At 65.9% G+C, this 115,343-nt stretch carries 97 protein-coding genes and 1 tRNA gene (1 of these 98 only partly in view); 52 read left to right on the top strand and 46 right to left on the bottom strand.

All coding sequences use genetic code 11. From position 1 onward, the window contains the following. From accC to glnA, 4 genes are all read left to right on the top strand, one after another. Nucleotides 1-1,033: the 3' portion of an acetyl-CoA carboxylase biotin carboxylase subunit gene (accC, locus tag AC0CH3_RS04600; RefSeq protein WP_354302291.1), read on the top strand. 320 nt of this gene lie to the left of the window's left edge; only the last 1,033 of its 1,353 coding nucleotides appear in the window; the start codon falls outside the window, past its left edge; the stop codon is at nt 1,031-1,033. 133 nt (nt 1,034-1,166) lie between these two features. Further along, nucleotides 1,167-1,502: an arsenate reductase family protein gene (locus AC0CH3_RS04595; RefSeq protein ID WP_354302289.1), complete on the top strand. Its 336-nt coding sequence runs from the start codon at nt 1,167-1,169 to the stop codon at nt 1,500-1,502. A gap of 156 nt (nt 1,503-1,658) precedes the next feature. Next, nucleotides 1,659-1,997, top strand: coding sequence for a P-II family nitrogen regulator (locus tag AC0CH3_RS04590; protein ID WP_055875939.1), 339 nt, complete (start codon nt 1,659-1,661; stop codon nt 1,995-1,997). Nucleotides 1,998-2,117: 120 nt separating this feature from the next. Further along, nucleotides 2,118-3,530, top strand: coding sequence for a type I glutamate--ammonia ligase (gene glnA, locus AC0CH3_RS04585; protein WP_465237649.1), 1,413 nt, complete (start codon nt 2,118-2,120; stop codon nt 3,528-3,530). A 258-nt stretch (nt 3,531-3,788) separates the two neighbouring features. Here glnA and AC0CH3_RS04580 read toward each other — a convergent pair whose 3' ends face one another. Beyond that, complete coding sequence (locus AC0CH3_RS04580) at nt 3,789-4,754, bottom strand: quinone oxidoreductase family protein (protein WP_354302286.1); 966 nt, start codon at nt 4,752-4,754, stop codon at nt 3,789-3,791. A 105-nt stretch (nt 4,755-4,859) separates the two neighbouring features. On the opposite strand from AC0CH3_RS04580, the gene AC0CH3_RS04575 reads away from it, so the two are divergent. Continuing rightward, nucleotides 4,860-6,284, top strand: coding sequence for an aldehyde dehydrogenase family protein (locus AC0CH3_RS04575; RefSeq protein WP_354302284.1), 1,425 nt, complete (start codon nt 4,860-4,862; stop codon nt 6,282-6,284). Nucleotides 6,285-6,350: 66 nt separating this feature from the next. Here the strand turns inward: AC0CH3_RS04575 and AC0CH3_RS04570 are convergent, their stop codons facing one another. Together AC0CH3_RS04570 and AC0CH3_RS04565 are read right to left on the bottom strand one after the other, a co-directional pair. Further along, nucleotides 6,351-10,520, bottom strand: a complete 4,170-nt coding sequence (locus AC0CH3_RS04570) for a translocation/assembly module TamB domain-containing protein (RefSeq protein WP_354302282.1) — start codon at nt 10,518-10,520, stop codon at nt 6,351-6,353. Beyond that, nucleotides 10,520-12,535 (bottom strand): autotransporter assembly complex protein TamA, encoded by a 2,016-nt coding sequence (locus tag AC0CH3_RS04565; RefSeq protein WP_354302280.1) that lies wholly within the window; start codon nt 12,533-12,535, stop codon nt 10,520-10,522. The genes AC0CH3_RS04570 and AC0CH3_RS04565 overlap by 1 nt, the downstream gene beginning before the upstream one ends. 208 nt (nt 12,536-12,743) lie before the next feature. Here AC0CH3_RS04565 and AC0CH3_RS04560 point away from each other — a divergent pair, with 208 nt between their 5' ends. Then, nucleotides 12,744-12,911, top strand: a complete 168-nt coding sequence (locus AC0CH3_RS04560; protein ID WP_162235475.1) for a DUF2207 domain-containing protein — start codon at nt 12,744-12,746, stop codon at nt 12,909-12,911. Here the strand turns inward: AC0CH3_RS04560 and AC0CH3_RS04555 are convergent. Further along, on the bottom strand, nt 12,908-13,528 hold the full coding sequence (locus tag AC0CH3_RS04555; protein ID WP_354302277.1) for a S24 family peptidase: 621 nt from the start codon (nt 13,526-13,528) through the stop codon (nt 12,908-12,910). The two genes, AC0CH3_RS04560 and AC0CH3_RS04555, sit on opposite strands and share 4 nt — an antisense overlap. A 108-nt stretch (nt 13,529-13,636) precedes the next feature. On the opposite strand from AC0CH3_RS04555, the gene AC0CH3_RS04550 reads away from it, so the two are divergent. The 4 genes from AC0CH3_RS04550 (at nt 13,637) to AC0CH3_RS04535 (ending at nt 16,676) form a co-directional block, all read left to right on the top strand. Further along, nucleotides 13,637-13,825, top strand: coding sequence for a hypothetical protein (locus AC0CH3_RS04550; protein WP_354302276.1), 189 nt, complete (start codon nt 13,637-13,639; stop codon nt 13,823-13,825). Next, on the top strand, nt 13,822-14,163 hold the full coding sequence (locus AC0CH3_RS04545; protein WP_354302275.1) for a hypothetical protein: 342 nt from the start codon (nt 13,822-13,824) through the stop codon (nt 14,161-14,163). The genes AC0CH3_RS04550 and AC0CH3_RS04545 overlap by 4 nt, the downstream gene beginning before the upstream one ends. Nucleotides 14,164-14,230: 67 nt before the next feature. After that, a complete protein-coding gene (locus AC0CH3_RS04540; RefSeq protein ID WP_465237648.1) occupies nt 14,231-15,415 on the top strand; it encodes an acyl-CoA dehydrogenase in 1,185 nt (394 codons plus the stop codon). A gap of 121 nt (nt 15,416-15,536) precedes the next feature. Beyond that, the gene (locus AC0CH3_RS04535; protein WP_354302273.1) at nt 15,537-16,676 is read left to right on the top strand and encodes a CaiB/BaiF CoA transferase family protein; all 1,140 of its coding nucleotides are present in this window, start codon (nt 15,537-15,539) and stop codon (nt 16,674-16,676) included. An 80-nt stretch (nt 16,677-16,756) separates the two neighbouring features. Here the strand turns inward: AC0CH3_RS04535 and AC0CH3_RS04530 are convergent, their stop codons facing one another. Beyond that, on the bottom strand, nt 16,757-18,064 hold the full coding sequence (locus tag AC0CH3_RS04530; RefSeq protein WP_354302271.1) for a sugar MFS transporter: 1,308 nt from the start codon (nt 18,062-18,064) through the stop codon (nt 16,757-16,759). Nucleotides 18,065-18,200: 136 nt separating this feature from the next. Between AC0CH3_RS04530 and AC0CH3_RS04525 the strand changes: the two genes are divergently transcribed. From AC0CH3_RS04525 to AC0CH3_RS04485, 9 genes are all read left to right on the top strand, one after another. Then, a complete protein-coding gene (locus tag AC0CH3_RS04525; RefSeq protein WP_354302269.1) occupies nt 18,201-18,962 on the top strand; it encodes a class II aldolase/adducin family protein in 762 nt (253 codons plus the stop codon). Between the two features lie 40 nt (nt 18,963-19,002). Then, on the top strand, nt 19,003-19,548 hold the full coding sequence (locus AC0CH3_RS04520) for a (2Fe-2S)-binding protein (RefSeq protein ID WP_354302267.1): 546 nt from the start codon (nt 19,003-19,005) through the stop codon (nt 19,546-19,548). A 126-nt stretch (nt 19,549-19,674) separates the two neighbouring features. Further along, the gene (locus AC0CH3_RS04515) at nt 19,675-20,703 is read left to right on the top strand and encodes an RcnB family protein (protein ID WP_354302266.1); all 1,029 of its coding nucleotides are present in this window, start codon (nt 19,675-19,677) and stop codon (nt 20,701-20,703) included. Between the two features lie 149 nt (nt 20,704-20,852). After that, a complete protein-coding gene (locus AC0CH3_RS04510) occupies nt 20,853-21,536 on the top strand; it encodes a prolyl hydroxylase family protein (RefSeq protein ID WP_354302264.1) in 684 nt (227 codons plus the stop codon). Nucleotides 21,537-21,711: 175 nt separating this feature from the next. Beyond that, nucleotides 21,712-23,463: a single-stranded-DNA-specific exonuclease RecJ gene (recJ, locus tag AC0CH3_RS04505; protein ID WP_465237647.1), complete on the top strand. Its 1,752-nt coding sequence runs from the start codon at nt 21,712-21,714 to the stop codon at nt 23,461-23,463. 47 nt (nt 23,464-23,510) lie between these two features. Then, nucleotides 23,511-23,585, top strand: a tRNA-Glu gene (locus AC0CH3_RS04500). Between the two features lie 118 nt (nt 23,586-23,703). Continuing rightward, a complete protein-coding gene (locus AC0CH3_RS04495; protein WP_465237646.1) occupies nt 23,704-24,438 on the top strand; it encodes an HNH endonuclease in 735 nt (244 codons plus the stop codon). 183 nt (nt 24,439-24,621) lie between these two features. Then, a complete protein-coding gene (locus AC0CH3_RS04490; RefSeq protein ID WP_465237645.1) occupies nt 24,622-25,923 on the top strand; it encodes an AAA family ATPase in 1,302 nt (433 codons plus the stop codon). Beyond that, nucleotides 25,923-26,789 carry a DUF4435 domain-containing protein gene (locus tag AC0CH3_RS04485; protein WP_465237644.1) on the top strand — a complete coding sequence of 289 codons (867 nt, stop codon included), beginning with the start codon at nt 25,923-25,925 and terminating at the stop codon, nt 26,787-26,789. The genes AC0CH3_RS04490 and AC0CH3_RS04485 overlap by 1 nt, the downstream gene beginning before the upstream one ends. Nucleotides 26,790-27,114: 325 nt before the next feature. Here the strand turns inward: AC0CH3_RS04485 and AC0CH3_RS04480 are convergent, their stop codons facing one another. Further along, nucleotides 27,115-27,765, bottom strand: a complete 651-nt coding sequence (locus AC0CH3_RS04480; protein ID WP_465237643.1) for a hypothetical protein — start codon at nt 27,763-27,765, stop codon at nt 27,115-27,117. 139 nt (nt 27,766-27,904) lie between these two features. On the opposite strand from AC0CH3_RS04480, the gene AC0CH3_RS04475 reads away from it, so the two are divergent. Further along, nucleotides 27,905-28,465 (top strand): recombinase family protein, encoded by a 561-nt coding sequence (locus tag AC0CH3_RS04475; RefSeq protein WP_465237642.1) that lies wholly within the window; start codon nt 27,905-27,907, stop codon nt 28,463-28,465. Between the two features lie 1,137 nt (nt 28,466-29,602). Here the strand turns inward: AC0CH3_RS04475 and AC0CH3_RS04470 are convergent. From AC0CH3_RS04470 to AC0CH3_RS04455, 4 genes are all read right to left on the bottom strand, one after another. Continuing rightward, on the bottom strand, nt 29,603-31,105 hold the full coding sequence (locus tag AC0CH3_RS04470) for a hypothetical protein (RefSeq protein WP_465237641.1): 1,503 nt from the start codon (nt 31,103-31,105) through the stop codon (nt 29,603-29,605). 685 nt (nt 31,106-31,790) lie between these two features. Continuing rightward, nucleotides 31,791-32,333, bottom strand: a complete 543-nt coding sequence (locus AC0CH3_RS04465; protein WP_354302232.1) for a phosphatase PAP2 family protein — start codon at nt 32,331-32,333, stop codon at nt 31,791-31,793. Further along, nucleotides 32,330-35,500: an efflux RND transporter permease subunit gene (locus AC0CH3_RS04460; protein ID WP_354302230.1), complete on the bottom strand. Its 3,171-nt coding sequence runs from the start codon at nt 35,498-35,500 to the stop codon at nt 32,330-32,332. Before AC0CH3_RS04460 ends, AC0CH3_RS04465 begins: the two co-directional genes overlap by 4 nt. Beyond that, nucleotides 35,497-36,774, bottom strand: coding sequence for a TolC family protein (locus AC0CH3_RS04455; protein ID WP_354302228.1), 1,278 nt, complete (start codon nt 36,772-36,774; stop codon nt 35,497-35,499). Before AC0CH3_RS04455 ends, AC0CH3_RS04460 begins: the two co-directional genes overlap by 4 nt. A 128-nt stretch (nt 36,775-36,902) precedes the next feature. Here AC0CH3_RS04455 and AC0CH3_RS04450 point away from each other — a divergent pair, with 128 nt between their 5' ends. Then, nucleotides 36,903-37,580, top strand: coding sequence for a response regulator transcription factor (locus AC0CH3_RS04450; protein WP_354302226.1), 678 nt, complete (start codon nt 36,903-36,905; stop codon nt 37,578-37,580). Then, the gene (locus AC0CH3_RS04445; RefSeq protein ID WP_354302224.1) at nt 37,558-38,910 is read left to right on the top strand and encodes a sensor histidine kinase; all 1,353 of its coding nucleotides are present in this window, start codon (nt 37,558-37,560) and stop codon (nt 38,908-38,910) included. The genes AC0CH3_RS04450 and AC0CH3_RS04445 overlap by 23 nt, the downstream gene beginning before the upstream one ends. Nucleotides 38,911-38,919: 9 nt before the next feature. On the opposite strand, the gene AC0CH3_RS04440 is transcribed toward AC0CH3_RS04445, so the two are convergent. From AC0CH3_RS04440 to AC0CH3_RS04395, 10 genes are all read right to left on the bottom strand, one after another. Continuing rightward, nucleotides 38,920-41,280 (bottom strand): TonB-dependent receptor, encoded by a 2,361-nt coding sequence (locus tag AC0CH3_RS04440; protein ID WP_465237640.1) that lies wholly within the window; start codon nt 41,278-41,280, stop codon nt 38,920-38,922. Further along, nucleotides 41,180-42,160, bottom strand: coding sequence for a FecR family protein (locus AC0CH3_RS04435; protein WP_354302221.1), 981 nt, complete (start codon nt 42,158-42,160; stop codon nt 41,180-41,182). The genes AC0CH3_RS04440 and AC0CH3_RS04435 overlap by 101 nt, the downstream gene beginning before the upstream one ends. A gap of 69 nt (nt 42,161-42,229) precedes the next feature. Next, the gene (locus AC0CH3_RS04430) at nt 42,230-42,718 is read right to left on the bottom strand and encodes an RNA polymerase sigma factor (protein ID WP_354302219.1); all 489 of its coding nucleotides are present in this window, start codon (nt 42,716-42,718) and stop codon (nt 42,230-42,232) included. 69 nt (nt 42,719-42,787) lie between these two features. Beyond that, nucleotides 42,788-43,453, bottom strand: coding sequence for a tetratricopeptide repeat protein (locus AC0CH3_RS04425; RefSeq protein ID WP_354302217.1), 666 nt, complete (start codon nt 43,451-43,453; stop codon nt 42,788-42,790). Nucleotides 43,454-43,464: 11 nt separating this feature from the next. Beyond that, nucleotides 43,465-44,220: an SDR family NAD(P)-dependent oxidoreductase gene (locus AC0CH3_RS04420; RefSeq protein ID WP_354302215.1), complete on the bottom strand. Its 756-nt coding sequence runs from the start codon at nt 44,218-44,220 to the stop codon at nt 43,465-43,467. Then, nucleotides 44,207-46,252: an AMP-binding protein gene (locus AC0CH3_RS04415; RefSeq protein WP_465237639.1), complete on the bottom strand. Its 2,046-nt coding sequence runs from the start codon at nt 46,250-46,252 to the stop codon at nt 44,207-44,209. Before AC0CH3_RS04415 ends, AC0CH3_RS04420 begins: the two co-directional genes overlap by 14 nt. Continuing rightward, nucleotides 46,249-46,800, bottom strand: a complete 552-nt coding sequence (locus AC0CH3_RS04410) for a thermostable hemolysin (protein WP_354302211.1) — start codon at nt 46,798-46,800, stop codon at nt 46,249-46,251. The genes AC0CH3_RS04415 and AC0CH3_RS04410 overlap by 4 nt, the downstream gene beginning before the upstream one ends. Before the next feature lie 78 nt (nt 46,801-46,878). After that, nucleotides 46,879-47,124, bottom strand: coding sequence for a hypothetical protein (locus AC0CH3_RS04405; protein WP_354302209.1), 246 nt, complete (start codon nt 47,122-47,124; stop codon nt 46,879-46,881). Continuing rightward, nucleotides 47,121-48,296, bottom strand: coding sequence for a glycosyltransferase (locus AC0CH3_RS04400; RefSeq protein WP_465237638.1), 1,176 nt, complete (start codon nt 48,294-48,296; stop codon nt 47,121-47,123). Before AC0CH3_RS04400 ends, AC0CH3_RS04405 begins: the two co-directional genes overlap by 4 nt. Further along, nucleotides 48,293-49,081, bottom strand: coding sequence for a polysaccharide deacetylase family protein (locus tag AC0CH3_RS04395; protein WP_354302205.1), 789 nt, complete (start codon nt 49,079-49,081; stop codon nt 48,293-48,295). The genes AC0CH3_RS04400 and AC0CH3_RS04395 overlap by 4 nt, the downstream gene beginning before the upstream one ends. Before the next feature lie 156 nt (nt 49,082-49,237). Here AC0CH3_RS04395 and AC0CH3_RS04390 point away from each other — a divergent pair, with 156 nt between their 5' ends. From AC0CH3_RS04390 to AC0CH3_RS04370, 5 genes are all read left to right on the top strand, one after another. Next, complete coding sequence (locus AC0CH3_RS04390) at nt 49,238-50,185, top strand: hypothetical protein (protein ID WP_354302203.1); 948 nt, start codon at nt 49,238-49,240, stop codon at nt 50,183-50,185. After that, the gene (locus AC0CH3_RS04385; RefSeq protein WP_465237637.1) at nt 50,182-50,352 is read left to right on the top strand and encodes a hypothetical protein; all 171 of its coding nucleotides are present in this window, start codon (nt 50,182-50,184) and stop codon (nt 50,350-50,352) included. The genes AC0CH3_RS04390 and AC0CH3_RS04385 overlap by 4 nt, the downstream gene beginning before the upstream one ends. A 1,005-nt stretch (nt 50,353-51,357) precedes the next feature. Beyond that, the gene (locus tag AC0CH3_RS04380) at nt 51,358-53,238 is read left to right on the top strand and encodes an Ig-like domain-containing protein (RefSeq protein ID WP_354302200.1); all 1,881 of its coding nucleotides are present in this window, start codon (nt 51,358-51,360) and stop codon (nt 53,236-53,238) included. Nucleotides 53,239-54,775: 1,537 nt separating this feature from the next. Further along, on the top strand, nt 54,776-54,919 hold the full coding sequence (locus tag AC0CH3_RS04375; RefSeq protein WP_457325505.1) for a hypothetical protein: 144 nt from the start codon (nt 54,776-54,778) through the stop codon (nt 54,917-54,919). Next, entirely contained in the window at nt 54,916-55,734 is an 819-nt protein-coding gene (locus AC0CH3_RS04370; RefSeq protein WP_354302196.1) for a hypothetical protein, read from the top strand. The genes AC0CH3_RS04375 and AC0CH3_RS04370 overlap by 4 nt, the downstream gene beginning before the upstream one ends. Before the next feature lie 740 nt (nt 55,735-56,474). On the opposite strand, the gene AC0CH3_RS04365 is transcribed toward AC0CH3_RS04370, so the two are convergent. Continuing rightward, nucleotides 56,475-58,388, bottom strand: a complete 1,914-nt coding sequence (locus AC0CH3_RS04365; protein ID WP_465237636.1) for an acyltransferase family protein — start codon at nt 58,386-58,388, stop codon at nt 56,475-56,477. A gap of 733 nt (nt 58,389-59,121) precedes the next feature. Here AC0CH3_RS04365 and AC0CH3_RS04360 point away from each other — a divergent pair. Next, complete coding sequence (locus tag AC0CH3_RS04360) at nt 59,122-62,226, top strand: TonB-dependent receptor plug domain-containing protein (protein WP_354302192.1); 3,105 nt, start codon at nt 59,122-59,124, stop codon at nt 62,224-62,226. 94 nt (nt 62,227-62,320) lie between these two features. Here the strand turns inward: AC0CH3_RS04360 and AC0CH3_RS04355 are convergent, their stop codons facing one another. Beyond that, the gene (locus tag AC0CH3_RS04355) at nt 62,321-63,121 is read right to left on the bottom strand and encodes a SirB1 family protein (RefSeq protein WP_354302190.1); all 801 of its coding nucleotides are present in this window, start codon (nt 63,119-63,121) and stop codon (nt 62,321-62,323) included. 103 nt (nt 63,122-63,224) lie between these two features. Here AC0CH3_RS04355 and AC0CH3_RS04350 point away from each other — a divergent pair, with 103 nt between their 5' ends. From AC0CH3_RS04350 to AC0CH3_RS04300, 11 genes are all read left to right on the top strand, one after another. Further along, nucleotides 63,225-64,067 (top strand): oxygenase MpaB family protein, encoded by an 843-nt coding sequence (locus AC0CH3_RS04350; protein ID WP_354302188.1) that lies wholly within the window; start codon nt 63,225-63,227, stop codon nt 64,065-64,067. Nucleotides 64,068-64,332: 265 nt separating this feature from the next. Continuing rightward, the gene (locus AC0CH3_RS04345) at nt 64,333-66,501 is read left to right on the top strand and encodes a methyl-accepting chemotaxis protein (RefSeq protein ID WP_465237635.1); all 2,169 of its coding nucleotides are present in this window, start codon (nt 64,333-64,335) and stop codon (nt 66,499-66,501) included. A 341-nt stretch (nt 66,502-66,842) separates the two neighbouring features. Beyond that, nucleotides 66,843-67,154, top strand: coding sequence for an STAS domain-containing protein (locus AC0CH3_RS04340; RefSeq protein ID WP_333996259.1), 312 nt, complete (start codon nt 66,843-66,845; stop codon nt 67,152-67,154). Next, entirely contained in the window at nt 67,151-67,519 is a 369-nt protein-coding gene (locus AC0CH3_RS04335) for a response regulator (RefSeq protein WP_056021002.1), read from the top strand. The genes AC0CH3_RS04340 and AC0CH3_RS04335 overlap by 4 nt, the downstream gene beginning before the upstream one ends. After that, nucleotides 67,516-69,549 carry a chemotaxis protein CheA gene (locus AC0CH3_RS04330; protein ID WP_465237634.1) on the top strand — a complete coding sequence of 678 codons (2,034 nt, stop codon included), beginning with the start codon at nt 67,516-67,518 and terminating at the stop codon, nt 69,547-69,549. The genes AC0CH3_RS04335 and AC0CH3_RS04330 overlap by 4 nt, the downstream gene beginning before the upstream one ends. A 2-nt stretch (nt 69,550-69,551) precedes the next feature. Then, nucleotides 69,552-70,067 carry a chemotaxis protein CheW gene (locus AC0CH3_RS04325; RefSeq protein WP_457325728.1) on the top strand — a complete coding sequence of 172 codons (516 nt, stop codon included), beginning with the start codon at nt 69,552-69,554 and terminating at the stop codon, nt 70,065-70,067. Nucleotides 70,068-70,216: 149 nt separating this feature from the next. After that, nucleotides 70,217-70,693, top strand: coding sequence for a chemotaxis protein CheW (locus AC0CH3_RS04320; RefSeq protein ID WP_354302180.1), 477 nt, complete (start codon nt 70,217-70,219; stop codon nt 70,691-70,693). A gap of 80 nt (nt 70,694-70,773) precedes the next feature. Continuing rightward, nucleotides 70,774-71,637, top strand: a complete 864-nt coding sequence (locus AC0CH3_RS04315; protein ID WP_457325497.1) for a CheR family methyltransferase — start codon at nt 70,774-70,776, stop codon at nt 71,635-71,637. Between the two features lie 3 nt (nt 71,638-71,640). After that, on the top strand, nt 71,641-72,726 hold the full coding sequence (locus AC0CH3_RS04310; protein ID WP_354302178.1) for a protein-glutamate methylesterase/protein-glutamine glutaminase: 1,086 nt from the start codon (nt 71,641-71,643) through the stop codon (nt 72,724-72,726). Nucleotides 72,727-72,737: 11 nt separating this feature from the next. After that, a complete protein-coding gene (locus AC0CH3_RS04305; RefSeq protein ID WP_465237633.1) occupies nt 72,738-74,471 on the top strand; it encodes a hypothetical protein in 1,734 nt (577 codons plus the stop codon). A gap of 103 nt (nt 74,472-74,574) precedes the next feature. Then, nucleotides 74,575-74,808 (top strand): hypothetical protein, encoded by a 234-nt coding sequence (locus tag AC0CH3_RS04300; RefSeq protein WP_354302174.1) that lies wholly within the window; start codon nt 74,575-74,577, stop codon nt 74,806-74,808. 149 nt (nt 74,809-74,957) lie between these two features. On the opposite strand, the gene AC0CH3_RS04295 is transcribed toward AC0CH3_RS04300, so the two are convergent. Next, the gene (locus AC0CH3_RS04295) at nt 74,958-76,400 is read right to left on the bottom strand and encodes an NAD-dependent succinate-semialdehyde dehydrogenase (protein WP_354302172.1); all 1,443 of its coding nucleotides are present in this window, start codon (nt 76,398-76,400) and stop codon (nt 74,958-74,960) included. Between the two features lie 177 nt (nt 76,401-76,577). Here AC0CH3_RS04295 and AC0CH3_RS04290 point away from each other — a divergent pair, with 177 nt between their 5' ends. Continuing rightward, entirely contained in the window at nt 76,578-77,459 is an 882-nt protein-coding gene (locus AC0CH3_RS04290) for a polysaccharide deacetylase family protein (protein ID WP_056020979.1), read from the top strand. Between the two features lie 24 nt (nt 77,460-77,483). Here AC0CH3_RS04290 and AC0CH3_RS04285 read toward each other — a convergent pair whose 3' ends face one another. Next, a complete protein-coding gene (locus AC0CH3_RS04285; RefSeq protein ID WP_354302169.1) occupies nt 77,484-77,954 on the bottom strand; it encodes a nucleoside deaminase in 471 nt (156 codons plus the stop codon). Nucleotides 77,955-78,086: 132 nt separating this feature from the next. Here AC0CH3_RS04285 and AC0CH3_RS04280 point away from each other — a divergent pair, with 132 nt between their 5' ends. Beyond that, nucleotides 78,087-78,749 (top strand): HPP family protein, encoded by a 663-nt coding sequence (locus tag AC0CH3_RS04280; protein ID WP_354302167.1) that lies wholly within the window; start codon nt 78,087-78,089, stop codon nt 78,747-78,749. A gap of 43 nt (nt 78,750-78,792) precedes the next feature. Here the strand turns inward: AC0CH3_RS04280 and AC0CH3_RS04275 are convergent, their stop codons facing one another. From AC0CH3_RS04275 to AC0CH3_RS04260, 4 genes are all read right to left on the bottom strand, one after another. Further along, nucleotides 78,793-79,335: a pseudouridine synthase gene (locus AC0CH3_RS04275; protein WP_354302165.1), complete on the bottom strand. Its 543-nt coding sequence runs from the start codon at nt 79,333-79,335 to the stop codon at nt 78,793-78,795. 55 nt (nt 79,336-79,390) lie between these two features. Next, the gene (locus tag AC0CH3_RS04270) at nt 79,391-79,618 is read right to left on the bottom strand and encodes a hypothetical protein (protein ID WP_354302164.1); all 228 of its coding nucleotides are present in this window, start codon (nt 79,616-79,618) and stop codon (nt 79,391-79,393) included. Between the two features lie 99 nt (nt 79,619-79,717). Beyond that, a complete protein-coding gene (locus AC0CH3_RS04265; protein ID WP_354302162.1) occupies nt 79,718-80,608 on the bottom strand; it encodes a hypothetical protein in 891 nt (296 codons plus the stop codon). After that, nucleotides 80,605-81,897, bottom strand: coding sequence for a PQQ-dependent sugar dehydrogenase (locus tag AC0CH3_RS04260; RefSeq protein WP_354302160.1), 1,293 nt, complete (start codon nt 81,895-81,897; stop codon nt 80,605-80,607). The genes AC0CH3_RS04265 and AC0CH3_RS04260 overlap by 4 nt, the downstream gene beginning before the upstream one ends. Before the next feature lie 124 nt (nt 81,898-82,021). On the opposite strand from AC0CH3_RS04260, the gene AC0CH3_RS04255 reads away from it, so the two are divergent. Further along, nucleotides 82,022-83,110 carry an SPL family radical SAM protein gene (locus tag AC0CH3_RS04255; protein ID WP_465237632.1) on the top strand — a complete coding sequence of 363 codons (1,089 nt, stop codon included), beginning with the start codon at nt 82,022-82,024 and terminating at the stop codon, nt 83,108-83,110. A gap of 75 nt (nt 83,111-83,185) precedes the next feature. Here AC0CH3_RS04255 and lpdA read toward each other — a convergent pair whose 3' ends face one another. The 4 genes from lpdA to AC0CH3_RS04235 form a co-directional block, all read right to left on the bottom strand. After that, entirely contained in the window at nt 83,186-84,580 is a 1,395-nt protein-coding gene (gene lpdA / locus AC0CH3_RS04250) for a dihydrolipoyl dehydrogenase (protein WP_354302156.1), read from the bottom strand. Between the two features lie 20 nt (nt 84,581-84,600). Continuing rightward, nucleotides 84,601-84,942 (bottom strand): acyl-CoA thioesterase, encoded by a 342-nt coding sequence (locus AC0CH3_RS04245; protein ID WP_333997048.1) that lies wholly within the window; start codon nt 84,940-84,942, stop codon nt 84,601-84,603. Between the two features lie 44 nt (nt 84,943-84,986). After that, nucleotides 84,987-85,199 carry a hypothetical protein gene (locus AC0CH3_RS04240; RefSeq protein ID WP_354302154.1) on the bottom strand — a complete coding sequence of 71 codons (213 nt, stop codon included), beginning with the start codon at nt 85,197-85,199 and terminating at the stop codon, nt 84,987-84,989. Between the two features lie 111 nt (nt 85,200-85,310). Beyond that, the gene (locus tag AC0CH3_RS04235; protein ID WP_354302152.1) at nt 85,311-86,678 is read right to left on the bottom strand and encodes a pyruvate dehydrogenase complex dihydrolipoamide acetyltransferase; all 1,368 of its coding nucleotides are present in this window, start codon (nt 86,676-86,678) and stop codon (nt 85,311-85,313) included. Between the two features lie 138 nt (nt 86,679-86,816). Between AC0CH3_RS04235 and AC0CH3_RS04230 the strand changes: the two genes are divergently transcribed. Beyond that, on the top strand, nt 86,817-87,272 hold the full coding sequence (locus tag AC0CH3_RS04230; protein WP_354302150.1) for a universal stress protein: 456 nt from the start codon (nt 86,817-86,819) through the stop codon (nt 87,270-87,272). 282 nt (nt 87,273-87,554) lie between these two features. Continuing rightward, the gene (locus tag AC0CH3_RS04225; RefSeq protein WP_354302148.1) at nt 87,555-88,847 is read left to right on the top strand and encodes a M20/M25/M40 family metallo-hydrolase; all 1,293 of its coding nucleotides are present in this window, start codon (nt 87,555-87,557) and stop codon (nt 88,845-88,847) included. Between the two features lie 27 nt (nt 88,848-88,874). Here the strand turns inward: AC0CH3_RS04225 and AC0CH3_RS04220 are convergent, their stop codons facing one another. From AC0CH3_RS04220 to AC0CH3_RS04205, 4 genes are all read right to left on the bottom strand, one after another. Continuing rightward, on the bottom strand, nt 88,875-90,164 hold the full coding sequence (locus AC0CH3_RS04220) for an RcnB family protein (RefSeq protein ID WP_354302146.1): 1,290 nt from the start codon (nt 90,162-90,164) through the stop codon (nt 88,875-88,877). 133 nt (nt 90,165-90,297) lie between these two features. Beyond that, nucleotides 90,298-90,780, bottom strand: a complete 483-nt coding sequence (locus AC0CH3_RS04215; RefSeq protein ID WP_354302144.1) for a GAF domain-containing protein — start codon at nt 90,778-90,780, stop codon at nt 90,298-90,300. Between the two features lie 160 nt (nt 90,781-90,940). Continuing rightward, nucleotides 90,941-91,354 carry an alternative ribosome rescue aminoacyl-tRNA hydrolase ArfB gene (arfB, locus tag AC0CH3_RS04210; RefSeq protein WP_056020931.1) on the bottom strand — a complete coding sequence of 138 codons (414 nt, stop codon included), beginning with the start codon at nt 91,352-91,354 and terminating at the stop codon, nt 90,941-90,943. Further along, nucleotides 91,347-92,063 carry an RluA family pseudouridine synthase gene (locus tag AC0CH3_RS04205; RefSeq protein ID WP_056020928.1) on the bottom strand — a complete coding sequence of 239 codons (717 nt, stop codon included), beginning with the start codon at nt 92,061-92,063 and terminating at the stop codon, nt 91,347-91,349. Before AC0CH3_RS04205 ends, arfB begins: the two co-directional genes overlap by 8 nt. Before the next feature lie 46 nt (nt 92,064-92,109). Between AC0CH3_RS04205 and AC0CH3_RS04200 the strand changes: the two genes are divergently transcribed. Continuing rightward, nucleotides 92,110-92,862: a M15 family metallopeptidase gene (locus AC0CH3_RS04200; RefSeq protein WP_354302141.1), complete on the top strand. Its 753-nt coding sequence runs from the start codon at nt 92,110-92,112 to the stop codon at nt 92,860-92,862. Between the two features lie 42 nt (nt 92,863-92,904). Here AC0CH3_RS04200 and wrbA read toward each other — a convergent pair whose 3' ends face one another. Then, nucleotides 92,905-93,504 (bottom strand): NAD(P)H:quinone oxidoreductase, encoded by a 600-nt coding sequence (gene wrbA / locus AC0CH3_RS04195; protein WP_056020922.1) that lies wholly within the window; start codon nt 93,502-93,504, stop codon nt 92,905-92,907. A 51-nt stretch (nt 93,505-93,555) separates the two neighbouring features. Further along, nucleotides 93,556-94,296 (bottom strand): pirin family protein, encoded by a 741-nt coding sequence (locus AC0CH3_RS04190; RefSeq protein ID WP_354302139.1) that lies wholly within the window; start codon nt 94,294-94,296, stop codon nt 93,556-93,558. A 117-nt stretch (nt 94,297-94,413) separates the two neighbouring features. Between AC0CH3_RS04190 and AC0CH3_RS04185 the strand changes: the two genes are divergently transcribed. The 3 genes from AC0CH3_RS04185 (at nt 94,414) to ctrA (ending at nt 97,834) form a co-directional block, all read left to right on the top strand. After that, nucleotides 94,414-95,307 carry a LysR family transcriptional regulator gene (locus AC0CH3_RS04185; RefSeq protein ID WP_056020917.1) on the top strand — a complete coding sequence of 298 codons (894 nt, stop codon included), beginning with the start codon at nt 94,414-94,416 and terminating at the stop codon, nt 95,305-95,307. 129 nt (nt 95,308-95,436) lie between these two features. Then, on the top strand, nt 95,437-96,936 hold the full coding sequence (gene zwf / locus AC0CH3_RS04180; RefSeq protein ID WP_354302138.1) for a glucose-6-phosphate dehydrogenase: 1,500 nt from the start codon (nt 95,437-95,439) through the stop codon (nt 96,934-96,936). A gap of 196 nt (nt 96,937-97,132) precedes the next feature. Continuing rightward, a complete protein-coding gene (gene ctrA, locus AC0CH3_RS04175) occupies nt 97,133-97,834 on the top strand; it encodes a response regulator transcription factor CtrA (RefSeq protein ID WP_056020911.1) in 702 nt (233 codons plus the stop codon). A gap of 132 nt (nt 97,835-97,966) precedes the next feature. Here the strand turns inward: ctrA and AC0CH3_RS04170 are convergent, their stop codons facing one another. Next, nucleotides 97,967-99,652 carry an amidohydrolase gene (locus AC0CH3_RS04170; protein WP_354302136.1) on the bottom strand — a complete coding sequence of 562 codons (1,686 nt, stop codon included), beginning with the start codon at nt 99,650-99,652 and terminating at the stop codon, nt 97,967-97,969. Then, nucleotides 99,649-100,503 carry an NAD(P)-dependent oxidoreductase gene (locus AC0CH3_RS04165; protein WP_354302134.1) on the bottom strand — a complete coding sequence of 285 codons (855 nt, stop codon included), beginning with the start codon at nt 100,501-100,503 and terminating at the stop codon, nt 99,649-99,651. Before AC0CH3_RS04165 ends, AC0CH3_RS04170 begins: the two co-directional genes overlap by 4 nt. A 57-nt stretch (nt 100,504-100,560) precedes the next feature. On the opposite strand from AC0CH3_RS04165, the gene AC0CH3_RS04160 reads away from it, so the two are divergent. Next, a complete protein-coding gene (locus AC0CH3_RS04160; protein ID WP_056020902.1) occupies nt 100,561-101,817 on the top strand; it encodes a threonine ammonia-lyase in 1,257 nt (418 codons plus the stop codon). A gap of 138 nt (nt 101,818-101,955) precedes the next feature. Then, nucleotides 101,956-102,744, top strand: coding sequence for an arginyltransferase (locus AC0CH3_RS04155; protein WP_354302131.1), 789 nt, complete (start codon nt 101,956-101,958; stop codon nt 102,742-102,744). 4 nt (nt 102,745-102,748) lie between these two features. Here the strand turns inward: AC0CH3_RS04155 and AC0CH3_RS04150 are convergent, their stop codons facing one another. The 4 genes from AC0CH3_RS04150 to AC0CH3_RS04135 form a co-directional block, all read right to left on the bottom strand. Continuing rightward, nucleotides 102,749-103,582 (bottom strand): transglutaminase family protein, encoded by an 834-nt coding sequence (locus tag AC0CH3_RS04150; RefSeq protein ID WP_056020896.1) that lies wholly within the window; start codon nt 103,580-103,582, stop codon nt 102,749-102,751. After that, nucleotides 103,582-104,517 carry an alpha-E domain-containing protein gene (locus AC0CH3_RS04145; RefSeq protein WP_056020893.1) on the bottom strand — a complete coding sequence of 312 codons (936 nt, stop codon included), beginning with the start codon at nt 104,515-104,517 and terminating at the stop codon, nt 103,582-103,584. Before AC0CH3_RS04145 ends, AC0CH3_RS04150 begins: the two co-directional genes overlap by 1 nt. Next, the gene (locus AC0CH3_RS04140) at nt 104,517-106,040 is read right to left on the bottom strand and encodes a circularly permuted type 2 ATP-grasp protein (protein WP_354302129.1); all 1,524 of its coding nucleotides are present in this window, start codon (nt 106,038-106,040) and stop codon (nt 104,517-104,519) included. Before AC0CH3_RS04140 ends, AC0CH3_RS04145 begins: the two co-directional genes overlap by 1 nt. Nucleotides 106,041-106,278: 238 nt before the next feature. Further along, the gene (locus tag AC0CH3_RS04135) at nt 106,279-108,312 is read right to left on the bottom strand and encodes a protein-disulfide reductase DsbD family protein (RefSeq protein ID WP_354302127.1); all 2,034 of its coding nucleotides are present in this window, start codon (nt 108,310-108,312) and stop codon (nt 106,279-106,281) included. Nucleotides 108,313-108,419: 107 nt separating this feature from the next. Between AC0CH3_RS04135 and AC0CH3_RS04130 the strand changes: the two genes are divergently transcribed. Next, a complete protein-coding gene (locus AC0CH3_RS04130) occupies nt 108,420-110,063 on the top strand; it encodes an alkaline phosphatase family protein (protein WP_354302125.1) in 1,644 nt (547 codons plus the stop codon). Between the two features lie 51 nt (nt 110,064-110,114). Here AC0CH3_RS04130 and AC0CH3_RS04125 read toward each other — a convergent pair whose 3' ends face one another. Beyond that, nucleotides 110,115-111,047, bottom strand: a complete 933-nt coding sequence (locus tag AC0CH3_RS04125; RefSeq protein ID WP_354302123.1) for a right-handed parallel beta-helix repeat-containing protein — start codon at nt 111,045-111,047, stop codon at nt 110,115-110,117. Nucleotides 111,048-111,282: 235 nt separating this feature from the next. Here AC0CH3_RS04125 and AC0CH3_RS04120 point away from each other — a divergent pair, with 235 nt between their 5' ends. Continuing rightward, on the top strand, nt 111,283-112,491 hold the full coding sequence (locus AC0CH3_RS04120) for a cation:proton antiporter (protein ID WP_354302121.1): 1,209 nt from the start codon (nt 111,283-111,285) through the stop codon (nt 112,489-112,491). A gap of 38 nt (nt 112,492-112,529) precedes the next feature. Here AC0CH3_RS04120 and metH read toward each other — a convergent pair whose 3' ends face one another. Continuing rightward, the gene (gene metH, locus AC0CH3_RS04115; protein WP_465237631.1) at nt 112,530-115,238 is read right to left on the bottom strand and encodes a methionine synthase; all 2,709 of its coding nucleotides are present in this window, start codon (nt 115,236-115,238) and stop codon (nt 112,530-112,532) included. Between the last annotated feature and the right edge of the window lie 105 nt (nt 115,239-115,343).

The following is a 115,343-nucleotide window of genomic DNA, read 5'->3' as shown; positions in this document are numbered from 1 at the left end:
GAAGCCCGAGCACATCCGCACGATGGGCGACAAGGTCCAGGCCAAGCGCACCGCGGGTGCCCTCGGCCTGCCGCTCGTCCCCGGCTCGGACGGCGCGATCAGCGACATCGCCGAGGCCAAGCGGATCGCCGACGAGATCGGCTATCCGGTGATCATCAAGGCCGCCTCCGGCGGCGGCGGTCGCGGGATGAAGGTCGTGAGCGACGCCGAAGACCTCGAGACGCAGATGCAGCAGGCCGGCAGCGAGGCGAAGGCCGCGTTCGGCGACGCCACCGTCTACATGGAAAAATACCTCGGCAATCCGCGGCATATCGAATTCCAGATCTTCGGCGACGGCGAGGGCAACGCGATCCATCTCGGCGAGCGCGACTGCTCGCTCCAGCGCCGCCACCAGAAGGTGCTCGAGGAAGCGCCTTCGCCGATCATCACCGCCGAAGAGCGCGAGCGGATGGGCGGGATCGTCGCCAAGGCGATGGCCGACATGGGCTATCGCGGCGCGGGGACGATCGAGTTCCTGTGGGAAGCGGGCGAGTTCTACTTCATCGAGATGAACACCCGGCTCCAGGTCGAGCATCCGGTGACCGAGATGATCACCGGCCTCGATCTCGTGCGTGAACAGATCCGCATCGCCGAGGGGCATCCGCTGACGCTGCGCCAGGAAGACGTGCAGTTCCGCGGGCATGCGATCGAATGCCGCATCAACGCCGAGGATCCGCGCACGTTCGCGCCGTCGCCGGGGCTGGTGAAGCTCTATCATGCGCCCGGCGGGATGCATGTCCGCGTCGATAGCGGGCTCTATGCCGGCTACCGCGTGCCGCCCTATTACGACTCGATGGTCGCCAAGCTGATCGTCTACGGCGCGACGCGTCAGGGCGCGCTGCGGCGGTTGCGGCGTGCGCTCGAGGAGATGGTGATCGAGGGGGTCACGACGACGATTCCCCTGCACCGTGCACTGCTCGACGATCCCGAGTTCCAGGAAGGCGCGTACACGATCAAGTGGCTGGAAGAGTGGCTCGCCAAGCAGGGGACGTAGGCGCTCCTGCTTCCACCCCAGCCGTCATCCCAGCGCACGCTGGGATCTCCCGCTTGGTTTGCGGTAAGATCCCAACGGGGAGATCCCAGCTTGCGCTGGGATGACGAGGGTCAACAATGACGACGGAGCATTCGTGAAGGCGACGATCTACCACAACCCGCGCTGCTCAAAGTCTCGCGAGGCGCTCGCGCTGCTGCAGGATGCCGGCGCGGACGTCACGATCGTCGAATATCTCAAGACTCCCCCGTCGCGCGCAGAGCTCGTCCGGCTTTACGACCGCGCGGGGATGACGCCGCGTCAGGGCCTGCGCATGGCGGAAGACGGCGCCAAGGCGGTCAAGCACGGCGATGCAGAGGCGATCCTCGACGCGATGATGATCGATCCGCTGCTGATCGAGCGTCCGCTGGTCGAGACCGAAAAGGGCGTCCGGCTCGGACGGCCCATCGCGCGGCTGCACGAAATCCTGTGATCGCTGCCCCCGCATCGTGCACATCCGTTCCGGATGCTGTATTTTCGGGCAGGGTTTTCAGATGAATCGGTCGTTGCCCGAGGCGGCGACGACTGGCACGCTTGGTGCAAGGCGCCCTGTAGGGCGTTGGTTTCAACGACAATCGGGGGCGTACCTGTGAAAAAGATCGAAGCCATCATCAAGCCGTTCAAGCTTGATGAGGTGAAGGAAGCGCTGCACGAGATCGGCGTGAGCGGCATTACCGTAACCGAGGCCAAGGGCTTCGGCCGGCAGAAGGGCCATACCGAGCTGTATCGCGGCGCCGAATATGTCGTCGACTTCCTGCCCAAGGTAAAACTCGAGGTCGTCGTCGAGGACGGTCTGGCCCAACGCGTCGTCGAGGCGATTGCCGCGGCCGCGCAGACCGGCCGGATCGGCGACGGCAAGATCTTCGTGATCCCGGTCGAGAGCGCACTGCGCATCCGTACCGGCGAGCGCGACGACGACGCGATCTAACCGCCTCCCTGACACCGACTTCATTTGACGCGGCGCAACAATCTGTGGAAATAGCGCGCTGCGCCGCACTATCATTTCCGGCATACGTGCCGACCTATCGAGCAAAGAGGGCTTAGCATCATGGCAAATTCGGCCAACGACGTCCTGAAGATGATTAAGGACCAGGAGATCGAGTGGGTCGATCTGCGCTTCACCGATCCCAAGGGAAAGTGGCAGCATCTGACGATGGTCGCCAGCCTGATCAGCGAAGACGAGCTGACCGACGGCCTGATGTTCGACGGCTCGTCGATCGAGGGCTGGAAGGCGATCAACGAGAGCGACATGACGCTCAAGCCCGATCTCGACGCGGTCTATGTCGATCCGTTCTCGGCGACGCCGATGATGATCCTGATCTGCGACATCAGCGATCCGTCGACCGGCGAGCTCTACGCCCGCGATCCGCGCTCGACCGCCAAGCGCGCCGAGGCGTATCTGCTGACGACCGGCGTCGGCGACACCGTCTATGTCGGCCCCGAAGCCGAATTCTTCATGTTCGACGACGTCCGCTTCGAGAACAGCTATTCGACCAGCTATTACAAGATCGACGACATCGAGCTGCCGGGCAATTCGGGCCGCGAATATGAGGGCGGCAACCTCGGCCACCGCCCGCGCGCCAAGGGCGGCTATTTCCCGGTCGCGCCGGTCGACAGCGCGGTCGACATCCGCGGCGAGATGGTCTCGACGATGATCGAGATGGGCCTGCCGTGCGACAAGCATCACCACGAAGTCGCGGCCGCGCAGCATGAGCTGGGCCTGACCTTCGGCACGCTGACGCAGACCGCGGATCGCATGCAGATCTACAAGTACGTCGTCCACCAGGTCGCGCATGCGTATGGCAAGACGGCGACGTTCATGCCCAAGCCGATCAAGGAGGACAACGGCTCGGGGATGCACACGCACTTCTCGATCTGGGACGGCAAGACGCCGCTGTTCGCCGGCAACGGCTATGCGGGCCTCAGCGACATGTGCCTGTATTTCATCGGCGGAATCATCAAGCACGCCAAGGCGGTCAACGCGTTCACCAACCCGTCGACCAACAGCTACAAGCGTCTCGTCCCCGGTTACGAAGCGCCCGTGCTGCTCGCCTATTCGGCACGCAACCGCTCGGCATCGTGCCGCATTCCGTACGGCACGGGCCCCAAGGCGAAGCGCGTCGAAGTGCGTTTCCCCGATGCGCTGGCCAACCCGTACCTCGCTTATGCGGCGCTGATGATGGCGGGCATGGACGGCATCCTGAACAAGATCCATCCGGGCGAGGCGATGGACAAGAACCTGTACGACCTGCCGCCCGCAGAGCTCGCGCAGGTCCCGACCGTCGCGGGGTCGCTCCGCGAGGCGCTCGAATGCCTGCTCGCGGATCACGACTTCCTGCTCAAGGGCGACGTCTTCTCGAAGGACCAGATCGAGAGCTATGTCGAGATCAAGTATGCCGAGGTCGCGCGTTGGGAAATGACGCCAAGCCCGGTCGAGTATGACATGTACTACAGCGGCTAATCTGCCGTGCCGGCAGCTTAGCCGCTGTCGGCCGGCGTCGCGTAGAGCGACGACCGACGACGTGGCTTCGCCACGGCGCTGACAGAGAAAAGGGCGCCCGGAGCAATCCGGGCGCCCTTTTTCTGTAAAGGTGCTCTTCAATCTCCCCCGACCGGGGAGGCTCAAACTGCACGGTACATCCAGACCCTGTATGTCCCCGCGAAGGCGGGGACCCAGTCTGGGCTCCCGCCTTCGCGGGAGAACAGGAGTGCAGCGCGCTCAGGCGACCAGCACGCTGCTCCCGAATGTCTCGCCCGCCTCGAGCGCCCGGTGCGCCTCGGCAACCTCCTCCAGCGCGAAGGTCTGGCCGATCTCCGGCTTGAACGCGCCCTGCGCGAGCATCGCGAAGACCCGGTCGACCATCGCCTGGCGGTGCTCGGCATAATCGAACAGCGTCGGGCGCGTCACGAACAGCGACCCCTTGGCCGCGAGCACGCCCAGATTGACGCCATCCACCACGCCCCCCGCATTGCCATAGCTGACGATCAGTCCGCGCTTCGCCGCGCTGTCGAGCGATGCGGTCCACGTCGCGCCACCGACGCCGTCGAGCACCACGGGGACGCCCTTCCCACCGGTGATCTCGCGCACCCGCGCTGCAATGTCCTCGGACCGGTGGAGGATGACGTGATCGGCCCCCGCCTTGCGCGTCCGCTCGGCCTTCGCCTCGCTGCCGACGCTCGCAATCACGGTGGCGCCGATCGCCTTCAGCCAGCCAACCAGGATATGCCCGACGCCGCCCGCGGCAGCATGCACGAGCACCGTCTGCCCCGCCTCGACGCGTGCGCAGCGTTCGATCAGGAACTCCGCGGTGCAGCCCTTGAGCAGGATCGCCGCCGCGGTGCGGTCGTCCAGTGTGTCGGGCAAATGGAAGAGCTCGGCCGCGGGCACGTTGCGCTCGCTGGCATAGGCCCCGCGCGTCGGGCCGAAGGTGCCGACGCGGTCGCCCGCGGCAAAGCCCGTGACCCCCTCGCCCACCTTCATCACCACGCCGACCGCCTCGCTGCCGAGCCCCGAGGGCAGCGACACCGGATAGACGCCGCTGCGGTGATAGGTGTCGATATAGTTCAGCCCGACCGCGGTGTTGCGCATCCACACCTCGCCCTTGCCCGGCGGGGGCAGGTCGACGTCGTCCCACTGGATCACCTCGGGGCCGCCGGTCGTCCTGATTGTCGCTACGCGTGCCATGCCCGTCTCCTGTTGATCCTGCCCCCTAACTAGGCGCCGCGTTTCGGGTTGCAACCGCCCGGCCCGACGCCCATTCCTTCACCAAACACGATGCGGAGAGGCATGATGAAGAGCTATCTGAAGCAGTATATCGACGGCGCGTGGGTCGACAGCGACGGCGGTCGCACCCATCAGGTCATCGACCCCTCGACCGAACAGCCCTGTACCGAGATCACGCTCGGCACCGCGGCCGATGTCGACAAGGCGGTCGCTGCCGCGCGCGCCGCGTTCGAGAGCTGGAGCCAGACGAGCGTGCAGGAGCGGCTCGAAATGCTCGGCCGGATCATGACCGAGTACAAGGCGCGGATGCCCGATCTGGCCAAGGCGATGTCGCAGGAAATGGGTGCACCGATGGCGCTCGCGTCGATGGCGCAGGCGCCCACCGGCCTCGCGCATTTCTCCGCGACCGCCAAGGCGCTGGCCGCGTTCGAATTCTCCGAAGTCATCGGCAAGGCGACCGTCGTGCACGAGCCGCTCGGCGTCGTCGCGATGATCACGCCGTGGAACTGGCCGCTCAACCAGATCTGCGCGAAGGTCGCGCCCGCGCTGGCGGCGGGCGACACGATGATCCTGAAGCCGTCCGAGGAGGCGCCGTCCTGCGCGATCATCCTCGCCGAGATCATGGATGCGGCCGGCGTCCCCGCGGGGGTGTTCAACCTCGTCAACGGCGATGGCCCCGGCGTCGGCGCGGCGCTGTCGAGCCACCGCGACGTCGACATGGTCAGCTTCACCGGCTCGACGCGCGCGGGCATCGCGGTGGCTCAGGCAGCCGCACCGACGGTCAAGCGCGTCCATCAGGAGCTGGGCGGCAAGGCAGCGAACCTCGTGCTCGAGGGCGCCGATCTTGCCAGCGTGCTGCCGCCGACGGTGGCGGGTGTGCTCGCCAATTCGGGGCAGAGCTGCATCGCGCCGACGCGGCTGCTGGTCCATGCCAGCCAGGTCGCCGAGGCCACCGCGATCGTGAAGGCGATGATGGAGCAGACCAGGGTCGGCGACCCCGCCGAGATGGGCCAGCATATCGGCCCGGTCGTCAACAAGGCGCAGTTCGACAAGATCCAGGGGCTGATCCAGTCCGCGATCGACGAGGGTGCGACGCTGGTGACCGGCGGCGTAGGGCGTCCCGACGGGCGCAACGCAGGCTATTACATCCAGCCGACCTTGTTCACCGATGTCCGTCCCGACATGCGGATCGCGCAGGAGGAGACGTTTGGCCCGGTCGCGACGATCACCGCCTATAGCGACCAGGACGAGGGCATCCGCATCGCCAACGCGACCGAATACGGCCTGTCCGCGACGATCTCGGGTGATCCCGCCGCCGCCGCGAAGGTCGCGCCGAAGCTGCGCGCCGGGCTGGTCACGATCAATTCGTGGAGCCCCGACATCGGCGCGCCGTTCGGCGGCTACAAACAATCGGGCAATGGTCGCGAGAACGGCCGCTACGGGCTGACCGACTTCATGGAGGTCAAGACCGTCGTCGGCCTGCCGGGCTGACGTCCGTGCCGTGAAGCGCCTGCCCGTCGCCGGGAGCAGGCGCTTCACGGGCAGCGGGCGCAGCGGTCAATAGTCGCGCGACACACGCACGTTCGCGCTCTGCCGGCCGAGCGTCGAGATGCTCGACAGAAGCGAGAGCCAGCGCGTGACCTGGAATTCCACCTGGGTCGCGCTGTACCCCTGCCCATCGGTCACGATCTCTGCATAGAGCCGTCGCGTGACGTATTTGCCCGCGGCGATCGACGTTCCCTGCCCGGTCTGCGGATCGGCCGGCAGGATGCGCAGACGGTCGAGCCCGGCGGCGCGGCGGACCGCGTTGATCGGATTGATGCCATTGCCACCGTCCTGCAACGCCGCCACCGCGGCAGCGAGCTGCAAGGCCTCGGGCGCCGACAGGTTGGTGATCGACGTGCCGAACAGCAGCCGTGACAGCAGTTCGTCCTGCGGCAGCGCAGGGGTGCTGGTAAACCCGATCTCGGGTTTGAGCGCATAGCCCGTCACCCGGATGGACGCGTTCAGTCCGGTGGAATCCGCATTGGCCTCGATATCGAGCGCGGGATTGGCGGGCACGCCGCCGTCGAAGCGGATCACCCCGCGCGCGAGCTCGAATTCGCGGCCGGCGAATTCATAGTCCCCCCGGATCAGCGTCGCCCGCCCGGTGATCGCCGGGTTCTGCGGCTGGCCCGCAATCTGCAGGTTGGCGGACCATTCGCTCGTCAGACCGAGGCCACTGACCATCACCTGGTTGGGCGCGCGCGCCTTGATCGCCAGCGTCCAGGGCTGGGTCGGGGCTGCGACCTCCTCGCCGCCATCGGGGAGGTTGATCTCGCGGATGTTGAGCTGTGGCACCGCACTCGCCGCGGTCGCCTGCCCGAGCCGGTAGCGGCTCTTATTCATGACCACGTCTCCGGCGATCACCCCGCCGCGGCCATCGGACGTGAAGGTCAGCGGTCCGCTGACGGTCGCGCCGATATCGTCGCGGTTGATCATCACCGCATTGTCGGCCAGCAACCGCAGATCGATGCCCAGGCCGTTTCTGGCGGCGAAGTCGAACCCGCCCGTGCCCGTCACGCGCCCGCCCTTGCCCGCATCGGCCGCGAAGCGATCGATCACCAGACGCGAGCCGCCGAACCGTCCCGTCGCTTGCACGTTCGACAGGATCGTCCCCGTCGTACCGCTCTCGATCCTCGCATTGGTCGCGCGAACGACGCCGCGAATGACGGGATTGTCGATCGTGCCGGCGACGTCCGCGCCGATCGCGACCGGCCCCGACAGATCGAACAGCTCGACCCCCGTCAGCCGCCAGAGCGTATCGGCGGGGCCGCTGTAGCGCACCTGCCCGAACAGCCGCGCCGCGCTGATCCGCGTCGCCAGATCACCCGGACCGAGCGGCGACAACTGCGCCTGCGCACGCCCGATCGTCTTGCCGGCGGATGCGACGACGGCGCGCAACCCCAGCTTGTCGGGCGAGAGCAGCGCGGCGATGCCGACGTCGATCGGCTGCGACGACAGCACCAGCCCGGCGCGGCTCAACCCGCGGATCGTCAGGTCGGCCTTGCCGGTCGGTGCCGCACCATTTGCGGTGACGATGCTGAAACTGCCCGAGGCGAGCCCGCCAAGGCCCAGCCCCGGATAGCCGATATCCATGATCGCCAGCGGCATTCGCGTCAGGCTCGCATCGATTGCGGTCGTCGCGGCGGTAAACCGTCCCCCGACCATCGCCTCCCCGCCCGAAAAGCTCAGCCGGGTCGGTGCGAGCCGCCACCCGTCGCCGTCGCGTGTCACGATCGCCGGCGACAGGAGTTTGAGCGGGCGGCGATCGAGCGTTCCCTGTGCGGCGATGCTGTAGCTGTCCGCCGTGACCTGCGTGACGCTCTGGATGTCGAAACCGCGACCACGCGACCCCGCGATCGACGCCCTGATCTGTCCGACGCCCCCGCGCAGCGACGCGGTGCCGCCGAGCCGCGCGATGCTCAGTTTGCCCCGCCGCAGCCCCTGCGCGGTCACCTTCGCCTCGATCGACGTTCCCGCGGGATCGAGCACCGTGACGAGGTCGAGGTGACCGCGACTGAGCGTCCAGCCCGCGAGCGCGCCGGTACGGGCATCGAGATGCGCCTCGATCCGTTGATCGTCGCCGACCGGACGGAACAGCAATTCGCCGGACAGGCCGCCGCCGCCGACCGCGAGCCGGCCGTTGAAGCCGCCAGCGACGATCGCAAGGTTGCCGGTAGCGCGGGTCCCGCTGACGTCGAGCGCGCCGATCGCGATCGTCGCTCCGGCGCCGCGTGGCAGCAGGATCGCGCCATTCGCGGTGAACGGTCCGAGTCGCGACCCGCCTGCCGCATTGAACGCATAGCCCTGGGCCGTCGGATCGAGATGCGCGCGGACGTTCGACAGGCCGAGCGTCGCATTGGGCTGCGCGAAGACGAGATCGAGCGTCGGCCGTTCGATCCTGCCGTCGAGCGTCAGCGTCACCGCACCATAGGTCTGCTGCCGCCCGCCGCCTTCGAAATGAAAGCTGCCGTCACGACGTCGGTATCCGTTGCCGCGAAGCTGGATCTGCGGGGCAACGAGAACGAGATCGGTGAAGTGGAGGATGCCGTCGGCTGTCCGCTCGAGCTTCGCGGTAAGCCGCGGGAGACCCCCCGCCAGGCTCCGGAAAAAGGCGTTGTCGAGGCGTATCATCTGCGCCGAACCCTGTCCGACGACGCGCGTGCCCCTGCCATTGGGGCCGGGCACCACGCGCAGGTCGGACTTGACGTCGACGATGCCGAGCCCCGGGATCAGATAGCGCCCGAGCGTTCCGTTCACCCCGACCTCGAACCGTCCGGTACGCAGGTCGAGTTGCAGGTTGATCCGTCCGTTGAGCTTGTCCGATCGCAGCACGAGGTCATCGCCGGTGAGCAGCGCGGGGGTGATCCGGAAGCGTCCATCGACCGACAGGTTGCGCAGGATGCCGCCGGCGACATCGCCGACCCCCGTCACGCGCGCCGCGGTAAAGCGGATCGGGACGATCACGGGCGCGGCGGACAACCGCCCCTTGCCCGCCGCGCGCGCGCGCTCGAACCCGGTCTTGTCGAAGGCGATACGCTCGGCGTCGATCCGATAATCGAAGCTGGCGGTCGCGAACGGACCGTCGAGGATCGTCCGGACTTCGATCGCACGGCCACTCATCGTTCCGATCAGCGCCGATGGCTGTAGCAGCCGCGCCTTGATCCGCACGTCGCGGAACGCATTCGCGCCGAGATCGACAATGCCCGTCGTGTCGATCGCCAGCGCGCGCGACCGCACCGAAAGCTGTCCATCGATCCGCCGCCGTTCGAAGGTGGCCGCACCATTCACGCGAATTCGCGGCGCGGTCAGGCGCTGGAGCCGCCCGGTCAGTATCGCGGACGGCGCAAGCGTACCCGACAAGCCATAGCGACCGCGAGTCTGCTCGAGCGCGAGGTCGATGACATCGGTACCACCCGCCCGACCCCTGGCGCGTCCGGTCCAGCGTGCCCAGCTGCCGTCGCCGGTGACGTCGAGGACGACGCTGCGCCGGACGCCTACCATGCGCGCGAGGACACCATTGGCGGCCCCCTGCGCCGATACGTCGATGTCGAAGCGATCGCGCGCGGGTTCCGCGTCGATCCGCAACTTCACCCGATCGCTCCCGGCAACGCGTGCCGCGAGGTCGACCAGCGCGCGCCCGGACCGGATGTCGGCGCGCCCATCGAGCCGCGCGACGCGCCGGGTGCCGAGCACGCCATGCGCGAGGGTCAGCTGCCCCACCGAAAGCCGGGCGATGCGGATATCGAAATCGGGCAGGATCGGTGTGTGCGTGCGCGACGGGCGCGTTCGCGGCGTGTGCAGCAGCGCCGCCCGATCGATCGCCAGACGATCGATATCAAGCGTGTTGGAGAACCAGCGGAACGGGGACCAGTCGAGCGCGACACGCGGCGCCTCGAACACCAGCCCGTCGAGATCGTAGACGCGGAGGTCGACCAGCCGCGTGTTCGAATAGAGCGAGCCGTCGATCCGGCCGACGGTGAACCGCAGGCCGTTCGCGGTCCGGATGTCGCCGATCCGGTTCGCGACATAGCGATGCCCGATATCCGTATCGACGACGAGCAAAGCGGTCGCGACGATCGCGAGCAGCGCGATGATCGCCCCGACCAGCCACCGCCACCAGCGGATGCCGCGCGTGCGCGGCTCCGCCACGGCGGGCGTTTCCGCCTGGTCCTGCGCGTCCATCAGAATGCCTGCCCGAGCGACACGTAGACGGCTATCCGGCTGTCACCAGGCTGCGGATTGATCGGCGTCCCGACATCGAGCCTGATCGGTCCGAAGTTCGAATAATAGCGCACGCCGATCCCGGTGCCATATTGCAGGCCGGTGAATTTGGGCAGCGGCGAGGTGTAAATGTTGCCGGCGTCGAGGAACGGCACGACGCCGAAATTGCCGAACGCCTTGACGCGTGCCTCGATCGAGAATTCGGTCAGGCTGCGGCCTCCGATCGGGTCGTTGTTGGGGTCGCGTGGGCCGATCGACTGATAGCCATAGCCGCGGACCGATGCGCCGCCGCCCGCGTAGAAGCGCCGCGACGGCGCCACCTCATCGCGCGGTGCCCCCACGATCGTCCCGAGGCGCGTGCGCCCGGCGATGACGATCCCGTCCCGCACCGTATGGTACACGCTGGCATCGACCTGCGTCCGGGCATAGCCGAACACCGAGCCCTGGAACGATGCCTCCGGACTGAGCCGGCCACCAAGCCGGAACCCGCGCGTCGGATTGAGCAGGTCGTTGGACCCGTCATAGTTCAAGCTGGTCGGGAGCGCGCCAATGAAGAAGGTCCGCCGCCTCGGGTCGCCGGTCGTGACGATCACGTCGCGCTCGTCAGAGGCGACCAGTTCGGCACCGAGCGACCAGGTCCAGGTTTTCTGAAAGAAGATGTTCGTCTGCCGCTCGACGCTGCCGGCGAGCGTGAAGGTGCGCGCGTCGAAGGCGTCGCGATTGATGTGCACCGCCGAAACCTGCGCGGTCAGCACGCGGTCGCGCGCATGAAAATTGTTGCGGCGATAGACGATCGACCCGAGTTGCTCCTGCGTGCCGATCACGCTGCGCAGCGTCAGCGCACCCTCGGGCGGGAACAGGTTGCGGTGCGTCCAGCTGACCTCCGCACGCGCGCCCTCCCCCGTTCCGTAGCCCAGTTCACCCGCGATGGTATGCGGGGGCGCGGGGTCCAGCTTGACGCCGATATCGACGCTGTCCGCGGTCGCGCCGGCGATCGGCCTGACCTCGACCGAGGATACCAGGCTCGTCTGCACGAGCGCGCGACGCAGGTCGTCGAGGTCGTTCGCATCATAGGGCTGGCCGGGCGAGAATCGCGCGATCTCCTGGACATGACCGGCGTCGAACACGCGGTTCCCGGGCAACGCGACGATCCGGCCGAACCGCTTGGCACCGCCGGGAACCACCGACAGGTCGAGCGTTGCGGTCCTGGTGGCATGGTCGACCACGATCGCCGAGTCCCCGACCTTGGCGAACGGAAAGCCCTCGCGCCCGATCTGCGTCGTCAGTTGCGCCTCGCCGGCCACGATCGCGTCCGAATTGACCGGGTCATCGGCCTTGACCCCGAACGCCTTGGCGAGTGCCGGTGCCTTGTCCCCGGCCGCCGCGAGCCCGTCGATCGTGACGCCCTTGAAGACATAGCGCGTACCGGGTTCCGCGGAGACGATCACCAGCGGCTTGGCGCCGGGTTCGACCCGCGTCGACACGCGCGCATCGTAATAGCCCTCCGCGCGAAGCAGGCTGTTGAGCAGATCGGCGTCCTCACGCGCACGCCGGTCGAGCTGCGCGGCATTCGCGACCTCGCCGTCATTGGCGTTGAGCGTCGACAATTGCCTGAAGCGCAGTTTCAACAGCGTGTTGTCGATGCCGTCGATACCGTCGAGTCGCCACACATAGCGCGCCTCGGCCACCGCATCGGTGGTCGTCGCGATCGTCACCGGATCCGCAGGCGACGCCGCGAGGTCGGGCCACGCCACGCCGATATCGGGCATCGCGTCGAGCGGCGCATTCGGATCGAGCGCAACCTGTCCGGCCGGATCCTGCACCCGTGCGGTGCCGGCGGGCGTGCCCGTGGCCGGTACCGCGTCGCGCGCCGACGCCGCTGTCTGCGCGACCGCAACGGACGTCGCGGTGAAACCGGGTACGACAAGGATGGCGGTGGCCGTGCCGAGCCGGACCCACCCGAAGCGGAACACCATGACCGCGTCCTAGCCGGGCTTCCGTCCGCGCGACAGTCATTCGTGACGCATTTTCGCCACGTTTCATCATGGAGCTTCGGAAACTTGGCGGGCGATCAATCGATTAGGACAGCTGCGCCGGGTTGCGTGCCGCCAGCCCCCCGGCCGAGTCCCCCGTCACGTCGATAGCAAGCTGGTATCGCGCACGATGTCGTGGCAGGCACAGCCTATGTCTGAAAAACGTCCCAGTGCCGCCGGCGGCGCCCTCATTGCGCTCGGTATTCTCGCAGGTGCCGCGATCGGATTCGCGATCGGGCAGGCGACACCCGGGCTGCTGATCGGGACTGCGATCGGTGTCGCCGCGGCGGTCGTGATCTGGATGCGGGACCGCCGCTAGTCGGGCTCGCGCATCTGCCAGACGACACGGCCGATCACGACGACGTCACCGGCGGGCACCGCATCCGCCGCCGGATTGTCGCTCGTCACCGTCAGCGTGCCCCGCGATGTCGCGACACGTTTGACCATCACGAGATCGCCGATCCTGACGACATAGGGAGCCCCGCGTGACCGTGGTGCGCGGTCGGCCGTGTCGACGACGATATGGTCGCCGTCGCGAAACCCCGGCTCCATCGAGCTTCCCCTGACGCGGATGATCGCGGCCTTGCCGTCGCGCAAGCCAAGCCGGCGCGCGAGTGCGCGATCGATCACGTCGGTACCGACGACGACCTCGTCGTCGACGAGGGTACCGGGGCCGGCCGACGCCCGTACTGCCAGCCGCGCGATGCGGAACCCCGCCGCCTCGACGGTATCGCCCCCCAGAATGGCCTCGGCCACGCCGAAATATTGCGCGAGCATCCGGCGATCGCCCTCCGCCAGTCGCCGTGGCGACCCGCGCTTCACGAACTGCTGCAGATAGGCCGCGTTACGCCCGATCATCGCCGACAAGGCTGCAAGGCTGTCGCCGCGCGCCTCGGCGAGGACCGCCAACGTTTCCCGGGGATCTGCGTTCGGCATGCACAACCATAGCATAGGAAAAATCCTAGACAAGCCGCGCTCAAAAGAACAAAGAAGGAACATCAGCGAATCCAGTGGGGATCGCGTCGAAAACCGGAGGGCAGGCGGATGGATGTGCTGATGAGGATAGACGAGTATCTCAGAGTGGCCGGAATGCCGCCCACCACGTTCGGACGGCTGGCTGCGCGCGATCCGCGGCTGGTCCGGGATCTGCGTCGCGGTCGCAGGCCGCGCCCGCCGATGATGGCGCGCCTGCAAGGCTTCTTGAACCGTCATCACGCCGGCCATCAGGCATGAGGATGGAAGAGATCCGCCGCCCCGATGCCGGGACGCTGTTCACGCGCGCGCTTCGCAGCGAGGCGACCACCGCGGGCCACGCGATCGGCGTCACGGATATCGCGAGCCGGTGCTGGTCGAGTGCGACCTTTACGGGGGACCAGATCCTGCTCAGGATCGTCGTCGCGTCGCCGACGCAGGATGGCATACCCGGTATTCTATCCTGGCTGTCGACGCTTCCCGAAGCCGCTTTCTGCCTGCGCGGGCATATCGTTGTCGATCTGGCAATCGACTCATCCGTCGTGATCGGCGCGGAAGTGCACGCAACCATCGCCGTGCTCACACTGATCGACGTCTAAACGCCCGCGTGGGGCTGGACTTTCGACCGCCGAACCACGAAGTCAGCGGTCAACGAAGGAGATGACGATGGCCGGGATGGGCAAGTTCGACTGGGCAGATCCGTTCCTGCTCGACGATCAGTTGAGCGAGGACGAGCGGATGATCCGCGACAGCGCGAAGGCCTATGCCGACGACAAGCTCGCGCCGCGGATCATCGACGCGTTCCAGCACGAGCATACCGATCCCGCGATTTTCCGCGAGATGGGCGCGCTCGGGTTGCTCGGACCGACCATCCCCAAAGAATATGGCGGCGTCGGCGCGTCGTACGTGGCCTATGGTCTGGTCGCGCGCGAGGTGGAGCGGATCGACTCGGGCTATCGCTCGATGATGTCGGTGCAGTCGAGCCTTGTCATGTATCCGATCAACGCGTTCGGCTCCGAAGAACAAAAGAAGAAATATCTGCCCAAGCTCGCGACGGGCGAGTGGATCGGCTGTTTCGGGCTGACCGAGCCCGATGCCGGCTCCGATCCCGGCGGCATGACGACGCGCGCGAAGAAGACGGCCAATGGCTATGTCATCTCTGGCGCCAAGACGTGGATCTCAAACTCGCCGATCGCTGACGTGTTCGTCATCTGGGCGAAGTCGGACGAGCATGGTGGCGGCATCCGCGGCTTCATCCTCGAGCGCGGTATGAAGGGGCTCGAGACGCCCAAGATCGAGGGCAAGCTGTCGCTCCGTGCGTCGATCACCGGCATGGTGATGATGGACGAAGTCGAGGTCGGCGAGGATGCGCTGCTCCCCGACGTGCAGGGGCTGAAGGGGCCGTTTGGCTGTCTCAACCGTGCGCGCTACGGGATTTCGTGGGGCGCACTCGGCGCCGCCGAATTCTGTTTCCATGCCGCGCGGCAATATGGCCTCGATCGCAACCAGTTCGGCACGCCGCTCGCCGGACGCCAGCTTTTCCAGAAGAAGCTCGCGGACATGGAGACCGAGATTGCGCTCGGGCTGCAGGCGTCCCTGCGCGTCGGGCGGCTGATGGACGAGGGCCGGTTCGCGCCCGAGATGGTCTCAATCGTCAAGCGCAACAATGTCGGCAAGGCGCTCGACATCGCGCGGATGAGCCGCGACATGCACGGCGGCAACGGGATTTCGGGGGAGTATCAAGTGATGCGCCACCTGATGAACCTCGAGACCGTCAACACGTATGAGGGCGCGCACGACGTCCACGCGCTGATCCTCGGCCGCGCAATCACGGGTATCGCGGCGTTTTGAGAGCGGCCAGCGCACCGTCCCCTACACCCGTCACCCCAGCGAAAGCTGGGGTCTCCCGCGGCAGGCACGCCCGCTGCTACGGGGATATCCCAGCTTTCGCTGGGATGACGGGCGTTTCGGCATGGTGAAGGACACCCCCCTCGCCGGGCTGAAAGTCATCGAGCTCGCCCGCATTCTTGCCGGCCCCTGGGCAGGCCAAGTCCTCGCCGATCTCGGCGCCGACGTCGTCAAGATCGAGAGCCCCGCCGGCGACGACACGCGCAGCTGGGGCCCGCCGTTCATCGAAAACCCCGACGGGACCCGCGACGCCGCCTATTTCCACGCCGCCAACCGGGGGAAGCGCTCGGTCGTCGCCGACTTCACCACCCCCGAAGGCCAGGCGCTCGTCCGCGACCTGATCGCCGACGCAGACGTCATCATCGAGAATTTCAAGGTCGGTGGGCTCGCCAAATACGGGCTCGACTACGCCAGCCTCGCCGCGGTCAACCCACGGCTCGTCTATTGCTCGATCACCGGCTTCGGGCAGGACGGCCCCTATGCCCCCCGCGCCGGCTACGACTTCATCGTCCAGGGCATGAGCGGGATCATGGACCTGACCGGCGAGCCCAACGGCGCCCCGCAGAAGATTGGCGTCGCCTTCGCCGACATCATGACCGGGTTATATTCCGTGATCGCGATCCAGGCCGCGCTCGCGATGCGCGAGCGGACCGGCAAGGGTCAGCAGATCGACATGGCGCTGCTCGACACGATGACCGGCGTGCTCGCCAACCAGGCGATGAACTGGTTTGCCAGCGGCGTCTCGCCGACGCGCGTCGGCAACGCGCACATGAACGTGTGCCCCTATGCCGTCTTCCCGACGAGCGACGGCTGGTTCATCCTCGCGGTCGGCAATGACGGCCAGTTCCGCCGCTTCTGCGACGCGATGGCGCTGCCCGAGATGCGCGACGATCCGCGGTTCGCGACCAATGCCGGGCGGCTCGCCTTCAAGGACCTGTTGTTCGCGGGGATCGAGGCGGCGACCTCGCTGGTGCCCAAGCTCGCGCTGCTCGCGCGGCTGGAGGCCGTCGGCGTCCCCGCCGGTCCGATCAACACCGTCGCACAGGCGTTCGACGATCCGCAGGTGATCGCGCGGGGCATGCGTGTAGATGCCAAGCGACCAGATGGCTCAACCGTACCGGGGCTCCGCACACCGATACGCTTCTCCGACGCCGATCTCGCGACCGGCCGCGAGGCGCCGACGCTCCCCCGTCCGTCATCCTGACGAAAGTCAGGATCCAGAGCCAGTTGCGCTAGCGGTCGTGGCTCTGGATCCTGGGTCAAGCCCAGGATGACGCGGAGGCGTCAGGCGACCGCGGTCACCGGCTTGCGCGCATACAGCCCGTACGCCAGGATCAGCGCATAGCAGATCGCCGGGAGCAGCAGCGCGAAGTGCAGGCTGCCCGACGTATCGGCCAGCATCCCCGTCAGATACGGGATGATCGCGCCACCGACGATCGCGGTGGCGATCACGCCCGACCCTTCGGCCGCACGCTTGCCGAGACCTTCCGACGCCAGCGCGAAGATCGTTGGGAACATCACCGCGTTCATCAGGCCGATCGCCAGCAACGCCCAGCCCGACGTCGCGCCCTCGGTGTTCGCCGAGATCAGGATCAGCGCCAGCGTCCCCGTCGCGACGCCCGCGAGCACCTTGCCCGGCGAGACCTTGTTCAGCACATACGCGCCGATGAACCGGCCGACGAGCGCGCCGCCCCAGTAGAACGGCACGTGCTTGCCCGCCGCGACGTCGCTCAGCCCCATGACGCTCGGCTGCATCAGATAGTTCACGATCAGCGACCCGACCGCGACCTCGGCACCGACATACAGGAAGATGCACGCCGTCCCCATCGCGAAGCGCGGGCGCTTGAGCAGCGTAAAGGCGTGGAAGATGCTGCCGGTCTGCTCCTGCTCTTCGTTGAGCCGGTTGCGCCTCGTCCATACGACCGCGGCGACGACCAGCAGCGCGATCGCGAGGCCGATATAGGTGTGGACCACCGTCCGCGACGATTCCGTCCGGTACGCGTCGAGCGCGGCGCCGGTGAGCTTGGAGGAGTCGACCGTGGCCAGCCCGCCGAGGATCAGCGCCGAGCCGACATAGGGGAAGATGGTGGTGCCGAGCGAGTTGAACGCCTGCGCGAACGTCAGCCGGCTCGACGCCGACTTGGGATGACCGAGTGCGGAGATCAGCGGGTTCGCCACGACCTGCACCACGGTGATGCCGGCGCCGAGCACGAACAGCGCGAACAGGAACATGCCGAAGCTCGCCTGCCCCGCCGCCGGGATGAACAACAGGCACCCCGCGGTCATCGTCACGAGACCGATCGACGCGGTGCGCATATAGCCCGCCTTGCGCACGATCGCCGCGGCGGGGATCGAGAACAGCGCATAGGCGAGGAAGAACGCCGACTGGACCAGCATCGCGGTCGCGTGGTCGAGCGTGAACAGCTCCTTCATCTTCGGAATGATGATGTCGTTGAGCGAGGTGATGCCGCCGAAGATGAAGAACAGCGCGAACACGAACACGCGCAGATCGGGCGCATCATAGCCGTGGCTGGCATCGCCGTCGGCGGCATGGCCATGCGCCGAGGCGGTGGAATGGGTATCGACGTGCATGATCTGGGGCGCCCTCTCGCGTACTTTGGCCGCGGCATAAGCCGTGGCGGCGGGGCGTGGCAATGCCGAACGGCAATTGCCGGGGTTTCAGGGTTCGGGTATGCTGCACCGGACAAAAAGATTGGGAGAGCATCCGATGGCGACCGCAGTCCTGCGCAATTCGACGGTCTCGACCGCGGAATGGGAGGCGCGCCAACAACTTGCCGCCTGTTACCGCGTGTTCGACATGCTGGGCTGGTCGGAGATGATCTACAATCACATCACGCTCAAGATCCCGGGCGAGGATGGCGCGTTCCTGATCAACCCGTTCGGGCTGCATTTCAGCGAGGTCACCGCATCGAGCCTCGTCAAGATCGACATCGACGGCAACAAGCTCGACGACAATCCCTATCCGGTCAATCTGGCGGGCTTCACGCAGCACGCCCTGTTCCACAAGCACCTGCCCGACGCACATTGCATCATGCACACGCATACCACCGCGGGCATGGCGGTCAGCGCGGTCGAGGGCGGGCTACGGCCGACCAATTTCTATGCGTGCAACTTCATCGGCCAGATCGCCTATCATGATTTCGAAGGCGTCACCGTCCGCTCGGAAGAAGGCGAACGGCTGATCGAGCATCTCGGCGACAAGCGTGTCATGCTGCTGCGCAACCACGGCATCCTCGTCATGGGGCGGACGCTGCCCGAGGCGTTCATCAAGCACTGGTCGCTGCAGCGTGCCTGCGAAATCCAGGCCGCGACCGCGTCGATGGGGACGCCGATCCTGATCCCCGACGACGTCGTCAGGGTGCATCAGCGCGATCTCGGCAAGGTGTCGCTGCCCGGTGGGGCCGGCAAGGCCGATTTCGACGCGATGGTCCGCCTTGTCGACAAGCAGGATACGGGCTGGCGGCAATAGCCTCTTTCCGCCGGCCGCGGCGATGCGCTAGCGCACGCCGATGACCCGTTTCACCGTCAACAACCAGGCGATCGAATACCGGCTCGATCCGGCCACGCCGCTGCTCTGGGCGCTGCGTGACGCGTCGAACCTGACGGGTACCAAATATGGCTGCGGCACGGGGCAATGCGGCGCCTGCACCGTGGATATCGATGGCCGTGCCCGGCGCAGTTGCCAGGTCCCGATCGGATCGATCGAGGGCAGCTATGTGACGACGATCGAGGGACTGTCGCACGAGCGCAATCATCCGGTGCAGCTCGCCTTCATCGCCGAAGCCGTCCCGCAGTGCGGCTTCTGCATTCCCGGCATGATCATGGCCGCCGCCGCGTTGCTGCACGCCAATGCGGATCCGAGCGAGGCGGACATTCGCACGCACATCACCAATCTGTGCCGCTGCGGCGTGTATCCCCGCGTCATCGAGGCGGTCCAGCGCGCCGGTCGGGCGACGCGCGGCGAGGAGGTGCTGCCCGCGGGCCCGCGCCCCGGAATCGACCCCGCGGATTCGGCCCGGCTCGTCCCCGCGCTGGTGCCGCCGCCGGCCAGATAGCATGCTTCGGGCGTCGATTCCTGTCGGATCGCTGACGAACCAATTCAGCTTGGCCTCACGGAGGCACGGGTAGACCGGAGTCACCATAGGAGCCGGCTCGTGCGCCGGCAGTCGAGGACGACCGCGATGACGCGTAGGTTTCTGAAGATGTTGCTCGTTGCATCCGTGCTCGTACCGGTCGCCGCGCAGGCGCAGCGGTTCGGTGCCGACGCTCAGGTCAGCGGCGAGACACGCGGCGATCGCGGCGAACGGCCTGATCGCGGCCAGCGCTTCCAGCGGGCCGATCCTGCTGCCGGGGCTGATCCTGCGCAGTCGTTTCGCAGGGACCGTCCCGCCTTCGACCGCGATCCCGGCGGTGACCGCCCACAACGTCCGGCGTTCGAGCGTGACGGCGCGCGTCCCGACTGGAATGGCCGGCCGCGGGCTGATCGCCAGCCGGTCGATCGTGCGCAGATCGACCGCCAGCAATCCGCGCGCCCCGAATCGGATCGTCAGGCCGATCAGGTCCGCGACGCCTGGATCCGGAATTCGGCGGATCGTCGCGGCGATGGTCGGGGTTCCGAGCGCGGCGGTTTCCGGAACGATCGCGGCCCCGGCTTCGACCGCGGCTCCGGCTTCGCTCGCAATCCCGGGTTTGATCGCGGCCCCGGTTTTGGTCGCGATGGGCGTGGTGACCGCAACGATCGGTTCGATCGCGACGACCAGTTCGGACGCGACGGTCGCTTTGCGCGCGATGATCAGCGCGGACGGGGCTATCAGAATCGGCAGCAGTTCGGCGGCTTTGCGAATGCGCCCGGCTATGGACGTGGCGGCTACGACACGCGTCGGCTCGACCAGCGCGGAACGTGGAACCGGGGATGGCGCAGCGACAACCGCTATGGCTGGAGCAGTTACCGCGCATCCAACCGGGGCGCCTACCGCCTGCCGCGCTATTATGCGCCGAGCGGATGGGGCTATGGCTATCGCCGCTTCAACATCGGCTTTTCGCTCAACAGCATCCTGTACAACCAGAATTACTGGATCCAGGATCCCTATACCTACCGTCTTCCCGAGGCATATGGGCCCTATCGCTGGGTCCGCTATTACAATGACGCGCTGCTCGTCGACCTCGACAGCGGACGCGTCGTGGACACGGTGTACGACATCTTCTGGTGACCAGGACGGAGCGTGGCCGGGCTTTCAGCCTTGGTCACGCTCCGCCAGGCCAGCAATGCGCCGTCGTTCTCGGGCGTGAGACGATCCCGCGTCGACCCCAGTCCCCGTCCCTCTTGCGTTTCACCGCACCACTGCGCAGATTCAGACGCATGGGCTTCTTCTCCAAAGCAAAACCGCAGGATCCGATGGCGACGGTGCGTCAGGCCGCTGGTGCGAGCGTGGCCGCACGGCTCGACGCCAACCCGAAGGTCGAGCGCGTTGCGATCGATGGCGTGCAATTCTACCACCACGCCGATTTCGCCGATGCGGCGACGTCCAAGAAGCTCGTCGCGCTGATCGATTCGAAGCGCCGACCCTCGACGCTCCTGTCCGATCGCCCCAACAGCAGCTTCCGAACCTCCGAAAGCTGCGACATGGATCGCTGGTCCGCCGACGTGCAACCGACCGATGAGGCAATCGCGCAACTGCTCGGCATCGACCTGCCGCATGGCGAGACGATGCAGGGGCAGCGTTATGCCCCCGGCCAGCAGTTCCGCGCGCATCACGATTATTTCCATGCCAGCGAAAGCTATTGGGAGCGCATGCAGCAACAGGGCGGTCAGCGGACCTGGACAGCGATGCTCTACCTCAACGACGTGGCCGAAGGCGGCGCGACGTGGTTCCCGCACGCCGGTATTAAGGTCGCGCCGAAACGTGGCCTGCTGCTCGCCTGGAACAACATGAGCGCCGACGGCAGCCCGAACGCCCTGACGCTGCACGAAGGCATGCCCGTCGTCGACGGCGTCAAATATATCGTCACCAAATGGTTTCGCGAACGGCCGTGGATCAAGTGATCTAACGCGCCACGGCAACGCCTTTGTCCGACTCGCTTTGCCGGACACCCCGTCCGCGTAGACCTGAGGGCTGCTGCCGGCGTTCCGACGGCAGAGGGCGAACGCGTCGTGCCCGGGTCGCATGCGGCGCACGCAGGCCGCTCGACAATCGCCCGGCAGCCACTACGTCCGACGCATGACAGTTCTCGGCGTAACCTCGTCCATCCTCGGCCAGCCCTGGCGCTGGCGCGCGCTTGCCGCAGACGGCCGCGACGGCTTCACGGGCGACGATCTCGTCACCCAGCTGCTCCTCGCGCGCGGCTGTCCGCGCGAGGGGCTCGATGCGCACCGCTCGCCGTCGATCCGCGCGTTCATGCCCGACCCGTCGATCTTTCGCGACATGGACCGCGCCGCCGACCGGCTCGCCGATGCGGTTCAGGCGGGCGAACAGGTCGCGATCTTCGGCGACTATGACGTCGATGGTGCGACGTCCGCCGCGCTGATGGTGCTCGTGCTGCGCGACCTCGGCATCGAGGCGCGGCCCTATATCCCCGACCGGCTGCTCGAAGGCTATGGCCCATCGGGCGAAGCCATGGTCCGGCTCGCGGGCGAAGGCGCGTCGCTGATCGTGACCGTCGATTGCGGTGCGCAGGCGTTCGACGCGCTGGACGCCGCGCGCGATGCGCCGGTCGACGTCATCGTCATCGATCATCACAAATGCTCGACGACGTTGCCGCACGCGCTGGCGGTCGTGAACCCGAACCGGCTCGACGAGGACGAAGGCGCCGCGCACGGCCACCTCGCCGCGGTCGGGATGTGCTTCCTCACCGCCGCCGCGCTCGTCCGCACCTTGCGCACGCGCGGCTTCTTCGCCGATCGGGCCGAGCCGAAGCTGATCGACCTGCTCGACATCGTCGCCCTGGGGACGGTCGCCGATGTCGCGCAGCTGCGCGGGCTGAACCGTGCGTTCGTCGCGCAGGGCCTGAAGGTGATGGGTGCGCGTCGCAACATCGGCGTCGCCGCGCTCATCGAGGCATCGCGGCTGACGCGTAACCCGACCTGTACCGATCTCGGCTTTGCACTGGGCCCGCGGATCAACGCGGGCGGCCGTGTCGGGCGTGCCGACCTCGGCGTCCGGCTGCTCACGACGCTAGACCCCGACGAGGCGCGGACGATTGCGGCTGAGCTCGATCGGCTCAACGAGGAACGCCGGGCGATCGAGACGGGCGTGCAGGAGGCCGCCGACCTGCTCGCCAGCCGCGATCGCGCGGTTGCCGTCGTCGCGGGGCATGGCTGGCATCCCGGCGTCATCGGCATCGTCGCAGGCCGGCTCAAGGAAAAGCTCGGCCGGCCCGCGATCGTGATCGCAATCGACGAGCATGGCGTCGGCAAGGGATCGGGACGCTCGATCCCCGGCGTCGATCTTGGCGCGGCGATCATGGCGGCCCGCGAGCACGGCCTGCTCAGTGCGGGCGGCGGGCATGCGATGGCCGCAGGACTCACCATCACCGCGTCCGCAATCCCCGCCTTCACCGATTTTCTCGAGGAGCGGCTCGCGGCCGCCGTCGAGCGATCCAATGGCGACCGTGCGCTCCTCCTCGATGCGGTGCTTGCGCCCGGCGGCGTCAATCCCGGCCTTGTCGACTCGCTCGAGGTCGGCGGACCGTACGGCATGGGCTGGCCAGCGCCCCGCGTGGCGATGGGTCCTGTCCGGGTCATCAGGGCGGACGTCGTCGGCAACGGCCATGTCCGGACCGTCGTCGCGGGCGACGATGGTCGCAGCATCAAAGCGATGGCGTTCCGCGCCGCCGACAGCGCACTGGGCCAGGCACTGCTCGGCGCCGCACCGCACCGCAAGCTCTGGCTCGCCGGCCGCGCGAAGATCGACGACTGGTCCTCGCGTCCATCGGCGGAATTACACGTCGAAGATGCCGCCTGGGCCGATTGAGGGGTTGACGCCTCGCCGCCTTCCTTTTAGGCGCCTCCCACCACGCAGGCCCCTTCGTCTAGCGGTTAGGACGCGGCCCTTTCACGGCTGAAGCACGGGTTCGATTCCCGTAGGGGTCACCAGTTGTGCTTTTTCAAGCACTTAGCGGTGAATGAGGCACGACTGTCTCACAGTTTTATCTCACAGAGCTGGCGGCGAAAAAGGGTCCCCTTCCTCCATCAGTGAAGCTAGCCTTCGATCATGGATAAGCCAAAACGCAATCCCGTATGGTCTAGAGACGAGCTAACCCTTGCGCTCGACCTTTACATCCAGACCAGTGGCAATCCGACCGGAAAGGATGACGAGGCATTAGATCGGCTATCTGCGCTTCTAAACAAGCTGCATCGACTTAACGGCACCGCCGGCTACGACACCCTGCGGAACAGGAACGGCGTGTATCTAAAGGTTATGAACTTCCGTTCGTCTGACCCGACTTACTTAGGGCAAGGTAAGGTCGGGATGACCCGAGGAAACCGCCTAGAAGCCGTATTGTGGAAGGAATACGATGGCCGCCTAGCCGATCTAGCAGCGGACGCCAAAGCGATCCGGCGAACTGTTAACGAGGCCGACGAGGTCGCGGTGGCAAAGCTACCACCCGCCGAGCCGTACGAGGGCGAAGAGGGCGGCGTCATCATGCGCCTTCACAAGCGATACGAACGCGATCCGAAGCTCGTATCCGAGAAGCGTAAGGCGGCGGCTGCAACCGGGAAGCTGGCGTGCGAAGTATGCGGCTTCGACTTCAAGGCAACGTATGGCGACCTCGGTAACGGGTATATCGAGGTTCACCACACGAAGCCGGTTCATACCCTGCTTGCCGGGACAAAGACGAAGCTCGAAGACCTCTCCCTTCTCTGTGCGAACTGTCACCGCATGGCACATAGAGAGCGTATTCCACTGCCCCTTCATACCCTTCGAACACGCATGAAAAAGAGCTAGTCAATTTGGCCCGTCCGGCTCCGCAACTCACCCTTCGAACTTGCTACAAGAGCGAGGTAATATCCTGTTTCCGGCGGTCCATCTAACAAATTAGCTCATAAGTGGTCCGGGAGGCCTTGTGGCGTCGGACTGTTGCGCTTCGCAGAAGCTCGACTAAAGTGGCAGGCGGTATCGGGGAATAAAATGTTTAGCATCCATTCGATTGAAATCGACGGTTTTCGCGGTCGGGATGAAAAGATCTCTTTGACCTTAAACAATGACGTCAATTTTTTTATTGGCCGTAACGGTACTGGCAAAACAACGCTAATGAACCTGCTCAGCTCATCGTTGAATATTGACGTTATGGGCTTATCACTGGTCGAGTTTAATTCGGTGATATTTCGGCTTCGTCGAGTCGGTGATCGTCGCCGTCCCTATATAATTGTTTCCAGAAGTGTTGATGACGACGGCGACCCCCGCTTTCTTTATACAATAGCGATGTCGTCTAAAGCAAAAGTCCAAACATACACGATACACACATCAAGATCATCATCATCGTGGATGCATATGTATAATAGGGCTAGCCTAGGTCGGATACAACCTCTTGGAGATACGGTAGATACCGTTGCGGAGCATCTGGCTAGTATAGTTAACTTTAGCTGGATTTCAGTTCACCGCGGGATTGCCAATCAAAATACACCTGCGGCGATGGCCGCGTTGGACAGTAGTGATAAAAGTCAAACACCAGTAGATCGCAAGTTGAATCAAGTTGCGACCGACTTTGTAACTTACTTTTCTACACTCGATAAAAAAGCAGCGGAAGAGACCGATAAGTTTCAACAGGTTTATCTACTCGCGCTTATTTCACCTTCCGGTTTTGATTCGCTCACTACAGTAAAGTCTATTAATGTTGATGATGAGAAATCAGCAATCCGTGGTATGTTTGCCGAATTCAATATTAAGTCTAGTGTATATAACAATAAGCTAGAAAACTTTACAAAGAGAATGTCAAAGGCCGTCCTTAACTACAAGCCGAATAAAGGGTTAGCGGCGGATGACTTTCTAGTACTTACTGATACCGTGCGCATTCACGATGCCGTTAAGGAATGGCATAAACTGCTTGATGAGCGGGCTAAGATTTACAGGCCCAAAGATGACTTTGTAAGTATCGTTAACGATTTATTCTATCGGAAGACGTTGTCTATTAATCGTGGCAATCAACCATTTTTTACCGATGCGGGCGGTAAGCCAATGAAGTTGGATGACCTGTCCTCGGGCGAAAAGCAGCTTTTTATTCTTCTCGGGGAAACGCTTCTTCAACAAAGAGCTAACTGTATATTTATGGCAGACGAGCCTGAAATATCACTTCATATTGACTGGCAAGAGCGCCTCGTACCTAGCTTATTGAAAATCAATCCCAATGCGCAGATTGTTTTCGCTACGCACTCGCCCGACGTAGTCGGTGCATATTCAGATGCAGCTATTGACCTTGAGAAAATCCTGTAATGGCGTTCGAGCGTAGTCTGTTAGGGCAGCGTAACAGAGCACTATTTCTCAACGTAGATGCTATAGTATACGTTGAAGGCGGGCGAGGTCTTGAAGATCAAGACGAGTCTTTTGACGCCATGTTCTGGAAGAAGGTATTTCAGGTATTTCGCACTGATCTACGCGTAAAAATGATCGCGAAGGGAAGTAAGCAGAACATCATATCTCTTATTGATCAAGCTGGTGACAGCATTATAGACAACGTGTTTTACGCGATGGATCGCGACTATGATGATTTGTTGAATAAGATTATCGATAGGCAAAACGTTTATTACACTTTTGGCTATAGCTTCGAGAATGACATTTATTGCAAAGATAATTTGGCATTATTGTTTGAAAATATATGCCCTGTCTTTGGAAACACTGACACAATACTTGAAGATGTCCAGTCCGCGACAGCTCAGTTCGTTCGAGATGTATGGTGGGCGCACTTAGCAGACCTAGCTGGCGTGACTGTGGCGCGAGCCGTGATTGATAGAAAAAGCCCACAAAAGTATTTTGGTGCTCATACCTATGGTGCGAAGCCTAAAGTAATGAAGTCTATGCTGTCTTCTGACGTTTATAGAGCAAATGCAGGTCCAGCGAGGGAAAAGGTTCGAAACTTACCTCTTACCTATAGTCATCTGCCTCGATACGCTGTAGGGCACTTTTATTCAGCTTTTGTCTTTAAATTAATGACGTATCTACAAAAGTTACATTCAAACACATCCAAATTGACAAAAGACGCCGTTACGGCCTCCGGCGTATTAGCACTATGCAATCATTTTCTAGGTGCGAGGGACTCCGACATTAAATCATACTATTCTAATATGATGGAGGCTAATTAACCGTCTATTACTTATTACTGGCGAACGCGGCACGGTTTAAGGCTGCCAAGCGTAATCCTTTAGAGGTGAAATACGCTAGCCGTAACATTGACCGGTTGCGTTAGCCTAGTGCATCTCGAAGACGGTCGATTTCGAGCTGTTCGAATAGAAGTGTCGAAATCTAGGTTGCGGCACCGGACGCGACCTGTTCATTATGAGCGGCGATTGCGTACAGGTGGGCTGCGTCGTCGCCCCGCTGCGTTACCGCCCGGGGCCGCCTATAGCTTGAAGTCAGCGGGAAGGGCGGCACGTAAGGTGCGGACGTGCATTGCAGCCGATCAATGGTTCAATCTACGTACCGAAAGTAGAGATACGTTTCACGACAGTCGTCGTTGAGGTCGATTCGCCAGGCATAATCACATTCAGAAGCAAACTCTTCTAGGTTCTCGCGCGCTTTCGTCCTTCTTTGAGCTGATTCTGGTAGTGTAGCGATAAGGCAGCCGATCCTACGGTTTGTATCGTTCTTGTTAATAAGTCGGGCGCAAATTGTTGCTTCGGAAAGAGCCGCTTCAAGTCGGGAAGGCGTAAACCTCGTGCTCACCTGTTTGAACTCGATCCCCCATTGATAATTTTTCGTTGCAAGCCACAAATCCCATCTGCCGGTGGCGTAGGACCGGCGGTCTGCTCTTGCTCTTTTCAGCTGCATGAACTCCGCTAGGGCCAAATAGCCAGCGGAGATCGCGGCAGAGCATAGAGCGCTTACGCTTGCTGTCTCGTTGTAGGCGAAAGGGTCATCTTCCCATTCGTCTGCGAACCGGGCTGTTAGTGCAGCCGCCTCGTCCATCCACCCCTGCCAAGCTTGGTACTCGCGGGTAGTGCGCCGTCCGTGCAAAAGCTCCGCCGCTGGCCGTTTTGTCATCGCTATCCCTGCCGAAAGTACGTCGTGATGTTCAACGAGTGACATAGAATAAGCAGTACGCCCAACGATCAAAGCCATACGGTCTTCAAGATGCCTCTTATGGGTAAACTCCTAGGAGACAAGCTCGCGGTACAAGGGACTCGTACCAATAGGGTTGACTCCCGTTCTATGAGACAGATAAGTGCAAACTTCTAGAGGCTATTGAGACGGATCAACTATGACGACGATCTTGGGGTACGCGCGGGTTTCGGCATCGGATCAGGATTGCTCGGTACAGGAGGATGCCCTTCGGGCCGCTGGTTGCACGCTCATTCGATCAGAGAAGAAGAGCGGGACCACCACAGAGGGTCGGCACGAACTCGACACCCTCCTGTCCTTCATGCGTGCGGGCGATACGCTTTTGGTAACGCGCATAGATCGCCTTGCACGGTCTGTAGCGGATTTGGAGAAGATCGTAGCTGCCTTGAAGGCCAAGGGAGCCTTCCTTCGCGCTACCGAACAGCCGATCGATACCTCAACCCCTGCTGGGCTGGCCTTCTTGCAAATGCTTGGTGTCTTTGCGCAATTCGAAACGGCGATCCGTAAGGAGCGGCAGATGGAAGGCATCGCCAGGGCCAAGGCGAACGGGGTCTATAAAGGCCGCAAGCCGTCTGTGGACGTTAGTGCAGTTCGCTCCCTACGGGATGACGGGGTCGGGCCTAGCGATATTGCCAAGCGCCTTGGGATAGGCCGTGCGAGCGTTTACCGGGCCCTGGAAACCGCGAACGGTGGAGCCTAAGGCAATGCGAACCCTTCTGTATTAATACGAAGGGGCTATGTCTGGATTTGATTGGCAATGGTCGAGAGGACAGCTTGCAGTTTTTTTCGATGAAAAATCCGGAATGCTCATACTAGTACAAAATTTATGGATTACTTGTAAGATTATTACATTGCTGTGTAATCTTTAAGAGAATTAACAAGAGATTTTCTAGATTCTATATTTAAGTTGTTTAAAACTATTTATGTAAGTTTACAGCATTGATATCTTATTATGTTTATAATTTACCGCTTTGTTTGATTTGATTGATCTTTTGACATTTTGGCTTCCCCGAAGGGGATAAGCCTTATATTTCAAGAGAAGAATATCCCCCTGCACCATATTGAGGCCATGATAATAGTCATGACCCGAACATAGTGCAGGAGATGCAACGTTTCCGTCGAAGTGGTGAAGGGTGCTAGCTGACTAAGCAGATCGGCGGAGTCCGTTTACCGATCCATTAAACCCCTTATCCGTCACCTTCCGGTGACACTCGGTTATCCATATTGGAAGCCTCCCGGATTGCTCGTACCATTTACGCCCCGGAAGAGGGAGTTGCTTCAAAGCAGCGCTCCCATCTTTTAGAAGTCCATTTGAGATTCACGCTAATACGTATCTCGGGCGACAACCGGGCGCTGTCGCCCGATCATTCCCTGCGCGCCCACTCGCTCATAGCGCCGGTCTAGAATTCCGGTATCGCCGTTCTTATGCCAAAGGTGGGTATGATTACGGCAGGTCAATGCCATTTCAGCTATTATAGCTAATTAACTGTTGAATAAAAAGACAGTCGTACTGCCATATTATACTTACTCAACATTTTCTTCGAGAAAAATGATGTCATTAACGGGCCGAAATGGCTTACACGCCATTTCAACAGCGCAATAGGCGTTAAGAATCATTACACCAAACCTATCGCTTTTTAAACATGTCTTGTCCCCTGATAGCTCAACTAATAGGTCAAGGAAATATTGCCTTATCTCTTCTAACGATATCATGGCTTCTTTAAAGTTCATAATGGGTCCTCTTCTTGGCCTAACTGCCGTAGAGGTACATTAGCGGCTGAAACTTGCCGCACAACCGCTAGTCAAACGGTTCTTAATTGCAGTTTCTATTCACGGCTTATATTTTTGGTATAAATAATCCATTGTATCTAAGCTTACTTACCTGCGGATATGTCTCTTCAATAGTTACTTCGCCGATATACCGTGCATCCAGTTCGCTCTTGGCGTGCCCTACGACCTCATGAACCACGTTTATGGGGAGGTTGTTAGTTGTCCCTATCATCGCCTTGAACGCGCCCCGCAGCGAGTGAAACGTTACCTCGCGTCTTGCATCTATCGAAAGCTTGTCGGCTAACGCCCAAGGAATGACTGTACGATTGAACGCCCTGATGACTTTTGAATTCGACCATGCTGGAAACGCGTCCAGCCCCGCTCCGGCGGGCTTGATAGCTGTCCAATCGGGAAACAAACGCGTCGCCCCCGACCTACGAATGCGATCAACGTAAGCAGGGAAACCTAATTCGATCAACGCGTCTAGGATAGGCACACACCTGCTACGCCCATTTTTAGTTCCGCGATGCTCATTAGGCCGGATCAGGAAATGGGGCATCGCGTCTGCTAGGCGGACCTCGGACAAGGCCAGACCACCCAACTCCGACGCCCTGCAACCGGTCATCAGCGCGACAATCGGAACCCAATATTCGCTACCTGACAACAGATGGCTGCCGGGCGTGTGAGTATCCGTCGCAGACTTGCATCCTGTGAACCATGGGTGAGCAAATATCGCGTTAAGCTCGCTTATCTGCAAGCGCCGCTTATCTGGCATCACGGCCCGATCTTTCGGCACTATGAGATTGTCGATCTTCAAACCAGCTAGGGGGTTATCCCCTACGAATTTATCGGTATCGCGGGCGTGATAGATCGCAGAAGCTAAAATCCTTAATCTCTTTTTGATGCTCTGCCCGGATAACGGACGCACAATACTTCCCGGCGTCTTTCCGCCAACCTGCACCGTCGCAAGGTGCTGAACAAATTGCCGGGCATCGGAACGTGTGATGGAAGCAAGAGACTTCCGACCGGTAACCTCTTCGAACTGCCGCAACGCCAGTCGAGTTTCAGCAATCGTCTTCGGTGCGGGTTTGCGCGCTATCAAATATTCATCAACCGCATCCGCTAGAGTGCCACCAATAGGGCTAGAAGCTACTTTTTGGCGATCCGGCAAAGCTGGAACCGCAGAACCATCAATGAGTGCTGAAATGCGCTTATAACCCCGCTCCATGCCCGCACGTACAGCACCAATGATGGCAGCAAACTCGTCACTACCCTCGGCTGCCGCATAGCCCGCGTCCCTAACCACGCAGCGCGCCTCATTGTCAGGCTTTAGGAATGCGGACGGCTTATCGTTATGTCGCGTTCGTATGGCCTCGCGCGCCTCTTCGGCGTCACGCTCCAAATCGTACAACATTCGGTCTAGCTCGGCGGCGGCATCCCGGTCGACATTGGCGCGACGATATTGCCGTTCGAAAGGCTGCGCCGTCACCTCCGCTTGTCGTGCAGCAATCTTTTCAAGGTCGGTATCCGTTACGACGCGGGCTGGTTGAAGCTCGGCACTCTTGGCCATGCCGACGATCGACTTCGGGTCCGCTATTAGCCGTTCGAACTCGGAATGAGCGGCCGCATACGCAGCAAACATATCAACGGTTCGCTTCGTGCGTAGGGACCTGCGGAACAGCGGGCGCGATCCGAACGCCGCAGCAAACCTAGCGCCGTCCCTCTGTATGTGTGTCGGCACCCGCCGCTCGTACTGAAATACCCCGTCCCGAGTACGGACGAACTGAACAACCCCGGTCAAAATCTGTCTCCATTGCGGGCGTTGTCTCGCGCCGCAGTCTCACAGACCGTGACAGATTCCCGTTTCAGCGCAACGGCTTGTCCTATATCAACTACTTACTCGCTCTTAGTTTGTCGTCCCGTAGGGGTCACCATCTCATCGCCAAGCGACAGAGATCGGCGGGCAAGCAGTAAATCAACGCTTTCGTAGGCGCCCAGTGCTACAAATGGGATGTCGCATTCCGTCAAGCGCGGCAATTTCTGCTTAGGCTAGCGGCATTTGCCTCGGTTAGACGTCAATCTTGTGGTTTTCCCGCCCGTAAGTGCGAAGTCCGAGTAGCATCCGTAACCGGGGGTTCAGCCCCTGCGTCATCGTCTCAACGGACGACTGCTTCTCGCAATCGTTGCCCAAAAGCGGCTGATCCGCTTCCCACCAACAGCGAAAGTTGGGAAGCAAATCGGACGCCATCGGCGCGTCAAAATTGCAGCGTGAGATCAAGCCCCCCTCCGCCATGCGCCGACCAGGGCGTCAGCTGCACGCGGTCGTCGTGACGGCCTGTGATCAGCAGCCCGCTGACCCCGCCGATCACTGCGCCGGCGATAACGTCGTGGACATAATGCTTGTCCGCCTGGACCCGCGCGAGCCCGACGAAACTCGCCACCGCCAGCGCGGGAAGCCCCGCCTGCCAGCCATAGCGCTTCTCGAGCGTCGCCGCCGCGGCAAAGGATATCGAGGTGTGGCCCGACGGAAAGCTCCGGTTGTCGCTGCGGTCGGGCCGGCTCTCGTGGATCAGCTCCTTCAGCACGAACGTCGTGCCCCCCGCCGCGACCAGGCTGCCCGCCGCCTCGAGATCGCCGCGCCAGTCGCCCTGCACCGCGGGCACCCCCAGCGCCGCGCCGACGAGCAGCGTACGGCCGATGCTGCTCGCCTTGCCCCAGCCATGCGCGCTTGCCTGCGCGGATGACGGGCTGGCAAGCGCGACCGCCGCAGCGGTGACGGCGAACGGGAACCGGGTCATGCACATACCTCCGTGGCGACAGGATCGGCCCCGCCGACGAACCGGCGATACAGGCTCGGGAGCAGGAACAGCGTCAATATGGTCGAGGTGACGATCCCGCCGATCACCACGGTCGCGAGCGGTCGCTGCACCTCTGCGCCCGCACCGCTCGCGATCGCCATCGGCACGAACCCGATCGCGGCGACCAGCGCGGTCGACAGGACCGGGCGCAACCGGTCACGCGCGCCGTGGCGGACCGCGTCATCGACCGGGAGCGGATCGCCCTCGCGGCCGTCGCGCAGCGCGTTGATATGGTCGACGAGCACCAGCCCGTTGAGCATCGCGATCCCCGACAGCGCGATGAAGCCGATCGCCGCGGTGATCGAGAACGGCATGCCGCGCAGCCACAGCGCGAGCACGCCGCCGGTCACCGCAAACGGGATGCCGGTATAGACGATCGCCGCCTCCTTGATGCTCCCGAGCGCGGCATAGACCAGCAGGAAGATCAGCAGCAACGCCGCGGGCACGACGATCGACAGCCGCTTCTGCGCCGCCTCGAGCTGATGGAACTGGCCACCGAACTCGATCCGGTAGCCGGGCGGCAGCTTGACCTGGCTGCTGACCGCGGCGCGGGCGCGCGCGACATAGCCGGCAAGGTCGCTCGTCTTGAGATTGACCATCAGCGCGGCGCGTCGCTTGCCGCTGTCGTGCAGGATCGGCTCGACGGTGCGCGTCTCGCGCAGGCTTGCGACGCGCGACAGCGGCACCATCCCGTATTCGCCGACGCGCAGCGGCAGCGCGAGGATCGCGGACGAATCCGCGCGCAACCCTTCGGCCATGCGGATGACGATCGCGTGGCGCGCCTCGTTATGCGGGATGAAGCCGACCTCCGCCCCCGCGACCGCGTCGGTGATCGCCTTGTTCACCTCCGCGGTACCAAGGCCCAGCCGCAGCATCGCCGCATGGTCGAGCGCGACGACGATGCTCTTCGGCCGGCCCGCGGTCTCGAACTCGACGCTCTCGGTGCCGTCCTGCTTCTCGAGCACCGCCTTGGCCTGCCGCGCCGCGCGTTCGAGCACGTCATAATCCTCGCCGAAGATCTTGACCGAGACGTCGGCGCGGACGCCCTCGAGCATCTCGTTGAACCGCATCTCGATCGGCTGCGCGAATTCGAAACTCTGCCCGCGATAGACCTGCTCGCCGACCTTGCGAATGCCCTCGACCAGCTCGTCCTTCGTCCGCGGTTTCCCGTCACCCGTCGGCCAGTCCTTTTCGGGGGCATAGAAGACGTAGAGGTCATTCTCGTTGGGCGGCATCGGGTCGGTCGCGACCTCGCTCGTGCCGATCCGCGAAAAGGTGTGCGTCACCTGCGGGAAATGGCGGCGGATCTGGCGCTCCGTCTCCTGCTCGATCGCGAGGCTGCGTTCGAGCGACATGCCGACCGGGCGATAGACCATCGCGGTGATCGCGCCCTCGTCGAGCTGCGGCGTGAACTGCGAGCCGAGCGTCCTGAACACCCCGGCCGTCGCGGCGAGCAGCAGCAGCGCGCCGATCACCAGCAGCCAGGGATGCGCGATCGCCCGCTCGAGCGCGGGCGCATAGCCGCGCTCGGCACAGCCGATCAGCCCGGTGCGGCGCCCGTCCTCCTGCGCGCTCGCGGGTGCGCGCAACAGCCACGCGGACAGCATCGGCACGATCGTGAAGGTCCAGACCAGCCCGGCGAAGATCGCCAGCATGACCGCCTGCGCCATCGGCTGGAACAGCTTGCCCTCGACCCCGCCAAGGCTGAGGACGGGGACATAGACCAGCGCGATGATCGCGATGCCGAACATTGTCGGGCGCGCGACCATCCGCGCGGCATCCGCCACCGCCGCACGCCGTTCCTCGTCGGTCAGGTCCTCGCGCTTGTCGCGCCGCCGGTTCGCCAGCAGCCTCAGGCTGTTCTCGACCACCACGATCGCGCCGTCGACGATCAGGCCGAAATCGAGCGCGCCGAGACTCATCAGATTGCCCGACACGCCGATCGCGTTCATCCCCGTCACCGTGACGAGGAAGGCGAGCGGGATGACGAGCGCGACGATCAGCGCCGCACGCCAGTTTCCCATCACCACGAGCAGGACGAGCGCGACGAGCAGCGCGCCCTCGCCGAGATTGCGCTCGACGGTCGAGATCGTCCGGTCGACCAGGTCGGCCCGGCTATATTGCTCGTCGATCACCATCCCCTTGGGCAGCGCCGCCTGCACCGCGGGCAGCGTGTCGCGGACGCGCAGCGCGACCTCGCGGCTGTTCTCGCCGACCAGCATCATCGCAGTGCCGAGCACCGTCTCGCGCGCGCTTTGCGTCGCGGCGCCCTGGCGCGGTGCTGCACCGATGACGACGTTGGCAAGGTCGCGGACCTGGAGCGGCAGCACGCCGCCCGCGAACTTGACGGGGATCGCACCGATCTCGGCGGCGGTCCGGACGCGGCCGTTGGTCAGGACGGTGAAGCGCTCCGCGCCGCGCGCGATGATCCCACCACCGGCATTCTCGACGTTGCTGCCGACCGCCTCGGCCAGCTCGGCAGCGGTGACGCCGTGCAGCGTCAGCTGCGCGGGGTCGGGCTCGACGACATATTGCTCCTCCAGCCCGCCGTTGGTGTTGACGTCGGCGACCCCGCTCACCGCGCGCAGCATCGGCCGGACGGTATATTCCTGCGCCTCGTACAGATCCATCAGCTGGCGCTGCGTCGTCATCCCGCGCGGCGGCCGCTTCCATTCGAGCGTATAGTAATAGATCTCGCCCAGTCCCGTGGTGATCGGCGCGAGCTGCGGCGTGGCGCCGGGCGGCAACTGGTCGCGCACCGCGTTCAGCCGCTCGGTCACGAGCTGGCGCGCGCGCATCTGGTCGGTGCCGTCCGCATAGATCAGCGTGACCTGCGCGAGCCCGGTCTTGGTCAGCGCGCGCGTCTCGACCAGCCCGGGCTGCCCCGCCATCGCGCGTTCGATCGGCAGCGTCGCGAGCCGCTCGATCTCCTCGGGCGCGAGCGACGGGACCATCGTGTTGACCTGCACCTGGACCCCGGTGATGTCGGGGATCGCATCGATCCGCAGCGTCGCGAACGCCCACAGGCCGATCGCCGCGATGACCGCGCTGACCGCGGCGACGACGAGCCGGTGGCGCGTGACGAGATCAAGCAGCCCGCGGATCATCGGACGAGCGCGTCGCCGCCGTTGAGCGCGCGCAGCCGGAGCAGCGCCTCGAGCGCCTCGCGCCGGGTGTCGAGCACCGCGTTGGTCGCCTCGACATAGGATTGCTGCATCTGCATGTAGGTCGTCAGCGGGATCGCCCCCAGCCGGTAATTGCGGTCCGCATCGTCGGCCGCCCCGGCAAAGCCCTGCGCCGACGCGCCGTCCCATTTCGCCAGCGCCTGGCGCTTCGCGTCATATTGCGCGGCCTGGTCGAACACGTCGCGCGCGATCCGCCGTTCCGCCTCGATCAGCGTCGCGTTCGCCTGCGCCTGCCGCCCCTGCTCGACCGCGACCTCGCCCGCCTGGCGGTTCCACAACGGGATCGTCGTCGACAGCCGGACGCCGTAATTGGTCTCGCGGATGTCCGATCGCGCGCGGTCGTAATAGGGGCCGACGCCGAGGATCGGGACCCGCGCCTTGCGCGCGAGATCGACACGCAGCCCCTGCTGCTCGAATTGCGCCCGCAGCGCCTTCAGTTCGAAATTGTTCGCGCTGGCGCGGTCCGCAAGCGCCTGCCCCGATGCGAGGTCGGGCAGGCTCATGTCGGGACGGACGATCCGGATCCGCGCGGCAAAGGGCGCGCCGCGGAGCTGGTTGAGTTCGTACAGTGCCGAATTCGCGTCGGCATCGGCGATCGCGGCGGTGCGTTCCGCGCTGATCGCGCCGCCCTGCAGCGATGCCGCCTCGAGCCGCGGCGCGGGCCCGGCGGGATCGCGTGAGACGATGACGCGCGACAGCTCGCGCATCCGCTGCGCGACCGTGCGCGCGACCGCCGCCTTCTCGTCGGCGGCGAACAGCGTGTAGCCCAGCGTTCGCGCGCGCGCCGCCAGCGTCGCATCGAACTGCCGGAGCCCCATCCGCGCCAGCTCGACCTGCCGGTCGGCGATCGCCCGCCGCAGCGCGATCCGCCCGCCAAACTCGATCGGCTGGACGACCGAGACGGCATAGGTCGTGCCCTCGCCCAGCGCGGAACCGGTGGTGCGATCGCTCGCCTGACGCTGGCCGAACTCGACCACCGCCTCGGGATCCGCCCAGCGCCCCGCCGCGCTGCGCTCGGTCCCCGCGGTCTCGATCTGCCGCTGGTAATATTGCCGCTCGGGATTGTTGGCGATGACGTCCTGCACCAGCCGGTCGAGCGACATGCCGGTCTGTGCGGAGGCTTGGGCAGCGACCGGCTCGGCCAGGGCCGTCACGGGCAGCGCGGCCAACATCAGCGCGGAAACGGCAATTCGCATGGTCGAAGGTCCTGGTAACGAAGGACTTCCGCTATGCGCGCGGGTGGCCCGCCGTCGACTAAATCCGGGTTCAGAGTCTGAACTGCTATTCAGTTGACGCGGTCGGCCGCGCATGGCGAAGCAGGCGGGTGACGCATATCCTGCTCCTCGAAGACGACGCGGGCACCGCGACCGAGATCGCGCTCGAGCTCGGCGCGCAGGGCTATGCGGTGACGCATCATCTGCGCGTGGCCGACGGGCTGGCGGCGGCGCGCGGCGACGATGTCGACCTGCTGATCGTCGATCGCCAGCTGCCCGATGGCGAGGGGCTCGACCTGATCGAGCGGATCCGCGCCGAGGGCCGCCGCACTCCCGCGCTCGTCCTCAGCGCGCTCGGCAGCCTCGACGACCGGGTCCGCGGGCTGCGCGCGGGCGGCGACGACTATCTCGCCAAGCCGTTCGCGCTGGTCGAGCTCGTCGCGCGCGTCCAGGCGCTGCTGCGGCGCCCCAATGAGACGCGCGACACGCGGCTGATCGTTGGTCCACTCGATCTCGACCTGCTCGGCGGCACGGGCCGCCGCGCCGGCCGCCCGCTCGACCTTCTCCCGCGCGAGCTCAAGCTGCTCGATTATCTCGTCCGCCGGCCAGGGCGGATCGTCACCCGGTCGATGCTGCTCCAGGACGTGTGGGGCTATAGTTTCGAACCCAACAGCAACGTCGTCGACGTGCATATGGGCCGCCTGCGCCGCAAGGTGGATGCCGAGGGCGAGCCGCAGCTGATCCGCAACGTCCGGGGCAGAGGCTATGTTTTCGATCCGGCGGTCTGACCCGCGCACCCGCGCGACGTGGCGGTGGGGCGGCGCGATCGCGGCGCTGCTCGTCGTCCAGTCGATCATGCTCGCCGGCCTGTTCTGGCTGCTCGCCAATGGCAGCCATCGCCGTGATGCCGAGCGCGGCTTTGCCGAGGATTGCCGTTCGCTCGCGACGCTTTCGCCGGATGTTCGCCGTGTCGAGCTGCGCGAGATGCTGGCGCACGACATCCACCGCGACCGGTTCCTCGCGCTGTTCGCCGCTGACGGGACGCGGATCGACGGCAATGTCGCGCGGCTGCCGCCGGATGTGCTGCGGGCCGGCTCGACCGTCGCGACGATCACACCGACCGAACTGCCGGGCAAGACCAGCGACGTCGCGCGCCTGCGGACCTGCGCGATGCCCGATGGCACCCGGCTGCTGACCGGGGTCGACCTCGACAATGCCGAGGGCGCGTTGCGGATCATCGAGCGGTCGCTGGCGTTCGGGCTGATCCCGGGCCTTTTGCTCGCGATCGGCTTCGGGCTCGTCGCGGGGCGCCGTGCCGCGACTCAGGTCGATGCGGTGCGCGGCCTGACCGAGCGGATCGTCGCGGGCGATCTCGACCAGCGGCTGCCCGTCGGCGAGCGCCCCGACAGCTTCCGGCTGCTCTGCGCGCACATCAACCTGATGCTCGACCGCATCCAGTCGCTGGTGATCGACGTGCGCGGCGTCGGCGACGACATCGCGCATCAGCTCCGCACCCCGCTGACGCGGCTGCGCGCCCGGCTCGAACGCGGGCTGCGCGAGGCGGGCGACGTCGCTGCGTTCCAGGCCAGCGCCGACGCCGCGCTCGACGAGATCGACCAGCTGCTCGGCATCGTCGCCGCGCTGCTGCGCGTCCGCGAGCTCGAGGACCATGCCCGCCGCAGCCGCTTCGCGCCGGTCGATCTTGCGCGGCTGGCCGAGGATGCGTGCGAGCTCCACCGGCCGACCGCGGAGGATCGCGGGATCGTTCTCAGCTGCGACATCGACCCGGTCGCGCCGATCGAGGGCGATGCGAGCCTGCTGATCGAGGCGATGTCGAACCTGATCGACAATGCGATGAAGTTCGGCCCCGCCGGCGGCCATGTCGCGCTGCTGCTGCGACAGGAGGAGCGCGCGGTCGTCATCACCGTCACCGACGAGGGCGCGGGCGTCCCCGCGGCCGAGCGCCCGCTGGTCACGCAGCGTTTCTACCGCGGCCGGCACGACCGCGAAGGTGCGGGGCTGGGGCTGAGCCTGGTCAAGGCGATCGCCGATCTCCACGGCTTCACGCTGCGCTTCGCCGAGACGGGCAGCGCGGTCTCGCTCGTCGGGCCCGGCTGATATCGGCGCCTATAGTCCGATCGCGAGCCTGAGCGTGATCGTCCGGGGCCGCACCGGCACGCTCTGCGTGGTCGTGTCGAGCGTGAAGGGGTTGCCGAAGCCGAAACTATTGCCGCGACTGTCGAGCAGGTTGGCGACGTCGATCGACCAGTGCCGCGCCCCCGCGTCGAGCGATACGCCGGTGTCGAGCGTCGCATAGTTGCCGGCCGGCCGGTCGAGCACGGGGTCGAAGCTCAGCCGGCTGCTGCCGACATAACGCGCCTGCGCATAGATCTGCGCGGGCAGCCCGTGCACCACGAAGCGGCGCGCCGCAGCCAGTCGCGCGGACAGGTCGGGGACGACCGGCAGGCGGCGATCGTCGTCGTCGATCGTCGCGCGGCCGGACGGCGTAGTCAGCCGGGCGCGCTGCACCGTCGCCCCGAAGTCGATCGCGACCGGCGCCAGCTCCCATCGCCCGCCGACCTCGAGCCCGACATTGGTCGCATTGCCCGCGTCGATCGTACCGAGCAGGCCGTCCGCGCCGACCGTGTCGCTCCGCAGATGCTCCCAGGTCGAGCCGTACACCGCGCCGTGGATGCTCAGCCGGTCACCACCCAGGCGGATCCGCCACCCCAGCTCGAGGCTCTGCAATTCGTCGCCGGGAATGCGGCGGCCGGCGACGGGCGCGGATCGGCTGATCCCGGCCGGGCGGACCGCGCTTGCATAGCGCAGCCAGACGAGCCCGAGGTCGTCGCGGTGCCAGCTCAGCGTGCCGCTCGGCGTCACCCCCAGCCGGTGCACGCGCTCGCGTTCGGGGCCCTGCTGCTCGAGATGGCTCGTCGTCGAGAAGGCGCGCAGCCCAAGCTTGAAATCGAGCCGCTCGCTGAGCCTTTGCGTTCCCTCGGCGAACAGCGCGGCGTCGGTGACGTTCTCCTCGTCGCGGCGCGCGGTGATCGCGGCCGCGGGCGCAGCCGTGCCGACCGCGAGGAAGCGGCCGTCGAGCCGGCTCGTCGAATGAAGGATCGTCACGCCGACGATCCACGGATGGCGCGCGGTCGGGTCGCTGACGCGCAGCTCCTGCGACAAAAGCTGTGCCGAACGATCCTCGACATAGGAAAGCGGCGCTTGCGCCCCGAGCGCGGGTGCGAGGACGGTCGCATCGTAGGTGCTGCCGAATTCCTGGTCGACGACCGCGGTCGTTGCCCGCGCGTCGAGCTTGCCGATCGGCCCTTGGAGCGTGAGCGTCGCCGCGGTGAAGTCGTTGTCCTGCGGCTCGGCGATGAGCGTCGCGCGCGACAGGCCGCGGGTCGCATATTGGCTGTCGCGCGCATCGATCCGCTGCGCGACGCCGGCGAGCGTCGCATGCCAGTCGCCCAGCGCCCAGCGCAGCGCGGCCCGCGCGCCGTTCCGCCGTGTCCGGTTGACGTCGCGGCGGTCGCGCCCGCTATCGTCGATCCAGCCGGGCATCGTCTCGCTCCAGCCCGAGACGCGCAGCGCGAGCGTACCCGGCCTTATCGGGAGGTTCACGATCCCCTCGACCGCGCCGCCAAGCGCCCCGTTGGTGATGCCCGTCCCCTCGACCGCGACGCTGCCGGCAAAGCGGTCGAGATCGGGCGCGACGGTCGCGATCCGGACCACCCCGCCCAGCGCGCCGGTGCCGTAGAGCGTGCCCTGCGGTCCGCGTAGCACCTCGACGCGATCGACATCGACGAGGCGCAGATCGGGATCGGGCGCGGCATAGCCGATCCGCGCATCGTCGAGATACAGGCTGACGAGCGACTGGCTCGTCCCGTTGAATGCGCTGTCGGCGACCCCGCGCAGGAAGATCCGGTCACGGCCGGGACCAAGATTGGTCGAAAACGCGCCATCGGTCGTCGCCATCACATCGACCAGCCCGCGCCGTCCCGCCAGCCGCCCCAGCCCCTGCCCGCCGACGATGCTGATCGAGGCGGGCAGATCGGAAAGCCGTTCGTCGCGCTTGCTGGCGGTTACGATGATGTCCCCCGCGGCGAGCGCGGGCGGCGGGCGCGGGATGCGCTTGCGCGATCGCCGCGTGGGCGCGAGCGGTTCGATCCGCCACGTCGTCGCATCGATGCGGACTGCGTGAAGCGTGCTGCCCGCGAGCATCCTGCGCAGCGCATCGCCGACGTCGCGCGCGTGCTCGATCCGCCTGACGCGCAGATCGGGGAGCGCGCCCGCCATGCCGATCGATATCCCGCTTTGCCGTGCAAGCGCGTCGAGCGCCGAACGCAGCGTTCCCGCCGGAATTGTGATCTGCGGTCGCTGCGCGTCAACCGCCGCCGCGAGCGTCCAGGTGCACGACGCCGCCGACAGCGCGAGCGCGTATCGGCAGGACCGCGCGAAGTTGATCGACGAGCCGCGATCCGTCACCAATCGTCAATACCCCGGAAAAGCGTAGGTCCGCCGCCGATGGGTCGACCATCAACGGGCGATCAGCATATCGCGATATATCCGCCGCAACCAGCGCGAGCGGTGCGCCGTCATATTCGAGCCGGCCATCGGCCCAGTCCGCGACGCGTCCCGGATCGATGCTCCGGCGCGCCGCGATCTGCGTGGCGGGCGTGATGTCCAGCGCCTGCCCCGCATGCAGCGTCGTCATGTCTGCCGACGCGCCGCCAATCGGCGTCACCCCGACCATGCCTTGCGCAACGGTCACCGCCACGCGCCCATGCGCACTGACGACGTCGAACCGCGTGCCGATGTCGCGCACCTCGTAACCGCCGGCGCGGACCGTCAGCACGCGCGAGGGATCGTGCCGCACGGCAAAGCTCGCCGCGCCCTGCGCGATCTCGATCACCGGGCTGCGCGCGCCGCTGACCGTCACGCGCGAGCCGCGGTCGATCTGCATCCGGCTGCCATCGGCGAGCGTCACCGCGCGCGTCTCGCTGCGACCGGTCGTGTAGATCTGCGCCGCGGTCTCGGCCGACGGCGCCACCAGCAGCAGCGCGAGGCCGGCCGCCAGCGCGCCGCCGCCGCCGAGCGCGGCCAGCCGCCAGCGCGCGGGACGCATCGCCGCGGCAGGCGCGACGGTATCGACGTCGTTCGCCGGCAGCCGCGCGGCGATCGCCGGCGCCGCGTCCGCGATCTCCGCATCGAGCAGCGCGATCGACTCATAGGCGCGGCGATGCTCGGCATCGGCCTCGAGCCACGCGCCGAACCGCGCCCAGTCCATGTCGGGGGACTCGAGCTGCGCATGCCAGGCGGCAGCGGCATCGATTGCTGTCCGTGTGCCCGTCTCCGTATCCGTCATGCCGCCCTCCTTTCCATGCTCAACCATTAGACGCCACCGCGCCCACCGAACCGCAGGTCGCCCACCCGATCACTCATCCAGCGCCTTTCTGAGATGCCGGAGAGCAACCGCGACATGCTTTTCCACCGCGCTGCGCGTGATGCCGAGTTCGGCTGCGATCTCGGCATGTGACGCGCCGTCGATCCGGTGCCGCCGAAACACGCGCATCGCGCCCTCGGGCGGGCCCGCGAGGGCGGCGGCGAGGCGGGCGACACGCTCGCGCCCGACGACCGCGTCGAACGCGGACGGCCGGTCGTCGATCGTCTCCGCCCCCAGCACCGAGGTCGTCGCATCGACATAGCCCGCATCGCGCCGCTGCCGCCGCCCACGCGCGCGGGCCCGGTCGAGCACGATGTTCAGGCCCACCCGGTGGAGGTAGCCGAGCGGATTTCCGATCGGCCCCGCGAGGGGCTCCGCGATGTGAAGCCATATCTCCTGGACGACATCCTCCGCCTCGGCCGCACTACCCGTTCGCCCGGTAAAGAACCGGACGAGTTGCGGGCGGTGGGCCGCAAGCACCGCAGACAGGCCGTCGATGGGGCCTGCGGGCGAAAGAGTGTCGGCGTCGGTTACGGCACGGCTCCGCAGTCAGGCACCGAGCTTGGCGTTCACCTTGGCGAGCAGTTGCTGCACGTCACCCCGGCGCCCCGCATCGGCGATTTCGCGTCCCGGGCGCGCCGGCGCAGCGAGCGCCGTCCGCAGCGCCTTGGCCGCATCGGCATATTGCCCCTGCGCGAACAGGAAGTCGCCCCAGAAATAATTCGCGTCGATATCGCGCGGCGTGATCTTCAGCCCGGCGAGCAATTCGCTGCGTGCCTTGTCCTTGCTTCCGAAGCCGATCGGCCAGCCTGGCACCTGATAATACAGCGCGCCGAGGCTGGTATGCGCCATCGCGCCCGCCGTGCCATTGTCGAGCTTGCTCGCCCGTTCGAGCATCGTCCTCGAATCCTTGGCGAGCGACAGGCCGCCGATCCCGCCCTTCAGGCCGGCGAGCGACGACGTGACGATACCGTCCCACGCCAGCGCCTCCGCGCGATTGGGTGCCGCCTGCGCAAGCGCGTCCGCCTGCGTCTTGAGCTTCGTCATCGCGCCGAGCTTCTGTGCGGCCGGCACGCGGTAATGGACCTGCGCCCAGGTCCGGGCGATGTCGTCCGCACGATCGGTCACCGGGTCGGCGAGCGCGGCGGTGGTCAACGCCGCGCCGAGTATGACGGTGAGGGCGGCGGGGACGCTGTTCTTGATACGGAATCGCATGATCTTCTCCATCAGATGAAAAGGGCGGCGGCCTTGCGGTCGTTGGCGGCAAGCGCCTGGTCGACCATGCGCGGCATCAGCGCGTTGACGCGGACGAACAGGCTTTCGGGGAATCCGATCACGACGTTGCGGCTGCGCGCGACGATCGCCGCGACGATCCGGTCGGCGACGTGCTCGGGGCTGTCCATCGCCATTCCGGTCGCGTCGGCGAAGGCGAGGACCTTGGGCGAATTGAGCGCGGTGCGCACCGCGCGCGGCGCGACATGCGTGATGCTGACGTCGGTCCCGGCATATTCACGGCGCAGCGCGTCGCTGAAGCCTTTGAGCCCCGCCTTCGCGCTCGAATAGGTCACGAAATGCGCGAACGGGATCGCGCCGAAGACCGACCCGATATTGACGATGCGGCCCGTGCCGCGCGTCTTGAACCGCGGCATCAGCGCACGCGTCAGCATCGCCGGCGCGACGAGGTTGATGATGTACCCCGCCCAGATCGCGTCGGGCGACTGGTCCGCGAACGGCCCGAAATACTGGATGCCCGCCAGGTTGATCAGCCCGTCGACCTCGCGCGCGGCAAGTTCGTCGGCGATGTGCGCCAGCCCCTCGAAGCTGCCGAGATCCGCGACCAGCATCTCGTCGGCGAGGTCCGAGGCGACCCGGTCGACGCCGATCACCTTTGCGCCCGCCGCGCGCAGCCGGGCTGCGACCAGCGAGCCGATGCCGCCGGCGATCCCGGTCAGGACGATGCGTTCGCCGTCAAGCCGCAACATCGATCGCCTCCATCGGAATCGCGGCGAACATCCCGCCGAACAGCCCGAACATCGCCTTTGCCATCGCGACGATCGCGATGCGGTCGGCGGGGTCGTCGATCCGGTTTATCAGCCGCTCGAAGAACACCATATGCTCCTGGTCGAGCGCACCGTGCGAGGTCAGATAGTGGAATGCCGCGGGCGGCAGGCCGAGGCTCGCCTGCACCGCCTCGGCCCCCTGCTGCGCAAAGGCGATGCTCGTCCCCTCAAGCACGAACACCATGCCGAAGAACGCGGCCGGATTGCCGTGGCGGATCGTGTCATAGGCAAACGCGATCATCGCCGCGGTCGCATCGGACGGCCCCGCCGCGATCGCCGCCGCGCGGTCGCCGCCCGCCGCGGCGATGTCGTCGAGGATCCACGCCTCGTGCCCGGTTTCCTCCGCGATATACTCGTCGAGTGCCGCGACCAGCATCGGGTTATGGCCCAGCCGCATCCGCGCCTCGTGCATCAGCGGCACCGTATGGCTGACGTGATGATAGGCCTGGGTCAGATAGGCGATATAGGTCGCGCGATCGATCCGCCCGGTCAGCCCCGCCTGCAGCTGGGGCGTGCGCAACATCGCCGCGCGCGCGGCAGCGGTCTGATCGACGAGCTGGTCAAAGAACGGCATGGCAGTCTCCCGGTGAAGAATGGCGCTGCGGCGAAGCCGACCATTGGCGGTCAGCGTGCCGTCGGCGGGGGTGAAGGCGCGGACGCTCCGCCAGCCGGCGATCCGTGCATAGGAAGGCAGCGACCGGTTCGCAGCGGCGACCACTGTCGCGATGTCGGCCTCCGGGGCAGACGTCACGATGAAGGCGGACAGCGCCGCGTCGCCATCGCCGTACACGCACGCCTGCGCGACGCCGGGCTGCGCTCGCAGCGCGTCCTCGACCCATTCGGGTGCAACGTTGCGGCCGAAACCGGTGACGAGCATCGACGATTTGCGCCCGACGATCGTCAGCCGCCCGGCGCTGTCGAGCGCGCCGATATCGCCGGTCGCCAGCGGTCCGCCGCCTGGCCGCGGGGCGTCGATCGTGCCGAGATGACCGACCCCGTCGACCAGGATCTCGCCGTCGTCGGCGAGCGTGACGTGGACATGACCGAGCGGCAGCCCGGTGGTGCCGCGCACGCGTTCGCCCAGCGCCTCGATCGCCACCACCGACCCGCATTCGGTCAGGCCATAGCCCTGCACCACGGGCAGCCCCAGCGCGCCGGCGCGATCAAGCAGCGCGACGGGCACGCGCGCGCCGCCGACCGCGACCAGCCGCAGCGCGGGCAAGCGGCGCCCGGATGCCTCGAGCACCGTGACGATGCCGCCGAGCAGTTCGGGTACCAGAATCAGGCTGGTCGCGCGCGTCGCCGCGATCGCCTCGACCATCTGCGGAAGATCGGGGCGAAACGGCTGTGCGAGCCCGATCGCCGCCGCACCGCGTGGTGCATAGGTGCCGCCCGCGAGCAGGCTGGCATAAAGCCCCGCGACATTTTCAAGCAACACGGCAAGCGGCAGCAGCGGCAGGTGCGTCCCCGCCATGTCCGCGCCGAACCGCGCGACGATCGCCGTGGCGGTGGCGAGCATCAGCGCGTCGGGCAGGCAGATGCCCTTGGGCGCGCCGGTCGAACCCGAGGTATAGCTGATCTTCGCGGTACCCGCGGGGACCGCGCGCCGCGCAAGGTCGAGCCGCCGGATCGACCGCGCATCGATGATCGCGCACGCCCCCGCATCGCGCAGCACCGCGTCGGCCTGTGCGGGCGTGAAGAAGGCAGGGATCGGTACGCACGCGACGCCGAGCGACAGCAGCGCAAGATCGGCGAGGATCCAGTCGATGTCGTTGTCGCTCGCCAGCCCGACGGGTGCCGCCGTGCCGTCCAGCACCCGCCCGAGCGTGTCCGCGATCGTCGCGACGCGCGCGGGGAGCGCGGCATAGCTGATGCGCTCCCGGCCATCGTCGACCGCGATCCGGTCCGGGACCTGCGCCGCCCGCGTCACGATCGCGTCGTACAGCGCGCTCATGCCGCCGCCGTCCGCAACGCGACATAGCGGCCGAGACCCGCGACGCCGTCGGCGATCACGCCGACGCACACGCGCGGATCGTCGTCATAATAGCTGCCCCAGCGCGCGGCATCGGCAAGCCGGCCGGGGTCCGCGCGCGCGATCTCGACCAGCGGCACCCCCGCCCGCCCGAGCAGCCGTCGGACCGTCGCGGTGACCGTCGCGACGACGAGCGCGTGACCCGCGCCCAGCGCGGTCGCGGTGTCGTGCCACAGATGAATCAGCGCGACCGGTGAGGTGCTGGCGAGACAGCCGATCTCGACGATCTCCGCACGATCGACCGCGCGCCCCAGCCGTTCCGAAACCGCCTGTTCGATCGGGCGGTCGAGATAGGCTTCGAGGAACAGGCGCTGGTCCGCTGCCGACCGATAGCCGAGCGCGGCCGCATCCGACGCACCGCGCCCGCTGGCGCCGCGAACCTGCCAGGCGGGATAGGCGAGGTCCGCCGTCGCCCCGAACGCCTGGTCGAAGCGCGTGCTCACGAACCGCCTGATCTCGTCCTCCCGCATCCGCCCGTCTCCTTCGAGGAGGTGACGCCGCCGCCGCGCGCGCACCGCAGTCCGCGCCCGCCGGCGATGACGATTTTTTTATTCCAGCCCCCGCGCCCACAGCGCGTCGCACACCCGGATGACCATGACCGCGATCGCCAGCACCGCGCCGATCGCGAGGGCGAGATAGAAATCCGGTGCCGTCCAGGCGTTGCGCGCCGCGGCCCGGGGCCTTGCGAGACGCCCGTCCCCGCTGAAATCACAGGGGTCCGCATCCTCGACGATCGCGGCGGGTGCCGGGTCGACGGCGGCGGGGTGCGCGACGGCTATGGCGATGGCGGTCATGACCGTGTTCCTTCCCGGATCGCAGGGGCCAGCCCCGCATAGAGCGAGAGCAGCGCGTCGAAATGATCGTCCATCGTCCGGACGGATCGGACCGCGCGCCGCACGGGCACTGGCCGGGCGACCGCGCGGATCGCCGCGGCGGCGCCATGCGCATCGCCCGAGCGATAAGTGACGCCGCCGCCCGCGCGCGCGAGGTCCGCGGCACCGCCGCGATCGGGCGCGATCAGCGTACAGCCCGACGCGACCGCCTCCGCCGCGGCGAAGCAGAACGTCTCCGCCTCGCAGCCATGGATCACCGCATCCGCGCTCGCCATCATCCGCGCCAGCGCCGCGCGGTCGCGCGTCGGCTCGATCAGGCGGACGTGCGGATTGCCCGCGATCGCATCGACGACCGCGCGCTGGCGCGATCCGCCGCCGATGATGACCAGCCCGGCCGGCACCTGCGCGCCCGCCAGCGTTGTCGCCTGCGCGACCATCGGCCAGCGCTTCTCGGGCGCATGCCGCCCCACCCCGATCAGCAGCAGCGCGGTCTCGGGCAGCCCGCACAGACCAAGCATCGCGCGCCGCGCATCCGCGTCGCGCAGCGCGGGGGAGAACAGTCCCGGCTCGACCCCCATCGGATCGGTCACGACCTTGCGCAGCCCGCCGTCGCGCAACCGCCCGGTCAGGCTGTCGCTCGCGCTCACTATCAGGTCGAACCGCTGGTCGAGCCGGCGCAGATGCCGCCAATACCAGCCGAACGCACGATCGACCGTCTGCGGCGATGCGACCTGTTCGAACCAGCGATACGCATAAGCGGACAGCGGGTCGGCATGCGCGACCAGCGCGAGCCGCGCGCGGCTGCGGCGCTCGGCGCGCCAGTCCGCGACGATCGAGGCGCTGCGCCACGGCGACGACACCTCGACCAGGTCCGCATCCTCCTCGTCGAGCACGCGGTACAAGGCGGGGCGGTCGGCGAAATAGCGATAGGCGCGGTCGAGCAGGAACCGGGGCGACCGCACCCAGCGGATTCGCGCGCGCGGTCCACGGCGTTCCTCCGCATCGCACGCGCCGGGTGCGACGACGACGACCTCGTGCCCGCGCGCCGCGAGCGCAACGAGCTTGCGGTCGACATAGGTACGCACCCCCCCGCCGCTCGGGGTATAAAAGGCGCAGACATCGACGATCTTCATGCCGCCGTTCCGTTCTGGGGGAGAAGATCGGCATAGCGCGCGACCGTCCGTCGTGCCGCGAGCGTCCCGATGGTCTGCGCGATGCTCGTCATCAGCGATGCCTTGGTGACGTCGCCCGGATGCACCGCGACCCGCAACGTCGGCAGCCAGTCGGGCAGCGCGCGCGCCGCAGCGGCGACCGCGAGCGAACTCGCGGTCCGCGCCGCCGACCGGCTCGCCCAGGTCACCACCGGCCCGCGCGCGACGATCGCATCGGTCGCCGGCTGCCACACCCGGAAATGATCCTCCGCAAGCGCGAAATCGCAGGCCTTCAGCGCCGCCCTCGCCCCTGCGCCATAAAGCCAGGCGGGGGCGATGAATCCCGCGACCGGGCGACCGATCGCGTCCTCGACGACCGCGCGCCCACGCCGCATGCGATCCTCGGCCTCGTCCGCGCCGAGCCCCAGAAACTCGCCCTCGCCCGCGGTCATGTACCGCGCCTTCATCGCGGCGGCGGCCGTCGGGTGGTCGCTTGCGTCACGGTGGAACCAGCCGTGCAGGAACATTTCGACTCCCGCATCGGCCCAGTGCCGCAATCGGCGCACGAACGCCGACGAACGGTCGAGCGGGGCACGGCCCCAATGATCGGGCACGACGAGCATCGCAAAGCGCGGTCCGCCAAGGATTGCGCCGATCGTCTCGGCCAGCCGCTCGATCGGATCGGCAAAGGCGGGCGAGACATCGTGAATCGACACCACCAGGCGCCGGTTTGCCGCAGCACCATCCCGCCGGGGATCATCGATCATCATGTCGTCATTCCCGTCGCCTCTCGCCGCTGCATGCCGGGTGACGGCACCACGTGGCCCGATCCGCAGTTCCCCGCGGACACCAGGCGGCGATTTTTTCCGCCCCCCACCGCGCACGAAGCTGCGGATCACGCAGCCCCGCGGCGTCGAGGGGCCATGACCGAACCAGGCTCGTCCGCCGCCGCCCCCGCCCCCGCCCCCGCCCTGCCCGTGCTACCCGCCCTGCCGCTCAGACCCATCGTGGTGCATCAGGGTATCGTCGCACGCTGGCTGACGCCGGCGCTGTCCGCGGCGATCCTCGTCGCCGCGCTGTGGCAACTGCGGCATCTCGACGTGCGCGGCGTGATCGCGATGCTGCCGCGGTCGCCGCGGTTCTGGCTGGTGTTCGCCGCGGGCTATCTGGCGATGCCGGCGAGCGAATGGGTCATCTACCGCCGGCTCTGGGCGCTGCCGGCCAGGGGGTTTCTCGCGCTGCTGCGCAAGCGGATCAGCAACGAGATCGTCGCGGGCTATTCGGGCGAGCTCTATTTCTATGCCTGGGCGCGGCGGCATGCGACGCTGATCGGGACGCCGTTCGGCGCGATCAAGGACGTGTCGATCCTGTCCGCGGTGGTCGCCAATGGCTGCACGCTCGCGCTCGCCGCGGTCAGCTGGCGCGCGCTGCTCGCGCTCAACCTCGGGACCGATGCCAAGGTGATGCTGGTGTCCGCCGCGAGCATCGCGCTACCCTCGCTCGTCACGCTCGCGCTGCGCAAACGGCTGTTTACGCTGCCGGGGACCGCACTCCGCCGCATCGCGCTGATCCACCTCCTCCGCATCGCCGCCACGACGACGCTCGCGGCGATGCTGTGGGCGGTGACGCTGCCCGCCGCGCCGCTCGCCTGGTGGCTCGTGCTCGCGGCGCTGCGCATGCTCGTCTCGCGCCTGCCACTTCTGCCCAACAAGGAAATCGTCTTTGCCGGGCTCGTCGCCTTCACCATCGGCCAGGCGTCGCAGGTGACCGAAATGCTGACGATGATCGCCGCGCTCTGGCTCGTCACGCACCTGCTGCTCGGCGCGATCCTCGCCGCGGTCGAGCTTGCCCAGCCGGAGGCCGGGCGATGATCCTCCGCTCGTTGCCCTGCTCGCAGCCGCACGAAAGCGAGCCCGCCATCCTCGTGACGGTCGACGGGTTGAAGGATCGCACGGGACGGCTGCGCGCTGAGATCTACCCGCCAACGACCGACGACTTTCTCGCCGACGACAAGGTTCTGGTCGCGCGGGAGGCCTAAAGACACTCGCGCCTGTCCGAACGCAGGTCTCCAATCTCTGGCTCACGGGCCGGCACCGCGTCGTTTCACAGAGCAGCGCCGTCGGCTGGACGAACCTGGGCACCGCCAATGCGGGCGGTGCACAAGATTAAAGACTATCGCCGGTGATGGCGCTCGGCGGACCGGTCTTATCGAGCGCATTGCTGCTCGCCGCACCCGACCGCGATAACAGGGTCAGCACGCACACCACCACCATCGACCTGACGCCGGCCACGCTCGAGTGTGATGTCGAGCCTGGTTGGTCTACCGCCCTCGATCTCAGCCGGTTCCTGCGTACTTGCATCGCACGCGGTCAACGCCAGCCACATCGGCGGTGTCCACGACACTGCAGGCTTTGCCACGCTGGTGCTGCGATAATCCGAACGTTCCGGGCTCGCTCGCCGCCCGCTGTCGCGGCAGCGTACGAGTAGGGCAACCACGACCATCGGACCTGCCGCGCCTGAATGCCTCCCCGCGAACGACGACGCACGTCGAAGGGCGAACCAACACCAGACGTCAGTCATCCTTGACCTGCTGTTGGTGGCCGGTTGATCCGCAGGTATCGTGCGTTTGTCCCTCGTGTGCGAGCGCCGGCAGATTGGACGAGATAGGCCTGACGGGAAGGGTGTGACGGTTTCAGCCATGCAGCGAATTGTCTGACCGTTCTGCACTTCTGGGGGTAGCCGGATCGGCCAGTTCCGGGCGGGAATTCGCCCCCCGGTCGGCGCAAACCACCGCCCGCAGACTCGACGAAGCGTGCAAATTGGGCGCCCGGAACGTCTGAATTGCCTGCTGGTTCCCGCTCACAACGAAAATCCGACGTGCCCGTTCATCTGCCGTCAATCTTCGGAAGGGCTTTGGGGCGGAACGGTTTCGGGATGATCCGTCCACAGAAAAAACACCGGATTACTCGCACTTACCGTGAACTTCAGGGAACCAAGCGCTGTACGGGGATAACCGTGCGTCGTCCGGGACGGGGAACAGAGCATGTTACGCGACGCGACTATCGGAAATGAGATTTTTCTGCAGGGTCAGTATCTGAGCCTGGGTATCAACGGCAGCGGCACGCTCGGGACGCGCGCGACCGCACCCGTGGGGTTCGTCACCGATGCGGTCAACGGCTATATCCGCCTGGGGCTCGTTGGCGACACGGATGGCTTCGGCAAGGGTGCGGCACCGACGCGCGACGCGATGCTCGCGGGAACGCCTGTCGAGAGCTTTTCGATCGGCTATGATATCGGTGCCAAGCATTACTCCAGCGTCAACAGCGAGCGGAACGGCAAGAGCGAAGTCGCCGGCGGGGTCTCCTCCGACCTGTCGAGCAACGGCGTCGGCAAGGCCGGCTGGACCGGCGCTACGACCGAGGGCGTCAAGGTCGCGCAGACGATGTCGCTCGCCGATGGCGCCAAATATATCAAGGTCGACGTCACGCTGACCAACACGACGGGCAAAGCGGTCGCCGATCTGCATTACATGCGCTCGATCGACCCCGACCACGGTGCGGGCTTTGATACGGTCAACACGGTGATCGAGCAGGGTGGCGACGGCGCGAACGGCGCGCTGATCGCGGCCTATGCGTCCAGCGGCAAGACGCCGCTATTCTACTACACCGCCGATGATCGCGCGAAGGTCTCCACCTTCAAGGGCTATGTCAACGAGAATCCCGACGCGGCAGCGACCTTCGATACCGCGCCGGCCGAGGGCTATTCGCTCAAGGGCGACAACGCGATCAACATCAATTTCGGTCTCGGCACGCTCGCCGCGGGCCGATCGACGACGTTCACTTTCTACATGGGTATCACCGATGATCTGAACGCGACCGTCGCCGCGATCAAGTCCGGTGCGGGCGCGCCCCCGGTGCCCGCTAATATCGCTCCTGTCGCGGTCGACGATTCATTCGCGATCGTCGCGGGCAAGAGCGAGACCGGCAACGTCCTGACCAACGACCGCGACGGCGATGGCGACGCGCTCACCGCCAGCCTCGTCAAGGGACCGACGCATGGTTCGTTGCTGTTCAACGCCAATGGCGGCTTCACCTATGTTGCGGACAAGGGCTATGTCGGCAGCGACAGCTTCACCTACGCGGCAAGCGACGGGAAGGCCTCCGACAACGGCGTCGTCACGATCGCGGTTACCGCGCCACCGGTCACTCCCCCCGTCAGCAAGCCAACGATTCAGGACGGCAGCAGTTCGGCATCGCAGACGCTCACGGGGACGTCGGGCAACGACATGTTCTTCTTCGACATTGCGAAGAACAGCGGTACCGACACGATCAAGAATTTCAGCCACGAGGACGTGCTCGCCACCACCGCCAAGCTTTTTGACGGCAATGGCGACGGCATCATTAAGTTCGCCGCCAACAGCCTGTCGCTGGATGCGCCCAGGAGCGATGATTACGCCGTCATCGAAGGCGTTTCGGCGCTCCGCCTGATGGGCACCGATGCCGCAGGGCGGTATATCTACGCCGATGCGAGCGTCCGCCCCCAGGGGGCAGAGGAAGGCACGCTCGCCAACGACAAATTGTCGGGCGATTCGACCGAGAAGACGGCCAGCCAGTTCTTCTTCGATACCGCGCTCGGGCGTGATCTCGGTCACGACACGCTGTCGAATTTCGGCGACAAGGATGTGCTGGTGACCACGGTCGCACTGCCCGACGACGGCACCGGCCACGTCAAGCTTGGCGCCAAGGGCGTACTCGACCTGGGCAGCAACGCGGGCGTCGATCTGGGCGATGTCACGATCGGTGGCCTGAAGGGCGCGTCCGTTTCCACGCTCGAGTTCGACGGCGCTGTCTCGCACGACGGCACGACCTATTATGTCTACAGCCTCGACGGGTCGGCTGCCGGAACCGCAGCGCTGCAGTTCTGAACGGAAGAGCATGCCGGGCGAATCCAGTCCCCCGGCATGCTTTTCAAGTACGCAGCGCACGCGATATTTCAAGCCGTGCCTTGTCCAATGGTTTCACCACACCGCCAAAGGTATAGCGGACCCGGAGTTATCTGCGCTTCGACTCATGCGGGGGCGTGTCGTCTGTCACCGTTTCGTGACGTCCAATGGCAAGATCGCGCTGCCATCGTGACCGCATGTGACTACGCAGTAGCAGGGCCTATTCTGCCTGTCTTCAGCATCGCCGAAAGCTACGTTTCAAAGATGGCCACTCTATCTGGCATAGATGCCGGCAAACCGGCCAACTGAGAATCTGGGTACGTCACAGAAAAATGCCGGTGGTCAGCGTGCCGGAAAAATGCTGATAAAAACCGGCACGCTGACCACCTGCAGGATACCAATCAAAAGCTTAAGATTGGCCGCACGCACTGTGACGCCCGCTACATACGACCGGCAGTTTGACTGTCCTAGTTCGCAATCGATTAACCTGAATCAATTTGTAAAGAACAACCGTCCTGCCGCATGTCGCGATCGCAAGCGTAGACGGGTCGAGGCCACGCGCTCGGCCAGTTCTGTACCTGCACGTTAAACCGGGGGGGGCTCGGGCGGGCCGACGGAAGCACGTAGGACGCCACTCTGGCGCGTCGCCAATGGGCAATCTTGCCGATTGTCTTCTTCACAAGCAGAATCACCACGATGGCACCAGACTCGGCGTGCCTTCGTCATGCCCGGTTGCCTATCAGCACCCGAGGCGGCAAGCGTAACCTACAATTGACCGTCATGGTGTGGACGGACAGGCTTGGCATGAAATTGCTGGAGCATGGTTCCGGCGGTTCGACGCAGCGCGTGTTCTTGCCGTACAGCATTGTGCTCATGGGCGCCCTAGGCAAGTGCTGGCCTCGATCGGCACGCCGATCAGAGCTGGCATTTCACCAATTTCGCCGCCGAGCGCGACCTATTCAATCAGCTCGATGAATGACACCCACCTCCGAAAGCCGACAAATATCACCAGCGCTGGCAAAATCTCCACCGACCCGACATTGTGGATTATCGCAGCTTCTCATCGTTCCAAGCCCATCTGCAATCAATAGCTGAGACGGTCACGAGAGGGGCGTAGAGCAGATTTGGCTTCATGCCGGGCGCGGCGCGGATCCGACGAGGGCACAGTGACTGTCCTACGACGATGCGCTCCCGGCCGGGTGGTTCGACAGCATTGCGTCGAAACCATCAGCGAACCCCTTTGTCGGTACCGATGCAACGAACCCGGCAGGTTTACCCAAATCGAGACTTACGACGTCAACGTCTTCATCGGCCGGATCATTCTGATATGCCAGATCGACAACGTACCAGCTGCGGCGACCGGCTATTCGTATATCTTCCCGAATAGCGTCGATAAGGCTAAGGCGTCCGTCGTCTACCCAGGCCGTGGCGTCGGAACCGAGTGTCCTTAGTTCGCCCGTTCCTTTGGCGTCAGTGGCTATCCGAAGCTGGACCGCGTCAGTGGCTCGGTGAGGCGAGAATGGAGATGGCCGAATTCCACCCGCCAGTTGGCTGGCTTTGGTCGAAGCGTCTCTACGCGGTCATATCGGTCATGACGACGTCGATCGGCACCGGCAACAGCTACACCCGCATGGGTGCAATCAGCATGAGGCGCAACGCATGAACCGTTTTATCACACTTGCCGCTCTATTGATCACCGCCCCCGCGCTGGCAGGCCCCGCCCGACCGCTCAAGCCGGGAACGGTCATCACCAAGGCGAAGAATCTCGCGAGCTATCGCTATATCGACGCCCTTACGGAAGCCAGTGGGCTTCGGATGGACGGCTTTCTGCTCCGCTATGATCGCGCAGGCATTCGCCTGCGGGGCGATGCGCACGATATCGTCATCCGCAACGGTTCGATGGCAACCAAGAGAGAAACGACGGGCAGCGATTTGCCCGTCGGGATTGATCTTGCTGGCACCGTACATGATGTTCTGATCGAGGGAGTGACGGCTAGCGGGCATCGCATGCAGCCCGTATTAAAGAAATATACCAACGGCGACGGCTTCAGTCAGGAAGCCGGGGTGTACCGGGTGACCTATCGGCGCGACGTGTCGACGAACAACAGCGACGGCGGCTTTGACCTCAAGGGGCAGGCTCGGCTCGAGGATCTGATCGCCGAGCGCAACGGCCGGAACTACCGCTTCTGGAACGACATAACGGCGACAACGCTGACCAGTAAGGATCCATCTGGCGCACACGTCTGGCTTAACGCCAAGGCACCGCAGAACGTCACGATCGATCGCCTGGTTGTCCTTAGCACGACAATTGCGCCAGTACTTCGCATCGAAAACGCGTTTCCGGTCTCGGTCACGGTAAAGGAATGTGTCTTTGCAGTACCGCGTGGCACGTTGCTTCAGTGGGGCGGCAAGTCTGCCACAGTGAAATGGGGCCGAAATTGTCTCCGTGATGCCAACGGCTACGCTATCAACACGTAAAGGGGACCGGCCGTTGCCTCGTAACGACCTGCCTCCCACGCCGGCGAAATCTTCACCGGTAAGGACAGGTATTGCTGGTAGGGCTTAGCAGGTCAAAGACGCGTTTGGTGAGGGTGCCGCGTGGCACGGCATCACGGTCCGTAGACAGGGTTTGCCATCAAGTAGCAAAGCAGTGTGATTGCCGAAAATACTTGTCACAATAGATACGCCATCCCGCGCCACCTCAATCCTATCGCTTATAACTTGTTCATCGAGCACCCAGTGCAATTCCCGGCTTCTCGTCGTAGCGAGGTTTAGCATGGCAACGGCAAATGTTATACCCACCGCGCCAAGCAAGACTAAAGTTCGTATTGTTTGTGTAGGAAGCGACGATGCTCGTAGCAAGTATATCAAGGTATGCAGCGAGATTATATGGATGAGATATACCAAATATGATATCTTCCCCATACGAAAACAATGGGGTGCTTCCAAACCAGCGGGCGAGCAGGTCGCTATAGCAATGGGACGGCAACGATGCTAACCATACGACCAATAGTCAAATTCCTGCGGCTATAATTTATACAGCTCCATTCTTGACAACTGAAACCACCACGAGATTAGACAAGCATAACATCCGGATTTTTATCTCTATTCGCCTCATGACATAACAAGTTTACGCGACAATCCCTCTAGTCTTGGCATGCTATTGGGAAATCATCGACGTACGAATAAGGCCCGACGAATGACCAGAACATCCAGCATCATTTTGCTACCAGAAGGTTCCGCAAGCGCGTCGTCACGAACCGTGACCCTGCATTCGTCAAATGATCATCGTCTCGATACAGTATAGACCCGTTGTCATAAGTCACGCACCCCTCAGTGCTACACATGAAGTCACGAGGTAGCACGAAATAGGTGCCCGGCAGCGATATAGCCGACAATACGCCATCGGCTTTCTCACCCCAATAACCGTCACGTGCGGGGGATCTCTGACATGTCGTGATGTCGCGATTGAACTTTGCCGCTCGTGCAAAACATGTCGCAGGCCAGAAGGTAAATTCTGGGGTCGAGCCTACGAATATCAGCTTTACGCGATGGCCAACGATTTGGCGGACGCGATCCTCAAATCGCACAACAAGCGCCTTGAACTTTGCTGTGCCGGCAGGCGTCCTGTCCCTGGCGGTAGACTCCGGGAAAGACGTACTCCAGCGCATGCTGATAACAACAGCTTTGAGGTTCGGCTGCTGCGCCGCCTCCGCCAACGCTGCTTGATGAAACTTCCTGCACGCCGCCTGGCGGCCATCTTCTGACGCAATGACCAAAGGAGTGCACCCCGAGACGGTCGCCTGCCTGACAGCAAAGCCGTGCAGACGCCCCAAGTCCTCCATACCGGGCATAAGGTGGTCAGCGTGAGAGTCGCCCCATAGGAGAACCGAGTAATTGCCCTTCGAGCTATTCCCCCCAATGCACCGCGAGGGGTCGTTGAGTTGGTTCACGCCGTCGGCGCTATGACACGCGGAGCGACGCGGATTGACACTTCTTATTGCAGCATCGGCGATCTGCACTGACGGCGAAGCGTAAGCCCTGAAGCCATGGGTCGCCCACAGGGTCAGGCCGATTGCTCCCGTCAAAATACAAACGCTCGCACTTGCCACCAATACGCTTCGTCGTGACAGCGGGATTGTGCCTTTTCCGCGAAACGGCTTCTCGACAAAGCGCAAAGACATGGCGCCCAATGCGTAAGCCGCCGCAAGTGCAACGAACGCCTCCCACGGGAGAAGTGGTCGATTGAGCGCTATCCGTGACAGCACCAGGATTGGCCAATGCCAAAGATAGAGGCTGTATGATATCAATCCGGTGAAAAGTATCCAGCGCAGCGACAAGGTCCGCCCAATAGCTGTTGAATATCCTTGGCCGGAATGGATCAGCAGAAGTGTACCCAGACATGGCGGGATCGCAGCCAACCCAGGAAAGGGCGTCTTTTCCGAATACAGGAACATAGGAATAACGATCAGGAGCAAGCCGATGCAGGCCAAAGACTCACGCCAACCCGCTTGTCTGATAGCAGGAACGGCACCCACAGCGAGCAACGCACCGAAACCGAGTTCCCATGCCCGATAGGGGAGTAAATAAAACGCCTGGCTCGGCGCCAGCTTGACCATAATTATTGATGCTGCGAGCGAGCAGACAACCATGCCGATCACGAACAAGCCGAGAGTCCGTGGCCTTCCCTTCGAAATCAGGAAAGCCGCAATCAAAGGCCAGAATATATAGAACTGCTCTTCGACAGCGAGCGACCACGTGTGCAAAAGTGGCTTATCGATTGAGTCAGTATCAAAGTAGCCACTGCTACTCCAGAATATGATATTAGATACAAACGCCGCAACACCTATCAAGCTTTTTCCATACGCGGCAAGCTCAAATGGTGGCAGTATATGGAGCGATGCGATCGACGTCACAATAAGCATTGCAAGAAGTGCGGGAATGATCCTGCGAAACCTTCGCTCATAGAACGTGGCGATAGAAAATCTATGAGACTCGGCCTCAGTGCGAATTATAGACGTGATTAGGAAGCCGGACAGCACAAAGAAAACATCGACGCCAATAAATCCGCCGGGCAGGAGATTTGGGACTGCGTGGAAAACAACGACGCCCCCAACCGCCACGGCCCGCAAGCCGTCAATGTCCGACCTATATTGAGTCACAAGTTCCCCCCGATTTTTGCTTCAGCCCAGTCCCCGCCCCGCCCCCGGAGAGGCAGGACGGCCAGCTGCCACGAGCCAAATTGAAACAGTCGCAGGCTCTAAGCACGACACGCGCCGCCAACGCGTTGATCTTGCGCAAGCGCCTCGCTTTCAAATGCCCCCTCTTCCTTAAATTATTGATATTGCGCAGGGTGAAATTCACCGATTTCGAGCAACCAACGGTAAAGACAAGGTATTTTCCGCCCCTGGATCGGACGCGAGGGTTTGCCCTGGAAGTCGTCAACGGCATCTATGAACGTCGCAAGCGGTCGAGACGGCTAGAAGTTCGCAAGACCGGAATCTTACAGCCTGATGCCGCCGAATGTCCCCCGGCATGGCAACGAAATCGACCGCATCTTAAACGCCAAGTGCACGCGATCCTCGCAATATAACCTTCCCCGATTTTCGATATGATTGGTATTGTTTTGATACTGCGAACGTGACAGCATGTGCTTGTCCGATGGGTCCGGATGGTACTGCCGAACAATGTCAGCAAGTCACGGGGCGCCAGATCCCGATGAACGAGCAGCATAAGGTTCATCGACTGCGTCCGAACAGGGTCGGAGGCAGTCGACAGCGCGCGGCATCATCCATGTGACCCGATCGGCGACACAGGGGGGCTAGAATGATGGTGTTAAAGGGGTTGATGGCCACGACATGTTGCGTGGCTGCGTTGATGGCATTGCCGGCACAGGCGCAGGTCCAGTCGTCGGATAGCGGCATGCCGGAGCCGCAGGCAGCGGATGCAGGCGGCACGACGGGAAGTGCCAGCGCAAATACCGGCGCGCAGGATGGCCAGGTCGCGATCGGCGATCCCGTCGCCTCCGCCAAGCTCGCCGCAGATACGCAGCGCACCGGCGAACCGCGGGATGGGTCGGACATCGTCGTCACCGGCACGCGCATCGCTCGCCCGAACAACCGCTCCGCCGCACCGATCGTCACGACGACCGCCGCGGAAATCGCGGCACAGGGCGCGACGACGATCGAGGAGGTGCTGAACCGTCTGCCGCAGATCCAGGTGAATTCGGAACAGAATTTCAGCGATTCCGAAGGTCGCCAGCGCATCAAGCTGCGCAGCCTGGGCTATGAGCGCACGCTGACGCTGATCGACGGCCTGCGCATGGGCCTCGCCAACACGGTCGACGTCGGCATCATCCCCAACGCGCTGGTCGAGCGGATCGACGTGCTCACCGGCGGCGCCTCGTCCGTCTACGGGTCCGACGCGGTGTCGGGCGTCGTCAACTTCGTCCTGAAGAAGAATTTCGAAGGCATCCGGCTCGACGCGAACTACAGCTTCTACAACCACGACAATGGCAGCAACGCGGTCACCGATGCGGCCGGTCGCGCGGGTTTCGCCGCCAAGCGCGGATTGACCAATGACGGTGGCCGTTCGGACGTCAGCCTGGCGGCCGGCACCAATCTGTTCAACGACCGCGTGAACCTCACCGGGTTCATCAACTACCGCCAGTCCAACCCGATCGAGCTGGTCGATCGCTCCTATTCCGTCTGCGAGGCGGTCCAGCCGACCAACACGTCGCCGCTCGGCTGTTCGCGGGCAAGCTTCACGCCCGCCGGCACGATCGTCCCGCAGTCGGGGCCGCGCGCGGGGCAGATCCTGGTCAACAATCCCAACGGCAACGGGACCTTCATTCCGATCAACAGCGGGCCGCAGGGCTCGTCCGCCAACCCCTATGACAATTGGGCGGTCCAGCGCGCGTTCAACCGCGTCAACCTTGGCGGCTTCCTGACCGCCAAGATCACCGACGACATCGAGCTTTACGGCAACGGGCTGTTCTACCGCGACAAGTCCTACAACACCCAGCTCAACCGCACCTTCAACTTCGGGGCGTACGGCTCAGACCCGTTCCGCGTGAATTGCGACAACGCATTCCTGTCGGCGTCGCAGGCACAGGATCTGTGCGGCGCCAACGCCGGTGTCGCCGGGCAATATGCGCCGATCGACGTCCGCTATCGCTTCGACGGGCTGCCACTGGTGCGGCAGCGCTTCACCAACGAGGGCTATCGTATCGTCGCGGGGCTGCGCGGGCGCGGCTTTGACGACGTGTGGTCGTACGATGTCGCAGGCATGATCTCGCGCGCGCGTCTCGACACGATCGACGTGCCGATCGCGCGCTTCGACAACATCAACCGTTCGCTCGACGTCGTGCGCGTCAACGGCACGCCGACGTGTCGTGCGGTGGTCAACGGGACCGATCCGTCCTGCGTGCCGTTCAACGCGTTCGCGCCGTTCAATCAGGATGCGGCGCTCAACCAGTATCTTTACGGTGGCGCGACCGGCGGGATCAGCACGCGCATTCCGCGCCTGTTGCAGTTCGTCGGTACCGTCAGCGGCGATCTGGGTCGATACGGCATTACCTCGCCGCTCGCCGAGCAGGGCATCGCGATCGCGCTGGGCGCGGAATATCGCGAGGAAATGGAACGGACGATCGTCAACGAGATCTTCCAGCAGAACAATGGTGGCGAGAACCAGCGCTTCACGCAGAGCATCCTCGAAGCCAATGCCGAGGTGCAGGCGCCGCTGATCGAACATCGCCGGTTCGCCGAGCTGTTGCAGGTCAATGCGGGCTACCGCGTGTCGCAGTACAACCGCCTCGACGGCAAGTTCGACACCTGGAAGGTCGAGGGGCTCTGGTCGCCTGTGGCCGACATCACGCTGCGCGCCTCGTACAACAAGTCCCAGGCCGCGCCGGGCGTCAGCACCGCGCAGGGTGCCGCGAACATCTTCTGGAACCAGGGTTTCTATGCCGATCCCTGCGCGCCGCGGATCGATCCGTCGAATCCCAACGGCGCGCGACTGGCGCCGTCCGCGACGTTGCAGCAGTGCCGCAACACCGGCCTTGCCGACAATCTCTATGGCAGCGCCTCGCTGATCTGCCCTGACGATCGGTGCACCGTGCGCGAGGGCGGGTTCAACCTGACGCCTGAAAGCGCCTTCACCAAGACGTTCGGCGTCGTGCTGCGCCCACGCTTCATACCCGGCCTGACGGTGTCAATCGACCGCTGGCTGATCGATCTGAAGGACCAGCTCGACTTCCTCCAGCCGCAGAACATCATCGGCGAGTGCTTGGCCACCGGGAATGACTATTTCTGCCGCGGCATCGTCCGCAATCCCGGCACCGGCACGCTGTCCAGTTCGCCCGCGAGCAGCCCGGCGACGGGTTGGGTGGCGCGCGGCTCGGCCAATGGCTACAAGTCGCAGTCGCACGGCTGGGATTTCCAGGGCCAATATAATGTCGGTCTGGGCGGCGTCGGCCGGCTCGACATGAGCTTCAACGGGACGCTGATGACCCGCGTCGGCTCGCAATCCTCGCCGACGATCGAACCGCGCGACTGCGTTGGGTATTTCGGCAATCTCTGCGGCGAGAGCATGCCGCGCTGGGCGCACCAGCTCCGCACCACCTGGACCGCACCCGACCGCACGACCAGCCTGTCGGTCAACTGGCGCCACCGCGGCGCGATGCCGCTCGACATCTATGCGCCCGAGGACACCGGCATCCCCGCGCAGGACGCAAGTGCCCGGCGCGATCAATATCCCGGTGTCGGTTCGTACAACTGGATCGACGTCGCGCTCAGCTTCGACATCAACAAGCAGATGACGTTCCGGCTGGCCGCCAACAACATCTTCGACCGCGATCCGCCGCTCGTTCCGGACAGCCGTTCGCGGATCGGTCTGCTGCGCGGCAATACGGTGATGGGCTACGACCTGCTCGGCCGGCAGCTCGTCGCGGGTGTATCGCTGCGGCTGTGATCATGACCTGCCGGCATGGGTCAGCACCGCGCTGCCAGACCCATGCCGGCAAGATCGGCCTGCGATCGGTTCCGTACGCGTGCCCCCCTCCCGGTCAGCCAGCCGGCAGCGCATCCAGCGTCCGCGTCACGCGGCGCCGCAACCCCGGGTCACGCGTGATCTCCAGCATCGCGCCAAGACTGCCACGCGCCGCCGTGACGTCGTGATCGACCAGCTCGAGCCGGGCGCGTTCCCACCAGGCGTGCGGATAGGCGGGCGCCATCGTCGTCATGCGCACATAGAGATCGAGCGCGCGTCGCCCCTTCCCCGCCTGTTCGGCCCGCGACGCGAGGTTCTGCAGCAGCCTGACGAGCACGGCCCGGTTGGGCATCGCTGCGACATGAGTCGCCGCCCGGCCCGAGCCGGCATGTCGCTCGACCAGCGCGGCAAGTCCTGCGGCATCGACACGCACGCCGCCGGCGAACGGGTCGACGATGACCGGCGCAGCCTCCGCACCGACGACAACGAGAACATGGCCGGGGACGTCGAGCACGTTGGCGCTCCAGCCCAGCCGCCTGGCCATCGCGACCCAGAGTATCGAAAGGCTCACCGGCAGGCCGCGACGCCGATCGAGGACGGTGATGAAATCGGCATTGGCGGGATCATCATAGCTCTCGGAATCGCCCGCGAACCCGAACGCGTCCGCAAGCACCGACGCGAGGGCACTGGCACGTTCGCCCGGCGTCTCGGCATCACCTGCGACGGTGGAGAGCTGCGTCTCCATCGCGTCCAGCAGCGTGTGCGAGGGGGCGAGATCGATGCCGGGTCGGTCGAGACGTGCAAGCGACAGCGCGGCCTCATCGAGGACGATGTCCTCGTCGTCGATCAGGCCCAGGCGGGTAAGGTCTTCGGTCATCACGCCAACATGGGGAGGCTGCGCGGCAATGGGAACGCGCGATCGTAAGACCGGCGGGTGCCAAAGTCGGTCCCGAGCGTTCGTGACGGCATGAGGGATGCCAATGGCGCTACGTGAACAGGCCCGTCGCGATATCGTCCGACATGTCCGGGGGATGTTCAACGATACGGCACGCGGGGAACAGCCCGTGATCCGCAGCAGCGACGCGCTTTTCTCCCCCGATTCGATGATCTGGCGCGTCCATGGCGACGTCGCCAGCATGATGGTCGGTGGCGTGTCCGCGCTGTTGCTCCAGATGTTGCACCCCGCTGTCCTTGCCGGGGTCTGGGATCATTCGAACTTTCGCACCGATATGCTCGGCCGGCTGCGGCGAACCGCGCGTTTCATCGCCGTCACCACCTATGGCGCGCGCGACGATGCCCAAAGCGCGATCGCCCGTGTCCGCTCGGTCCATCGGCATATCGGCGGCACCCTACCCGATGGAACGCCGTATCGCGCCGACGATCCCGCCCTCCTTGCCTGGGTTCATATCTCGGAGGCGTGGTGCTTCCTCGCCGCCTGGCAGCGTTACGGAGACAACCGCCTCTCGCCCGCACAGGCCGACCAATATTTCGACGAGTTCGCCGACATCGGTCTGGCACTTGGCGCCGGGGTAGTGCCGCGTGACCGGCTCGCGACACAGCAGGCGCTGCACATGGCGCGGCCGCATCTCGTCGTCAGCGACCGCACGACCGAGGTCGCGCGCCTCGTGTTGGAGCATCCGCCCGCGAACCCGCTATCGATCCCCGTCCAGCGGCTCGTGATGCAAGCCGCGATCGACCTGCTTCCGACATGGGCAAGAGAGATGCATCATTTGCCGGAATCGCCGCGGCTCATGGGTCCGCTTGTCGTGTCGGGGACGCGGCAGTTGGCACGAACGCTCCGCTGGGCGTTCGCGGACCGCTGAAAGCATGACCTGCAAGGCGCAGCGTCCACATCCCGACACCATCTACTGGACCAAGTGTTTCGTCGTCCCGAGCACCGGGCGGCAGCCATAAATTTGTCCGGCGCCGCAAACCATCCGCGCGTGGCCCCCTCTATAATCAATCTAGCCTTGATGCGCGGTTCCCCGAATCCTCGACGAGCAGGATATTCGAGATCCGCACAACGGTGCGTGATCGCTGCGTGATTTCAAGATCGGCCTACATGGTGCACAACAAAGGAACCCGTTGATGTTGGCGAATATCCTTGGCGGCGTCTCATCAGACGTCATAACGTCTGAACTCGCTCGCCTCGAGAGCATGTTTGCCGATGGCGACCTTTCGCAGCGGGCGAATACGTCGCTTGCCAACGCGCAAACCCAGAGCGTTCTTTGCGCGGTCAACCAGATGCTCGACCGGGCGCTTCGTCCCGTCGGCCATCTGAACGCGCGTATCGACGAATGGAGCGCAGACCATGACAAGGGCGACATCGACGCCGCCTTGCCGGTCGAGGAGTTCCGCGGTGTCTACGCGGCCATCGCGAAACGGCTGAACCTCCTGGTCGGCAGCCACATCACCGTCAAGAAAACCGCGATGGCCTGCGTCAGGGAATTCAGCGTCGGCAATTTCGCTGCCCCCCTCGAGCGATTTCCCGGCAAGAAGGCGTTCATCAACGAGACGATCGAGACGCTACGCGCAAACCTGCAAGGGTTGATCAGCGAGCTGAACCACATGTCCTCCGAGCACGACAAGGGGGACATCGACGTCACCGTGGCAGCCGAGAAATTCGGTGGCGACTTCGGTGTCATGGCGCGCGGCGTCAACACGATGGTCGCCAACCACATCGCGGTGAAGAAGAAGGCGATGGCGTGCATCAAGGAATTTGGCGAAGGCAATTTCGACGCGCCGCTTGAAGCATTCCCCGGCAAGAAGGCGTTCATCAACGACACCGTCGAGGCGCTGCGACGCAACCTGCGCGATATCATCGGCGAGGTGCAGCGGCTGATCAAGGCCTCGACCGCGGGCGAACTTGGCGAGCGTGGCGACGACAGGCGCTTCGTCGGCGATTTCGCGGGCCTGATCGCCGGGATCAACGCCATGCTCGATGCGACGCTGCTGCCGATCGAGGAAGGCAACCGCGTCCTCAATCTCGCCAGCGTGGGCGATCTGCGGGAAATGGTCGAGATCGCCTGCGCGGGCGATCACCGCCGGATGAAGGATTCGATCAACGCGCTGATCGACAATCTGCGGGTGAGCGCCAGTCTGGCGGACAAGATCGCCGACGGTGATCTGAGCTTTGCGCACCAGCCGCTCTCGGACCGCGATATGCTCGGTCAGGCAATCGTGCGGATGGTCGACAATCTTCGCGTGAGTGCCGACCTGGCCGACAAGATCGCCGATGGCGACCTCGCAGTGTCGCACCAGCCCTTGTCCGACAAGGACGTGCTCGGCCAGGCTTTGGTGCGGATGATCGAGCAGCTGCGCAACGTCGTCGGCAATGCCAGCGCCGCCGCCGACAATGTCTCGGCAGGCAGCCAGGAGCTGTCGGCGAGTTCCGAGCAGGTCTCGCAAGGTGCGACCGAGCAAGCCGCCGCCGCCGAAGAGGCGTCCTCGGCGATGGAAGAGATCGCCGCCAACATCAAGCAGAGCGCGGACAATGCCTCGCAGACCGAGAAGATCGCACGCCAGTCGGCCAAGGATGCCGAACTGAGCGGGATCGCGGTGCAACGCGCGGTCAATGCGATGCGGACGATCGCGGAAAAGATCGGCATCGTGCAGGAGATTGCCCGGCAAACCGATCTTCTCGCGCTCAACGCGGCGGTCGAAGCGGCACGCGCCGGCGAACATGGCCGCGGCTTTGCCGTCGTCGCGTCCGAGGTGCGCAAACTCGCCGAACGCAGTCAGGTCGCGGCGGCCGAGATCGGATCCGTCTCCTCGCAGACCGTCGCCGCGGCGACCGAAGCCGGCGAGATGCTGACCAAGCTGGTCCCCGACATCAGCCGCACCGCCGAGCTCGTCGCCGAGATCAGCGCGGCCTGCCGCGAACAGGATATCGGCGCCGCGCAGATCAACGAGGCGATCCAGCAGCTCGACCTGATCAGCCAGCAAAATGCGGGTGCGTCCGAGCAGATCACCGCGACGTCGGAAGAGCTGGCATCGCAGGCCGAGGAGTTGCAGGCCAGCATCGCCTTTTTCAGGATCGGCGACGGAGCGGACAATGCCCATCGTCGGCCGCTGCCAACCGCCCACCGCAAACCCGCTGCGCGTAGCCCGGTTACCGCACGGCCGGCCGCCAAGGCCAAACGCGTCAAACCCAATTCGATCGCCGACCAGAAAGCCCGCGTGAATGGCTTCGCGCTCGACCTGATCAAGGGCGGTACCGACGCGGAAGATGACAATTTCGGCGCGCAGGCAGCCTGAACGCCGATCGACGCGGCGTGCAGGGGTTCGGGGATATTTGGCTTGAACGACTGACCCGGCCGGCAAGGCATGTTGCGGCCCTCCCCGTGCGATCGCGCCCACCCCGGCGCGATCGCCGTCCTGCGTTTCGGCAGCATTGAACGGGAGCGTGTCCCGGCGCCGTCCCAGCCGCATCAACGTCGGACCGCCCGGTCTCCGCAGCACGCTTTCGCACGCCGAGGGCAGCCGCCCGCCAAAATAAGCGAGGCTTCGAGAACGGACGTCTGTCCGCCCTCTATAATGAATCGAGTGAACCCCGGCGCGAGGACGACCACGCCACCGGCCGGAGAGAGAGGGAACGCATGGCACAGATCGTCCTTGTCCCGGCAATCGTCACGACCGCGTCGGTGTTGCCGTTCGCCGCGGAACTCGCGTCGCAGCTCGAGCGGAACGACGCGATCGAACTCGATCTCGCCGCCGTCACCGACGCCGATGTCAGCTTCCTGCAGCTCGTCTGCGCGGCGCGCCGTCAGGCCGAGCACGACGGCAAGACGCTGCGCCTCGCCCACCCCGTCCATGCCGAACTCACGGCGCTGCTCGAGCGCGCCGGCTTCCTCACCGACATTCCCTCAGCCGATCAGACTTTCTGGTTTCACGGAGACCTGCCGCGATGACCGCATCCATCCTTATCGTCGATGATTCCAACAGCGTCCGGATGGCGATCCGCATGGCGCTCACCGGGGCCGGCTATGCCGTCACCGAAGCCGCCGACGGCGCCCAGGGCCTGAGCAAGGCCAATGGCGGTCGCTTCGACATGATCATCACCGATCTCAACATGCCCAACATGGACGGGCTGTCGATGATCCGCGCGCTGCGCAAGAACCCGGCGCAGTGCGGCACGCCGATCCTGTTCCTGACCACCGAGTCCGAGGACGCGATGAAGCAGCAGGCCAAGGCCGCCGGTGCGACCGGCTGGCTGGTCAAGCCGTTCGTCCCCGAGCAGCTGACCAAGGTCGTGCGCAAGGTTCTTGGACGGTGAGCGAGACCGATCCCGTCGCCGCGTTCCGCGTCGAGGCGGGCGAAGTCCTCGAGCAGGTCGAACAGGGCCTGCTCGATCTCGGCCATCGGCTCGACGATCACGACCTGATCGATGCGGTGTTCCGCGGGCTGCATACGCTCAAGGGCTCGGGCGCGATGTTCGGGTTCGACGCGCTGGCCAGCTTCACGCATCACTGCGAGACCGCCTTCGACCGCGTGCGCAAGAACCTGACGCCCGCGACGCCGCAGCTGATCGCGGTGATCCTGTCGGCGCAGGACCACATGCGCGCGCTGATCGACGGCGACGGCACCGAGCGCAAGGAGGAAGGCGACGCGATCCTCGCCAAGCTGCAGGCGGCGCTCGATGGCGCGCCCGCGCCGACGCCGGCGCCCGCGCCTGCCGAGCAGGGCTGGCGGCTGTCGCTCCGCCTGCCGCCCGAGGCGATGCAGAACGGCATCAACCCGCTCACTTTGCTCGACGAGTTGCGCACGCTGGGCGACTGCCGCGTCGTCGCCCGAACCGAACAGGTCCCGTTGCTCGGCGACCTGGTGCCGACGCACTGCATGATCGGCTGGGACGTCGAATTGCGCGGCGCGGTGGCGAAAGCCGACATCGAGGACGTCTTCATCTTCGTGATGGACGACATGGATCTGCAGATCGAGCAGATCGGACCTGCGCTTTGCGACGACGCGCGAAACGCCGCCGCGGCGCCTGCCCCGTTTGCGTCCCCGTCCCCGTTTGCGTCCCCATCTGCGACTACACCTGCGTCTTTGCCCGCGCCGATCGACGATTCCCGGCCCGCCAATGCGCAGGAACCGGCGGCCGCACCGAATGGTCGCGGTGCGCCGAAGACGGGCGAAAGCGTCCGAGTCCCCGCCGAAAGGCTCGACCTGCTGATGGACCGGGTCGGCGAACTCGTCATCGTTCAGAGCCGATTGTCGCAGCTCGCGCATAGCAGCGCAGCAGACGTCGCGCTCCACTCGATCTCGGAGGAGATCGAGCGGCTGGCGAGCGAGCTGCGTGACACGGTGATGGTGCTGCGCATGGTCCCCGTCGCCACGCTGTTCGGCCGCTTCCGCCGTCTCGTCCACGACATCGCACGCGATACCGGCAAGACGATCGAGCTTTCCACCGATGGCGAGACGACCGAAGTCGACAAGACCGTGATCGAACGGCTCGCCGATCCGCTGATCCACCTGATCCGCAACGCCTGCGACCATGGGGTCGAGCATCCCGAGCAGCGTCTCGCCGCGGGGAAGCCCGTCGCCGGGCATGTGCGGCTGTCGGCGCGTCAGGAGGGGGACGAAGTCGTCATCACGATCCGCGACGACGGTCACGGGATCGACCGCGATCGCGTCCGCGCCAAGGCGGAATCGCACGGGTTGATCCAGCCCGCGCAGGTCGTGAGCGACCAGGAGTTGCTCCAGATGATCTTCCACCCCGGCTTCTCGACCGCACCGCAGATCACCAGCCTGTCGGGCCGCGGCGTCGGGATGGACGTCGTCAAGCGCACGATCGAAAGCCTGCGCGGTACGATCGACGTTGAAAGCGTCCTGGGCCAGGGATCGACGGTCTCGCTGCGCATCCCGCTGACGCTCGCGATCATCGACGGTCTGCTGATCCGCGTCGGCGACGGTCGCTACGTCATCCCGCTCGGCGTGGTCGAGGAATGTATCGAGCTCAGTCTCGAGGAGGATCTGCGCTCGCGCGGTCGCAGCTTCATCACGCTGCGCGACCGGCTCGTGCCGTTCGTCCGGCTGCGCGAGATGTTCGTGACGGGAACCAAACCGAGCGTCCACCAGAAGATCGTCATCATCGCGACCGGCACCGAGCGCGTCGGGCTGGTGGTCGACCAGATCATCGGCAGCCACCAGACGGTGATCAAGCCGATGTCGCCGGTCCACTGCAACGTCCCGACCTTCGCCGGCGCGACCATCCTCGGCGACGGCGGGGTCGCGCTGATCCTCGACGTCGTCCAGCTCGTCGCGCTTGGCCAGCACCAGGAGGAGCGGCTCCGCGCCGTCGCATGACCATGGAAGAAACATCGCAGACCGAGTGGGACGAAGACGGTCGGCTCGAAGTGCTGACGTTCGACCTGCAGACCGAGAAGTTCGCGGTCGAGGCCGTGCTCGTCCGCGAGATCCTCGATTTGCTGCCCGAAACGGTCGTGCCGGGCGCGGATCGGCTGGTCGCCAGCGTCGCGAACTTTCGCGGCAAGATCATTCCGATCGCGGACCTTCGGCTCGCGTTCGGCCTGCCCTCCGCGGACTCGACGATGGACAGCCGGATCGTGGTCGTCGAACTCGACGTCGACGGCGTCCAGACCCAGATCGGCATCCGCACCGACAAGGTGCACGAGGTGACGACGCTCCACCGCGACGCCAGCGAGACACCGCCCACCGTCGGCCTGCGCTGGCGCCGCGATTATATTCGCGAGCTGGTGCGCACGCCGCAGGGCGTCATCGTCCTCGCCAACCTCGCGCGAATCTTCGACCCGCTGCTGGGCGGCCGCGGCACGACCCCCGTGCTCGCACCCGCACTCCTCTAGGCTGGAAGGCCAGACATGACCGTGCCAATCGGACGACGCTTCGCAGACACCTCGGATCAGCCCCGCTTGTCCGGATGGCGCAGGGCTGGATCGCGCCCGACCGTCATGCGGTCGCTCCCCCGCACCGCAGCCGTTGAACGGCGCGCGGCATGAGCGTCGCGGGAGAATTGCAGGCCGTGACCTTCGGTCTGGGCGCCGAGACCTTCGCGGTACCCGTGACGCTGGTGCGCGAGATCCTCGACTGGAGCGAGACCTTTCACATTCCGAACGGGCCCGATTATCTGCTGGGTCTGACCGATCTGCGCGGCGAGGGCGTGACGACGATCGACTTGCGCCGTCGCCTCGGCCTGCCGCCTGTCGCGCCGACGCCGAGTACGCGGATCCTCGTGATCGACGTCCCCGTCGACGGGCGCGACCTTGTCCTCGGCCTCGTCGTCGACCGCGTCCTGGAGGTCAGCACGTTCGACCGCGGCCAGATCGGGGCCGCGCCCGACATCGGGATCAGCTGGCCGTCCCGGTACATCGCCGGGGTCGTCAAGCGAACCGAGGGTTTCGTCGTGCTGGTCGACGTCGCGCAGATCTTTTCCAGTGCGGACGTCAGCGCGTTTCGCGCCTGCGCCGCATGACGGCGTTGCATCCGCCCTATTGAAACCAACCCCGCTGGTTCCGTTTCCGACGGCCCATCGTCTTATTGGAGCTGGCTCCCGTGACCCTTGCCCCCCCGATCGTGAAAACCCCGGCGAGCGCCACCGACCAGATCGGGTCGCGCGATTTCGCGCTACTGGCCGACTATATCTTCGACTATGCAGGCATCCGGATGCCGCCGAGCAAGCGAACGATGCTCGAAGGGCGCTTGCGCCGCCGCCAGCGCGCTCTGGGGCTCGACACGCTGGAGGCCTATTGCCGCCATGTCCTGACGGGCAACAATCTCGATCGCGAAGGCGTGCACCTGATCAATGCGGTGACGACCAACAAGACGGACTTCTTCCGCGAACCCGTCCATTTCGATTTTCTGCGCGACGTCGCGCTTCCGGCGCTCGAAGCGAATTATCTGCGGAAAATCCGCGCGTGGAGCGTCGCCTGCTCGACCGGGCCTGAACCCTATACGATGGCGATGCTGCTCGACGAGTTTGCCAGCGCACGCCGCGGTGTCACCTACTCGGTTCTGGCGACCGATCTCGACACCGAGGTTCTCGAGATCGCCCGGCTGGGTATCTACCCGTCCGATCTCGCAGCGCCGGTGCCCGCCGCGTTGCGCAAGAAATACCTGATGGAATCGCGCGATCCGGCGCGCGGCGAAGTCCGCATGGTGCCCGAGCTCCGCCGTGCGATCGCATTCGCGCGGCTCAACCTCATGGACGAATGCTATCCGGTGGGCGAACCGATGCACCTGATCTTCTGCCGCAACGTCCTGATCTATTTCGACAAGCCGACGCAGCACAGCGTCGTCTCCAAACTCGTCAGCAAGCTGGCCCCGGGGGGCTATCTCTTCCTTGGCCATTCGGAGTCGATCGCAGGGCTCGACCTGCCGCTCGTCCCGGTCGCCCACACCGTTTTCCAGCGGAGCTGAACCATGGCCGTCCGAGGGAAAATTCGCGTGCTCATCGTCGATGACTCCGCGGTCGCGCGGCACGCGCTGGCGGCGATCCTCGAAGAGGATCCGGACATCACAATCATGGGCACCGCCGCCGACCCGTTCAGCGCGGCGCGTCGGATCCAGGAAGAAGTGCCCGACGTGATCATGCTCGACGTCGAGATGCCGCGGATGGATGGCATCACCTTCCTCAAGAAGCTGATGGCGCAATGCCCCCTGCCCGTGGTGATGTGCTCGTCGGTGACCGAGAAAGGGTCCGACGCGATGCTGCAGGCGCTCGAAGCCGGAGCGGTCGACGTCATCGTGAAGCCGCGTGCCGGGCTCGCGGAGCATCTCGCCGATCACAATCTCCAGATCCGCGACGTGATCAAGGCCGCGGCGAAGGTGCGGGTCGCGCTGCGCTCCTCGAATGGCAGCCGTCCGGGCCGTCTCGAGCAGAAGCTGACCGCGGACGCAGTTCTGCCCCCGCCGAGCGGCCGAGGGGTGAACCGTGCGACGGAGCGCGTGGTGTGCCTTGGTGCATCGACCGGAGGAACCGAGGCGCTGCGCGAGGTCCTCGAGGCGCTGCCCGCGACCGCGCCGGGCGTCGTCGTGGTCCAGCACATGCCCGAGAACTTCACGCGCGCATTCGCCAATCGGCTCAACACGCTGTGCGTCGTGAACGTCAAGGAAGCCGAGGATGGCGACCCCGTCCTGCCCGGCAACGTCCTGATCGCACCCGGCGGCAAGCACATGATGATCGAGCGACGCGGCGCACGCTATTTCGTCGCGGTCCGCGAGGGGCCGCTCGTCTCGCGCCACCGGCCGTCGGTCGACGTGCTGTTCCGCTCGGCGGCGACCGCGGCGGGCTCGAACGCGATCGGCGTGATCATGACGGGAATGGGGGATGATGGCGCGCGCGGTCTTCTCGAGATGAAGCAGGCGGGTGGTCGCACGTTCGCACAGGACGAGTCGTCGTCGATCGTCTTCGGCATGCCCAAGGAAGCGATCGCGCTGGGCGGCGTCGAGAAGGTCATCCCGCTGAAGCACATCGCCCGCGACGTCTTGCACGCAACGGTACAATAGGGGCCAGGCCGATGGGATGCGTCGAACACAAGGCTTTCGAGGCCGATCAGGGTATCGAGCAGGCGCCCGCCTGGCGCGTGCTCGAAGCCGAACTCGCAAGCGTCGCGAGCGGGCTCGACCAACGCTTCGTCGATGCCGGACACTCGCTCGAACGCGCCTATGACACCGTCGGCAGGCTGATCGGCAGTCTCGAAAGCGTCACCAATGCGCTCGACCGCGACGCCGCCGATCGCGCGGTCGCGACGATGCGCGCCAATGCCGACCGGCTCGCCAGCCTGCCCGCGCGGCAGAAGAAGCGACAGCAGTCGCTCGACGTCCTCCAGCAGGCGAGCGGCGCGGTGCAGAAGGAGATCGTGCGTGTCGACCGGACGCTCGACCTGTCGAAGATCTGCGGTCAGTATCTCAAGGTCGCCGCTGCCGGCGCGCACGGATTTGCCGAGTTCGCCGACGCGATGGTCTCGGAGCTCGATGTCAGCGAGCGCGAAATCCACGAGATCAGCAAGGACGTCGGCCAATTGTCGTCGACGGTTCCCTGCGTGATCGAGATCAACCGTGTGCTCGATTCCGAATGCGCGCGGCTGTGCCCGCATGTTCCCGACAAACTCACCGCGGACGCGACCGGGCTCCAGCAGAACCAGATCGATGCCGCGAAACGCGCGGAATCGATCGCGACGATCGCCCGCGACATCCGCGCCAAGCTGTCGGCCGCGCACGGTGCGATGCAGATCGGCGACATCACCCGGCAGCGGCTCGAACATGCCGCGCAGGCCTGCCGTTTCCTCGGCACGGCACTCGAGGAATTCGATCGCGTCGACGCTTCCGCGGCCAAGGCGCTCGAAGGTCAGGTCATGGCGTTGCTCGCAGCCCAGGTCACCGATGCGACCGCGGATCTGCAAAAGGAAACGCGGGCGCTCGGCGCCAGCTTCAGGGGCATCGCCACACAGGTCGCCTCGATGCTCGCGCCGCACGAACCCCGCGCCGTCGACGCCGCGAGCGACGGCGTGTTCCTGCAACTGCTCGAAGACAGCGTTGCCGAGGTCGATGCGGTCACCGCACACCTGCGCGACGCCGATACGCGATCGACGCAGCTCGGGTCCGAAGCCTCCGCCACGGTCAGACGGCTTGGCGAACGCCTGACGACGATCCACCGCGTCACCGGCGGTGTGCGCATCATGGCGTGGAATTCCGATCTTCGTTCGTATCGGATGGGCCGTGCGGGTGACGGCCTTGCGCGTATCGCGGCAGAGATCCGCTGCTCGGTCAACACATTGGAGATGGTGTCAGGGGCGGTTGCGCGCGCATTCGAACAATTGAGCCATGCGGCGGAGGCGATCGGATCGGCCCCGGAGTGCGACGAAGACACGAATGATTCGCTGCCAGACGCGCTTGCCGTCATCCGTGCGGGCGCCTTGCTCACGCGCCAGGGCATGTCGGGGCTCGACCGCGATGCCGGCGCGATCCACGACATCGTCGCGGAAATGACCAGCGCAGTGGACTGCGAGACCGCCTTCGCCGAACCATTGTCGCGCATCAACGCGCACCTCGAAGCGCTCGCGATGCCCCTGGTCGACGCAAGCAAGACCATGACACCCACCAGCGAGCAAGTCTTTCACGCCATAAACGCGATCTACACGATGGCGCAGGAACGGCATGTCCACCGCCGTTTCCTTCCGAGCGACGATCAACCCGATGTGCAGGCTTCGACAGCGATGGCGGACGCCGACGACTTCGACGGTCTGTTCTGACCCCCGGATAGGGAATGGGGCTTGGTAGCTGAAGGCTGCCGAGCAACGTCGCGAAACCCCGCGAATACGACGGGTCGCCAGCCTGACGATGCCGGCGCTGAGCATGGCCGCGGCAGCCGACGGCGTGGGCTGGGCCGTGGTGAGGCGCCTCGGCGGTGGCGGGTACGACAGCGTCGTGACGTTCGTTGGTATCGGAGCGATGATCGTCGCCAGCCTTATCGTTGCGACGCTCGGCTATCGCTTGTTCGAGGTACCGCTCGCCAAATTTGCGAAGCGGTTGACTACACCCCGGCGTCGTGTCGCGACAATGGTCGATCCCGGCGTCCAGCCCGCCTGATCCGGGCCACGCACAGGGCGAACACGCGGAAGGATAACGTCCGCCGATCCGGGAAACAGGCGGTGGTGGGGCCAGGATCTGCGGTCACGCCCCCGCCGCCACCGGGACTGCGCATACGGGCGGCGCGCTGGCGCCGCCGCCCGCCTGCGTCACACCATGTGCACGGTCTTCGAGACGAGATGCGCCGCGACGCCTTCGGGGCCGTCTTCCGAACCGTGCCCGCTGTCCTTCATCCCGCCGAACGGGCTGTCGGGCGCGCTGAGTTTCACCGTGTTGATTCCGATCATCCCGGCCTCGATCGCGTCGCCGAGCATATTCTGGCGGCGTCCGTTTTCGGTGAAGCAATAGGCGGCCAGCCCGAACGGCAGGCGATTGGCCTGCTCGACCGCGTCCTCGACCGTTTCGAACGGCCGGATGAGCGCGATCGGACCGAACGGCTCCTCGTTCATCGCACGCGCGTCGAGCGGCACGTCGGCCAGCACCGTCGGCGTGAAGAAGAAACCGCCGCCCGACTCCTCGATGCGACCGCCGCCCGCGAGCAGGCGCGCGCCCGCCGTACGCGCGTCGTCGACCAGGTCCGCCATCGCCTGAGGGCGCCGGGCGTTCGCCATCGGGCCCATCTGCGTGCCGGACGCCATGCCGCTGCCGACCTTCAGCGCCTTGGTCCGCTCGGCAAAGCCCGCGGCGAAGCGGTCGTAGATACCCTGCTGCACATGGAACCGCGTCGGCGCGACGCAGACCTGGCCGGCGTTCCGAAACTTGTGCGCAACCAGGATGTCGAGCGTCTTGTCGAGATCGCAATCGTCGAACACGAGGACCGGGCCATGCCCGCCGAGCTCCATCGTCGTCTTCATCATCGTGTCCGCGGCGAGCTTCATCAGGTGCTTGCCGACCGGCACCGACCCCGTGAAGCTCAGCTTGCGCGTGATCGGCGATGCCAGCAGCTGGCGTGACACCATGTCGGGCACGCCGAACACGCACTGCGCCACGTCCCCGGGCAGCCCGGCATCCTGGAAACAGCGCAGCACCTCGACGGCGGATCCCGCGGTCTCTTCGCTGGGCTTGATGATGATCGAGCATCCCGCGGCGAGCGCGGGTGCGATCTTGCGCACCACGTTCATGATCGGGAAGTTCCACGCGCAGAACGCCGCGACGGGGCCGACCGGCTGCTGGAGAACGAGACTGCGCGTGCCCTGCGGACGCGGCAGGACGCGCCCGTAGATTCGCTGCGCCTCGCCGGCGTGGAATTCGAGCAGGCTTGCAGCGAACGCGACCTCGCCTTTCGCCTCGGCCTGGATCTTGCCCTGTTCGAGCGTGGCGATCCGCGCGAGGTGGTCGGCACGTTCGCGAAGCAGGGCCGCGGTCTTGATGAGGATGGCGGCACGCGCCTCGGGCGCGGTGGCGCGCCACAGCACGAAGCCGCGCTGTGCCGCCTCGAGCGCGGCGTCGAGATCGGCGGGCGTCGCCAGCGGCAGCGCCGCCTGCCCGGCTCCGGTCGCGGGGTTCAGTACGTCCTGCGTCTCGCGTCCGTCGCCCGTCAGCCACTCTCCGCCGATATACAGGCCTAGCCGAGCGTCATAATCCGCAACCATCATCGTCTCCTTCGGGCCGACGCGATCGCGCGCGGCATGTCGATCGACTCAACGCACGCGTGACCCTGTCCGACGCGCGATATGCCGCAGCCGGTGAAGCGGTGCCCGTAAAAAACCATCCGTCTGCCGCGAAAATGATCGGCGCACCCAATTGGAACGTCCGGGCGTTCCCGCGGCATGAGCCAATCAGAATCCCCGCGCTATGCCTATCGTCCGATCATCGATCGCCCGGATTATGACTGGCCCGGGGGTCGTCGCCTCGCGCTGTATTTCGGCATCAACTACGAGGTCTTCGATTTTGGCGGGGGGCTCGGTGCCGAGCTTGCACCTGCAAAGTCTCAGCCCGACGTCATGAATTATGCATGGCGCGACTATGGCAATCGGGTCGGCGCGTGGCGGCTGTTCGACCTGTTCGACCGGCTGCAACTGCGCACGACCGCGCTGCTCAATGCGGACGTGCTCGATCGTTGTCCCGGTCTTGCCGAAGCATGTCGCGACCGCGGCGACGAGATCGCCGCGCACGGCAGCACGAATGCGCAGGCGCAGGGCACGCTGACGAAGCGCGAGGAACGCAAGATCATCGCGAGCGTCACCGACCGGCTTGCCGCGATCGGCGCGCGTCCGACCGGATGGCTGGGGCCGTGGATTTCCGAGAGCGACCACACGCCGGACCTGCTCGCCGAGGCGGGCTATCGCTATGTGCTAGACTGGGCGCATGATGACCAGCCGACGCGGTTGGCGACCAGGACGGGCTCGCTCCTGTCGGTGCCCTATTCGCAGGAGATCAACGACATTCCGGCCGTCATCGCGCGCAAGCAGGAGGCGCACGGGTTCGCGACGATGCTTCAGGACGCGGTCACGCAGCTATTGTCCGAATGCGATCGCCGGCCGGTCGTGCTCGGGGTCGCGCTGCATCCGTATATCATGGGCCAGCCGCACCGCGTGCCTGCGCTGGCCAAGGTGCTGCAGACGCTGCGCGATGCCGACGATCCGCGGATCTGGTGGACGACCGCCGGCGCGATCGCCGACCATGTCGAGCAAGCGGGCGTGGCGGTCTAGACGGTCTCGCCGCGCCTTCTTGGTTCAGGGCTTTGCGCGGGCATGGAGCGCCCGGATGGGGTCGGCGAAGTCGGCCACGGGCCCTTCGACCTCGGCCTTCGCGATGACCGCGGTGATCGGCAACAGCTCGATGCCGAGCGGCGGCCGGCCGAGTTCGTGCATCCAGACGCCAAGCTGCTGCGTCGAGGTGGCGTAGACGATCCGGCCAAGCCCGACGAGGCCGTGGGCCGCCGCGCACATCGCGCAATGCTCGCCCGACGTGTAGGTCACTGCTGCGCGGCGCTCGTCGGGTGAGAGGTGCTCGGCGGCCCAGCGCGCAATCGCGAATTCGGGATGCCGCGTCGCATCGCCCTGCCCGGTCCGGTTGCGATCCTCGAACAAGACCTCGCCGGCGCCCGAGACGAGGACCGACCCGAAGGGCGAGTCGCCCGCATCGGTCGCGATCGTGGCCAGTTCGACGCAGCGTCGCAGGTGTTCAAGGTCGTCTTGGGTCATTGCTAACGATCCATCGTGGCGGGTATCCTAGATGCCGCGGGACGCCTTTTGGTTCCGCATGGGGCCGTGCCGCCCGATGCCCCGCCGCCGGGGACACGGCGTGGCGACGTCCCCGCACAGAGTGGAAACTGCATGTCCGTCTTTCAGCCTATCCTCGCGGGCGCCACGCTGCCCGACCGTCTGATCGCGTGCGTCGGCGCGGCGATCGGCATCGCGCTGACGATCATCGTCTGCGGCGCGTTGCCGCTGTCGACGGTCGACCTCCCGATCATCGTCGCGCCGCTCGGTGCGTCGGCAGTCCTGGTCTTTGCGGTGCCGTCGAGCCCGCTGGCGAAGCCCTGGCCGGTGATCGGCGGAAACATCCTGTCCACGCTGGTCGGCGTCGCGGCATTCCGTCTCGTGCCGGGTACCGCACTGGCCGCGGGCGCTGCGGTCGGCGGTGCGATCCTCGTCATGTCCATCGCGCGGTGCCTCCACCCGCCCGGCGGAGCGGCGGCGCTCACCGCGGTGATCGGGAGTGAGGGGATCCATACCGCGGGCTATGGCTTCGCGCTGACCCCGGTGGGGATCAATTCGGTGGCGCTCGTGCTGGTCGCGCTGCTGTTTCGCCACGTCGTCGCATCCCGGCCCGCCGCCGCGCCGCGCCCCTCGGCGCCACCGCCGGTTCGACTGCACGATAGGGATATCGACGCGGCACTCGCCGACATGCATACCAGTTTCGACATCAGCCGTAACGATCTCGACACGCTGCTGCGTCATGCCGAACGCCATGCGGCCACGCGATTGAAACCTTGAGCGCGTGGTGCCCGGGTTCGGTCAGCAGCGGAACGGCAGCGGCCTAGCCATCGCGCCACGTGCCCCGCGCCACACCGTCGACGGTCCATTCGCCGATGCTCCACCGTATCAGCCGCAGGGTCGGATACCCGATCGCCGCCGTCATGCGGCGCACCTGCCGGTTACGTCCCTCGCGGATCGTGAGCGTGATCCAGCTGTCCGGGATGCTCGCGCGGACGCGGATCGGCGGGTCACGCAGCCACAGCCCGGGATCGGCGATCCGCTCGGCGACGGCTGGACGTGTCGGCCCGTCCTTCAGCACCACGCCGTCACGCAACCGGTCGAGCGCCGCGTCGTCGGGTACGCCCTCGACCTGCACGAGATAGGTCTTGGGCAGCTTGAATCTGGGATCCGCGATCCGCGCCTGCAGACGGCCGTCGTCGGTCAGCAGCAACAACCCCTCGCTGTCGCGGTCGAGCCGTCCCGCCGGGTAGACGCCGGGCAGGTCGATGAACGCCGACAGCGTCTTTCGCACGCCGTCGCTGCCGCGATCGGTGAACTGGCTGAGCACGTCATAGGGCTTGTTGAAGAGGATCAGTCGCGACATCCGCCCGCTCCTAGCCGCTCGGGTCGCGCGGGGGTAGGCGGGTGCGACGGCGGCGTTACGGCGTCGTCGACAATCCCGCCGTCGCGTGTGCCATCCGCGCCCTGCGCCGCTCCATCATCTGGTGCGTGGACACGACGCTCTTCGCGCCTGCCATTTTCGACTGCATCTTGGGCTTGTGGTCCTCGAGCACGCCGAGCGTGATGATCGCGCCGAACGCCATCGCGGCCAGGCCGCAGGTAATGACATTCATCCGCCGATCGGCCTGTTGCTGTTCGCTGGTCATTCGATCAATCCTCCCGCTTCCACGCTTCTGCGATGGGGACAGCGAAAGCTGAACCCGTGAACGCGCGATGAGATCCGCCAGCCGGCACCATGCCAGCCGTCACCACGCCATCGTCACCGACACCGTCGCCAGCGGTACGATCGTATCCGTCGTGCCGCCGGGCGCATCGAGCCGGCGCAACCCGTCGTCGCGGACCAGCGCCAGCACCTCGGCCTGAACCGATGCCGATGCCCCGCCGATGCGGACCGGCTTCGCCAGCGTCAGCCCGGTGCTGCCATAGACACGGTCGCCTGCGCCCGCCGCATAGAAGCCTTGCCACCCTACCCCGACCGTCGCCGGCAGCGTCAGCGTCGCGGCAGACTCCCCGTCGCCGAGCGCGAATTGCGGCGCGATGCCGAGGATCGTGTAGATGCCGCCATCGCCTTTCGTACGTCGCGTGACCGCGACCCGCGGCGCGAGCGCACCGATCGCATCCTTCGCGGAATACAGAAAGCTCAGGCTCGCCTCGTGCGTCGTGGACGCGATCCCGTTCGGACTCGTCTTGATCGCATAGGCAGCCGCCGTCGTCACGCCTTCGACCGGGCGCCATGCCAGTCCGACTATGGTGTTGCTTTCATACCAGGCCCGCGGCCGCACACGCTCCTCGGCACTGGGCGCGTGGAATCCGTTCGAGCTCTGGCCGACGACGAACACGCTTCCCCGGCCATCGGCATCGCGCCGGAGCACAACGGCACCGCCGATGGCGACATGCACGGGTACACGTCCCAGGCCTGCGGCGTCGTCGTCGAGCGCGCCGCGTGCATAGTCGCCGTTGCGGACGTCGAAGGACAGGATCGGATGCACATCGCCCTCACCGACGTCGATCCCGGACAGCGTCGCGTCCTCGGTATCGAGGAACGGGACCGACTGCGCCGATGCAGCGGACGCGGACACCGCGATCGAAGCGGCGACGAGCGACGCGCCCGCCGCCCGCCGAAAACGCCGGGTCACGACGAGCGTCGCACCATCCAGACGGTGTCGCCGGCGTCGTCGACCACAAACACCGCGCCGTCCTCGCGGGTCTGGACGCTAACGGGGCGGCCATAGACCTCGCCCTTCTTTTCGTCCGCGACGAAGCCGGTCAGGAACGGCCGCGGCGCCGCGGTCGGACGCCCGGCTGCAAACGGCACCGACAGCACGTCATAGCCGATGAAACTCGACCGGTTCCACGATCCGTGCCGCGCGACATAGGCGGTCTGCTGCGTCGTCGGCGTCCCCTTGGCGAACGCCAGCCCCAACGCGGCCGCATGCGGCCCGACCGCGACATCGGGCATCAGCGTCGTCGCCAGCAATTCGCGCTTCTCGTTGGCATGCCGGGGATCCTGCTTGCCGTAATAGCTGTACGGCCAGCCATAGAAGCCACCTGGCTTCACGCCGACGAGATAGTCGGGCGAGATGTCGTCGCCCAGTTCGTCGCGTTCGTTGACCGCGGTCCACAACACCGGCGAACCAGGCGCCCACGCCATCCCCACCGGATTGCGCAGGCCCGAGGCGTACAGCGTCTCGCGGCCGCTGCTCAGGTCGATCGCCAGGATCGCGGCGCGACGCTTTTCCTCGTCCATGCCGTGCTCGCCAACGTTCGAGGCAGATCCGACCGAGACATAGAGCGTGCGCTGATCGGGACTGATCAGCAGGTTTCGCGTCCAGTGGTTGTTGTACCCGCCCGCGGGAAGCGCGACGAGCGGCTTGGGCGCTGCATCGATCCGCGTCTGGCCCGGCGTGAACGGGAAGCTGACCACGCCGTCGGTGTTCGCGACGTAGAGCCGGCCATTGGCATACTGCATCCCGAACGGCTGGTTGAGCCCGTCGCGCAGGACGAAACGCTGCTCCGCCACGCCATCGCGGTTCGTATCGCGCAACAGCGTGATGCGGTTTGCGCTGAACCCGGTCGTCTTCGACAACGCCTGTCCCCGCTGGACTTCGGGATCGGCATCGAGCTTCGGCTTGGTCCGCGCCTCGGCGACGAGCACGTCGCCATTGGGCAGCAGCAGAGCCTGGCGCGGATAGTCGAGCCCGCCGGCGAACCTGGTCACCGCGAATCCCTGCGGTGCGACCGGCTTGCGCCCCTCGGGCCATCCGATCGTCCTGGGGTGATTGATCACCGACTTGGTGTCGTAAGGCGCCGGCTGCGATTTCAGGCCGATGACCGGCTGTGCGCCGGCTTTTGCATCGCCCGGTACCTGCGCACCCGCGGATGTCGCCAGCCCGATCAGGCTGGCGGCGACAAGGATCGTTTTCATATTGGCTCCCGGCAACAGATATTGCCTTAACTGTCTGAAGAGCCTCGGTATCCTTCTGCGCGGGAAATCCTGCTGTTTCGCGCTGTGATCGTGAACAACCGATGCCGTCGCCCGTTGTGCAGACGTGCAGCCCCTTCCCTCTTCACCGCGTCCGGAGGCTGCCGGATGGCGTCCGCGACGCCTCCTGATCACGCGGTCGGCACGCGGTTTCGCTCACGGACGATCGATCGTCGACCGGGCGACGGCGCTCGGTGTCGAAATCGTCGAATTGCCCGGCGATCGGCTCAACCTCGACTTCGCCGACGACCCCCGTCGCGCCTATGTCGATGCGAAGGCGACGCTCGCCGTCGTCGTCGCGCCGCCGTCGAAGCGCAAATTCCAGCCGATCGCGCCCAGTGCGGACTGGCGGGTCGACCTTGCCGAGGGCTGCCCCGCGCATTGCAGCTATTGCTATCTGGCGGGGTCGCTCAAGGGGCCGCCGATCACGCGCGTCTATGCCAATCTCGACGAGATCCTCGGCGCGCTCCCCGCCTATCTCGGCCAGGGGATGATCACCACGCGCAGCGCGCACCGCGCGCACGAGGGCACGACGTTCGAGGCGTCCTGCTATACCGATCCGCTTGCACTCGAACCGCTGACCGGGTCGCTGTCGACGATGATCGCGGCGTTTGGGCGCTGGGACGTCGACGCGCAGTTGCGGTTCACGACCAAGTTCGCCGATGTCGCCCCGCTCCTCTCGCTCGATCACGGTGGCCGGACGCGAATGCGGGCATCGCTCAATCCGAAGGCCTTTGCGCGGTTCGAAGGCGGCACCGCGCCCGTCGGCCGGCGTCTGCAGGCATTGCGGCAGATGGCGGAGGCCGGCTATCCGATCGGACTGACGATCGCCCCAATCATCGCCGCGCCGGGTTGGGAGGATGCCTATGCGGGCCTCATCGACGACGTCGCCACCGCGCTGCACGGGCTGCCCGAGCTCGACCTCACGGTCGAATTGATCACGCACCGGTACAATCCCGGGTCGAAGGCCGTGCTCGACAGCTGGTATCCCGGATCGGCGCTCGACATGACCGGCGCCAACCGCGTCACCAAGCGGACCAAGTTCGGGACCGAGAAGCAGGTTTACGACGCCGCGACGATGCGTGCGTTGCGGACGTTCTTCGAACACGCGATCGCGGACCGGCTCCCGCATGCGCGGATCCTGTACTGGACCTAGCTGCCGTTGCCGCGGGGGAGGCCGGGACCCGGCGTTGCCGCCGCCGGTCCCGACCGTCCTGCAACCGCGAACCGTCTAGTAGTGGATCGCGCGGCCATAGGCGGCGAGCACGCTCTCGTGCATCATCTCGCTGAGCGTCGGGTGCGCGAACACCGTCTCCATCAGCTCGGCCTCGGTCGTCTCGAGCTGCCGCGCGACGACATAGCCCTGGATCAGCTCGGTCACTTCCGCACCGACCATGTGTGCGCCGAGCAACTCGCCGGTCTTCGCGTCGAACACCGTCTTCACGAACCCCTCGGCCTCGCCGAGCGCGATCGCCTTGCCGTTGCCGATGAACGGGAATTTGCCGACCTTGAGCTCGTAGCCGGCTTCCTTGGCCTTCGCCTCGGTCATGCCGACGCTCGCAACCTGCGGGCGCGAATAGGTGCAGCCGGGGATGTTCGCCTTGTCCATCTGGTGCGGCGACCCGCCCGCGATCTTCTCGACCGCGATGATGCCCTCATGGCTCGCCTTGTGCGCGAGCCACGGCGCGCCGGTGACGTCGCCGATCGCCCAGATGCCGTCGACATTGGTGCGGCCATAGCCGTCGGTCTTGATGTGCCCGCGGTCGGTTTCGACACCGAGCGCTTCCAGCCCGATATTCTCGGTGTTGGGGACGATGCCGATCGCGACGATCGCGTGGCTGAACGTCTCCTCGACGACCTTGCCGTCCTTGTGCTTGATCTTCGCGGTGACGCCGCTGCCCGATGGCGCCAGACCTTCGAGGCCGGTGCCGGTGAGCAGCTTGATGCCCTGCTTGGTCAGCGCCTTGTCCATGAAGGCGGAGACTTCCTCGTCCTCGACCGGCAGGATCCGCGGGAGCATCTCGACGATCGTCACGTCGGCGCCCATGTCGTTGTAGAAGCTCGCGAACTCGACGCCGATCGCGCCGGAGCCAATGACCAGCAGCTTGGTCGGCATCTCGGTCGGCACCATCGCGTGGCGATAGGTCCAGATCGTCTTCCCGTCGGCCTTGGCGAACGGCAGGTCGCGCGCGCGCGCGCCGGTCGCGACGATGATGGTCTTGGCTTCGAGCTCGACGGTCTTGTTGCCCTGCTTGACGCTCAGCCTGCCTTTTGCGGTCACGGTGCCGACGCCTTCGACGACGGTCACCTTGTTCTTCTTCATCAGGCCCTTCACGCCCGCGTTCAGCTGCCCTGCGACCTTGCGGCTGCGGTCGACGACCTTGGCGAGGTCGAACCCGACATTGTCCGCTTTCAGGCCATAGCTCTCGGCATTCTGCATGTAGTGATAGATTTCCGACGTGCGCAGCAGCGCCTTGGTCGGGATGCAGCCCCAGTTGAGGCAGATGCCGCCGAGGCGCTCGCGCTCGACGATCGCGACCTTCAGGCCGAGCTGGCTCGCGCGGATCGCCGCGACATAACCGCCCGGGCCCGAACCCAGGATGACCAGATCAAAGGTGTCAGCCATGAATAGAGTCCTTCATTGAATCAGGAATTTGCCGGCGGCACGGGCCGCGGTTTGCGGTCGTCGCCGACCGCCACGAAAATGAAACGCGCCTGCGTGACCTTGCAGCTGTCGTTGCTGTGGCGCGCACGGCGCCAGGCCTCGACCTCGATCGTCATCGACGTACGGCCGACCGCGATGAGCTCCGCATAGACCGATACCTCGTCGCCGACGATGACGGGCATGTGGAACTTCATCGCGTCCGCCGCGATCGTGACCGCACGACCGCCGCTGCGCCGCGACGCGACCGATCCGGCGGCAAGATCCATCTGCCCCATCAGCCATCCGCCGAAGATGTCGCCGTACGGATTGGCGTCGGCGGGCATCGCGGTGACGCGGATCGTCGGCGCCTTCTCGGGTGGCAGCTCGCTCACGCCTCGCGCCCGTCTGCCTGCCTGTCGCGCAGGCGGGCCTGCCGCAGCGGCCCGATCCCCATGATCACGGTCACGACCATCGCCGCCGCGCCACACCACCAGATCACGTCCTGCCCGAGCGGATAGGACCAGGCCGCCGCCCATGTGATCGCGACCGCGACCGCCAGCCCGGCGAGGATGTGCAGGATCTCGATGGCCGTCCTGGTCATGACGCGCGCCGGCCCAACCCCGTTCGTGCCGAGCGAAGTCGAGGCACATGGGACTCATGCCCTTCGACTTCGCTCAGGGCGAACGGGAGAGGGGCCACAGCGGTCACGGTCTTACGCCAGCATGCCCAGCGGGTTCTCGACCAGATGCTTGAACGCCTTCATGAACTGCGCACCGTCCGCGCCGTCGATCGCACGGTGATCGAAGCTGCCGGTCGCCGACATCACGGTCGCCACGGTAAGCTCGTCGCCGACGACGTACGGACGCTTCTCGCCCGCGCCGACCGCGAGGATCATCGCCTGGGGCGGGTTGATGACCGCATCGAACTGCGTGATGCCGAACATCCCCATGTTGCTGATCGAGGCGGTGCCGCCCTGATATTCCTCGGGCTTCAGCTTGCCGTCGCGTGCGCGCGCGGCGAGGTCCTTCATCTGCGTCGAGATCGACGACAGCGAGGCGGTGTCCGCGCCGACGATGATCGGCGTGATCAGCCCCGATGGCGTGCTGACCGCAACCGAAATGTCGGCACGCTGGAAGGAGATCAGCTGGTCGGGCGTGAACATCACGTTGCAGGTCGGGACCTGCATCAGCGCGACGGCCTGCGCCTTGACCAGCAGATCGTTGACCGACAGCTTCACGCCGCGCGACTCGAGGCTCGTGTTCAGCTCGCCGCGCAGCTTGAGCAGCGCGTCGAGACGGATGTTCACGGTCAGGTAGATGTGCGGAACGGTCTGCTTCGACTCGGTCAGGCGACGCGCGATCGTCTTGCGCACGTTGCTGAGCTTGGTCGCCTCGTGCGGGATGTCCGGCACGGTCGCTGGCTTGGCGGCAGGCGCCGGGGCGGCAGCGGACGCGGTCGGCGCAGCGGCTTCGGTCTTCGCGGCGGGCGCCGCGCCCGGCTTTGCACTGTCAACGTCGGCCTTGACGATGCGACCCTTCGGCCCCGAACCGGACACCGCGCCAAGGTCGATGCCCTTGTCGGCGGCAAGGCGACGCGCGAGCGGGCTCGCCTTCACACGATCGCCGCTGGCAGCAGCGGGCGCGGGCGTGGGCGCAGGTGCGGCACCAGCATCGGCTGGGCGCCCATGATCCTCCGCCGTCTCCGCCGTCCGCGACACGGGCTTTGCCTCGCTGCCGGTATCGTTCGGATCCTTGGGATCGGGCTTGCTCTCGGATTCCTTGGCGGCGGGCGCAGGCGTTTCGCTCTTGGTCGGCGCCTCGATCGACGATGCGTCCTCGCCTTCCTCGGCGAGGATCGCGATGACAGTACCGACCTTCACATTGTCGCTCGCCTCGGCGACGAGGATCTTCGCGATCACGCCTTCATCGACCGCCTCGAACTCCATCGTGGCCTTGTCGGTCTCGATCTCGGCCATGATGTCGCCGGACTTCACGGTGTCGCCTTCCTTCACCAGCCATTTGGCGAGGGTGCCCTCCTCCATGGTCGGCGACAGGGCAGGCATTTTGATCTCGATCGACATGGATTTCCCCAGGGCGTTACGTAACGGCACGCCTACTCGCGCCCCCGCCCCTCCGGGTCAACCCCGCGGCGGTGTCATCCCCTTGCGCGAACCGCATCCGCACGTCACCAAGAGCGCGAAAACGGGAGGGGAAACGAGATGCGCGTCTATCTGGTGGTGATCGACGAATCGCCCGAAGCGGGGATCGCATTGCGCTTCGCCGCGCGCCGTGCGGTGAAGACCGGCGGCGGCGTCGAGATCCTCACGCTGATCCCGCCGCAGGAATTCATCGCCTTTGGCGGTGTCCAGGCGACGATCGAGGAGGAGGCGCGGCTGCATGCCGAGGGTCTCGTCGCGGCTGCGGCAGGGACGCTGATCGACGAATCCGACCTGCGGCCGTCGATCACCGTCCGCGAGGGCGAAGGCCCCAAGATCATCCGCGAGATGATCGCCGCCAACCCGGACATCGCCGCACTCGTCCTCGGTGCGGCCGCGAGCGGTGCACCGGGCGACCTGATCGCGCATTTCTCGGGCACCGACGCGGGCGCGCTGCCGGTGCCGGTGATGATCATCCCGGGATCGCTGACGAGCGAGGCGATCGACCGCCTGAGCTGACGGCGCGTCATCCTTACGACCTCGTCATCCTGACGACCCCGTGTCGCCGAACGACCCCGTCATCCCGAAGACCCGTCATCCCGAAGACCCGTCATCCTGACGAAAGTCAGGATCCAGAGCCACAGGCGCCACCATCGGAACCCTGGATCCTGACTTTCGTCAGGATGACGGCGGTGGGGGATGGCGGCGGTGGGAGGTAACGGCGGCACGTGACGGAGATGAGACGCTAAACCACGCAAATCCCACACTCCCCGCTTGAGCTCCCCGCCCGAAGCCGCCACGATGGCGGCGATGCCAATCCTCGCCCTCCCGCTGCTCGCCGCAGCCGCCGCCGCGCTTCCCGCGCCCTCCGCCGCCCGCCTCAAGGCCGATGTGACCGCGATGGTCGGGTTCGGTACGCGCCACACCGCCTCCACGACCACCGATCCGAAGCGTGGCATCGGTGCCGCGCGCAGCTGGGCCGCGGCGCGCTTTACCGAGATCGGTCGCGGCTGTGGCGGCTGCATCACCGTCGAACGGATCGGGCGCACCGTCTCGGGTCCGCGCGCACCGACCGGCGTCTATGTCGAGGACGTGCTCGGCATCCAGAAGGGCCGCGACCCGAACCGCGTCATCATCGTCGGCGCGCATATCGACAGCCGCGTGACCGACGTCATGAACGTGACGAGCGATGCGCCGGGTGCGAACGACAATGCCTCGGGCGTCGCGCTGGTGCTCGAGGCGGCACGCGCGCTGTCGACGCGGACGTTCGATGCGACGATCGTCTACGCGGTCTTCTCGGGCGAGGAGCAGGGGCTGTGGGGCGCCGAACTGCTCGCCGACACCGCCAAGGCGCGCGGCTGGGCGGTCAGCGCGATGCTCAACAACGACATTGTCGGCAACACGGTCGGCCAGGGCGGCGTGCGCATGGCGTCGAGCGTCCGGGTCTTCTCCGAGGGCATCCGCGCGTCCGAGGATCTCGCCGCGCAGATCGGCCGCCGTGCCGAGGGCGGCGAGGACGACGGCCCCAGCCGCGCACTTGCCAAGACGATCGACGGCATCGCGCAGACGATCCCCGGCGGGCTCGACGTGATGCTCGACCGTCGCCCCGACCGGTTCGGCCGCGGCGGCGATCACGAGCCGTTTCTCAAGCTCGGCTATCCGGCAGTGCGCTTCTCCGTCGCCGCCGAGAACTGGGATCGCCAGCACCAGGATCTGCGCACCGAGAACGGGGTCGAGTATGGCGACACGATCGCCGGGATGGATTTCCCGTATCTCGCCAAGGTGACCGCGATCAACGTCGCGACGCTCGCGCGCCTCGCCGCCGCGCCCGCCGCGCCCGCCGACGTGACGATCGCCGGCGCGCTGTCGCGCGACACGCAGGTGAAATGGGCCGCAGTGCCGGGTGCTGCAGGCTACCGCGTCCGCTGGCGGCGCAACGATACGCAGGACTGGAAGGACACGCGGGATGTCACCGCCACCGAGACGCTGCTCCAACAGACCCCCGTCGACGATCACTTCGTCGGTGTGTCTGCCCTGAGCGCGGACGGCAGCGAGAGCACCGTGACCTTCGCCGGCCGCGAACGCCGCCGCTAGTCGCGGTCGAGCGTCCCCGCGCGCCGCCTATCTGGTGGCGCGCGACTTCACGTACCGCGTCTTGGTGCGTGTCGTGCGGGGGCCATGCGTCGTGTAGCGGACCGGCTCGGTGATGTATTCGGTCGTCGTCGTGGTCGTCGTGACCGGCGCCGACTGGATCACCACCGTCGTCGACGACCCGCCCGGATAACGCCGGACCGAGGGATAGGCCCCTCCCGTCGTCGTCACGGTCGTCATGCCGTCGGGCGACACCCAACGCCCACCCGCGAGGCCTGCACGGCCATCGACATAAACCGGGCGGTCTTCGTAGCCCGGATCGTCATAGCCCGGCCCATCATAGCGAAGATCGTCATAGCCACGCCCGTCGAAATACCGATCGCTGGCGCGCGGGCCGTCGTAGTCGGGATCATCGTACCGGGGACCGTCAAAGCCGCGCCCGCCGTCCACGGCACCCGCATAGACCCGACCGGCATCCCGGTCGCGATGGTCCGGACCACCACGTCGCGGCGGCAAGGGCGGCGGCGCGGGACGGCCACGGTCCTCGGCCTTGTCGATGGCATAGCCCGCCGCCGCGCCGACGCCCGCGCCGATCAGCGTCCCGCCCAGCCGGTTGCCACGCCCCGCGATGACGTTGCCGGCCAGACCACCCACCGCGGCGCCCGCGACGGCGCCGCCCGCGCCCGTGTCACGCCGCGGTGGCGGGGACATCGTGACGCGGTCGTCGCCCTGCAGCCCGCGTGGGGCCGCGATGCGCGGCGCGGGATAGGCCGGCCGGGCGGTCGCCGAAGTCGTCCGGTCGACCTGCGCATAGTCGACACCGGGGCGCACGGGCCGGTCGACCCGGTCCCAGTCGAGCCCACCCATCGTGTCGTACACCGATCCGCGACTGTCGATGAGGACCGCATCGTCGTAATAGCGCGTCCAGGCATAACCCTGCGGTGGTTGCGGCAACGCATAGCTGGACCAGTCGTTGACCGCGAACCGCGGCGCGATCCAATAGGGCGGCAACGCCGAACCGCGCGTCGGTCGGCGGTAGCTGTTCCAGCCGCCAGGGGCGTTGGCACCGGCCCACCAGCGCCCGCCGACCTTGCTGCCCCAGCGCGCACGGCGCGGCGTTGCGGCGGTCGGCGTCGCGGACTGGACGAGGCGCGGCGCGGCAGCCGGGCGGGTGCCGACAGGCGGCGCAACCGGGCGGGCCACGGCCGCGGGCCTCGCACCCGGCGCGCGATAGGTCGTGCCTGGCGGCTGCTGGGCCACGGCGAGGCTGCCCATCGCGGCGAACGCCAGTCCGACGCCTGCAATCACCCTGTTCCGCATCGTCTCGCTCTCCCTGCGCCCGTCACCCCCGCCGCATCTCGGCCACGCGGTCTGCGCTGGATACCAAAGCGGTGACCGACCTGCCAGCAACGAGACAGTCCCGATTCGGAGCACCGCGCGGTGGTCCAGCCGCTCAGGCCATCCGCGACGCCAGCAGCGCGACGAGCTTCTCACAGCCTGCCGCATCCTCGCGATCGAACCGCGCCGGCTCGGGACTGTCGAGATCGAGCACGCCGATCAGTCGCCCGTCGATGACGATCGGCACCACCAGTTCGGACCGGCTGGCCGCGTCGCAGGCAATGTGCCCGGGGAACGCGTGCACGTCCTCGACCAGTTGCGTCGTGCGCTCCGCCGCAGCGGTGCCGCACACGCCCTTGCCCATCGCGATCCGGATGCAGGCGACCTTGCCCTGGAACGGCCCCAGCACCAGTTCGCCGTCGACCGCGCGGTAGAACCCGGCCCAGTTCAGGTCGGGCAGATATTCCCAGATCAGCGCTGCGGCATTCGCCATGTTCGCGACCGCATCGCGCTCGTCATGCGTCAACGCGTCGAGCGCGGCGAGCAGGTCGCGGTACAATTCGGCCTTCGAGCCACCGGAAATATCGAACTGGTACATGATCGCCTTTCAATCACCGCGTCCTGTGGATGCGCATCTAGAGCGGGGCGACCGCCGCGCCAACCGGCGCCCGCGGAAACGATGCTTTGCAAAAGGCCGTGGAACCCGATCGATCCGTACACGCGCACCGATCGATCGCAGCGGTCAGTCAGACGCCGGCTCAATCCTCGCGGACGCGGCCCCGCCCCGCCTTGACCGAACTGCGCACCTTCTTCGTATCCACCCGCCGGGCCTTGGCCGCCTTGGACGGCTTGGTCTTCACGCGCCGCGCCTCGCGCTGCTCCGCCTGTGCGATCAGCTCCAGCACCCGCTCGCGCGCATCGGCGCGGTTGGCCTCCTGCGTGCGGAAGCGCCGCGCGGTCACGACCAGAACGCCGCTCGCAGTCATCCGGCTGCCCGCCGCGATCTTCAGCCGGCGGTACGTCTCGGGATGCAGACCAAGCGCGAAGACGTCGACGCGCAGCTGGCACGCGGTCGCAACCTTGTTGACGTTCTGCCCGCCAGGCCCGGACGCCGCCAGGAACCGCTCCTCGATCGCCCCCTCGAACAGGGAAGCGCCGGGCAATTCAGCCATTGTCGGATTCGGCGTCGGTCTCCGCGACGACCGGAGCGGGTGCGTCGGGTGACTCGGGCTCGGCATCGAACCCGGCGACCGCGAACCGCTCGGGCAACGGCGCCACGCCGATGACGTCGGGCTTGCCCGCGCGTGGCACGACGAGCTTCTGCGCGTGGAGCATCATGCCCAGCGGGTCCTTGCGGCCATAGACGGGATCGCCGACCACCGCCGCACCCAGGCCCAGCGCCGCATGGACGCGGATCTGGTGAGTCCGCCCCGTCTGCGGGATGAACTCGACCAGCGATCGCCCGTCGCGACTCGCCAGCACGCGCCAGCCCGTCCGCGCCGCCTTGCCCTTGGGATCCTCGACCATCCGCCAGCCCTCCGCGGCGGTGCTGACCTTGCCGAGCGGAATGTCGATCAGACCGCTCTCCTCTGCCGGCACGCCGTCGAGCACCGCGAGATAGCGTTTCGATACCAGCCCCTGCTCGAACGCCTGCTGCAACCGCGCATGCGCCTTGGGATTGCGCGACAGGAGCAGACAGCCGCTCGTGTCGCGATCGAGGCGGTGGACCGCCATCGGCCAGCGCTGAAAGCCGAACTTCAGGCTTTCGAGATGGTTTTCGAGGCTGAGCGAGCCGTCACGAGGGGGATCGACCGGCAGCCCTGCGGGCTTGTCGATCACCAGGGCCTCGCCGTCGAGGAAGAGTACGCGTTCACCATGCATTGCCCGCCCTTGCCAGTATCGGCGCCCGCATGCCAGAGCCTGCATCATGTTGCGTTGCACACTCCTGCTGGCGGCGCTCGTCGTTCCAGCCGTCGCCGAGGCGCAGCTTTGCGCCGGACAAAGCGCCGCGATCGCCGCCGACGGGCGCGCCTTCGGGCATCTTCCCTACGGGGACGCGCCGCTCGACGAACTCGTCGCGACTCCGGCCGAATTCACGATCGGGCAGCCATGCATCGTCCGTCGCGACATCCTGCCCGACCTGCTCCGCCTCATCGCAGCGGCGCAGAACGATCCCGCCGTCATGGGCCAGATCCGCGGACTGTCCTGCCAGCGCTCGATCGCCCGGCAACGCAGCGTCTTTTGTCGCGAGTCGGGCGCCGATGCCTCCGATCGCGCGATCTCGGTCGCGCCGCCCGGCTATAGCGAGCATTCGACGGGCTATGCGCTCGACTTTGCGGTGCGTCCCGCCAATGGCTGCCCCGATGCCGAGGCGTGCATGGCCGCCACCCCGGCCGCGCGCTGGCTTCGGGCCAACGCGCCCCGCTTCGGGTTCGAGCAGAGCTTTCCCGGCGGCAACAAGCAGAACGTCAAATGGGAGCCGTGGCACTGGCGCTGGGTGGGGACCAGCGGCGACGCCCCCGGGGCTGCCAGGGCGCGTTTCGTCTTCGCCAAGGCCCGAAGCCTCTATCCGGCCGACCCCGGCATCCAGCCGATCGTCGTCCGCTTCACCGCGGCGCCGCCGATTCCCGTGATTGCGGCCCCGGCGATCGATCCAAAGAAAAAGCGCCGCAGACGCTGATCGCGGCTGCGGCGCTTTCGCCATCGGTTCGTCGAGCTCGTCTTACTTGAGCTTGGCGGCCGTCTCGGCAATCCGCTTGCCCTGATAGCGCGCGCCGTCGAGCTCGACGCTGCTCGGCATGCGGCTACCGTCGCCATCTGAGATCGTCGTCGCGCCGTACGGCGAGCCGCCCTTGACCTCGTCGACACCCATCTGCGCCTGGAAGCCGTAATCGAGCCCGACGATCGTCATGCCGTGATGGAGCAGGTTGGTCAGGATCGAGAACAAGGTCGTCTCCTGCCCGCCATGCTGGCTCGCGGTCGAGGTGAACGCGCCGCCGACCTTGCCGACCAGTGCGCCCGAGAACCACAGCCCGCCGGTCGTATCCCAGAACGATGCCATCTGCGCGGGCATCCGGCCGAACCGCGTGGGCGCGCCGACGATGATCGCGTCATAGTCCTTCAGCGCGTCGGGGCCCTCGATTTCGGCATGCGCGCTGTCGGTCTTGAAATGCGCGGACTCGACGACGGCCTTCGGCGCGGTTTCCGCCACGCGACGGATATCGACGTCGGCCCCGCCGGCGCGCGCACCCTCGGCGACGGCATCCGCCATCTGCTCGATATGGCCGTAGGACGAGTAATAGAGGACGAGAACCTTGGTCATGCAGACTATCCTTCGCGTGAGATGCCCTTCCGCGTTTGGAAGGGCGGAGTGTTATTCCGAGTCCACCAGAACGATCTCGGCGTCGTCTTGAGCCGTGATCGTCACCGTCTGGCCGCCCGAAAGCGCCGCGCCATCGCGCGCGGCATAGCTTTGGTCGTCGATCGTGATCGCGCCCGTTGCGGGCACCAGATAGACGTGGCGTCCGTCGCCGATCGCATAATCGACGCTGTCGCCGGCCTTCAGCGTCGCCGCGAGCACCCGCGCGTTCGCACGGATCGGCAGCGCGTCGGCATCGTCGGCAAAGCCGCTGGCCAGCGTCACGAACTGCCCCGACCGCTCGCCCTTCGGGAACGGCTTGGCGCCCCAGCTCGGCGAACCGCCCTTGCGGCTTGGTTCGATCCAGATCTGGAAGATCGTCGTCGTCTCCGGCTCGAGATTATACTCGGCATGCCGCACGCCCGATCCGGCGCTCATCACCTGGACGTCGCCCGCCTCGGTACGCCCCTTGTTGCCGAGCGAATCCTGGTGCGTGATCGCGCCGCTGCGGACATAGGTGATAATCTCCATGTCCTGATGCGGATGCGGCGGAAAACCCGACTGCGCGCCGATCTCGTCGTCGTTCCAGACGCGGATTGCGCCCCAGCCCATCCGGGCGGGGTCGTAGTAATTCGCGAACGAAAAATGATGCCGCGCCTTGAGCCAGCCGTGATCGGCGTGGCCAAGACTTTCAAACGCGCGACGCTCCGCCTTGACGGGGGCGGTCGCGCGGGAAGTGCCGAGAGTCGTGGTCATTGCATGTCTCCACCTGTTGGCACCAAGATAGGCGATGCGATCACGCCGTAAATAGAAACGCTGGAAACCAATCGTTTCGGTCGCTAGCTTTAGCGCTTTGCAGCGGAGAGCCCGTCCATGCGCCTGCCCGATCTCGAAGCCTGGGCGATCTTCGCCAGCGTCGTCGAGCATCGTTCGTTCAGCGCCGCCGCGGATGCGATCGGGTTGAGCAAGGCGACGGTGTCCAAGGCGATCACGCGTCTCGAGGCGCATCTGGGCCAGTCGCTGTTCCATCGCACGTCGCGCCGCCTCGCGCTGACGGAAGCGGGCAAGCCGCTTGCCGAGCATGCCGCACGCATCCTCGCCGAAGCCCGGCTTGCCGAGGAATCGGCGAACGATGCCGCCACCGCGCCGACGGGGCGCGTCCGGCTGGCCGCGCCGATGAGCTTCGGCATCACCAACGTCGCGCCGCTGCTCGCGGAATTCCTGCTCGCGCATCCGGGGATCGAGATCGACCTGCATCTGTCCGATGCGCGCGTCGACATCGTCGCGGAGGGGTTCGACGTCGCGCTCCGCATCGCCGAACTGCCCGACAGTTCGCTGCGCGCGCGGCGATTGTGCACGATCCAGACGCATATCGTCGCAGCACCCGCCTATCTCGCTACCAACGGAACGCCGACGCACCCGGGGCAACTCGGCGAGCACCGGCTGATCGGCTATTCGAACGTCGTTGGGCCGTGGCGCTTTCATGGCCCGGGTGGTGCCGACGTGTCGGTGCGTCTGCAGGGACCGCTGACCGCGAACAGCGGAGAGGCGGTGGTTCCGGCGCTGATCGCGGGGCTTGGCATCGCGCGCCTGCCCGATTTCATCATCGACGCGCATCTCGCGTCGGGGGCATTAGTGACGATCCTCGACGACTGGGCGCCCGCGCCGATCGGCCTCCATCTGCTCACCCCGCCCAGCCCCTTGCGTCCTGCGCGCGTCGAGACGCTGATCGCGTTTCTCGGCGCTAGGCTGCGCGACCCGGGCTGATCCGCCGGGCGATCGTTCGTGCCGCTGCGATCGGCTGACGGGGGAACAATGCGGCGTGCCGGGCACTTGCAACATAGATCGTGAAAGGAAACCGATGCCCGTACAGCCGCTGTTCCGGACCGTGACCGCATGACCGTACCGATAGCCCCTGCCCCGCCGACGACGCTCGTGATCTTCGGCGCGATGGGAGACCTGACGCGCCGCCTCCTGATGCCCGCGCTGACCAACATGACCCGGCTGGGCATGCTGGGGGCGGACTTTTCCGTACTGGGGATCGGCATCGAGCCCGGCGATGACGCCGCGTTGCGTGGCGCGCTCAGCGATTTCCGCCAGCAGGCCGGCAGCCATGCCACGCCCGACCAGGACGAAGCATGGTCGAAGCTGCAACAGCACATCCATTATATTCAGGGCGATTTCACGCAGGACGCGGTCTACGACCAGATCAAGGCGCGCGTGTCGGGCAATGCCGCGTTCTATCTGGCGGTCCCGGCCAAGTTCTTCGGCGACATCGTCGACAAGCTCGCCGATCACGACCTGACCAGGGAGCAGCGCAACGCGTTCCGCCGTATCGCGATCGAGAAGCCGTTCGGCCACGATCTCGCATCCGCGCAGGCGCTCAACGCGCGCATCCTCGCCAAGGTCGCCGAGACGCAGGTGTACCGGATCGACCATTTCCTCGGCAAGGAAACCGTCCAGAACATCATGACCGCGCGCTTTGCGAACATGATGATCGAGCGTGTCTGGAACGCGGACTGTATCGCCCATGTCCAGATCACCGCCGCCGAGACCGTCGACGTCGGCACGCGCGGCCGCTTCTACGATGCCACGGGTGCGCTGCGCGACATGGTGCCCAACCACCTGTTCCAGCTGCTGGCGATGGTCGCGATGGAACCGCCCGCGAGCTTCGACGCCGAAGCGGTGCGCAACGAGAAGGGCAAGGTGCTGAAGGCGGTCCGGCGTTACACGCCGACCAAGGCCCGCCGCAACGGCGTCCGGGGTGTCTATACGCACGGGCGGATCGGCGAGCGCGACGTCGCCGGCTTTACCGAGTCGCCCGATATCGCCACCGACAGCACGACCGAAACCTATGTCGCGCTCAAGCTCATGGTCGACACATGGCGCTGGGCGGGTGTGCCCTTCTACCTGCGGACGGGCAAGGCGATGGCGATTCGCGACACCGAGGTCGTCATCACGTTCAAGCCCGTCCCCTTCGCGCAGTTCCACAAGACCGCTGCCGAAATGCTGCCCCCCAACCGGCTGATCATCCAGATCCAGCCCGACGAGGGCCTGAGCATGGACATCAACATCAAGCGCCCCGGGCTCGAAGTCGACACCGCGCCGATCGCGCTCGATTTCCGCTATGCGGATCGGTTCGATATCGGCGCGATGACGGGATATGAATCGCTGATCCACGATCTGTTCGCCGGCGACCAGACGCTGTTCCAGCGCGCCGACGCGATCGAGGCAGGCTGGGCCGCGGTTCAGCCGTTCCTCGACATATGGGCAGAAGATGGCGCGCCCGACCCGTATCCCGCGGGAAGCCTGGGTCCGGACTCCGCCGACGCCCTGCTCGAACGCGACGGATTTCACTGGCATTCCCTCGCGCCTGCCGGAAATACTACGCCGTGATGGTCCATAAATCGGCGCGAAGTCTTTACGTGCAGGTCGCACGCTTCCGCGCGAAACTTGTCGTATTCGTGCAAAAACACAGCGACCTTACGCACTTAAGTCGAAATTAACCTTTTGCCTTCAGATGTTGTTTGGTTAATGAATCAAGGCGAATAGCGGAGCAGGGGCTGTCGCGTTCGTAAACGGGGAACGACCCATGCGCGTGCTGTTGATCGAGGACGAACCGACCACCGCCAAGGCGATCGAGCTCATGCTCACGACCGAAGGATTCAACGTCTACATCACCGACCTCGGTGAAGAAGGCCTCGATCTGGGCAAACTATATGATTACGACATCATCCTGCTCGACCTGAATTTGCCGGACATGCACGGCTACGACGTTCTGAAACGTCTGCGCGTGGCGCGCGTCGCGACCCCGGTGCTGATCCTGTCGGGCGTCAACGAGATGGACTCGAAGGTCCGCAGCTTCGGGTTCGGTGCCGACGATTACGTCACCAAGCCGTTCCACCGCGAGGAACTGATCGCGCGTATCCACGCCGTCGTCCGTCGCTCGAAGGGGCACAGCCAGTCGGTCATCCGCACGGGCAAGCTCGCGGTCAATCTCGACGCCAAGACGGTCGAGGTCGACGGCAGCCGCGTCCACCTGACCGGCAAGGAATATGCGATGCTCGAGCTTCTCTCGCTGCGCAAGGGCACGACGCTCACCAAGGAAATGTTCCTCAACCACCTGTATGGCGGGATGGACGAGCCCGAACTGAAGATCATTGACGTCTTCATCTGCAAGCTGCGCAAGAAGCTCAGCCTGGCCTGCGACGGCGAGAACTATATCGAGACCGTCTGGGGCCGCGGCTATGTCCTGCGCGAGCCCGACGAACTGGTCGAAACCCAGGTCGCCTGACGCGCCATCGACGGACAATGAAAAGGACCGCGGAGCCAGGGGCGCCGCGGTCCTTTTCATGTCGATGCTCTCAGGCCCCGATGCCGGCGGCGCGCTGCGACGCACCGCCCCCGTCCGGCACGGACGCCGCGCTTATTTCCGCTCCCACATCTTCTCGCCGCCGATCCAGGTCTGTTCGACCTTGGTCGTCCGCAGGTCGGTGGGCGACGCGAGCGTCGGATCACGATCGACGATGATGAAGTCCGCACGCTGCCCCGGTGCCAGCGCACCGAACTTGGTTTCCGCAAACCCCGCATAGGCGGCGGCCCCGGTCATCGCCCACCACGCCTGCTCGCGCGTGATCAGTTCCTGCGGCTGCCATCCGCCCTGCGGCTGGCCATCCGCATCCTGCCGCGTGAACGCCGCGGCCCAGGTCGCGAACGGGTCGGGCTTCTCGACCGGGAAGTCGGTCCCAAATGCGAGCTTCGAGCCATTGGCCAGTATCGACTTCCACGCATACGCGCCCGTCAGGCGGTTCGGCCCGAGCCGCGCCTCGGCCATTGCGCGGTCGCTCGTCTGGTGCGTCGGCTGCATCGACGCGATCGTGCCGAACTTGCCGAAACGCGGAAGGTCGGCGGGATCGACGATCTGCGCATGCTCGACACGCCAGCGCCGGTCGCCGGTGTAGGTCTCGCTCTCGACCTGGATCGCGTCGAGCACCTGCTGATCGGCCTTGTCGCCGATCGCATGCACCGCGACCTGGAACCCGTCCATAGCCGCGCGGCTCATCTGGTTCTGCAGTTGCGCATCGGTCAGGAACCCCAGACCCGTCTGCCCCGGCGCATCGGCATAGGGCTTGAGCAGCCACGCGCCGCGCGACCCCAGCGCACCGTCCGCGTACAGCTTCACGCCGCCCATCCGGAGATGGTCGGCATACAGCCACGGTGTCGGCCCCTTGCCGCCGATCCGCCCCGCGGTCTCGACGCCCAGCGCATAGCTCATGATCCGCACCCGGAGCCCGCCCAGATCTGCCATCCGGCGATAGGTCAGCCAGTCGTCGAGCGTCGTCCCCATGTCCGCGACCGCGGTGACGCCATACTCCAGCAGGATCCGTTGCGCGGTCAGGAACGCGGCGTCGCGCTCCTTGGGGAGGGGTTGCGGCACCACCTTCTCGATCAGCGCCTGCGCGGCGTCGACGAACACACCCGACGGGGCGCCGCCGCTTTTCTCGATACGCCCGCCAGCAGGGGCAAGCGTCGCCCCGGTGATCCCCGCCTCGCGCATCGCGACGCTGTTCGCCCAGCCCGCATGACCGTCCGCGCGCGACAGCCAGATCGGATGCCCGCCCGCCACCGAGTCGAGATCCGCGGCGGTCGGAAAGCGTCCCAGCCCCCAGGTCTCCTGGTTCCAGCCGCGTCCAAGGACCCATTTGCGATCGGGGTTGGCGGCGACATACGCCGCGATCAGCGACTTCGCCTCGCCCAGCGACTTGGCCGACGACAGATCGAGCGACAGCGCGCCGAAGCCGAGCTCGAGGACATGGCCATGCGCGTCGACGAACCCCGGCAACGCGGTCTTGCCGCGCATGTCGATCCGCCAGTCGTACAACGGCTTGCCCGCGTTCTTCTTCAATTCCTTGCGGCTGAGCTTCGGCGGTTCCTCGCCCGGCGGGACCAGCCGCGTGACGCGACCGTCCTTGTCGACCAGGATCGCCTTGAACCGGATGAGCTTGCCGCCCTCGGCGACCGTGATGCCGTTGACGTTGTCGACGATCCCGTCGGCAAAGGCGGGACCGGCGAGCAGCGACGCTGCCGCCGTCGAAATCAGAAAACGCTTCACTTGGGCAATCTCCGCACCAACGCGCTCGTATCCTGGCGAGCACCGCCCATCGCTTGGACATCGGCATAGAATTGATCGACGAGCGCCGCGACCGGCAGCACCGCACCATTGCGGCGCGCCTCGTCGAGCGCGAGCCCCAGGTCCTTGCGCATCCAGTCGACCGCGAAGCCGAAGTCGAACTCGTCCCTCGCCATCGTCGGCCAGCGATTGACCATCTGCCAACTCTGCGCCGCGCCGCCCGAGATCGCCTCGAGCACCTTGTCGAGATCAAGCCCCGACATTTGCGCGAACCGCAGCGACTCGGCGACGCCCTGGATCACGCCGGCGATCGCAATCTGGTTGCACATCTTCGTCGTCTGCCCGGCGCCCGCGTCGCCGACATGGACGATCCGTGCTGCATAGGCCTGCATGAAGGGTTCGGCCTTCGCCATCGCCGCCGCCGAACCGCCGCACATGATCGACAGCTTGCCGCTCTCGGCGCCCGCCTGTCCGCCCGAAACCGGCGCATCGACGACCAGCGCACGCTCCGCCGCGAGCCGCCGTGCGATCGCTGCGGATACCGTCGTGTGATCGACGAACACCGCATCGTCGCGCATCGCTGCGAACGCGCCGTCCTCGCCGAGCGTCACCGATGCCAGATCGTCGTCATTGCCGACGCACGCGAACACCGCATCCGCCCCCGTCGCGGCTGCCGCGGGAGTCTCGGCGACGGTCCCGCCATGTTTCTCGGCCCAGGCCCGCGCCTTGGCCTGCGTGCGGTTATAGACGACGACGTCGTGCCCGGCGGCGACGAGATGCCCCGCCATCGGGGCGCCCATCACGCCGGTCCCGATGAATGCCAGTTTTGCCATGCCCCAAGCGCATAAGCGGTGTTTCCCCTGCGCGCCAGATGGTCTAGCGCATCGCGCATGGCTACCCTCGCTGCCGTAGCGGCACCCACCCTTCCCGTGTCCATCGACGACGTCCGCGCCGCGCATGACCGCATCCGCGCCTCGATCGTGCGCACGCCGACGCTGATCAGCCGGACGCTGAGCCAGATGACCGGCGCGACGGTCTATCTGAAGTTCGAGAATCTTCAGTTCACCGCGGCGTACAAGGAACGCGGCGCGCTCAACACGCTGTTGCAGCTGTCGCCCGAGGCGTGCGCGAAGGGCGTCATCGCGGCCTCGGCGGGCAATCACGCGCAGGGCCTCGCCTATCACGCCAACCGGCTCGGCATCCCCGCGACGATCGTCATGCCGACCAACACGCCGACGGTGAAGGTCACGCAGACCGAGGGCCATGGTGCCAAGGTCGTGCTGCACGGCGACACGTTCGACGCCGCCTATGCGCATGCGCGCGTGCTCGAGGGTGAGTGCGGCTTCACCTTCGTCCACCCGTTCGACGACCCGCGCGTCATCGCCGGGCAGGGCACGACCGCGATCGAGATGCTGCAGGACGTGCCCGACATCGACCTGATGGTCGTGCCGATCGGCGGCGGCGGACTGATCTCGGGCGTTGCCACGGTGACGCGCGCTGCGACGCAGGAGGGCGGCCATCCGATCGAGGTCGTCGGCGTCGAGGCCGAGCTGTTCCCGTCGATGTACAACCGCATCAACGGGACGACGATGCCGTGCGCCGGCGATACGCTGGCCGAAGGCATCGCGGTGAAGGAACCCGGCGGCATCACGTCGAAGATGGTCGCCGAACTGGTCGACGACATCGTCCTCGTCAGCGAGCGCAGCCTTGAGATGGCGGTCAGCCTGTTGCTCCAGATCGAGAAGACGGTCGTCGAGGGTGCGGGTGCCGCAGGCCTCGCCGCGCTGCTCCAGCATCCCGAGCGATTCAAGGGCCGTACCGTTGGCATCGTGCTGTGCGGCGGCAACATCGACACGCGGCTGCTCGCCAACGTGCTGCTGCGCGACCTTGCCCGCTCGGGCCGGCTCGCACGTCTGCGCATCCGGCTTCAGGACCAGCCTGGCGCGCTCTACAACGTCGCGCGGATCTTCGACCAGGAACGCGTCAACATCATCGAAGTCTATCACCAGCGCGTCTTCACGACGTTGCCGGCAAAGGGACTGATCACCGACATCGAGTGCGAGGCGCGCGACCGTGCGCATCTCGACCGGCTGGTCGCCGCGCTCAAGGCGGCGGGATACGAGACGAGCACCGTCGAACTGGCCTGATCACCGGGTAATCCCCGCGCTGCCGCACGCGACGAAGTTTTTACTGCGTCGCGTGCGCCCGCTTTTCATCGTGCCGCATACTATTCATATACCTCTGCCGCCTAAGATCGCGGTGGAGCCGGAGGGGGGCAATTCCAGATGACTGCACCGTTCCGCTTTCCCCGCTTCTTCGTGACGAGTCCCGGCCCCTGCCCGTACCTGCCGGGGCGACAGGAACGGAAGGTCTTCACCGAGCTCACGGGCCCGCACGCCAACGACCTCAACGACGCGCTCGGCCGGATCGGGTTCCGGCGCAGCCAGGGGGTCGCGTATCGGCCGAGCTGCGCGGGGTGTGTCGCCTGCGTGTCGGTGCGCATCGTCACCCCGGAATTCGCCCCGAACGCGACCCAGCGCAAGCTGCTCAAACGCCACGCGGACATCGAGGCGCGAGTCTGCAAGGCCTGGGCGACCGACGAACAGTTCCAGCTTCTCCGCCGCTATCTGTCGACGCGACACCCCGGCGGCGGCATGGCCGGCATGGACGAGGACGATTATGCCGACATGGTCGAGCATTCGCCCGTCGAGTCGCTGATCGTCGAATATCGCGAACCCAGCGCCAACGGCGTACCGGGTGCGCTCATCGGCGCCTGCCTGACCGACCGGCATGCCGATGGTCTTTCGATGATCTACAGCTTCTTTGCCGCCGACGATGCGACCCGGCCGGGGCTCGGCAATTACATCATCCTCGACCACATCTTCCGCGCGCGCGATGCCGGCCTGCCCTATGTCTATCTGGGCTATTGGGTGAAGGGATCGAGCCGGATGGAATACAAGATCCGCTATCGCCCGATCGAGCGGCTCGGTCCTGCGGGCTGGCGGCTTCTCACCGACGCGGACATCGCCGAACCGCTGCCGCCGCAGCCCGTCGAGCAGCTGCCGCTCGCCTGAATCGCTACTGCGTGTTGCGGGGAAGATCGTCGCCGTCGCTCGAGACCACCACGTCGACGTCGAGCCGTTCACCCCCCTCACCTAGCCGCGAGCCCGCGACCGGCGCCGCGCCCGCCGCATCGAGCGCGACCGCCATGCGGACATGCTCCTCCTCGGGACAGGCGCCGACAAACGGGTCGAAGCCGATCCAGCCAAGCCCGTCGACATGGGCCTCTGCCCAGCCATGCGGCGTCGGCCGGTGATCGTCGTCGCGATCGGTGAACAGATAGCCGGACACGTAGCGGGCGGGTACGCCGAGCGCGCGTGCGCCGACGATGAACACCTGCGCCATGTCCCGCGACGTGCCGCTGTCGAGCCGGAATGCCGCGGCCGCGTCGAGGTCCGGCTTGGGCCGCCCCAGATCCGGCGCCAGGCGCGCGTGGACCGCGTCGTTCAGCCGGTGGAGCGCGCCGATGCGACCGCTTGCCCCCGACGCGGCATTCTCCGCAAAGCGCGCGATCGCACCGTCCTGCGGTGTCGTCGGCGTCGACCGCAGGAACAGCGCGGGCGGGAGCACCTCGTGCGCGCCGTGGACGACACCATCCGAATGGCTCGTCAGCACGTCGCCGGTGACGCTGATCTCGATCCCGTCGATCGGACCGTCGATGTACAGCATGGTGATGACGTTGCCGAAGCCGTCGCGCCCCTGACGCAGCCGCGCGTCGCAGTCGACGTCGATCCGCCAGCGCGCGACGGTCTGGTCATGCGTATTCTGCGGTGTCATGCGGAGCATCTGGACGAGCCGGCTCTGCGGCGTTGTGAAGCGATAGATCGTGCGGTGATCGACCGACAGACGCATCAAAGGAACTTGAACTGCCGGCCGATTGCGCTGTGGAGCATCGCGTTTTCCTGGATGAAGGCCTGAAGATACTGGTGCAGGCCCGATGCGATCACCTCGCCCGATCGGGTCCGGCTCAACCGCGAGGCGCGCAATCGCGCCATCCGGTCGGCCTCGCCATGCTGTCCGGTGCGTTTCGCAAGCAGGTTCAACACGTCGACGGTCTCCTCGACAGAGGCGGCTAGGCTGCGCGGCAGTTCCGCTCGCGCGAGCAACAGGTCGATCACGTCGGCCGGACGAAGTCCATCGTTATACAGCCAGCGATAGGCGGTCACCGCGGATACGGTCTGCAGGATCGTCGTCCACTGGTCACGGTCGATCGCGCCGCCAAGCTGCTGCCCCTCGGGCAACAGGATGTGGTATTTGACGTCGAGCAGCCGCGCGGTGTTGTCGGCGCGTTCGACCGCCTGCCCCAGCCGGATGAACCACGTCGTCTGATTGCGCAGCATCCGGTGGATCGCCCCCTCGAAGCCGCGCGTCTCGTTCTTGACCGCCTCGACCAGATTGAGCTGCGCGGTGGTGCTGCCCGGCGTCGCGCGGTTCTCGAACAGCAGCCATGCCCGGTTGATCGCGGTCCATGCTTCGCGCGTCAGCGCGGTACGCACCGCCTTGGCGTTGTTCCGCGCCATGTCGAGACACCGCACGATCGATCCCGGATGGCTCGCGTCGAGCGTCAGGAAGCGCACGACGTCGCGCTGCGCGACGGGCACCCCGGTCCGGGCGAACGCCTCGTCGGTTTCGGTGACCGCCAGCGCGGACGCCCAGGCGTCCTCGCCCGCGGGTTGCGGGGACAGCACGTCGAGGCGCACCGTCGCCTCGACCAGCCGCGCGATGAAGTCCGCACGCTCGAAATAGCGACCGAGCCAGTAGAGTGACGAAGCGGTACGCGACAGCATCAGGACTGCACCTCGGGCTGCGACGGAACAGTGCCGAGCGTCTGCGACATCCCGCCCATCATCTGCGTCATGCCGCCTGCCGCCATGCGCTGCGACTGATCCGCCATCAGCACGAAACTGTCCTTCGTTCCGCCGCCCTGGCTCGAGTTCACGACCAGCGAGCCCTCCTTCAGCGCGACGCGCGTCAGCCCGCCGGGCACGACCTGCACCCCCTTCGATCCGGTCAGCACGAACGGCCGGAAGTCGACGTGGCGCGGGCACAGCCCCGCCTCCGCCATCGTCGGCACGGTCGACAGCGCCAGCGTCGGTTGCGCGATGTAGCGGTGCGGCTCGGCGATCAGCGCGGCACGGAAATCCTCGATCTCCTGCTTCGTCGCGGTCGGCCCGACCAGCATGCCGTACCCGCCCGAGCCATCGACGAGCTTGACGACGACGTCCTCGAGATTGTCGAGCACGTATTGGAGCGCCTGCGGTTCGCGGCAGCGCCATGTCTCGACATTGGGAAGCTTGCACGTGCCGCCCGAATAGAATTTCACGATATCGGGCATGTAGCTGTAGATCGCCTTGTCGTCGGCGATCCCGTTGCCCGGCGCGTTGATGATCGCGACATTGCCCGCGGCATATGCAGCGATCAGTCCGGGCACGCCCAGCGCGCTGTCGGGGCGGAAGACGAGCGGGTCGAGATAGTCATCGTCGATCCGGCGATAGATGACGTCGACCTTCACGCGCCCGGCGATCGTCCGCATCCAGACGATGTCGTCGTCGACCACGAGATCTGCCGCCTCGACGAGTTCGACCCCCATCGAATCCGCAAGGAAGCTGTGCTCGTAATAGGCCGAATTATAATGGCCGGGCGTCAGCACAACGCAGGTCGGCGCACTGACGCCGTGCGGCGCGACCGATTTCATCGTCTCGAGCAGCCGATCGGGATAGCTGTCGACCGCAGCGACGCGGAATTCGCGGAACAGCTCGGGGCAAAGCCGCAGCATCGCCTCGCGATTTTCGAGCATGTAGCTGACCCCCGAAGGCGTCCGCGCATTGTCCTCGAGCACGAAGAAATCGTCCGGCCCCGTGCGGACCAGATCGATCCCGCAGATATGCGCCCAGATCCCGTGAGGCGGGCGCATCCCTGCGATTTCCGGCCGGAACTGCGCATTGCCCATGACCAGATCCTCGGGGAGGATGCCCTCCTTGAGGATGCGACGGTCGCCATAGATATCGTCGAGGAACGCGTTGATCGCCTCGACGCGCTGGATCAATCCTTCGGACAGGCGCGTCCATTCGTCATGCAGGAAGACGCGGGGGACAATGTCGAACGGGATGATGCGCTCGGCGGCTTCGTTTTCGCCGTAGACGGCAAAGGTGATGCCGAGTTGCCGGAACGTCGTCTCCGCCGCCTGCTGACGTCGCCGCAGCTCTACGTCAGGCGTGTCCTCGATCCAGCGTCCCAATGCCGCAAGTTCGGGGCGAACGGTATTATCGTCCGACGCCCCCATGATTTCATCAAACGCTCGTTTCCCCATCGGAACGGTAAATTCCCCATCAAGCGTTACGGTTCCATGCTGCATCGCATCGCTGCGCCGCACAAGCGCCGAATGTTCGTGAGCGACCGCGATGCTCCAGCGTAGCCGGGGCGGGTCGCGCGTAGGACTGCAGCACCTCTCCCCTCCCGTCATCCTGCCTAAAGTCAGGATCCAGGGCCATGGAGCGCAAGCTTGGTAACCCTGAACCCTGCCTTCCCCCACGACGACGGAGAGGAAATCAGCGCCCCAGCGCTTGCAGCAGACCGGGAGTCAGGACCTGCGGCAGGACGGTCGGCTCGGCGGCGCCGGGGGCGTAATAGAGGTAGAGCGGGACGCCGGCGCGGTTATGCGCCTGGATGAAGCGGCCCATCACCGGGTCGCCGTCGGTCCAGTCGCCAATGAGCGCCGCGACGTTGTTCTTGGCGAACGCATCGCGCACGGCCGCGGTGTCGATCGCCGCCTTTTCATTGACCTTGCACGTCAGGCACCAGTCGGCGGTGAAATACACGAACACCGGGCGCTTCTCCGCACGCAGCGACGCGAGCCGGGCCTCGGTAAACCCCTCGTCGCCAGCCGCCGCAACCTTTGCCGATGCGGGTGGCGCGCGCGCGATGAGTACCGCGCTGCCGACGAAGACCACGGCCAGCGCGATCTGTGCCGCGGCACCGAACGCCTTGCCCTTGCGCTGGCGCGACCCGCCGATCCAGAGCACCGCGCCCACCGCCAGCACCGCGATCAGCGCAAGCGTCAGCGTGTCCACGCCGGTCTGCCGCCCCAGCACCCAGCCGAGCGCAATCGCGGTGAGGAACATCGGCACCGACAGGATATGGCGGAACGTCTCCATCCACACGCCGGGCTTGGGCAGCCAGCGCCGCCATGCGGGTACGAACCCGATCGCGAGGAACGGCAGCGACAGTCCGATCCCGAGCCCGCCGAACACCGCGAGCGCCGCCGGCCATGGCAGAACGAGCGCCGCACCGAGTGCCGCGCCCATGAACGGGCCGGTGCACGGCGTCGCGATGAACGCCGCGAGCGCCCCCGTCGCGAACGCACCGCTCGCACCGCTTTCGCCCGCAAAGCGCGGCGTCGGCACCTCGAACAGCCCGGCGAGGTTGAACGCGATCGCAGCACTCAGCAGGAGCAGTACGACGATCGCCGCGGGATGCTGCAACTGGAACGCCCAGCCGACCGCGGACCCGCCGGCACGCAGCGCGAGGATCGCCGCCCCGAGCCCGAGGCAGACCAGCACGACGCCCGCGGTATAGGCGAGCGCTTCGCCGCGCGCGTCCTTCTCGCTCGCCCCGCCGCGCGCGAGGCTGAGTGCCTTGAGGCTGAGGATCGGGAATACGCACGGCATGATGTTGAGGATCAGCCCGCCGAGCACCGCCCCCGCGAACGCGACCAGCGCGGTCAGCCAGACATTCTCGGCGGTCGCCGTGCCTGATCCGCTGTCGGCCACCACGCCGGGCGTCGCCTTGACGCTCAGTCCCTGCGCGTCGCCGATCCGCAACACGCCCTCGACCGGCCCGCCGCTCTTTGCGTTCGCCGCAAGCTTCGTCTCGATCGTCAGCCGGTCGCCATCGCGCGTGACTTTCTGTCGAGCGCCATTGTCGATCATGCCGGTGGTGACGGGGAAGAAATACGCCGCGTCGGCCCTGGCGCTTGCAGGGAACGGCACCGCGATCCGCATCGTCCGGTTGCTCGCGGCATAGGTCGCGCCGGAATCGAGTGGCTCGGGGATGGCGCGCCGCCAGTCGGCAAAGGCCGCCGTCTGTGCGGGCGCGCCGTCGCCGATCGTCAGGTCAAGCGACAGCGCCTGCTCCTCGGGAACGCAGATCGTCGCCGAGCAGACGAGATAGCTCGTCTTCAACCGGATCGGCAGCCTGGTCCCCGGCGCAAGGTCCGCGGGAACCTGGATCGTCACGAGCGGCGCATAGGGCGCCTCGTAGACATAGTTCATCAGGCCCGCGATCAGCAATGTCGTCGGCACCGGCCATTCGGGTTCGCCCGCCTTGGCACCCGCGGGCAGCGTCCAGTCGAACGTCGCCGGAAATCCCGCATCGCCGGGGTTGCGCCAATAGCCGTGCCAGCCCTTTTCGGGCGTCGTCGCGAGCGCGATCGTCAGCGGCGCGCCGGCCTTCGGGCGATCGCTTTCGGCGACCAGCCGCATCGACAGGTGCTGGCTCGATCCATTGAGCGATTCCGCGAACGCAGGCGACAGGCCACACAGCGCCAGCAAAACCGTCATCACGACGCAACGTAAACTGCGCATGGCCATCCTTGTGTCGTTCATCGCGCAAAGCCATAGCGGTGGCGATGTCGTATTGCACTTCAAAGCGACGGCTGCTCCCGTGGTCGCCGCTTGCTAAAGGACTGTTCGTGAAAGCACTTATCGCCGCGCTGCTGCTGACCTCGGCCGGTTCGGTCTCCGCCCAGACCGCACCGCCGGCCCCGACGCCCGCCGCGGCCCCGACAACGCCGCCGAAACTGATCGTCGCGATCTCGGTCGATCAGTTCGCCGCCGATCTTTTCCAGCAATATCGCAACCGGTACACCGGCGGTTTCGCGCGACTGCTCGGCGGCGTCGTGTTCCCGAGCGGGTATCAGAGCCACGCCGCGACCGAGACCTGCCCCGGCCATTCGACGATCCTGACGGGCATGCGGCCAGCGCACACCGGGATCATCGCGAACAACTGGGTCGACCAGCGCGCGGGGCGGCCCGACAAGATCGTCTATTGCTCGGAGGACGAGCGCGTTACCGGCAGCACGCACGACAGCTACACCGTGTCGGACATGCACCTGAAGGTCCCGACGCTCGGCGAGATGATGAAGGCACGCGATCCGCGGACGCGCTCGGTGTCGGTCGCGGGCAAGGATCGCGCGGCGGTGATGATGGGCGGCCACAAGGTCGACGAACTCTGGTGGTGGGACGGCAAGACCTATGTCTCCTATGCGGGCCGCGCGGTGCCGCCCGCGGTGCAGCGCACGCGCGACGCGGTCGCCAAGCTGATCGCGCTGCCACAGGCGGCACTGCCGCTGCCGGGCTATTGCGCGGGCGTGAACCATCCGATCGTGATCGCGGGCAAGACCTACGGCCAGGGCCGGTTCGAACGCGAGGCGGGCGACGCCAAGGGCTTCCGCGTGTCGCCGGCGTCCGACGCCGCGGTGTTCGCGATGGCGGCAGCGCTCGTCCAGGACATGAAGCTCGGCACGGGGCCGCAGACCGACATCATCGACATCGGCGCGTCGGCGACCGATTATATCGGCCACTCCTACGGCACGCAGGGGTCGGAGATGTGCATCCAGATGGCCGAGCTCGATCGGACGCTGGGCGGGTTCTTCGCGGTGCTGGACGAGACCGGCGTCGATTACGAGGTGGTGCTGACCGCAGACCACGGCGCGCACGACGCGACCGAGCGCCAGCAACAGCGCGCGATGCCGATGGAAGCGCATATGGACGAGAACGTGCTGGCCAAGCAGGTCGGCACCGCGATCGCCAAAGACCTGGGGCTGAAGGGCAGCGTGCTGCTCGGCACCGAGGGCGACGTCTATATCGACGATACCCTGCCGGCCAAGACGCAGGCGAAGGTGCTCGCCGAGGCACTCCGTCGCTATCGTGCCTTGCCGCAGGTTGCCGCCGCCTTCTCCGCCGCCGAGATCATGGCGACGCCGATGGCGAAGACGCCGCCCGAGACCTGGACGCTGATCGAGCGCGCGCGCGCCTCGTACAGCGAGGGGCGCTCGGGCCAGCTCGTCACGCTGCTCAAACCGCGTGTGACGACGATCGTGGCGCCGGCCGGCGGCTATGTCGAGACGCACGGGTCGCCATGGGATTACGACCGCCGCGTGCCGATCCTGTTCTGGCGCAAGGGGATGACCGGGTTCGAACAGCCGCTGTCGGTGGAGACGGTGGACATCGTCCCGACGCTCGCGGCGACGATCGGGCTGCCGGTCTCGGGGCTCGACGGCCGGTGCCTCGATCTTGATCCGGGCGCAGCGAGCACCTGTCCTACCGGCGGATGACCGTTTGGTGAGCCGCTCCGCCTCCCCCGCCAGGGGCGGAGCGGCTCCCGTTCAGCGCGTCTCGAACGCCCGCAACCCAGTCCCCAGCCGGTTCGCCCCCAGCGCCAGCCGGTCATGGCTGTAATCCGCAAGGAACGCAGGGCTGCTCGTGTCCCCCGGTGACAGCCGCGCGTCATTGTCCTCGACCCGCAATCCGGTCGAGCGATAGGTCTTGGCCTCCGCCGCGACAACGATCAGCCCCGTATGGTTCTCCTTCTGCTTGCCCTGCACGAAGGTGTTGCGCGCGATCAGCCCGGTTGCGCCCTCGGGCAGGTCGATCATGTAGTTGGTCTTGCGGCCCGCGCTGTCGTCGAAGCTGTTGTCGGTGATCGTCACGGTCGGCACGCGCAGCTTGACGTAATGACCGCCCGTGCCGCGCTCGAACCGCGAGCGGGTGATCGTCACGCTACCCTTGTTTGCGAGATAGATGGCGTGCGCGCAGCTCGGCGACTGATCGCACTGGCCGAGCCCCGAAAAGGTCGACTGGTCGATCGTGATCCGTTGTCCGTTCGGCTCGCCACCGAGAATGCCCTCCTGGCTGTCGAGGAACATCGCGTTGACGACGCGCAGGTCGCCCATCTCGGTCCGGATGCCCGCGCCATTGCCGTCCGCGACGCTGTAGCCGCGAAAGACGAGGCCATCGACCACCGAGCCCTGCCCGCGCAACACCAGCGCAGCCTTGTCCTCGCACGCGACGCGCTCGAAGATCGCGGTGCCCGGCTCCGCCGCCTTGAAGGTGATCCGCCCGCCCGCCTGCACCGCGCATTCGCGGTAGATGCCGGGCGCGATCAGGATCGTCGCGGTGCCCAGACGGATCGACGACACCGCCTCCTGCAGCGTCGCGAACCCCTGCCCGTTGACCGTGAAAGGCGCGGCGCGGCGTACCGGCGCCTGCGCCGAGGCGGACGCGGCGACCATCGTAAGCAGCAGGAGAGATCGGTTCACGCAAGGCACTCCTGATCCGGCACCATCATCGTGCAGGCATGCGCCATCCTAAGCGGTTCGCGTGTGCTTGCCGATAGCGGGTGGCCTGTCGCGCGTCCCGCAATGACGCACCTGATGGATTGGTCGAGTCCGGTGCGATCGGGTCGCCGCATATTGCCCCCGCCACCCCGGCGGCATACCACGGTCCCACGAGACAGCCGGCGGGGGGGCCCCGACCGCGCGCAGGGGGGATTGCATGCACGCCATGACGCCGACGGAGGTCTTCCTCCTCGCGATGCTGATCATTTTCACGGTGCCCTATCTCGTGTGGCGGCTCGGCCGGACGGATTACTGGGCGCCACTGGTGGTCGTGCAGATCTTCGGCGGCATCCTGCTCGGGCCGGGCGTGCTGGGGGCGATCTTCCCTGACTATTACGCGACGATCTTCACCCCCGTCACGCTCGGCTCGCTCAACGGCGTCGCCTGGTGGGCGGTGATGATGTTCGTCTGGGTCGCCGGCATCGAGCTCGATCTCGGCGAGGCGTGGCAGCGGCGGCGTGAGACCGGGGTCACCGCCGGGCTCGCGCTCGCCGTGCCGCTCGTCACGGGCAGCATCGCCGCGGCGGTCATGCTGCGCTATCCGGGCTGGGCAGGTCCGTCAGGCGCTCGCTGGCAGGTCATCCTCGGCATCGGCATGGCCTGCGCCGTCACCGCGCTACCGATTCTCGTGCTGTTCCTCGAAAAGCTCGACGTCCTGCGCGAGCCGATCGGCCAGCGCATCCTGCGCTATGCCAGCCTCGACGACATCGCGATCTGGGGCGTGCTCGCGCTGATCCTGCTCGATTGGGAGCGCGTCGGGCGGCAGGGCGCGTTCCTCGTCGGCTTCGCGCTCGCCACCGTGCTCGTCCGCCGGCTGATGGCGCGGATTCCCGAACGCGATCGCTGGTATGTCAGCCTGATCTGGCTCGCCGGCTGCGGGTTCGCCGCGGACTGGGCGGGGCTGCATTTCATGGTCGGCGCATTCCTGTCGGGCGCGGTGCTCGACGCGAAATGGTTCGACCAGAAGCGGATGGACGATTTCCGCCACTTCGTCCTGCTCGCGGTGATGCCGGTATTCTTCCTGTCGACCGGGTTGAAGACGCAATGGGCGGTCGGCGGGGTCGCGGTGTTCGCCGCCGCCGCACTGCTGCTGCTGGCCTCGGTCGGCGGCAAGCTCGCCGGCGTCCATGCCGCCGGCCGGCTGCTCAAATGGCGCCCGGGTGAAGCCTCGGTGATCGGCTGGCTGCTTCAGACCAAGGCGCTGATCATGATCATCTTCGTCAACATCCTGCTCGACAAGGCGATCATCACCAACGAGACCTTCACTGCGCTGCTGCTGATGGCGCTGGCGAGCACGATGCTGACCGTGCCGATGGTCGCGCCGAAGCTGAAGAAACTGGCGGGGCTGGTCGGGCGTAGCGCCTGACACGCCGTCTTCACCCGCGGGGGCGGGTGAACACTCCTTTAGTCGAGGTTCGGCCGCAGCCAGCGTTCCGCGGTCGGCAAGTCGACACCGCGGCGCGCTGCATAGTCCTCGAGCTGGTCGCGGCCGACGCGCGCGACACCGAAATACTCCGCCTGCGGATGGCCGAAATAGAAGCCCGATACTGCGGCGGTCGGGAACATCGCGAAGCTCTCGGTCAGTTCGAGCCCGGTCGCGGTCTCGGCGTCGAGCAGGTCGAACAGGATCGGCTTGAGGCTGTGATCGGGGCATGCGGGATAGCCCGGCGCAGGGCGGATGCCGCGATACTGTTCCTTGATCAGCGCGTCGTTGGTCAGCTGCTCCTCGGGCGCATAGCCCCAGAGTTCCTGACGGACATGCTTGTGCAGCCGTTCGGCGAACGCCTCGGCGAAGCGATCGGCGAGCGCCTTGAGCAGGATGTCGTTGTAATCGTCATGCCCCGCCTTGAACCGCGCGATATGCGCGTCGATGCCGTGGATGCCGACCGCGAACCCGCCGAACCAGTCGTCCTGCGTGTCGACGAAATCGGCGAGACACATGTTCGGGCGGCCTTCGCGCTTGGCGATCTGCTGGCGGAGCATCGGCAATCTCACGTCCTTCTGCTCCCTCTCCCCTGTGGGGAGAGGGTCGGGGTGAGGGGCTGTCCCAAGCGCAGCATTGCTTGGCTGCCCCTCACCCCAGCCCTCTCCCCACAGGGGAGAGGGAGCAGTGACCACCACGTCGTCCCCCTCGCGCCGTGCGGGCCAGAGCCCGACCACGCCGCGCGGCGTCAGCCACTTCTCCGCAATGATCGTGTCGAGCATCGCCTGCGCGTCTGCGTAGAGCGAACTTGCGCTCTCGCCGACCACCTCGTCGGTCAGGATCGCCGGAAAATTGCCCGCCAGCTCCCACGCGCGGAAGAACGGCGTCCAGTCGATATAATCGCGCAGATCGGTCAGGTCCCAGTCCGCGAACACGTGCACGCCGGGCTTCGCCGGCGCCCCCGGCTTCATCGCGAAGTCCGCGACGAACCCGCGCGCGCGTGCGGTTTCCAGCGGCAGCAGCTCGCTCTGCCCCTTGTTCGCGCGCGCCAGTCGCACCGCCTCATATTCGTCCGCGGTTTTCGTCACGAACTCGTCGCGGATCGTGTCCGACACGAGCGTCGAGGCGACGCCGACCGCACGGCTTGCGTCGAGCACGTGCACCACCGGGCCGTCATAGGCCGGCGCGATACGCAGCGCGGTATGGACCTTCGACGTCGTCGCGCCACCGATCAGCAGCGGCATCGTCATCCCTGCGCGCTTCATCTCCTCGGCGACCGTCACCATCTCGTCGAGGCTCGGCGTGATGAGGCCCGACAACCCGATCATGTCCGCGTCATTCTCGTTCGCGGCCTCTAAAATCTTCGACCACGGCACCATCACGCCCAGATCGACCACGTCGAACCCGTTGCACTGCAGCACGACGCCGACGATGTTCTTGCCAATATCATGCACGTCGCCCTTGACGGTCGCCATGATGATCTTGCCCTTGCCGCGCGCGCCGGGCTCCTTGGCCGCCTCGATATAGGGCAGCAGATGCGCGACCGCCTTTTTCATCACGCGCGCCGACTTAACCACCTGCGGCAGGAACATCTTGCCGCTGCCGAACAGGTCGCCGACGACGTTCATGCCGTCCATCAGTGGACCCTCGATCACCTCGATCGGGCGACCGCCATTGCCGTCGATGATCTGGCGCGCTTCCTCGGTATCCTCGACGACGTGGAGGTCGATGCCCTTGACCAGCGCATATTCGAGCCGCTTGTTGACGTCGAGCGAGCGCCATTCGGCCGCCGCCTTCTCGGCGACGACGTCGGTGCCGCGATAGCGTTCGGCGAGCTGGACGAGCCGCTCACCCGCTTCGGGATCCTTATTGAGCACGACGTCCTCGACCGCCTGCCGCAACTCGGGATCGATATCGTCATAGATGTCGAGCTGGCCGGCGTTGACGATCGCCATGTCCATGCCCGCGGGGATCGCATAATAGAGGAACACGCTGTGCATCGCGCGGCGCACGGGCTCGTTGCCGCGGAACGAGAAGCTGAAGTTCGACAGCCCGCCCGAGATATGGACGTGCGGGCAGCGTGCCTTGATCTCGCGGCACGCCTCGATGAAGTCGACGCCGTAATTGTCATGCTCCTCGATCCCCGTCGCGACTGCGAAGACGTTGGGGTCGAAGATGATATCCTCGGGCGGAAAACCGATGCCGACGAGCAGCTTGTAGGCGCGCTCGCAGATCTCGACCTTGCGGTCCTTGGTGTCAGCCTGCCCGACCTCGTCGAACGCCATCACGACCACCGCGGCGCCGTATGCCATGCACTTCTTGGCCTGGCTGAGGAACTGCTCCTCGCCCTCCTTCATGCTGATCGAATTGACGATCGGCTTGCCGCTGACGCATTTCAGCCCCGCCTCGATCACGCTCCATTTCGAGCTGTCGACCATGAACGGGATGCGCGCGATGTCGGGTTCCGCGGCGATCAGCTTGAGGAACGTCGTCATCGCGTGATGCGCGTCGAGCAACCCCTCGTCCATGTTGACGTCGAGCACCTGCGCGCCGCTCTCGACCTGCTGGCGCGCGACCTCGACCGCGGCGGGATAGTCGCCCGCCATGATCAGCTTCTTGAAGCGCGCCGAGCCGGTGACGTTGGTGCGCTCGCCGATGTTGACGAAAGAGGTGGAGGAAGTGGTGGTCATCGGTTCATTTCTTCTGGCCCCCTCTCCCCTCCGGGGAGAGGGTTGGGGTGAGGGGTCGTTGGGGAGGGTAGCGCTCGCGGCGGGGGGGGGGGGGGGGGGGGGGGG

It is taken from the genome of Sphingomonas sp. AC449 (assembly GCF_979253475.1).
This window is presented reverse-complemented; position numbering and strand designations above follow the sequence as displayed.

Bases quoted from the DNA above. Each gene is read 5' to 3' on its own strand.
- AC0CH3_RS04535 (WP_354302273.1), top strand. From the start codon at position 15,537: ATGGTGAAGGACACCCCCCTCGCCGGGCTGAAAGTCATCGAGCTCGCC.
- AC0CH3_RS04220 (WP_354302146.1), bottom strand. From the start codon at position 90,164: ATGCGGAACAGGGTGATTGCAGGCGTCGGACTGGCGTTCGCCGCGATG.
- AC0CH3_RS04320 (WP_354302180.1), top strand. From the start codon at position 70,217: ATGAGCGTCGCGGGAGAATTGCAGGCCGTGACCTTCGGTCTGGGCGCC.
- AC0CH3_RS04260 (WP_354302160.1), bottom strand. From the start codon at position 81,897: ATGAAAACGATCCTTGTCGCCGCCAGCCTGATCGGGCTGGCGACATCC.
- AC0CH3_RS04280 (WP_354302167.1), top strand. From the start codon at position 78,087: ATGTCCGTCTTTCAGCCTATCCTCGCGGGCGCCACGCTGCCCGACCGT.
- AC0CH3_RS04245 (WP_333997048.1), bottom strand. From the start codon at position 84,942: ATGCCCGCCGACGCCAATCCGTACGGCGACATCTTCGGCGGATGGCTG.
- AC0CH3_RS04445 (WP_354302224.1), top strand. From the start codon at position 37,558: ATGTTTTCGATCCGGCGGTCTGACCCGCGCACCCGCGCGACGTGGCGG.
- AC0CH3_RS04560 (WP_162235475.1), top strand. From the start codon at position 12,744: ATGTCTGAAAAACGTCCCAGTGCCGCCGGCGGCGCCCTCATTGCGCTC.
- ctrA (WP_056020911.1), top strand. From the start codon at position 97,133: ATGCGCGTGCTGTTGATCGAGGACGAACCGACCACCGCCAAGGCGATC.
- AC0CH3_RS04575 (WP_354302284.1), top strand. From the start codon at position 4,860: ATGAAGAGCTATCTGAAGCAGTATATCGACGGCGCGTGGGTCGACAGC.
- AC0CH3_RS04550 (WP_354302276.1), top strand. From the start codon at position 13,637: ATGGATGTGCTGATGAGGATAGACGAGTATCTCAGAGTGGCCGGAATG.
- AC0CH3_RS04555 (WP_354302277.1), bottom strand. From the start codon at position 13,528: ATGCCGAACGCAGATCCCCGGGAAACGTTGGCGGTCCTCGCCGAGGCG.
- AC0CH3_RS04540 (WP_465237648.1), top strand. From the start codon at position 14,231: ATGGCCGGGATGGGCAAGTTCGACTGGGCAGATCCGTTCCTGCTCGAC.
- AC0CH3_RS04495 (WP_465237646.1), top strand. From the start codon at position 23,704: ATGGATAAGCCAAAACGCAATCCCGTATGGTCTAGAGACGAGCTAACC.
- AC0CH3_RS04240 (WP_354302154.1), bottom strand. From the start codon at position 85,199: ATGACCAGGACGGCCATCGAGATCCTGCACATCCTCGCCGGGCTGGCG.
- zwf (WP_354302138.1), top strand. From the start codon at position 95,437: ATGACCGTACCGATAGCCCCTGCCCCGCCGACGACGCTCGTGATCTTC.
- AC0CH3_RS04510 (WP_354302264.1), top strand. From the start codon at position 20,853: ATGGGCTTCTTCTCCAAAGCAAAACCGCAGGATCCGATGGCGACGGTG.
- AC0CH3_RS04375 (WP_457325505.1), top strand. From the start codon at position 54,776: ATGGAGATGGCCGAATTCCACCCGCCAGTTGGCTGGCTTTGGTCGAAG.
- AC0CH3_RS04335 (WP_056021002.1), top strand. From the start codon at position 67,151: ATGACCGCATCCATCCTTATCGTCGATGATTCCAACAGCGTCCGGATG.
- AC0CH3_RS04270 (WP_354302164.1), bottom strand. From the start codon at position 79,618: ATGACCAGCGAACAGCAACAGGCCGATCGGCGGATGAATGTCATTACC.
- AC0CH3_RS04235 (WP_354302152.1), bottom strand. From the start codon at position 86,678: ATGTCGATCGAGATCAAAATGCCTGCCCTGTCGCCGACCATGGAGGAG.
- AC0CH3_RS04290 (WP_056020979.1), top strand. From the start codon at position 76,578: ATGAGCCAATCAGAATCCCCGCGCTATGCCTATCGTCCGATCATCGAT.
- AC0CH3_RS04190 (WP_354302139.1), bottom strand. From the start codon at position 94,296: ATGACCACGACTCTCGGCACTTCCCGCGCGACCGCCCCCGTCAAGGCG.
- AC0CH3_RS04200 (WP_354302141.1), top strand. From the start codon at position 92,110: ATGTTGCGTTGCACACTCCTGCTGGCGGCGCTCGTCGTTCCAGCCGTC.
- AC0CH3_RS04420 (WP_354302215.1), bottom strand. From the start codon at position 44,220: ATGTTGCGGCTTGACGGCGAACGCATCGTCCTGACCGGGATCGCCGGC.
- AC0CH3_RS04530 (WP_354302271.1), bottom strand. From the start codon at position 18,064: ATGCACGTCGATACCCATTCCACCGCCTCGGCGCATGGCCATGCCGCC.
- AC0CH3_RS04415 (WP_465237639.1), bottom strand. From the start codon at position 46,252: ATGAGCGCGCTGTACGACGCGATCGTGACGCGGGCGGCGCAGGTCCCG.
- wrbA (WP_056020922.1), bottom strand. From the start codon at position 93,504: ATGACCAAGGTTCTCGTCCTCTATTACTCGTCCTACGGCCATATCGAG.
- AC0CH3_RS04225 (WP_354302148.1), top strand. From the start codon at position 87,555: ATGGCGGCGATGCCAATCCTCGCCCTCCCGCTGCTCGCCGCAGCCGCC.
- AC0CH3_RS04480 (WP_465237643.1), bottom strand. From the start codon at position 27,765: ATGGCTTTGATCGTTGGGCGTACTGCTTATTCTATGTCACTCGTTGAA.
- AC0CH3_RS04340 (WP_333996259.1), top strand. From the start codon at position 66,843: ATGGCACAGATCGTCCTTGTCCCGGCAATCGTCACGACCGCGTCGGTG.
- AC0CH3_RS04460 (WP_354302230.1), bottom strand. From the start codon at position 35,500: ATGATCCGCGGGCTGCTTGATCTCGTCACGCGCCACCGGCTCGTCGTC.
- AC0CH3_RS04305 (WP_465237633.1), top strand. From the start codon at position 72,738: ATGGGATGCGTCGAACACAAGGCTTTCGAGGCCGATCAGGGTATCGAG.
- lpdA (WP_354302156.1), bottom strand. From the start codon at position 84,580: ATGGCTGACACCTTTGATCTGGTCATCCTGGGTTCGGGCCCGGGCGGT.
- AC0CH3_RS04485 (WP_465237644.1), top strand. From the start codon at position 25,923: ATGGCGTTCGAGCGTAGTCTGTTAGGGCAGCGTAACAGAGCACTATTT.
- AC0CH3_RS04120 (WP_354302121.1), top strand. From the start codon at position 111,283: ATGCACGCCATGACGCCGACGGAGGTCTTCCTCCTCGCGATGCTGATC.
- AC0CH3_RS04230 (WP_354302150.1), top strand. From the start codon at position 86,817: ATGCGCGTCTATCTGGTGGTGATCGACGAATCGCCCGAAGCGGGGATC.
- AC0CH3_RS04325 (WP_457325728.1), top strand. From the start codon at position 69,552: ATGGAAGAAACATCGCAGACCGAGTGGGACGAAGACGGTCGGCTCGAA.
- AC0CH3_RS04475 (WP_465237642.1), top strand. From the start codon at position 27,905: ATGACGACGATCTTGGGGTACGCGCGGGTTTCGGCATCGGATCAGGAT.
- AC0CH3_RS04465 (WP_354302232.1), bottom strand. From the start codon at position 32,333: ATGACCCGGTTCCCGTTCGCCGTCACCGCTGCGGCGGTCGCGCTTGCC.
- AC0CH3_RS04160 (WP_056020902.1), top strand. From the start codon at position 100,561: ATGGCTACCCTCGCTGCCGTAGCGGCACCCACCCTTCCCGTGTCCATC.
- AC0CH3_RS04215 (WP_354302144.1), bottom strand. From the start codon at position 90,780: ATGTACCAGTTCGATATTTCCGGTGGCTCGAAGGCCGAATTGTACCGC.
- arfB (WP_056020931.1), bottom strand. From the start codon at position 91,354: ATGGCTGAATTGCCCGGCGCTTCCCTGTTCGAGGGGGCGATCGAGGAG.
- AC0CH3_RS04470 (WP_465237641.1), bottom strand. From the start codon at position 31,105: ATGGCCAAGAGTGCCGAGCTTCAACCAGCCCGCGTCGTAACGGATACC.
- metH (WP_465237631.1), bottom strand. From the start codon at position 115,238: ATGACCACCACTTCCTCCACCTCTTTCGTCAACATCGGCGAGCGCACC.
- AC0CH3_RS04570 (WP_354302282.1), bottom strand. From the start codon at position 10,520: ATGGACGCGCAGGACCAGGCGGAAACGCCCGCCGTGGCGGAGCCGCGC.
- AC0CH3_RS04455 (WP_354302228.1), bottom strand. From the start codon at position 36,774: ATGCGAATTGCCGTTTCCGCGCTGATGTTGGCCGCGCTGCCCGTGACG.
- AC0CH3_RS04385 (WP_465237637.1), top strand. From the start codon at position 50,182: ATGATCCTCCGCTCGTTGCCCTGCTCGCAGCCGCACGAAAGCGAGCCC.
- AC0CH3_RS04405 (WP_354302209.1), bottom strand. From the start codon at position 47,124: ATGACCGCCATCGCCATAGCCGTCGCGCACCCCGCCGCCGTCGACCCG.
- AC0CH3_RS04310 (WP_354302178.1), top strand. From the start codon at position 71,641: ATGGCCGTCCGAGGGAAAATTCGCGTGCTCATCGTCGATGACTCCGCG.
- AC0CH3_RS04515 (WP_354302266.1), top strand. From the start codon at position 19,675: ATGACGCGTAGGTTTCTGAAGATGTTGCTCGTTGCATCCGTGCTCGTA.
- glnA (WP_465237649.1), top strand. From the start codon at position 2,118: ATGGCAAATTCGGCCAACGACGTCCTGAAGATGATTAAGGACCAGGAG.
- AC0CH3_RS04380 (WP_354302200.1), top strand. From the start codon at position 51,358: ATGTTACGCGACGCGACTATCGGAAATGAGATTTTTCTGCAGGGTCAG.
- AC0CH3_RS04425 (WP_354302217.1), bottom strand. From the start codon at position 43,453: ATGCGATTCCGTATCAAGAACAGCGTCCCCGCCGCCCTCACCGTCATA.
- AC0CH3_RS04150 (WP_056020896.1), bottom strand. From the start codon at position 103,582: ATGCGTCTGTCGGTCGATCACCGCACGATCTATCGCTTCACAACGCCG.
- AC0CH3_RS04135 (WP_354302127.1), bottom strand. From the start codon at position 108,312: ATGCGCAGTTTACGTTGCGTCGTGATGACGGTTTTGCTGGCGCTGTGT.
- AC0CH3_RS04490 (WP_465237645.1), top strand. From the start codon at position 24,622: ATGTTTAGCATCCATTCGATTGAAATCGACGGTTTTCGCGGTCGGGAT.
- AC0CH3_RS04300 (WP_354302174.1), top strand. From the start codon at position 74,575: ATGGCCGCGGCAGCCGACGGCGTGGGCTGGGCCGTGGTGAGGCGCCTC.
- AC0CH3_RS04545 (WP_354302275.1), top strand. From the start codon at position 13,822: ATGAGGATGGAAGAGATCCGCCGCCCCGATGCCGGGACGCTGTTCACG.
- AC0CH3_RS04285 (WP_354302169.1), bottom strand. From the start codon at position 77,954: ATGACCCAAGACGACCTTGAACACCTGCGACGCTGCGTCGAACTGGCC.
- AC0CH3_RS04400 (WP_465237638.1), bottom strand. From the start codon at position 48,296: ATGAAGATCGTCGATGTCTGCGCCTTTTATACCCCGAGCGGCGGGGGG.
- AC0CH3_RS04350 (WP_354302188.1), top strand. From the start codon at position 63,225: ATGGCGCTACGTGAACAGGCCCGTCGCGATATCGTCCGACATGTCCGG.
- AC0CH3_RS04410 (WP_354302211.1), bottom strand. From the start codon at position 46,800: ATGCGGGAGGACGAGATCAGGCGGTTCGTGAGCACGCGCTTCGACCAG.
- AC0CH3_RS04185 (WP_056020917.1), top strand. From the start codon at position 94,414: ATGCGCCTGCCCGATCTCGAAGCCTGGGCGATCTTCGCCAGCGTCGTC.
- AC0CH3_RS04165 (WP_354302134.1), bottom strand. From the start codon at position 100,503: ATGGCAAAACTGGCATTCATCGGGACCGGCGTGATGGGCGCCCCGATG.
- recJ (WP_465237647.1), top strand. From the start codon at position 21,712: ATGACAGTTCTCGGCGTAACCTCGTCCATCCTCGGCCAGCCCTGGCGC.
- AC0CH3_RS04295 (WP_354302172.1), bottom strand. From the start codon at position 76,400: ATGGTTGCGGATTATGACGCTCGGCTAGGCCTGTATATCGGCGGAGAG.
- AC0CH3_RS04205 (WP_056020928.1), bottom strand. From the start codon at position 92,063: ATGCATGGTGAACGCGTACTCTTCCTCGACGGCGAGGCCCTGGTGATC.
- AC0CH3_RS04390 (WP_354302203.1), top strand. From the start codon at position 49,238: ATGACCGAACCAGGCTCGTCCGCCGCCGCCCCCGCCCCCGCCCCCGCC.
- AC0CH3_RS04520 (WP_354302267.1), top strand. From the start codon at position 19,003: ATGACCCGTTTCACCGTCAACAACCAGGCGATCGAATACCGGCTCGAT.
- AC0CH3_RS04355 (WP_354302190.1), bottom strand. From the start codon at position 63,121: ATGACCGAAGACCTTACCCGCCTGGGCCTGATCGACGACGAGGACATC.
- AC0CH3_RS04525 (WP_354302269.1), top strand. From the start codon at position 18,201: ATGGCGACCGCAGTCCTGCGCAATTCGACGGTCTCGACCGCGGAATGG.
- AC0CH3_RS04275 (WP_354302165.1), bottom strand. From the start codon at position 79,335: ATGTCGCGACTGATCCTCTTCAACAAGCCCTATGACGTGCTCAGCCAG.
- AC0CH3_RS04370 (WP_354302196.1), top strand. From the start codon at position 54,916: ATGAACCGTTTTATCACACTTGCCGCTCTATTGATCACCGCCCCCGCG.
- AC0CH3_RS04435 (WP_354302221.1), bottom strand. From the start codon at position 42,160: ATGACGGATACGGAGACGGGCACACGGACAGCAATCGATGCCGCTGCC.
- AC0CH3_RS04395 (WP_354302205.1), bottom strand. From the start codon at position 49,081: ATGATCGATGATCCCCGGCGGGATGGTGCTGCGGCAAACCGGCGCCTG.
- AC0CH3_RS04345 (WP_465237635.1), top strand. From the start codon at position 64,333: ATGTTGGCGAATATCCTTGGCGGCGTCTCATCAGACGTCATAACGTCT.
- AC0CH3_RS04565 (WP_354302280.1), bottom strand. From the start codon at position 12,535: ATGGTGTTCCGCTTCGGGTGGGTCCGGCTCGGCACGGCCACCGCCATC.
- AC0CH3_RS04140 (WP_354302129.1), bottom strand. From the start codon at position 106,040: ATGGGGAAACGAGCGTTTGATGAAATCATGGGGGCGTCGGACGATAAT.
- AC0CH3_RS04155 (WP_354302131.1), top strand. From the start codon at position 101,956: ATGACTGCACCGTTCCGCTTTCCCCGCTTCTTCGTGACGAGTCCCGGC.
- AC0CH3_RS04145 (WP_056020893.1), bottom strand. From the start codon at position 104,517: ATGCTGTCGCGTACCGCTTCGTCACTCTACTGGCTCGGTCGCTATTTC.
- AC0CH3_RS04580 (WP_354302286.1), bottom strand. From the start codon at position 4,754: ATGGCACGCGTAGCGACAATCAGGACGACCGGCGGCCCCGAGGTGATC.